The 115,343-nt window shown below is 36.2% G+C and carries 113 protein-coding genes and 11 pseudogenes (1 of these 124 running past the window's edge); 91 read left to right on the top strand and 33 right to left on the bottom strand.

Annotated elements, in window-relative coordinates; translation table 11 throughout:
• Positions 1-525 precede the first annotated feature (525 nt).
• Complete coding sequence (locus ABH968_RS12375) at positions 526-1,068, bottom strand: TetR/AcrR family transcriptional regulator (protein WP_370044337.1); 543 nt, start codon at positions 1,066-1,068, stop codon at positions 526-528.
• 169 nt (positions 1,069-1,237) lie between these two features.
• Between ABH968_RS12375 and ABH968_RS12380 the strand changes: the two genes are divergently transcribed.
• On the top strand, positions 1,238-2,668 hold the full coding sequence (locus ABH968_RS12380; RefSeq protein WP_370044338.1) for a DHA2 family efflux MFS transporter permease subunit: 1,431 nt from the start codon (positions 1,238-1,240) through the stop codon (positions 2,666-2,668).
• A gap of 335 nt (positions 2,669-3,003) precedes the next feature.
• Here ABH968_RS12380 and ABH968_RS12385 read toward each other — a convergent pair whose 3' ends face one another.
• On the bottom strand, positions 3,004-3,900 hold the full coding sequence (locus ABH968_RS12385) for a metallophosphoesterase (protein ID WP_370044529.1): 897 nt from the start codon (positions 3,898-3,900) through the stop codon (positions 3,004-3,006).
• 258 nt (positions 3,901-4,158) lie between these two features.
• On the opposite strand from ABH968_RS12385, the pseudogene ABH968_RS12390 reads away from it, so the two are divergent.
• From ABH968_RS12390 to ABH968_RS12440, 11 genes and pseudogenes are all read left to right on the top strand, one after another.
• A pseudogene (locus tag ABH968_RS12390) lies at positions 4,159-5,193 on the top strand (glycoside hydrolase family 5 protein); the annotation flags it as partial.
• Positions 5,194-5,527: 334 nt separating this feature from the next.
• On the top strand, positions 5,528-6,100 hold the full coding sequence (locus ABH968_RS12395; RefSeq protein WP_370044339.1) for a glycoside hydrolase family 73 protein: 573 nt from the start codon (positions 5,528-5,530) through the stop codon (positions 6,098-6,100).
• A gap of 12 nt (positions 6,101-6,112) precedes the next feature.
• A pseudogene (locus tag ABH968_RS12400) lies at positions 6,113-6,461 on the top strand (response regulator transcription factor); the annotation flags it as partial.
• A gap of 71 nt (positions 6,462-6,532) precedes the next feature.
• Positions 6,533-6,751, top strand: a pseudogene (locus ABH968_RS12405) (winged helix-turn-helix domain-containing protein); the annotation flags it as partial.
• A complete protein-coding gene (locus ABH968_RS12410; protein WP_370044340.1) occupies positions 6,748-8,103 on the top strand; it encodes a sensor histidine kinase in 1,356 nt (451 codons plus the stop codon). The pseudogene ABH968_RS12405 and the gene ABH968_RS12410, both read left to right, overlap by 4 nt.
• Before the next feature lie 452 nt (positions 8,104-8,555).
• Positions 8,556-8,786: an acyl-phosphate glycerol 3-phosphate acyltransferase gene (locus ABH968_RS12415; RefSeq protein WP_370044341.1), complete on the top strand. Its 231-nt coding sequence runs from the start codon at positions 8,556-8,558 to the stop codon at positions 8,784-8,786.
• Positions 8,787-9,018: 232 nt separating this feature from the next.
• Complete coding sequence (gene cdaS / locus ABH968_RS12420; RefSeq protein ID WP_370044342.1) at positions 9,019-9,639, top strand: sporulation-specific diadenylate cyclase CdaS; 621 nt, start codon at positions 9,019-9,021, stop codon at positions 9,637-9,639.
• Positions 9,640-9,737: 98 nt separating this feature from the next.
• On the top strand, positions 9,738-10,181 hold the full coding sequence (locus tag ABH968_RS12425) for a MarR family winged helix-turn-helix transcriptional regulator (RefSeq protein ID WP_370044343.1): 444 nt from the start codon (positions 9,738-9,740) through the stop codon (positions 10,179-10,181).
• Positions 10,182-10,234: 53 nt separating this feature from the next.
• Positions 10,235-11,176 (top strand): ring-cleaving dioxygenase, encoded by a 942-nt coding sequence (locus tag ABH968_RS12430; RefSeq protein WP_370044344.1) that lies wholly within the window; start codon positions 10,235-10,237, stop codon positions 11,174-11,176.
• A 15-nt stretch (positions 11,177-11,191) separates the two neighbouring features.
• Entirely contained in the window at positions 11,192-12,247 is a 1,056-nt protein-coding gene (locus ABH968_RS12435) for an LLM class flavin-dependent oxidoreductase (protein ID WP_370044345.1), read from the top strand.
• Positions 12,248-12,259: 12 nt separating this feature from the next.
• Positions 12,260-12,826, top strand: coding sequence for an NADPH-dependent FMN reductase (locus ABH968_RS12440; protein WP_370044346.1), 567 nt, complete (start codon positions 12,260-12,262; stop codon positions 12,824-12,826).
• A gap of 68 nt (positions 12,827-12,894) precedes the next feature.
• On the opposite strand, the gene ABH968_RS12445 is transcribed toward ABH968_RS12440, so the two are convergent.
• Positions 12,895-13,920, bottom strand: coding sequence for a DUF2332 domain-containing protein (locus tag ABH968_RS12445; protein WP_370044347.1), 1,026 nt, complete (start codon positions 13,918-13,920; stop codon positions 12,895-12,897).
• 121 nt (positions 13,921-14,041) lie between these two features.
• On the opposite strand from ABH968_RS12445, the gene ABH968_RS12450 reads away from it, so the two are divergent.
• The 5 genes from ABH968_RS12450 to ABH968_RS12470 all read left to right on the top strand — a co-directional run bounded on the left by ABH968_RS12450 (position 14,042) and on the right by ABH968_RS12470 (position 18,542).
• The gene (locus ABH968_RS12450) at positions 14,042-14,923 is read left to right on the top strand and encodes a LysR family transcriptional regulator (RefSeq protein WP_370044348.1); all 882 of its coding nucleotides are present in this window, start codon (positions 14,042-14,044) and stop codon (positions 14,921-14,923) included.
• A gap of 267 nt (positions 14,924-15,190) precedes the next feature.
• On the top strand, positions 15,191-15,865 hold the full coding sequence (locus tag ABH968_RS12455; RefSeq protein ID WP_370044349.1) for a response regulator transcription factor: 675 nt from the start codon (positions 15,191-15,193) through the stop codon (positions 15,863-15,865).
• Between the two features lie 80 nt (positions 15,866-15,945).
• Positions 15,946-16,869: an ATP-binding cassette domain-containing protein gene (locus ABH968_RS12460; RefSeq protein ID WP_370044350.1), complete on the top strand. Its 924-nt coding sequence runs from the start codon at positions 15,946-15,948 to the stop codon at positions 16,867-16,869.
• Positions 16,862-17,644 (top strand): hypothetical protein, encoded by a 783-nt coding sequence (locus ABH968_RS12465; protein ID WP_370044351.1) that lies wholly within the window; start codon positions 16,862-16,864, stop codon positions 17,642-17,644. The genes ABH968_RS12460 and ABH968_RS12465 overlap by 8 nt, the downstream gene beginning before the upstream one ends.
• 13 nt (positions 17,645-17,657) lie before the next feature.
• The gene (locus ABH968_RS12470) at positions 17,658-18,542 is read left to right on the top strand and encodes a sensor histidine kinase (RefSeq protein WP_370044352.1); all 885 of its coding nucleotides are present in this window, start codon (positions 17,658-17,660) and stop codon (positions 18,540-18,542) included.
• Between the two features lie 403 nt (positions 18,543-18,945).
• Here ABH968_RS12470 and ABH968_RS12475 read toward each other — a convergent pair whose 3' ends face one another.
• Both ABH968_RS12475 and ABH968_RS12480 read right to left on the bottom strand, forming a co-directional pair.
• Complete coding sequence (locus ABH968_RS12475; RefSeq protein WP_370044353.1) at positions 18,946-19,896, bottom strand: DUF2167 domain-containing protein; 951 nt, start codon at positions 19,894-19,896, stop codon at positions 18,946-18,948.
• A 1,217-nt stretch (positions 19,897-21,113) separates the two neighbouring features.
• Positions 21,114-21,209, bottom strand: a complete 96-nt coding sequence (locus ABH968_RS12480) for a putative holin-like toxin (protein WP_268637676.1) — start codon at positions 21,207-21,209, stop codon at positions 21,114-21,116.
• Between the two features lie 877 nt (positions 21,210-22,086).
• Here ABH968_RS12480 and ABH968_RS12485 point away from each other — a divergent pair.
• Together ABH968_RS12485 and ABH968_RS12490 are read left to right on the top strand one after the other, a co-directional pair.
• On the top strand, positions 22,087-22,335 hold the full coding sequence (locus ABH968_RS12485) for a hypothetical protein (RefSeq protein WP_370044354.1): 249 nt from the start codon (positions 22,087-22,089) through the stop codon (positions 22,333-22,335).
• Positions 22,336-22,345: 10 nt separating this feature from the next.
• Positions 22,346-22,558, top strand: a pseudogene (locus ABH968_RS12490) (Imm51 family immunity protein); the annotation flags it as partial.
• 324 nt (positions 22,559-22,882) lie between these two features.
• Here ABH968_RS12490 and namA read toward each other — a convergent pair.
• Positions 22,883-23,893, bottom strand: coding sequence for an NADPH dehydrogenase NamA (namA, locus tag ABH968_RS12495; protein WP_370044355.1), 1,011 nt, complete (start codon positions 23,891-23,893; stop codon positions 22,883-22,885).
• 198 nt (positions 23,894-24,091) lie between these two features.
• Positions 24,092-24,898: a pyrroline-5-carboxylate reductase gene (gene proC / locus ABH968_RS12500; protein WP_370044356.1), complete on the bottom strand. Its 807-nt coding sequence runs from the start codon at positions 24,896-24,898 to the stop codon at positions 24,092-24,094.
• Between the two features lie 629 nt (positions 24,899-25,527).
• On the opposite strand from proC, the gene ABH968_RS12505 reads away from it, so the two are divergent.
• The 14 genes and pseudogenes from ABH968_RS12505 (at position 25,528) to ABH968_RS12570 (ending at position 39,282) form a co-directional block, all read left to right on the top strand.
• Positions 25,528-26,475: an MBL fold metallo-hydrolase gene (locus ABH968_RS12505; protein WP_370044357.1), complete on the top strand. Its 948-nt coding sequence runs from the start codon at positions 25,528-25,530 to the stop codon at positions 26,473-26,475.
• Positions 26,476-26,483: 8 nt separating this feature from the next.
• Positions 26,484-27,239 carry an SDR family NAD(P)-dependent oxidoreductase gene (locus tag ABH968_RS12510; RefSeq protein WP_370044358.1) on the top strand — a complete coding sequence of 252 codons (756 nt, stop codon included), beginning with the start codon at positions 26,484-26,486 and terminating at the stop codon, positions 27,237-27,239.
• A gap of 133 nt (positions 27,240-27,372) precedes the next feature.
• Positions 27,373-27,825, top strand: a complete 453-nt coding sequence (locus tag ABH968_RS12515; RefSeq protein ID WP_370044359.1) for a MarR family winged helix-turn-helix transcriptional regulator — start codon at positions 27,373-27,375, stop codon at positions 27,823-27,825.
• Positions 27,812-29,155: a serine hydrolase domain-containing protein gene (locus tag ABH968_RS12520; RefSeq protein WP_370044360.1), complete on the top strand. Its 1,344-nt coding sequence runs from the start codon at positions 27,812-27,814 to the stop codon at positions 29,153-29,155. Before ABH968_RS12515 ends, ABH968_RS12520 begins: the two co-directional genes overlap by 14 nt.
• A 685-nt stretch (positions 29,156-29,840) precedes the next feature.
• Positions 29,841-31,034, top strand: a complete 1,194-nt coding sequence (locus ABH968_RS12525; protein ID WP_370044361.1) for an argininosuccinate synthase — start codon at positions 29,841-29,843, stop codon at positions 31,032-31,034.
• Positions 31,035-31,112: 78 nt separating this feature from the next.
• Positions 31,113-32,486 (top strand): argininosuccinate lyase, encoded by a 1,374-nt coding sequence (gene argH, locus ABH968_RS12530; protein WP_370044362.1) that lies wholly within the window; start codon positions 31,113-31,115, stop codon positions 32,484-32,486.
• 211 nt (positions 32,487-32,697) lie between these two features.
• Positions 32,698-33,072: a carboxymuconolactone decarboxylase family protein gene (locus tag ABH968_RS12535; protein ID WP_370044363.1), complete on the top strand. Its 375-nt coding sequence runs from the start codon at positions 32,698-32,700 to the stop codon at positions 33,070-33,072.
• Positions 33,073-33,712: 640 nt separating this feature from the next.
• Positions 33,713-34,090, top strand: coding sequence for a GntR family transcriptional regulator (locus ABH968_RS12540; protein WP_370044364.1), 378 nt, complete (start codon positions 33,713-33,715; stop codon positions 34,088-34,090).
• A gap of 7 nt (positions 34,091-34,097) precedes the next feature.
• Positions 34,098-35,177 carry a DUF1648 domain-containing protein gene (locus ABH968_RS12545; RefSeq protein WP_370044365.1) on the top strand — a complete coding sequence of 360 codons (1,080 nt, stop codon included), beginning with the start codon at positions 34,098-34,100 and terminating at the stop codon, positions 35,175-35,177.
• Positions 35,178-35,190: 13 nt separating this feature from the next.
• Positions 35,191-36,477: an alpha/beta hydrolase gene (locus tag ABH968_RS12550; protein ID WP_370044366.1), complete on the top strand. Its 1,287-nt coding sequence runs from the start codon at positions 35,191-35,193 to the stop codon at positions 36,475-36,477.
• 39 nt (positions 36,478-36,516) lie between these two features.
• Positions 36,517-36,573: pseudogene (locus tag ABH968_RS12555) on the top strand (DUF3784 domain-containing protein); the annotation flags it as partial.
• Between the two features lie 46 nt (positions 36,574-36,619).
• On the top strand, positions 36,620-36,781 hold the full coding sequence (locus ABH968_RS12560; RefSeq protein ID WP_370044544.1) for a hypothetical protein: 162 nt from the start codon (positions 36,620-36,622) through the stop codon (positions 36,779-36,781).
• Positions 36,782-37,243: 462 nt separating this feature from the next.
• Positions 37,244-38,092, top strand: a complete 849-nt coding sequence (locus ABH968_RS12565; protein ID WP_370044367.1) for a MerR family transcriptional regulator — start codon at positions 37,244-37,246, stop codon at positions 38,090-38,092.
• A gap of 86 nt (positions 38,093-38,178) precedes the next feature.
• Positions 38,179-39,282 carry a C45 family autoproteolytic acyltransferase/hydrolase gene (locus ABH968_RS12570; protein WP_370044368.1) on the top strand — a complete coding sequence of 368 codons (1,104 nt, stop codon included), beginning with the start codon at positions 38,179-38,181 and terminating at the stop codon, positions 39,280-39,282.
• A 292-nt stretch (positions 39,283-39,574) separates the two neighbouring features.
• Here the strand turns inward: ABH968_RS12570 and ABH968_RS12575 are convergent, their stop codons facing one another.
• Positions 39,575-40,162 (bottom strand): hypothetical protein, encoded by a 588-nt coding sequence (locus ABH968_RS12575; protein ID WP_370044369.1) that lies wholly within the window; start codon positions 40,160-40,162, stop codon positions 39,575-39,577.
• 582 nt (positions 40,163-40,744) lie between these two features.
• Here ABH968_RS12575 and ABH968_RS12580 point away from each other — a divergent pair.
• The 6 genes from ABH968_RS12580 to ABH968_RS12605 all read left to right on the top strand — a co-directional run bounded on the left by ABH968_RS12580 (position 40,745) and on the right by ABH968_RS12605 (position 45,135).
• Positions 40,745-41,467, top strand: a complete 723-nt coding sequence (locus ABH968_RS12580) for an ATP-binding cassette domain-containing protein (RefSeq protein ID WP_370044370.1) — start codon at positions 40,745-40,747, stop codon at positions 41,465-41,467.
• Positions 41,464-42,222, top strand: a complete 759-nt coding sequence (locus ABH968_RS12585) for an ABC transporter permease (RefSeq protein ID WP_370044371.1) — start codon at positions 41,464-41,466, stop codon at positions 42,220-42,222. Before ABH968_RS12580 ends, ABH968_RS12585 begins: the two co-directional genes overlap by 4 nt.
• Positions 42,223-42,230: 8 nt before the next feature.
• Positions 42,231-42,608 carry a group-specific protein gene (locus tag ABH968_RS12590; protein WP_370044372.1) on the top strand — a complete coding sequence of 126 codons (378 nt, stop codon included), beginning with the start codon at positions 42,231-42,233 and terminating at the stop codon, positions 42,606-42,608.
• Between the two features lie 10 nt (positions 42,609-42,618).
• A complete protein-coding gene (locus ABH968_RS12595; RefSeq protein WP_370044531.1) occupies positions 42,619-43,122 on the top strand; it encodes an RNA polymerase sigma factor in 504 nt (167 codons plus the stop codon).
• Positions 43,115-43,363: a hypothetical protein gene (locus tag ABH968_RS12600; RefSeq protein WP_370044373.1), complete on the top strand. Its 249-nt coding sequence runs from the start codon at positions 43,115-43,117 to the stop codon at positions 43,361-43,363. The genes ABH968_RS12595 and ABH968_RS12600 overlap by 8 nt, the downstream gene beginning before the upstream one ends.
• A gap of 122 nt (positions 43,364-43,485) precedes the next feature.
• Positions 43,486-45,135 (top strand): sensor domain-containing diguanylate cyclase, encoded by a 1,650-nt coding sequence (locus ABH968_RS12605; RefSeq protein WP_370044374.1) that lies wholly within the window; start codon positions 43,486-43,488, stop codon positions 45,133-45,135.
• Positions 45,136-45,288: 153 nt separating this feature from the next.
• On the opposite strand, the gene ABH968_RS12610 is transcribed toward ABH968_RS12605, so the two are convergent.
• Positions 45,289-45,684 carry a tyrosine-type recombinase/integrase gene (locus ABH968_RS12610; protein ID WP_370044375.1) on the bottom strand — a complete coding sequence of 132 codons (396 nt, stop codon included), beginning with the start codon at positions 45,682-45,684 and terminating at the stop codon, positions 45,289-45,291.
• Between ABH968_RS12610 and ABH968_RS12615 the strand changes: the two genes are divergently transcribed.
• From ABH968_RS12615 to ABH968_RS12635, 5 genes and pseudogenes are all read left to right on the top strand, one after another.
• The gene (locus tag ABH968_RS12615) at positions 45,676-46,068 is read left to right on the top strand and encodes an FAD-binding oxidoreductase/lyase (RefSeq protein WP_370044376.1); all 393 of its coding nucleotides are present in this window, start codon (positions 45,676-45,678) and stop codon (positions 46,066-46,068) included. The genes ABH968_RS12610 and ABH968_RS12615 overlap by 9 nt on opposite strands.
• Positions 46,069-46,111: 43 nt before the next feature.
• Positions 46,112-46,291 carry a hypothetical protein gene (locus ABH968_RS12620; protein WP_370044377.1) on the top strand — a complete coding sequence of 60 codons (180 nt, stop codon included), beginning with the start codon at positions 46,112-46,114 and terminating at the stop codon, positions 46,289-46,291.
• Between the two features lie 27 nt (positions 46,292-46,318).
• Positions 46,319-46,996, top strand: coding sequence for an FAD-dependent oxidoreductase (locus ABH968_RS12625; RefSeq protein ID WP_370044378.1), 678 nt, complete (start codon positions 46,319-46,321; stop codon positions 46,994-46,996).
• A gap of 410 nt (positions 46,997-47,406) precedes the next feature.
• Positions 47,407-47,687, top strand: a pseudogene (locus ABH968_RS12630) (ASCH domain-containing protein); the annotation flags it as partial.
• A 100-nt stretch (positions 47,688-47,787) separates the two neighbouring features.
• Positions 47,788-47,997: pseudogene (locus ABH968_RS12635) on the top strand (Rrf2 family transcriptional regulator); the annotation flags it as partial.
• Here ABH968_RS12635 and ABH968_RS12640 read toward each other — a convergent pair.
• A pseudogene (locus tag ABH968_RS12640) lies at positions 47,997-48,293 on the bottom strand (NAD(P)/FAD-dependent oxidoreductase); the annotation flags it as partial. The pseudogenes ABH968_RS12635 and ABH968_RS12640 sit on opposite strands and share 1 nt — an antisense overlap.
• Positions 48,294-48,821: 528 nt before the next feature.
• Here ABH968_RS12640 and ABH968_RS12645 point away from each other — a divergent pair.
• Positions 48,822-49,433, top strand: a complete 612-nt coding sequence (locus tag ABH968_RS12645) for a DUF2306 domain-containing protein (RefSeq protein WP_370044379.1) — start codon at positions 48,822-48,824, stop codon at positions 49,431-49,433.
• A 153-nt stretch (positions 49,434-49,586) separates the two neighbouring features.
• Here the strand turns inward: ABH968_RS12645 and ABH968_RS12650 are convergent, their stop codons facing one another.
• A complete protein-coding gene (locus ABH968_RS12650; protein WP_370044380.1) occupies positions 49,587-50,093 on the bottom strand; it encodes an AAA family ATPase in 507 nt (168 codons plus the stop codon).
• Positions 50,094-50,376: 283 nt separating this feature from the next.
• Between ABH968_RS12650 and ABH968_RS12655 the strand changes: the two genes are divergently transcribed.
• From ABH968_RS12655 to ABH968_RS12680, 6 genes are all read left to right on the top strand, one after another.
• Positions 50,377-51,162: a nucleotidyltransferase domain-containing protein gene (locus ABH968_RS12655; protein WP_370044381.1), complete on the top strand. Its 786-nt coding sequence runs from the start codon at positions 50,377-50,379 to the stop codon at positions 51,160-51,162.
• 84 nt (positions 51,163-51,246) lie between these two features.
• Positions 51,247-51,399 carry a YpzG family protein gene (locus ABH968_RS12660; protein ID WP_082172689.1) on the top strand — a complete coding sequence of 51 codons (153 nt, stop codon included), beginning with the start codon at positions 51,247-51,249 and terminating at the stop codon, positions 51,397-51,399.
• A 140-nt stretch (positions 51,400-51,539) separates the two neighbouring features.
• Entirely contained in the window at positions 51,540-52,418 is an 879-nt protein-coding gene (locus ABH968_RS12665) for a YwqG family protein (RefSeq protein WP_370044382.1), read from the top strand.
• Between the two features lie 13 nt (positions 52,419-52,431).
• The gene (locus ABH968_RS12670) at positions 52,432-52,584 is read left to right on the top strand and encodes a hypothetical protein (RefSeq protein ID WP_370044383.1); all 153 of its coding nucleotides are present in this window, start codon (positions 52,432-52,434) and stop codon (positions 52,582-52,584) included.
• Entirely contained in the window at positions 52,581-52,958 is a 378-nt protein-coding gene (locus tag ABH968_RS12675; RefSeq protein ID WP_370044384.1) for a GNAT family N-acetyltransferase, read from the top strand. Before ABH968_RS12670 ends, ABH968_RS12675 begins: the two co-directional genes overlap by 4 nt.
• A gap of 202 nt (positions 52,959-53,160) precedes the next feature.
• Entirely contained in the window at positions 53,161-53,499 is a 339-nt protein-coding gene (locus tag ABH968_RS12680) for a cupin domain-containing protein (RefSeq protein WP_370044385.1), read from the top strand.
• A 44-nt stretch (positions 53,500-53,543) separates the two neighbouring features.
• Here ABH968_RS12680 and ABH968_RS12685 read toward each other — a convergent pair whose 3' ends face one another.
• On the bottom strand, positions 53,544-54,008 hold the full coding sequence (locus ABH968_RS12685; RefSeq protein WP_370044533.1) for a GNAT family N-acetyltransferase: 465 nt from the start codon (positions 54,006-54,008) through the stop codon (positions 53,544-53,546).
• A 90-nt stretch (positions 54,009-54,098) separates the two neighbouring features.
• Between ABH968_RS12685 and ABH968_RS12690 the strand changes: the two genes are divergently transcribed.
• A complete protein-coding gene (locus ABH968_RS12690; protein WP_370044386.1) occupies positions 54,099-54,527 on the top strand; it encodes an NUDIX hydrolase in 429 nt (142 codons plus the stop codon).
• 82 nt (positions 54,528-54,609) lie between these two features.
• Here ABH968_RS12690 and metC read toward each other — a convergent pair whose 3' ends face one another.
• Positions 54,610-55,776, bottom strand: a complete 1,167-nt coding sequence (gene metC, locus ABH968_RS12695) for a cystathionine beta-lyase (protein WP_370044387.1) — start codon at positions 55,774-55,776, stop codon at positions 54,610-54,612.
• Positions 55,760-56,893: a methionine biosynthesis PLP-dependent protein gene (locus ABH968_RS12700; protein ID WP_370044388.1), complete on the bottom strand. Its 1,134-nt coding sequence runs from the start codon at positions 56,891-56,893 to the stop codon at positions 55,760-55,762. Before ABH968_RS12700 ends, metC begins: the two co-directional genes overlap by 17 nt.
• Positions 56,894-57,080: 187 nt before the next feature.
• On the opposite strand from ABH968_RS12700, the pseudogene ABH968_RS12705 reads away from it, so the two are divergent.
• The 4 genes and pseudogenes from ABH968_RS12705 to ABH968_RS12720 all read left to right on the top strand — a co-directional run.
• Positions 57,081-57,176, top strand: a pseudogene (locus tag ABH968_RS12705) (short-chain dehydrogenase); the annotation flags it as partial.
• Positions 57,177-57,183: 7 nt separating this feature from the next.
• The gene (locus ABH968_RS12710) at positions 57,184-57,354 is read left to right on the top strand and encodes a hypothetical protein (RefSeq protein WP_370044389.1); all 171 of its coding nucleotides are present in this window, start codon (positions 57,184-57,186) and stop codon (positions 57,352-57,354) included.
• 50 nt (positions 57,355-57,404) lie between these two features.
• Positions 57,405-57,767, top strand: coding sequence for a Rossmann-fold NAD(P)-binding domain-containing protein (locus tag ABH968_RS12715; RefSeq protein ID WP_370044390.1), 363 nt, complete (start codon positions 57,405-57,407; stop codon positions 57,765-57,767).
• Between the two features lie 347 nt (positions 57,768-58,114).
• On the top strand, positions 58,115-58,450 hold the full coding sequence (locus ABH968_RS12720) for a DUF4304 domain-containing protein (protein ID WP_370044535.1): 336 nt from the start codon (positions 58,115-58,117) through the stop codon (positions 58,448-58,450).
• A 143-nt stretch (positions 58,451-58,593) separates the two neighbouring features.
• On the opposite strand, the gene mscL is transcribed toward ABH968_RS12720, so the two are convergent.
• Positions 58,594-58,983, bottom strand: a complete 390-nt coding sequence (gene mscL, locus ABH968_RS12725; protein ID WP_370044391.1) for a large conductance mechanosensitive channel protein MscL — start codon at positions 58,981-58,983, stop codon at positions 58,594-58,596.
• Between the two features lie 168 nt (positions 58,984-59,151).
• On the opposite strand from mscL, the gene ABH968_RS12730 reads away from it, so the two are divergent.
• Positions 59,152-59,847 (top strand): lytic transglycosylase domain-containing protein, encoded by a 696-nt coding sequence (locus tag ABH968_RS12730; protein ID WP_370044392.1) that lies wholly within the window; start codon positions 59,152-59,154, stop codon positions 59,845-59,847.
• A 326-nt stretch (positions 59,848-60,173) separates the two neighbouring features.
• On the opposite strand, the gene ABH968_RS12735 is transcribed toward ABH968_RS12730, so the two are convergent.
• From ABH968_RS12735 to ABH968_RS12745, 3 genes and pseudogenes are all read right to left on the bottom strand, one after another.
• Positions 60,174-60,431 (bottom strand): GlsB/YeaQ/YmgE family stress response membrane protein, encoded by a 258-nt coding sequence (locus tag ABH968_RS12735; protein WP_142507034.1) that lies wholly within the window; start codon positions 60,429-60,431, stop codon positions 60,174-60,176.
• 117 nt (positions 60,432-60,548) lie between these two features.
• Positions 60,549-60,962, bottom strand: a pseudogene (locus ABH968_RS12740) (cysteine hydrolase family protein); the annotation flags it as partial.
• A gap of 147 nt (positions 60,963-61,109) precedes the next feature.
• On the bottom strand, positions 61,110-61,271 hold the full coding sequence (locus ABH968_RS12745) for a hypothetical protein (RefSeq protein ID WP_370044394.1): 162 nt from the start codon (positions 61,269-61,271) through the stop codon (positions 61,110-61,112).
• A 534-nt stretch (positions 61,272-61,805) separates the two neighbouring features.
• On the opposite strand from ABH968_RS12745, the gene ABH968_RS12750 reads away from it, so the two are divergent.
• The 19 genes and pseudogenes from ABH968_RS12750 (at position 61,806) to ABH968_RS12840 (ending at position 84,132) form a co-directional block, all read left to right on the top strand.
• Positions 61,806-62,981 carry an amino acid deaminase/aldolase gene (locus tag ABH968_RS12750; protein ID WP_370044396.1) on the top strand — a complete coding sequence of 392 codons (1,176 nt, stop codon included), beginning with the start codon at positions 61,806-61,808 and terminating at the stop codon, positions 62,979-62,981.
• Positions 62,969-64,291, top strand: a complete 1,323-nt coding sequence (locus tag ABH968_RS12755; protein ID WP_370044398.1) for a D-arabinono-1,4-lactone oxidase — start codon at positions 62,969-62,971, stop codon at positions 64,289-64,291. Before ABH968_RS12750 ends, ABH968_RS12755 begins: the two co-directional genes overlap by 13 nt.
• Positions 64,292-64,646: 355 nt before the next feature.
• Positions 64,647-66,317, top strand: coding sequence for a dihydroxy-acid dehydratase (ilvD, locus tag ABH968_RS12760; protein ID WP_370044400.1), 1,671 nt, complete (start codon positions 64,647-64,649; stop codon positions 66,315-66,317).
• Between the two features lie 464 nt (positions 66,318-66,781).
• A complete protein-coding gene (ilvB, locus tag ABH968_RS12765) occupies positions 66,782-68,548 on the top strand; it encodes a biosynthetic-type acetolactate synthase large subunit (RefSeq protein ID WP_370044402.1) in 1,767 nt (588 codons plus the stop codon).
• Positions 68,545-69,060, top strand: a complete 516-nt coding sequence (gene ilvN, locus ABH968_RS12770) for an acetolactate synthase small subunit (RefSeq protein ID WP_370044403.1) — start codon at positions 68,545-68,547, stop codon at positions 69,058-69,060. The genes ilvB and ilvN overlap by 4 nt, the downstream gene beginning before the upstream one ends.
• A 98-nt stretch (positions 69,061-69,158) precedes the next feature.
• Positions 69,159-70,193 carry a ketol-acid reductoisomerase gene (gene ilvC, locus ABH968_RS12775; protein ID WP_370044405.1) on the top strand — a complete coding sequence of 345 codons (1,035 nt, stop codon included), beginning with the start codon at positions 69,159-69,161 and terminating at the stop codon, positions 70,191-70,193.
• On the top strand, positions 70,180-71,718 hold the full coding sequence (locus ABH968_RS12780) for a 2-isopropylmalate synthase (protein WP_370044407.1): 1,539 nt from the start codon (positions 70,180-70,182) through the stop codon (positions 71,716-71,718). Before ilvC ends, ABH968_RS12780 begins: the two co-directional genes overlap by 14 nt.
• A gap of 171 nt (positions 71,719-71,889) precedes the next feature.
• Positions 71,890-72,990 carry a 3-isopropylmalate dehydrogenase gene (gene leuB / locus ABH968_RS12785; RefSeq protein ID WP_370044408.1) on the top strand — a complete coding sequence of 367 codons (1,101 nt, stop codon included), beginning with the start codon at positions 71,890-71,892 and terminating at the stop codon, positions 72,988-72,990.
• 16 nt (positions 72,991-73,006) lie between these two features.
• Positions 73,007-74,416: a 3-isopropylmalate dehydratase large subunit gene (leuC, locus tag ABH968_RS12790; protein WP_370044410.1), complete on the top strand. Its 1,410-nt coding sequence runs from the start codon at positions 73,007-73,009 to the stop codon at positions 74,414-74,416.
• 30 nt (positions 74,417-74,446) lie between these two features.
• Positions 74,447-75,037, top strand: coding sequence for a 3-isopropylmalate dehydratase small subunit (gene leuD / locus ABH968_RS12795; protein WP_370044412.1), 591 nt, complete (start codon positions 74,447-74,449; stop codon positions 75,035-75,037).
• Positions 75,038-75,357: 320 nt separating this feature from the next.
• Positions 75,358-76,629, top strand: coding sequence for a sugar-phosphatase (locus tag ABH968_RS12800; protein WP_370044414.1), 1,272 nt, complete (start codon positions 75,358-75,360; stop codon positions 76,627-76,629).
• Between the two features lie 23 nt (positions 76,630-76,652).
• A complete protein-coding gene (locus ABH968_RS12805) occupies positions 76,653-77,864 on the top strand; it encodes an MFS transporter (protein WP_370044416.1) in 1,212 nt (403 codons plus the stop codon).
• Positions 77,861-78,034, top strand: a complete 174-nt coding sequence (locus ABH968_RS12810; protein WP_370044418.1) for a DUF2197 domain-containing protein — start codon at positions 77,861-77,863, stop codon at positions 78,032-78,034. Before ABH968_RS12805 ends, ABH968_RS12810 begins: the two co-directional genes overlap by 4 nt.
• Positions 78,035-78,191: 157 nt before the next feature.
• On the top strand, positions 78,192-79,073 hold the full coding sequence (gene rbsK, locus ABH968_RS12815; protein WP_370044420.1) for a ribokinase: 882 nt from the start codon (positions 78,192-78,194) through the stop codon (positions 79,071-79,073).
• 233 nt (positions 79,074-79,306) lie between these two features.
• Positions 79,307-81,157: a dynamin family protein gene (locus ABH968_RS12820; protein ID WP_370044422.1), complete on the top strand. Its 1,851-nt coding sequence runs from the start codon at positions 79,307-79,309 to the stop codon at positions 81,155-81,157.
• Between the two features lie 130 nt (positions 81,158-81,287).
• Positions 81,288-81,399, top strand: a pseudogene (locus tag ABH968_RS12825) (IS1595 family transposase); the annotation flags it as partial.
• Between the two features lie 211 nt (positions 81,400-81,610).
• The gene (locus tag ABH968_RS12830; RefSeq protein ID WP_370044423.1) at positions 81,611-82,117 is read left to right on the top strand and encodes an amino acid oxidase; all 507 of its coding nucleotides are present in this window, start codon (positions 81,611-81,613) and stop codon (positions 82,115-82,117) included.
• Positions 82,118-82,311: 194 nt separating this feature from the next.
• Positions 82,312-82,821: a sigma-70 family RNA polymerase sigma factor gene (locus ABH968_RS12835; protein WP_370044425.1), complete on the top strand. Its 510-nt coding sequence runs from the start codon at positions 82,312-82,314 to the stop codon at positions 82,819-82,821.
• Entirely contained in the window at positions 82,822-84,132 is a 1,311-nt protein-coding gene (locus ABH968_RS12840) for a DUF4179 domain-containing protein (protein WP_370044427.1), read from the top strand.
• 51 nt (positions 84,133-84,183) lie between these two features.
• Here ABH968_RS12840 and ABH968_RS12845 read toward each other — a convergent pair whose 3' ends face one another.
• The 9 genes from ABH968_RS12845 to ABH968_RS12885 all read right to left on the bottom strand — a co-directional run bounded on the left by ABH968_RS12845 (position 84,184) and on the right by ABH968_RS12885 (position 93,732).
• Positions 84,184-84,693 (bottom strand): ferritin, encoded by a 510-nt coding sequence (locus ABH968_RS12845; protein WP_370044429.1) that lies wholly within the window; start codon positions 84,691-84,693, stop codon positions 84,184-84,186.
• 106 nt (positions 84,694-84,799) lie between these two features.
• Positions 84,800-85,432, bottom strand: a complete 633-nt coding sequence (locus ABH968_RS12850) for a Bax inhibitor-1/YccA family protein (protein ID WP_370044430.1) — start codon at positions 85,430-85,432, stop codon at positions 84,800-84,802.
• Positions 85,433-85,627: 195 nt separating this feature from the next.
• A complete protein-coding gene (locus tag ABH968_RS12855; RefSeq protein ID WP_370044432.1) occupies positions 85,628-86,389 on the bottom strand; it encodes a TerC family protein in 762 nt (253 codons plus the stop codon).
• A 510-nt stretch (positions 86,390-86,899) separates the two neighbouring features.
• Complete coding sequence (locus tag ABH968_RS12860; protein WP_370044433.1) at positions 86,900-88,057, bottom strand: Ger(x)C family spore germination protein; 1,158 nt, start codon at positions 88,055-88,057, stop codon at positions 86,900-86,902.
• A complete protein-coding gene (locus tag ABH968_RS12865) occupies positions 88,054-89,511 on the bottom strand; it encodes a spore germination protein (protein ID WP_370044435.1) in 1,458 nt (485 codons plus the stop codon). The genes ABH968_RS12860 and ABH968_RS12865 overlap by 4 nt, the downstream gene beginning before the upstream one ends.
• Positions 89,511-90,635 (bottom strand): endospore germination permease, encoded by a 1,125-nt coding sequence (locus tag ABH968_RS12870; protein WP_370044437.1) that lies wholly within the window; start codon positions 90,633-90,635, stop codon positions 89,511-89,513. The genes ABH968_RS12865 and ABH968_RS12870 overlap by 1 nt, the downstream gene beginning before the upstream one ends.
• A 351-nt stretch (positions 90,636-90,986) precedes the next feature.
• On the bottom strand, positions 90,987-91,874 hold the full coding sequence (rsiV, locus tag ABH968_RS12875) for an anti-sigma-V factor RsiV (protein WP_370044439.1): 888 nt from the start codon (positions 91,872-91,874) through the stop codon (positions 90,987-90,989).
• Positions 91,867-92,385 carry an RNA polymerase sigma factor SigV gene (locus ABH968_RS12880; protein ID WP_370044441.1) on the bottom strand — a complete coding sequence of 173 codons (519 nt, stop codon included), beginning with the start codon at positions 92,383-92,385 and terminating at the stop codon, positions 91,867-91,869. Before ABH968_RS12880 ends, rsiV begins: the two co-directional genes overlap by 8 nt.
• Positions 92,386-92,964: 579 nt before the next feature.
• Complete coding sequence (locus ABH968_RS12885; RefSeq protein ID WP_370044443.1) at positions 92,965-93,732, bottom strand: TSUP family transporter; 768 nt, start codon at positions 93,730-93,732, stop codon at positions 92,965-92,967.
• A gap of 216 nt (positions 93,733-93,948) precedes the next feature.
• Between ABH968_RS12885 and ABH968_RS12890 the strand changes: the two genes are divergently transcribed.
• Both ABH968_RS12890 and ABH968_RS12895 read left to right on the top strand, forming a co-directional pair.
• Positions 93,949-94,374, top strand: coding sequence for a hypothetical protein (locus ABH968_RS12890; RefSeq protein WP_370044445.1), 426 nt, complete (start codon positions 93,949-93,951; stop codon positions 94,372-94,374).
• Positions 94,375-94,449: 75 nt separating this feature from the next.
• Positions 94,450-95,442: an LLM class flavin-dependent oxidoreductase gene (locus ABH968_RS12895; protein ID WP_370044447.1), complete on the top strand. Its 993-nt coding sequence runs from the start codon at positions 94,450-94,452 to the stop codon at positions 95,440-95,442.
• A gap of 375 nt (positions 95,443-95,817) precedes the next feature.
• Here the strand turns inward: ABH968_RS12895 and yfkAB are convergent, their stop codons facing one another.
• Complete coding sequence (gene yfkAB, locus ABH968_RS12900) at positions 95,818-96,930, bottom strand: radical SAM/CxCxxxxC motif protein YfkAB (protein ID WP_370044449.1); 1,113 nt, start codon at positions 96,928-96,930, stop codon at positions 95,818-95,820.
• 268 nt (positions 96,931-97,198) lie between these two features.
• On the opposite strand from yfkAB, the gene ABH968_RS12905 reads away from it, so the two are divergent.
• From ABH968_RS12905 to ABH968_RS12915, 3 genes are all read left to right on the top strand, one after another.
• On the top strand, positions 97,199-97,903 hold the full coding sequence (locus tag ABH968_RS12905; protein ID WP_370044451.1) for a YjjG family noncanonical pyrimidine nucleotidase: 705 nt from the start codon (positions 97,199-97,201) through the stop codon (positions 97,901-97,903).
• A 147-nt stretch (positions 97,904-98,050) separates the two neighbouring features.
• Entirely contained in the window at positions 98,051-98,968 is a 918-nt protein-coding gene (locus tag ABH968_RS12910; protein WP_370044453.1) for an S-layer homology domain-containing protein, read from the top strand.
• Positions 98,969-99,143: 175 nt separating this feature from the next.
• A complete protein-coding gene (locus ABH968_RS12915) occupies positions 99,144-99,776 on the top strand; it encodes a 50S ribosomal protein L25/general stress protein Ctc (RefSeq protein WP_370044455.1) in 633 nt (210 codons plus the stop codon).
• A gap of 47 nt (positions 99,777-99,823) precedes the next feature.
• Here ABH968_RS12915 and ABH968_RS12920 read toward each other — a convergent pair whose 3' ends face one another.
• The 3 genes from ABH968_RS12920 to ABH968_RS12930 all read right to left on the bottom strand — a co-directional run bounded on the left by ABH968_RS12920 (position 99,824) and on the right by ABH968_RS12930 (position 101,479).
• The gene (locus ABH968_RS12920) at positions 99,824-100,432 is read right to left on the bottom strand and encodes a DUF2812 domain-containing protein (RefSeq protein WP_370044457.1); all 609 of its coding nucleotides are present in this window, start codon (positions 100,430-100,432) and stop codon (positions 99,824-99,826) included.
• Positions 100,419-100,706, bottom strand: coding sequence for a PadR family transcriptional regulator (locus ABH968_RS12925; protein ID WP_370044537.1), 288 nt, complete (start codon positions 100,704-100,706; stop codon positions 100,419-100,421). The genes ABH968_RS12920 and ABH968_RS12925 overlap by 14 nt, the downstream gene beginning before the upstream one ends.
• 146 nt (positions 100,707-100,852) lie before the next feature.
• Complete coding sequence (locus tag ABH968_RS12930; RefSeq protein WP_370044539.1) at positions 100,853-101,479, bottom strand: YczE/YyaS/YitT family protein; 627 nt, start codon at positions 101,477-101,479, stop codon at positions 100,853-100,855.
• Positions 101,480-101,639: 160 nt separating this feature from the next.
• Between ABH968_RS12930 and ABH968_RS12935 the strand changes: the two genes are divergently transcribed.
• Positions 101,640-102,062, top strand: a complete 423-nt coding sequence (locus ABH968_RS12935) for a pyridoxamine 5'-phosphate oxidase family protein (protein ID WP_370044459.1) — start codon at positions 101,640-101,642, stop codon at positions 102,060-102,062.
• Between the two features lie 127 nt (positions 102,063-102,189).
• The gene (ade, locus tag ABH968_RS12940) at positions 102,190-103,941 is read left to right on the top strand and encodes an adenine deaminase (protein ID WP_370044460.1); all 1,752 of its coding nucleotides are present in this window, start codon (positions 102,190-102,192) and stop codon (positions 103,939-103,941) included.
• 579 nt (positions 103,942-104,520) lie between these two features.
• Here ade and ABH968_RS12945 read toward each other — a convergent pair.
• Complete coding sequence (locus ABH968_RS12945; protein ID WP_370044462.1) at positions 104,521-105,078, bottom strand: flavodoxin family protein; 558 nt, start codon at positions 105,076-105,078, stop codon at positions 104,521-104,523.
• Positions 105,079-105,191: 113 nt separating this feature from the next.
• On the opposite strand from ABH968_RS12945, the gene ABH968_RS12950 reads away from it, so the two are divergent.
• From ABH968_RS12950 to ABH968_RS12960, 3 genes are all read left to right on the top strand, one after another.
• Positions 105,192-106,082, top strand: a complete 891-nt coding sequence (locus tag ABH968_RS12950) for a LysR family transcriptional regulator (protein WP_370044464.1) — start codon at positions 105,192-105,194, stop codon at positions 106,080-106,082.
• Between the two features lie 282 nt (positions 106,083-106,364).
• Positions 106,365-106,712 (top strand): PadR family transcriptional regulator, encoded by a 348-nt coding sequence (locus ABH968_RS12955; RefSeq protein WP_053597344.1) that lies wholly within the window; start codon positions 106,365-106,367, stop codon positions 106,710-106,712.
• Positions 106,699-107,697: an HAAS signaling domain-containing protein gene (locus ABH968_RS12960; protein ID WP_370044466.1), complete on the top strand. Its 999-nt coding sequence runs from the start codon at positions 106,699-106,701 to the stop codon at positions 107,695-107,697. Before ABH968_RS12955 ends, ABH968_RS12960 begins: the two co-directional genes overlap by 14 nt.
• A 426-nt stretch (positions 107,698-108,123) precedes the next feature.
• Here the strand turns inward: ABH968_RS12960 and ABH968_RS12965 are convergent, their stop codons facing one another.
• Positions 108,124-109,149 (bottom strand): S-layer homology domain-containing protein, encoded by a 1,026-nt coding sequence (locus ABH968_RS12965; RefSeq protein ID WP_370044467.1) that lies wholly within the window; start codon positions 109,147-109,149, stop codon positions 108,124-108,126.
• Positions 109,150-109,588: 439 nt separating this feature from the next.
• On the opposite strand from ABH968_RS12965, the gene ABH968_RS12970 reads away from it, so the two are divergent.
• The 5 genes from ABH968_RS12970 to ABH968_RS12990 form a co-directional block, all read left to right on the top strand.
• On the top strand, positions 109,589-110,536 hold the full coding sequence (locus ABH968_RS12970; protein ID WP_370044469.1) for a bile acid:sodium symporter family protein: 948 nt from the start codon (positions 109,589-109,591) through the stop codon (positions 110,534-110,536).
• Positions 110,537-110,938: 402 nt separating this feature from the next.
• Positions 110,939-111,094, top strand: coding sequence for a hypothetical protein (locus ABH968_RS12975; RefSeq protein ID WP_370044470.1), 156 nt, complete (start codon positions 110,939-110,941; stop codon positions 111,092-111,094).
• A gap of 539 nt (positions 111,095-111,633) precedes the next feature.
• Positions 111,634-112,683 (top strand): ATP synthase beta subunit C-terminal domain-containing protein, encoded by a 1,050-nt coding sequence (locus ABH968_RS12980; protein ID WP_370044472.1) that lies wholly within the window; start codon positions 111,634-111,636, stop codon positions 112,681-112,683.
• Between the two features lie 235 nt (positions 112,684-112,918).
• The gene (locus tag ABH968_RS12985; RefSeq protein WP_370044474.1) at positions 112,919-114,106 is read left to right on the top strand and encodes an MFS transporter; all 1,188 of its coding nucleotides are present in this window, start codon (positions 112,919-112,921) and stop codon (positions 114,104-114,106) included.
• A gap of 639 nt (positions 114,107-114,745) precedes the next feature.
• Positions 114,746-115,343: the beginning of an MFS transporter gene (locus ABH968_RS12990; RefSeq protein WP_370044476.1), read on the top strand. The gene runs 671 nt beyond the window's last position; 598 of the gene's 1,269 nt are visible here — the first part of the coding sequence; it begins with the start codon at positions 114,746-114,748; the stop codon falls past the right edge of the window.

Raw genomic sequence — 115,343 nt, forward strand, 5'->3', positions numbered from 1 at the left:
GCAAAAAGCGCAGTGCTAACGAAGCGACAGCAACAAATGTTTTCTGTGCGAAAGCGTAGTGCTAACGAAGCGACAGCAACAAATGTTTTCTGTGCAAAAAGCGCAGTGCTAACGAAGCGACAGCAACAAATGTTTTCTGTGTGAAAGCGTAGTGCTAACGAAGCGACAGCAACAAATGTTTTCTGTGCAAAAAGCGCAGTGCTAACGAAGCGACAGCAACAAATGTTTTCTGTGCGAAAGCGTAGTGCTAACGAAGCGACAGCAACAAATGTTTTCTGTGCGAAAGCGCAGTGCTAACGAAGCGACAGCAACAATCTTTATCTGTTATAAGTTGGAATTTTTAATAGCAAACATTATAAAGCTTGTTACAGCCATAAGCGCAACAAGCTTTTTGGGCACTTCATCAAAAGTTTGGACTGAAATTTGATTAAACGCATGCTAATTAAAGTAAGTTGATTTGAACACAGCAATCAATGGAAATCATACCTTTATTATGGTGAGTCTTTTTTTACGAGTTAGCAATAATTATCGATACAATTCAATAATTTGACTGGCTATATATTCGGAGCTAAAATGCACCCCATTTCTGAGCCACCACATGATGATCCCAAGTATTGAAGATGCGAGAATATCCATTGATAGCGTTATTTCAGAAGTATCAGCGCCTTCACTTTTACGTTGTATGACAATCAAGTCCTTTAATGTCTTATGCATTTTTTTAATGAAACCAGGGTGCTCAAATAGAACAGCTAAAATTTTTCTATGCTTATAAAAGTAATCTAAAAACGTAATTAATTGTTCTTGATTATTTAAATTATCAATTTGTAAAGTTGGAGACATTTTCGACAACAAGTCGTCGAAAATATCATAAACTACTTGCTTTAATAAATCATTAATATCTAAAAAATGTAAATAAAATGTTGCCCGATTTAGCTCTGCACGTTGGGCTATTTTTTGTACTGTAAGTTTCGAAATATCAGGGTTTTCAATCAAAATATCTACGGCAGCTTCTTTAAATACCCGTTTAGAGCGAATAGATCGTGGGTCTTGTTTTTTGTGTGTAGTCAATTTAATTCTCCTTTATCTATTAAATGCAAATTTAATTAATAGTATTTTAAAATCTGTTGTTTAATTGACACTTCTTGAAAAATTGTAAATAGGAATCAAAAAATAAAAGTGTTATTATCTATTTTATTGACATAGTGTTAATAAAACAAGTGGAAAGAGGAATAATGTAATGTCGGAATCAATAAATAAAAAAGTACTATTAACAGTATTAATTTTAGGGTGTTTTTTATCTACACTAAATCAAACACTGTTAAACGTTGCATTAAGTAATTTAATGGGCGTATTTTCCGTTTCTGCTACAACCGTTCAATGGTTATCTACTGGCTTTATGTTGGTAAATGGGGTGCTAGTCCCTATTACTGCATACTTAATGAAACGTTTTTCAACACGCCAATTATTTATAAGTTCAATGCTGTTTTTATTATTAGGCTCTATTTTTTGTGCAGTAGCTCCGAACTTCACGACTTTACTAATAGGTCGTATGATTCAAGCAATAGGGGCAGGAATTATTATGCCATTGCTAATGAGCATCGTGATGTTTATTTTTCCTCCTGAAAAAAGAGGCAGTATGATGGGCTTAATTGGGCTAGCTATGATTTTTGCTCCAGCAATTGCACCAACATTAGCAGGTTTCGTTATAGATTATTATTCATGGCGTTGGTTATTTATTGGAATAATCCCATTTGTCGTGATCATTATATTTATGGCAATGAAATATTTAATTAATGTTTCAGAAACAGCAAAAACGAAGTTAGATGTAATAAGCGTCATTTTATCAACAATTGGCTTTGGTTTGATTTTGTATGGTTTTAGTAATGCAGGAAGCCATGGTTGGGATGATAAAGTTGTAATAGTTACTATACTTGCGGGGGTAATGACTACAGCAATATTCTGTCTTCGACAAATTAAATCTTCTGATCCACTTCTTAACTTATCCGTTTTTAACAATAAATTATTTACGCTAACATCCATCATCAACATTATTGTCACAATGATGATGTATGCGGATATGATTTTATTACCAATGTATTTGCAAAATGGAAGAGGGTTTACTGCGTTAGACGCTGGTTTATTATTATTACCGGGTGCACTTGTAAATGCCTTTATGTCTCCAGTGACAGGGAAAATGTATGACCGCTTTGGTGCAAAGCCGTTATTTATTATTGGTTTGATTTTTGTCATTCCTTCTATGTGGGTTGTAACAGATTTAACAGAAACAACAACCTATAGCTTTTTAATGATACGTACCATTTTTCTACGTATAGGGTTGAGTTTTATCACAATGCCATTGAACACAGCTGGTTTGAATGCCTTACCTAAGACACTTGTAACGCATGGTACAGCAGTGAATAATACATTACGTCAAATTGCAGGTGCAATTGGATCTGCTGTCGTTATTACAATTTTCACATCACAGACTACAAACCATGCGAAAACATTGCTAGCAGAAACACCAAATGCTACGGCTGAAGGTATTCGCACACTTGCTTCGATCTTAGGCTCAAGTGATGCCTATTATTTCATGACAATCTTAGCGATAATTGCATTTGTTTTAACTCTATTTGTTCCATCTAAAAATAAGTTTCAACAACAATCATAATTATTTTATATAGACTATAATTACGAGCAGTAGTTAACGTTTTCTACGTTAGCTTACTGCTCTTTTTTTATGGTTAAATACTATATATGGGTGTGATTTTTATAGTTCTTATAGTTTTTAATGAAACGGAGGAAGAAGATGAAGGTATTAGAGATTGGATCAACCGAGTATAAAAGATATATGCTACTAAATCGTGAGGGAGCCCCCGTTATTCAGCCATGAAATAACTAAAATATCTTTCCAATATAGGGGGAGAAAAACGAAGCCTAATCGAAATGATTAGGCTTCTTATTTATGCTCCTAGAATAGACAGAAAGAAAATCTTGCGAGTATCATCAATTTTTTAATAAAAAAACAGAAAGTTCTGGCTTACTCAAAAAGCGTATGGGCATTCTTGTTGTACCAATACCACGATTTACATACAACTGTAACGGTTTTGTTTTCCCTTGTAATGGATACAAACCTTCAACATATTGGCTTGCTAATGAAGTAGTGATAATAGGGCCAATGAATGGAAGTTGTACTTGCCCTCCATGACTATGACCAGATAATTGAAAATCAACCGGATACACAAGAACTTCATCTACTGCATCGGGTTCATGCACTAACAAAATGTTAAAGTCCTTTTTTCGTAAGTTTTGAAGAGTATGCTGCACTTTTGGCTTGCCAAGTAAAAAATCATCAAGACCAGAAAGCGTAATATAATCATCATTGCTTACCCTAATTTTTATAGTTTCATTAACTAAAACTGTAAAACCTGCTTCCTCCATATACTGTTCGTACAAATAACCTCCTCCGCCTCCACGGTCATGATTACCGAACACTGCATATTTTCCAAGTGGAGCGTTAATTTGGGACAAAATAGTTTGTGAGTATTTTCTTTCGGAAGTATACTCACTAAAATTATCAATTAAATCACCTGTAAAGACTACAATGTCGGGTTTTATCTCATTTATTTGATCGATTAACATTTTTTGCTGCTTATGAGAAAAATTTGGCCCAAAATGTGTGTCAGAGAATTGCACAATCTTTACATTTTGAAATCCTTTTGGAATATTAGGGTTTTTGATATCAGTCCATGTAATAGACAATGATTTTGTCTCAAAGTGGGACGCGTATAAAAAAGTAGTGATTGGAAAAATGAAAATCATAAGGAAAAGAACACATTTCCACTTAAGTTTCTGTTGAAACATCCTTCTTATTAATTTCGAGGAAGTGATTAATTTTACCATTGATAATCTATTTTCTTTTGTATGTTTCGAATTAACTTTCAAATGTCACCTCTATTTTTGTCATAAAAAACTACCATTTATTAAATGTTGTAGCATTTTAATGTTACAGGAGGTTGTCATTTTAGAGATTTATATAAAAAATTAAAATCATTTCTCGACTAGCAATTTATTTAAAAGTGTAAAGAAGGGGTACTGCCAAAATTCTAAGCATCAAAACGTTACAACTAAATTTGTTTTTTCTCTCTACCCAATATTCCTCAATGGGCAAAAGATAGAGACTTCTTATTTAATGACGGGAAAGACTCTAATCCTAGTAAAGATTTCTTAATCGGTAATGCGGATCAATATGAGGGAATTGTTGAAGAAGATTTTATAAAGTTAAAAGAGGATTTGGATGCAGCATATGCAAGAGGGTCAAAAGTTGTACTAACTGTTCTAAGTCTTCCAGGAAATCGTTGGAGGCAGTTTAATAACTATGAAAATGACGACCGTATTTGGCAAGACTTTAAATATCATGAGCAAGCAGCGGTTTTTTGGAAAGATCTTGCCTTCCGTTTGAAAGATCATCCTGCAGTGGCTGGATATAACGTAATTAATGAGCCACATCCTGAAACAGCTACGGGATTTAATGATTTTTGGACAAAAGATTATGACGAATGGTACAAAAAATTAGAAAATACTCCCGCAGATTTAAACATACTTTATGGAACCATTGTAGATTCTATACGATCTGTTGATGCTGATACACCAATTATTTTAGACTCAGGTTTATTTGCCACTCCATGGGCAATAAACTATTTAAAACCAATAGATGACGATAATGTGTTATATGCATTCCATATGTATGAACCTTATGAAATGACAAGCCAAAATCGAAAAAAAGGATTCACATACACTTATCCTGGTAAGGTAAAAGTTGGCGAGGATCAAACAGAAAAAATGTTCGATAAAGCTGCATTGAAAGATTTTTTAGAACCAGTTGCACAATGGGTAGAGAAACACAATGTACCAAACAACCAGATTATGGCTGAAGAGTTTGGAATTAATCGAATGGTTGGTGGAGCCGATCAATATATAAAGGATTTAATTGATATTTTCGATGATTATGGCTGGCACTGGGCATTTTATGCATTTCGTGAAGATACGTGGGAAGGTATGGATTTTGAATTAGGAAGTCAACCAGTCAAATGGGCATATTGGAAAGCTAAGGAAAATGGCGAACTACCGGATAGAAAAGATATAGAAGTAGATAATTCGATTTGGGATGCATTGAAAAAAGGACTGAACAAATAACCTTGCTCTTTTTATGCATAGGTATAGAAAAATATTTTATCAGTAGTACAAACCATAGTTTGTACTACTTTTTTATAGAAATAATCGAACAAAGTATTCATTAATCGAAATCAATTATGCCGCGGCATAATTGCGTCCGGAATCGGCTTTGTGCTTAGTCCTGCACGATGCAGGTCAGTTAGCCATTATCGCATGGATGCGATTTCAGCGGATGTTTGGACAACCGCTGAAATAAGTTAAAGGTTTTTCATCTAATATTATTCTTTTGTCAAATGACTGTAACATTCCTCTTTTAAAATATATGTAATAAATTCATTTAAAAAGAGGTTATATAATGAAAAGAATCTGCAAGTATAGAAAATCCAAAGTATCAATAATTATACTAGTAGTTAGTTTAGTTTTACTTTCTGTTTTTTTTATAAGACTATTTCAGAAAGAAAATAAAGAAATTCATTTTATAGATGAAATTGCTCCTATAGCTGTAGAATTAAAGCAACAAACAGGAGGAGTATTTCCAAGTATAACAATTGCGCAGGCTATATTAGAATCGAATTATGGCAAAAGTGAATTAGCTATAAAAGCAAATAATTTATTTGGGATAAAAGGTAGCTATAAAGGCAATTCAGTAAAAATGCCAACTATGGAATATAAAAATAATAAAAGTTATACAATTGAAACTGAATTTAGAGCTTATCCAGATTTGAAAAGTGCGTTTATTGACCATACTAAATTAATTTTAGAAGGAACGAGTTGGAATAAGCATCAATATTATGATGTTCTTGCTGCAGCGAATTATCAAGAAGCAGCCCATGCTTTGAAAAAAAACCACTATTCCACAGATCCTATGTATCCTGAAAAATTAATTGCTATTATAGAACAGTATAATTTAGGTAAATATGACAATTAGGAGATAAATATAATGAATATACTTATCGCTGATGATGAACTAGATATGTTAAAGATTTTACAAAGTTATTTCAAAAAGGAAGGATTTACGGTATTTACGGCTACAAACGGTACAGAGGCACTTGATATTTTCTATAATAAAAAAATTGATTTGGCCATTTTGGATTGGATGATGCCAGAAAAAGATGGGATTACAGTTTGCCGCGAAATGAAGAAGACTCAAAAAATTAAAGTATTAATCCTCACAGCTAGAGATACAGGAGAAGATGAATTTATTGCCCTTTCTGATGGCGCTGATGATTATGTAAATAAACCATTTTATCCAAAAGTTTTATTAATGCGGGCGAAAAAATTGTTACAAATGGAATCCATTCAACGAATAAACGATGTTTCATTTGATATTTCAAGCAAACGTGTATGGAGATCTGGAAATGAATTGATTTTAACAAAGACTGAATTCGAGCTTTTACGTATATTTAGCCAGAATAGAAGACAAATATTAACGAGAGATCAACTACTTGATTTAATTTGGGGAATGGACTATGAGGGTGATCCACGGACGGTAGATACACATATTCGGCGTCTACGTGAAAAAATTGGAGAGGATATTATCCAAACACATCGAGGAGTTGGATATAGTACAAGGGAATGAAACGAAAAATTGGAACAAAATTAACTATTTATATAACTCTTGTTGTTATCATCACATTTAGCATCTCACTTGCGGTAAGTCAGTTTTTTCTACCCAAATATTATCTTCATCAATTGAACCAAAAAGTAACTAATGCTTTTTCAGTATATCAGGAATTTGAGGATAAGAGTTTGGTGGAGCATCAATTTGATGTAACTATTCTTTCAGTATCTCTAAAAGATAATATTAATGTCCTGAATGAAAATTTAAAACAGCAACTTGCAAGAGAACATATTGCACTTAATAAATTTTGGGTTTCCGAAGAAGTATTACAAAAAGTTAATGAGGATAAAATTGTAGGCAAGATTTATAATCAAGGAAAACAAAAGTCCAGTTTTATCGCACATTATTCAAAAGAAGGTAATCAGCTAATTATGATTGGAGCCTCTATGGCTAATTTTATTGATATAGCTTATTTTATTAATCGTTTTAACATTTTCTTTTTGATAGTCAGTATCTTAGTGATTATTGTTATTACTGCCTTTCTATCTCGAAATCTAACAAGACCGTTAAATGAACTCAAAAAAGTTGCAAAAGAAATTGGCGAGTTGGAATTTAAACAAGCTGAAATTCGGACCGGAGATGAAATCGAGGACCTTGCAAAAAGTATTAATAAAATGAGTAAGGCACTTGAAAAGGCGCAACAAGATTTATCTAAACGGAACATTGACTTAAAGCAATTTATGATAGGTTTAACCCATGAGCTTAAAACTCCTTTAGCATTAGTTAGAGTATATTCCAGTGGAATTGAAGATGGTATGGATGATGGAACTTATCTTGCAACCATTAACAAGCAAGTTGATAGAATGGAAAAAATAATTACAGATATGCTTTATTTCGCCAAAACAGAAGAAAATGATTCTAATAAAACAAACTTTGATTTAATTATGTTGATTAATGAGATACTGGATAACTATCGACACATACAAGGAAATAAACATATTTATTTTAAAACTGAAGTTACTGAATTTATGCTGTCGGCTGAACAAGATAAAGTACATTTCATATTTGAAAATATGATTAGTAATGCAATCAAATATGCTTCTGGAGATGAAATTCAGATTTTCTTTGGTCAAGACGGAGTGTTCGAAATTAGTAATGATACCACTCTTACAGATATATCTAGAATATGGCAGCCCTTTTATGTTGGAGAAAGCTCTCGTGACAAAAACTTTTCAGGTACTGGGCTAGGACTTGCTACCGTTAAAAGCCTTATTGAACAATTAGGATATTCAGTTCAAGCAACGCTATCTAACAGTAAAATCATTTTTAAAATCGATTTTGTAAATCATGATTGCGTGGATATGCATTAAATCATATTGTTGCTAATTTAAAAATGAGTCTTACTATTAATTGATAACAGTTGTTGAATTATCCTAAAACAACAAAACAATGTTGCATTATTAGCCTAAAGACAAACAATCGCAACATTGTTTTTTATTTGGTAGTTGTATCTTTGCATACATGTATTTAAAGAAAGAAGCCTAATTAACTTTGAATAAATTAATAAAAATCTTGATAAAGTGTTAAGCGTTCAAAGTTTTGGCCGAATTAGTTTGTGAATGCTTTAAAGAGCCTTGCTACAATAATGTGTGTAGCAAGGCTCTTATTTTTAAAATTTAAATTAAATTGTCTCAACCTATCAAGTAACAAGAAATCAAATACAAAGTAGTAATAGTTGTAGAACGGAAATTTGGAATATATAAGAATTATAATGCGGTTAATAGTATATTTTTGTATAATTTAGTAAAGGGGAGTGGTTTATATGAATCAGCAAAAGATGCCACCAGCACTATTGCGTTTAATTGTTATTTTTCCAAATGTGCTAAGCTATTTATTACTTGTAGGACTAATTGTGTTTGTTATCTCAAATTATGACACATTAAAAGCTACGGACAACTTAACGGTTTGGCTTATTTTTATTGTAGCACTTGCACCAGCCGCTGCCTATACGACATTCAGTATTGTCAAGAAAATTCGTGCTGGACAAATGTAAGCTAAATGATAACACGTGTATTCTTTAGTTAATCTAATGGATACACGTGTTTTTTTAATTCCATTTTGTCTTTTTTTGTGTGTTTGTAAGATTACTTTTTTCATTAAATGACATTTTCAGTTTCAGAAAGTAGACTTAATGAAACTCAAAACGAATAAAAAAATCCCATCTAGAGAAACTAAAGATAATACGAGTTTTTTCATAATAAATTTAAAAAGCGGGGTGTTTTTTTGTGGATCCAACAAATTGCGATTTTTCACCAATGAAACAAACATTAAAGGAAGAGCTTCTACAGGTCATTAACTCATTACAGCAAAGTGTAGAAGCTATGGATACTGATACAAACTGTCTTCTTGGGAATTTTGAAAAAATAAAAGAGAAATTTGTAACGATTGAAATGAAGGCTGCTACATTTTATTTGAATTGCTATCTTTCCCCGTTTACTGAAAAATATCCTGAGCTTTCGCATTGCGTACAAAATATGTCTAAAAGAAGACACGGTGGACTAATTGTTATTGAACGGGAGGATTCTCTGACACCTCTTATACAGCCTGGTATTCATATTGGCGCAGAAGTGACGCATTCGTTATTAGAATCTATTTTTTTTCCTGGAAATCCACTTCATGATGGCGCAGTTTTGGTAAGCCAAAATCTAATTGAGTCAGCAGCAAATGTACTGCCACTGTCAGAGAGATATACGGGGGAAAAGAAATTAGGCACAAGACATCGAGCAGCATTAGGGTTAAGTGAAGTAAGTGATGCGCTTGTCATGGTAGTGTCCGAAGAAACAGGGAGAATTTCCTTTGCCTTTAAAGGAAATTTATATCCAATTACGACGCATGGCATTATATAGTGTGAGCTTCACACTGAAAAATATCTCGAATTCAAGATATTCTTCTTGCTTATTTATCACTTGCGTTGTAAAGTGATGAATGAGAGGAGGAGGAAGCAATGCGAAAACACACGCTCGGATCACTGACATGGATTCGGATGATGCGCTTTACAAATCAAAGTAACCAGCTATCCAATGAGTTTTTAAAGCGCTTTGACTTAACGACTGCACAATTTGATGTCCTAATACAAATAAAGACATATGCACCGTTAACGCAATCCCAATTAGCAGAGAAAGTGATAGTGACGCAAGGTGGTATGTCTCGGATGCTTGCTCGTCTTGAAAAAGAGGGACTTATTGAACGCAAGCAAAATTGGAAGACTAAAACAATCTCACTAACAGCTAAAGGCGCGCAAATGATTGATGCGGCAACTCCAAGTCAGCTACAATTTCAATCTTCATTGTTTGAAGAAGTATTAACAGAAGAAGAAATGAAAACTTTAAATACATTAATGTCGAAATTAGAGAAGCATAGTCGTGAAAAAAAATTACCGCCAGCATGACTTTTTTTACCATATCACTTGCTTAGTCAAGTGAAAACAAGGAGGAAACATTCATGAACAAATTAAGTGGACATCATCATATATCAATGCTAACAAAAAACGGCAAACGTAATAATGATTTTTATACAAAAATTCTCGGCTTACGTCGTGTAAAGAAATCAGTAAACCAAGATTCGCCTTCCATGTATCACTTGTTTTATGGAGACTTAACAGGAGCACCGGGTACAGAATTAACATTTTTTGAAATGCCTGTAGCAGGACGGACAGTTCGAGGAACAAATGCCATTACACGTATTGGACTACTAGTGCCAAGCTATGACAGTCTGCAATATTGGAAAAACCGTTTTCAAGAATTAGAGGTTGAACATAGTGAAATTACAACTTACGCAGGGAAAGATGCTTTATTTTTTGAGGATCATGAAGGGTTACGAATGGTGCTTTTAAACAATCATGATCACGCAACACCCGCTCATTGGCAACCGTGGGAAGGCTCTGATATCCCTGCAGAACATCGTATTTTAGGGATGGGTACAGTTGAAATGACAGTGCGTTACTTGCAACGGACAGTAAACTTATTAAAAGAATTATTTAACTACACAGCTGTTGAAGAAAGTGAAAAAGAAGCAGTATTGCAATCCATTCCTGGTGAAGTACTTGGAGAAATCGTCGTTAAAGAATTAGAAGGGCCAAGTGAGAAACCTGGTCGTGGTAGTATTCATCATCTTGCACTACGTGTCGGAACAGTGGAGGAATTGCAACAGTGGGATATCAAAATTAACGAACGGGGCTTTGAAAGTACTGGCATTGTGGACCGTTATTATTTCCAAAGTCTTTATTTCAGAGATCGTAATGGGATTTTATTTGAAATGGCAACAGATGGCCCTGGGTTTACAGTTGATTCAGCAATAGAGGATCTAGGAAAAGAACTTGATCTTCCACCATTTTTAGAAGAAAGACGCGCAGAAATCGAAGCTATTTTAGAGCCACTAGATTAAGGAGAGATATTAATCATGGAAAAATATCGTATTGATCAATCGAAAGGCATTGAATTTGGCTTGTATTCATTAGGGGATCATATTCCAAATCCATTAACAGGTGAACGTATTTCAGCTCAGCAACGAATCCAAGAGCTAATTGAAGCAAGTCAGCTAGCTGAACAAGCAGGTATTGATGTCTTTGCTGTTGGCGAAAGTCATCAATCGTACTTTACGACACAGGCACACACAGTTGTTTTAGGAGCAATCGCACAAGCTACATCAAAAATCAAATTAGCGAGCTCCGCGACAGTACTAAGTGTCTCTGATCCAGTACGTGTATATGAAGATTTTGCGACGATCGATTTAATTTCAGATGGACGTGCAGAAATAGTCGCTGGGCGTGGTTCTCGAGTTGGTGCATATCAATTACTAGGCGTTGATTTAAAGGATTACGAAGAAATTTTTGAAGAAAAATTAGAGTTACTGAAAAAAATAAATGACAACGAACTGGTCACTTGGGAAGGACAATTCCGTGCACCACTTCACAATGCGCAAGTTTTGCCACAACCTAAAAATGGGTCATTGCCAATTTGGCGAGCTGTCGGTGGACCACCTGCTAGTGCCATTAAAGCAGGCTATATGGGCATTCCGATGATGCTAACGACATTAGGTGGTCCTGCAGTTAACTTTAAGCCGTCAGTAGATGCCTACCGAGAAGCAGCGGAGCGAAGTGGCTTTGATCCGCAAGAGTTACCGATTGCTACAACTAGCCTATTCTATGTTGCTGATACGACGCAAGAGGCACTACAAGGGATGTATCCCCATTTAGATGTGGGATCCCAAGCAATTCGTGGCGCGGGTTATCCAAAGCAACAATTTGCACAAGCGCCAGATACACGAGATGCCTTAATGGTCGGCAGTAAGGAGCAAATTATTGAAAAATTACTGTATCAATACGAACTCTATGGCATGCAGCGATTTATGGCACAAATTGATTTCGGCGGTGTGCCATTCGATAAATTAATGAAAAATATTGAAATTATAGGGAACGATATACTACCTGCAATCAAAAAATATACAGCAAAATAAGGAGTGTTCAGCATGAAAATTGTTGCACTAGCTGGTTCAATTGTTGGCTCAAAAACAAAAACAGCCATCAGTAAAGTGGTTGGAATTTTACAAGATAAATATCCAGAGCATGAAGTAACGTTATTAGATCTTGCTGAATATAATATGGAATTTAGTGATGGACGAAATTATTTTGAATATGATGGGGATACAAAATTTGTGACCGAAACAATTATGGCTGCAGATGCGATTGTCATTGGAACACCAACATTTCAAGCTTCGATTCCGGCAACGCTGAAAAATATTTTTGACTTACTACCTGTCAATGCCTTTCGCGATAAAGTGGTGAGTATAGTTGTCACCGCAGGTACATCGAAACACTATCTAATGATTGAGCAGCAGTTAAAGCCCATTCTCGCTTACATGAAGGCCCACATCGTCCCAACATATGTTTTTATAGAAGAAAAGGATTTTTTACGGAAGGAAATTGTGAATGATGATGTTCTGTTCCGCCTTGACCGTTTAGCTGAAGATACAATGATGGTAGCCGATGCATTTGCAGAAATTCGATCTAAAAAAGATGCGGAATATGATTTTTAGAGAATACTAAATAAAATTTAAACGCTGCATGAGAGGAAATCTTATGCAGCGTTTTTTCGTGTTAACGTTTAGTTTTGGTTTGACCACTTAAACCACCGCGCATGACCATCAGGACGTTCCATACTACGGATTGATGTTATTTCTCCTTGATCAATAAAATCTTGATGTAGTTGCATATCAAATAAATTGTTATAACAATGGTAAAGAGGTCGTTCCATGCTGATCTCTTTTAACTGTTCAATTAGTTCAAGGCGTAATTCCATTGGGATTTGATTGGCCACATGTGTATGATAAACAACTAACATCGCATCTTGATTAATATCTCTACTAATATCTTTTATAAGTTTAATGGCATCTCCTTTTATTAGCTGTAAATCGAGCCCTTTTAAAATCGGGAGTGCTAGATTTAACAAAAGTCTTCGCTCTTCATGCTCTGGCCAAATTAATGCATGGAGCCATTGGAGTTCTTCCTCAGTATGAATGTCAATAGGATTTAAATCGATGCCAACTCGCTTACAAACAACTGGAGCGTTTGTAATGGAAGCTGGAAGCGGTTGTCCTCGATTTTCTGAGGACAAAACGAAAGCACTATTTGAATTGTTTATGTGAAGCTGTTGATTATAGCAGTAATTATATTGATCCATTCCAAGCTGAAGCCCGGCACTTGCACCGATTTCTATTAAGGCTAATGGTTTTTGGTGGCGTTCATAAATTTCTGTCATCATCGGATAAAGGTAAGAACAACGGCGAATTTCATTAGTTTGGACAAGTTTTTCTTGAAATAAAATCTTCAATTCTTCTGAATGAGATAAGATGAATGCTTTAAAAACAGGGTACACTTCACTTATTGCTTTTGGTGTTGTTGTTAAAGATGGATAAAAATTAACTAATTCGTCTTTAGATGATGACAGCAAATACTGAACCCCAGCTAATAATAAATTAGGTACAGGTTGTCCTTGAGGTATAAATGCGGCAACTTTTAGTATTTCATCATCATCGGCAATCTTATTTGCTAAATGTTCATACAGTGGACTTGAGTTTTCACATTCATCTTTTGCAAAAGTACGAAATTGCTTACTTAATTTAGCTAACATACGATTCTCCCCTTTATATAAAAGTAATCGATCTAATTTTAGTTTATTATTGTTGGATAATTTAGTAAATTAAATATAGTTAATGAAGTTGATTAACAATATTAATGAAAGAGGTGAGAGTGTGGATTATAAATGGATACAGTCTTTTGTAGTAGCCGCTAAATCTTGTAATTTTCGAGTAGCCGCAGAAGAATTACATTTATCACAGCCAAGTATCACGGTTCATATTCATCAGTTGGAACATTTCTTGAATGTAAAATTGTTTAAACGTGAAAAAAATCGTGTGCAATTAACGGAGGCAGGGCAGCTTTTTCTAATAGAAGCTCAGCAAATCATTCATCAATGGGAAAAAAGTATAGAACGTTTCCAGTTAGCAACAAAGGGAATTGAAGAAAAGCTAATTATTGCAATGACCCCGTTAATGGTGGAAACAATATTGCCCCATGTTATCTATCAGTTTATCAATGAAAATCCTGCCATTGAAATATCGATTCTAGTGGAGGATTCAGCAAAAATTGAAGATTTAATAAATAGTGATAAGGCTCATATTGGTATTTCCTTATTCCCAACGCGTTACCGCCATTGGCACCAAGAGCTTCTTGTAGAGAGTCCTTTAGAATTGGTTATTCCACTGGATGCTTCCGATGATGAGACAGGGGCTTATATTGATTATGAGGAATTATTTCAAACCTACACTTTATTTACACACCATCATCCAACTATTTGGGAGGATTTATTACATAAACTACAGGAAAAATATGTAGTGACCAAGCAAGTGTCCATATCCCAATCCTATGTGGTAAAGCGCTTGATAAAAGATGGATTAGGGATGTCATTTTTGCCACGGATGATTGTGAGAAGAGAGCGCATGGAAGGTCGGTTTAATATCGTTCCCTTCGATGAATTAGCTTTGCCAAGTGTTCCTGTATATCTTTTTTATAAGGATTCAGTAAAAATTCCAGAAGAGCTATTATGTTTATTTCAGACGAGGGATTATTTATAAAATTATTGTCAACCTCCCGAGAATTACTTATCGATTTCATAGCAATATTAATGGTTCATATCAAAAGTAGAGAAGTCGTTAGTAAAACCTATGCTATGTAAGTTGATTGGAGTGGAGACTGGGCGGCTCATCGGACGCCCCCAGGAAAGCGCCCAGTCGGAACGGAAATCAACCCACATTATGGTGATAGCTATTAAAAATCTTTGTTGAACGACAAAAATTTTTATATAATATTAATAGGAATATTTTAACAAAGGTGTGATTGTATTGAGAATTTTAATGGTTGAGGATCATGAAGATGTAAATGCAATGTTAACAGAATTGTTTGAGCAAGCAGATTATCAGGTGACAAGTGTGATGGATGGTATAGAAGGTCACCGGGCATTTCTGCAAAATGAGTTTGATATAGTGCTTCTTGATATTATGCTTCCCTATAAAAGTGGGGATGAATTACTAAAAGAAATTCGCGCTATTTCGGATGTACCTGTTGTTATGATTTCAGCTAAAGATTTAGTGTCAACAAAAATTGATTTGCTTCGTTTAGGGGCGGACGATTATATTACAAAACCTTTTGACCTTGGTGAGGTTCTTGCCCGTATTGAATCCATATTACGTCGTGTTAAAAAACAAGCTACACCCATGAAACAGCTGCAATACAAGGATATAGTACTGGATGATGTCGCTAAGCGAGTTACAGTGAGTGGTGAAGAGGTCTTGCTAACTGCAAAGGAATATTTACTGCTTGAACTGTTTATGATAAATCAAGAGAAAGTATTCACGAAAGCAAATTTATATGAATCCATTTGGCAGGAAGAATATTTAGGGGATGAACATATTATTAAAATCCATATTAGTAATCTTCGACATAAATTAAAGACAAAAAATCCACAAGCGGATTATATCGAGACGCTTCGAGGACTTGGATATCGTTTACGTCCATAAATTATCCGTAACTATACGCCATCTTTACTTTATCTATACCTTTCATGAGTAATCTATGAATATGAAGGGAGGTGCTTACTATGGGTGAAACCATATTAAAAACGAATCAATTAACGAAAACATATAAAAAGCAAACAGTACTTCACGACGTATCAATCGAATTAAAAGAAGGACGTATTTATGGGCTTATTGGTGAAAATGGTGCGGGAAAATCAACCTTAATGAAGATTATTTCAGGGATTAGTTTTCAAACAGAAGGTTCATTTGAGTTATTTGGAAAATCATCTGGAAAGGAAATACAGCAGCAACGAAAACGTATTGCCAGCATGATTGAACAACCAGCGATTAGTCCTGATATGACTGCAAAAGGTAACCTTAAATATCATCGTTTAATGCGAGGGATTCCGAATGAGGAGCTTGAGGATGAGATATTGCAATTGGTTGGATTGACGAGTACAAACAATAAGAAAGCTAAGCATTTTTCACTAGGCATGAAACAACGTTTAGGCATTGCCATTGCGTTATTAACTAACCCAGAGCTATTGATTTTAGATGAGCCAGTGAATGGGTTAGATCCTATAGGTGTTGTAGAAATTCGTCAGCTTTTAACACGTCTTTGTGAAGAGCGACAGATGACGATTTTAATTTCGAGTCATAATTTACCAGAACTTTATCAAACAACAACTGATTATATCATTATTCATAAAGGGAAAATTATGAAACAAATGACTCAACAACGGCTCGACGAAGAATGTAGACATTATATTCGCATTGGTTGTACAGCTCCCGAACAATGTGCACATGTATTAGAGACAATTCTTAAAACACAAAACTTTCAAGTCATGCCAAATAAAACGATTAAATTGTACGATTTCTTAGAAGATCTTGGAGATGTATCAACCGCATTATTTGAAAATGGGGTAACACTTACGGAATTTAGTCTACAAGGAGATACATTAGAGAACTACTTCCTTACGTTAATTGGAGGTGAGCGACATGTTTAATTTAGTACGTGCTTACCTCTATAAAACAACTAAATCCAAAATGTTTTGGGTCTTACTGGCTCTTACAACATGTTCTGCAATAGCAATGTTTAGTATTGCCTATGGGATCGGCAATAACTCACTAAATGAAAGCATCAGTAACGTTGGATTTTTATTATCTGATATGAATACGATGTCAATAGTAGGCGCAGTACTTGCCACTACACTTATTTGTTCAGACTTTGATACAAAAAATATCCATCATCCTATTATAAGCGGGTTTGCAAGAATCCAAATTGTCATAAGTAAAGCGATTGTTTTCTGGATATTACTTATTGTTCTTGTAAGTCCGTATATCATCGTGACTATAATTGGTTTATCAATGGACAGCACGTTTAGCATGGGTGGGAAAGCAGCAGGTTTTTTAAGCATTCTAACTTTGCCTACTAGTGGTAGTTTTGGCCAATATTTAACAATAATGAGCACGATGACAATGGTCTATCTTGCCCAGTTAACGACTTGTATTTTACTTGCTTTTGCCTTAAGAAAATCGGTGCTTGTAGTAGCTGCGTATTACATGATGTCCATGTTCTTTGGGCAGGTAGCGAGTTTCCAAGATTCATTTGAGATTATAGATATAGTATTATCCTTCACACCATATTCAGCGGAGTATATTACGCTTAATTTAAGCATGAGTAAAGGTGATATAATTTCGGCCGTTTCCATTTGTGTCATCTTTATAGTAGTAATTATATATTTAACATTCATGATATTTAGAAAAGCAGAAATCAGGTAAGGGGATGTAGGGAATGTGGATTGTGGCAATTGTAGTCATTGTAGGATTACTGTTCTATATTTTTTATATACAAAGGCAACTACGATTGATGAACGTACAATTGTCACAACGTCTACATGAGCAATATACGCAACCAATTAGCGTAGAGCTATTAAACAAAGAAATAAATCAACTAGTGGCAAATATAAATCGCATATTAATAGAATCACAAAAATCAAAGTCGTATATTAAACGGGAAGAAAAATACTACAAGGAAATGATTTCAAACATTTCTCATGATTTTCGTACGCCGCTAACTGCGATAAAGGGCTATCAACAAATGCTTTTAAAAGAATCCTTAACAGAAAAGCAGCTTGCAAAGCTTGAAGTCGCACAACAACATGTTGGAAGACTAGAGCAATTATTAGAAATATTTTTTGAATATTCCTATTTGCATAGTAATGAAGATCAACCCAAAAAAGATCGTATTAATATATCAAATATAGTATTTGAAGAGATTGCTGGTTCCTTTGCACAATTTGAACAAAAAGGAATAGCCGTCAACTTGCCTAATTTTGAGCCGCTCATTATTAACTCTGACGAAGAAATGCTTTTACGCATTGTGCAAAACTTAGTACGAAATAGTATCATGCATGCGCAAGGTGATGTAACTATCAAGATGTGGCTAGAAGAGGAACATGCATATATCTATTTTCAAAATCCGATTGACGAAAATATTCAACTAAATCCTAACCAGCTCTTTGATCGATTTTATACAACAGACAATTCCAGACGTAAAAGCACTGGTCTAGGGCTAGCTATCGTCAAGCTGCTAGCAGAAAAATTAGGTGGAAGTGCAACGGCCAAAATAGAAGATGGAATGATTGAGTTTTTAGTGTGTTTAAAAAAGAATTTGTAATATTAGTAACCTAGAGGCTTAGTGCAACTTGGCTATAACAATTGTAATTTTATTAAACTGGAAAAAACAATGTTATAACTACTGTGGAAATATAAAACTATTTATGGTAATTATTTTATGTGTGGTAATGAAAATGATAGTGGTGATTTCATAATTTTATTTACACCTTAAACATTTTGGATTGGATTTGCATACTTAGGGTATTTTGTACTGTGCTATGGCTGTAAACAATATCGCAACCGTGCTTGTGCAGCTTATTTTATAAGGCGCTTCTTTAAATAAATAAACGATAATCAAAGCCCTTCCTAATCACTCGGCTATCTTGTGATTAGGAAGGGCTTTGATTATTCTTATTTGGAACAATTCAATAACCACTCCGCGAAACGTTTAGCGGTTATTACTCTTACAAATTAACCTTGCTGCTGTCACTCGTCTGGTCCTGAGCCGGTTGCTCCGACTGTTCCGGTTGCTCAGATTGTGCTGGTTGCTCCGACTGCTCTTTCTTCAATCCGAGTTTTTTGCGAATAAAGCCCCAAATTGCGCCTACAGCCAGCACAAGCACGATCCCAAACTTCTTCAATAGAGGGATGAGCACAGCAAGTATGCCCGCTTTTTTGGCAACGGCTAGACCCGCGCCTCCGAGAATTAATCCAGTTAAGCCGAATTCAGCTACCTTATCGGTTTTTTTGTCAAAATCCTCATAGCGCTGACCTTGCTTTAAGTTAAACTGCTTTAGGATCTTGTTGTTAAACACCATATGATCGGCCTGCAAATTCGCCGGAGCTGAGACGAGTATCGCCGAGATATAGCCTTCGCGCGATAGAAGTCGCACATTGTAGTTAATAACACCGTTGTTCTGATTATCATGTGCCAATAAAGACCATGACAAACTGTGTAAGGCGTTGTCGTAGAACGGAGCAATATCCCATTTATCAACGAATAACTGATTTTCAGGACTTAAATCCTTATTCATTTCTTCCGTGCCTTTTTTGTAGCTTTCCAGCAAAGCGTCAGCATCGATATCCTTTTTTTCGTCGTCTTTTATATGTCCAGATTCCGTATATTCGAAATAAACGGCCCAATTCTGTTTTTCATCCTTTGGGAAAACCACACCGATTTCTTCCCCGTTCGGTTCCATTCCGCTCTGCGTTATGTACTTTTTCGTATTTTCGGCATCAAGAAAAATAAAATCGCTGCCTAATTGAAGTTCCGCTAAATTAGTTCCCACGTCGACTTTCTGTCCACCTTCTACCCAATTTAGCTCTTCTTCGGCGTATGCGGGAACCGCACACGCCATAATAATAAGAGTCATAACAGTTACTGATTTTAATAGTTTTGCAATCAATGATTTCAAAAATAGCTTCCTCCCAAATCTGTGTTCTTACGCTGCGGACGACTTGTCCTTATTTCCTTTAAATAAATGAATGCCTACTAGGACGGCACCGATACCTGCAATAGCAATTTCAACAAAGTTTCGCCTCCGCCAAAAATTTTGCCAAAAACGGTAAATAATTTGAATTGCATACCGAATTGCGGCAGTATGAACGCCCCTAACCCCAAAATTAAAAACAAGATACCAGTACGTAACATAATCAACTCCCTTAAAAATGGAAAAACACTTCTATAGATCATCTTATAACCCAAAATGTGGCAACCGCGTAAATAGTCATTTAACTTTCTGTAGTACTTATGACTCGTTAGAAATAAAAAGAAATTGCTGAAAATTATGGATGAAACTATTTACCAACCGATCAACCAACTTACTAATATATAAATTAAATATTGGCCAAAATCCTATAGGAAAAACAATTTGTACATAAAGGTGATGATTTTTATGTATGAGGCAAGAAAAGAAATACCACAATTTCATGGTGATAGTGATGGTGAGTATCAACATTATTGGAAAGAGAGGAAAGCCAAGAACAAATAGAAATGCTGTTATTTAGTATTGGAGGTTCAATGAGGATACAGAGGATAGTAGAATATACCGCAATACTTTTGGTTATTGTGGAGTGTTTCAGAATGGATAAAAAAATCTGTTGAGTTGTTCTCTAACATTGGTTTTTCTCTTAAAAAGAGTGAATTTAATGAGATAGATGAAAGATAGACCAATCCCTTTGGAATATACAGAATATATTGATATTATTTCTTCAAAATTGAGGGGATTTTAAACCCATACGAAGAATCTCCAGATGATGAAGATTTGGTTTTAATAGAACTCTCAATTTCTGGTGACACAATAAGTTTCAAACATGAAAACTTTTTCCTAGCACTTCAAGGTAGAGTGCTTGAATACAAAGTGTGCTTTTGTGTACTTTCATTTTTGTTCTAATAGAATTAATATACACACACTTTGTTGGTTTAATTTGTGTTCTTTTGTGTACATAAGATACTGGGTAATAGGGGTATAAATTCTTGAGAAATAAAAGCGATGTGGTATAATAGGGGTAAGAAAAAGACCGTATGGTGCGGTAACACCATACGGTCAAGTAACAAAACAAACGCTTTAAGAGCGATTGGCAAGACGAAAGTAAAAGCACTTTAACCCTGCTTAGGTTTTAAAGGGTGCTTTTACTTTTTTTGTGAAAAAGTATATGACAATGCAAGGATAGCTATAATTAAAGTACCAAGACCAATAGCTATGCTTAATGCTTCATATGTTGTCATAAGCAATCCCTCCTTTCTCTCCTAGAACTAAATAGCAAAATTTGAATTAGGAGTAGTAGAGAAGACCGCCAATCACCCTTAAATACCTATATTCTGTTACACTTTAATTATACCATTTCTTCTATTATTATCATAGTTTTGCTATCTCTTACTAGATTCTAATTCCTCTAACTGATTAGTTATTCTCTTCTTCGATTTTTTAAACTTTATCACTCAATAACTCAATTGATTATTCTCCAATTAATTCATTTATCCATGGTTTGTATTTGCCGATACACAGATTATGTGTAATGGCATGCATTAAATGTTTATCCTTCAACAATGTAGCTATCGATGGGGATAGAACATTTAGCATATAAATCGAAATTTTGAAACCAGCTGCAATAAAAGATATAGTTGACATATTTGAGTTTGGCGAGGATTTGAGGTTTGTAGAATCGAAGAACAGTTGGTTTGTTAGTTGAAGAAGAGTTATCGCTATATAAACATATGCAAGAAGGTGTTCGAAATCCTTCTTTTGCATATGTTTTTTCGTTTTTCTTCTGTATCGGAAATGTACACAGGTAAGTAAAAGCGAGCTAATTATTTTGATAAGAAGTAAGGGTAGCTATATAGTTGTAATACTAATGTTTTCGAATGTATTTTCATTGATAGAAGGATTGAAACTTAGGTTTTTGATTCAGATACTCACTTTTGATAAAACTACAATGTAGGTAATTTATGGTATCGCTAGTAGTAATATAGGCATATGTGTTGGATCGACTAACGGTAAACAAGTTTGGTAAAGTGAGTTAGGTATTTATTGTCGGGAAAAACAGCTGTATATCAATAAGGGAAAAATGACTATAAAGTTATTAATGAGGGTGGTATTAAAAAAATGTCGATTGAAGTTATTTTTAAAGGCGTGGAAAATGAATCCAATGTAGCTCGACTTGGCGGATATAGCTTCTTGCCTGAAAGTATTGATTGGCCATTAAATCCAGATGGAGATAAATTAACACTTGTATTATGTTTACCAACGGATTTTTTTAATAAAACTTTAGATTTAAACTTACAAGAAGAACATGTTCTATCCGTTTTTACAAAGTATAAAAAAGAAGATTACTTTTTAGATTTAATCACTTGATGAGAGATTTAAAGGAGGAGGTTATGATTGGGGATCTTTGGCGATTGTCTTTCTTGAAGAAAAAATGCCCGAATTAAAAGGTATTGTTAATTTTGATTCCAAAGCCAGTATGTTTTGTGCTTATTCCTCTGATAAAAAAACATTAGAGAAGTTTGCTATTTCATTTAAAAATACATGTGAAGATGAATCGATTATTACGGATTTATTTTCTCGTGTGAATTAGATTGAAGGTTTTGTTTTCAGATTGTTTAAAGATGATTTATGGAAATGGCAAGAAACAACAGTTGTGTATTTAATCTTCCAGTCGTAAAAAATCAAGTGATATATATAGTACAATGTCAGTGAGCTATTTTTTATTAATTTCCGATAAGGATCTTCGCCATCGTCAATGGAGAAGTCGTAACTGCAGATGATGCAGAGATGTTAGTGAAGGCAATTTATGTAGAAATTAAACCAAACCCTCTTTATTGAAATGAAAACAGCTTGTTAACATAAATCAACAAGCTGTTTTTTATATTTTGGTGAATAGCCGATATACCGCTATTTTTTACCAACCGCGTACGTATTGCACTGGAGGTGTAACTTCTTCTCCTAAATCCTTAGCAGCATGAAGTGGCCAATATGGCTCGCGTAGAAGAACACGCGCTAGGAAGATTAAGTCAGCGCGATTATTTTGTAAAATTTCCTCTGCTTGAATGGCTGTCGTAATAAGGCCGACTGCTCCAGTTGGAATATTAGCACCATGCTTAATCGCTTCAGCATGAGTTACTTGGTAGCCTGGAAAAACATTAATATGTGCTTGCACGACACCACCTGTAGAAACATCCACTAAATCGATACCCTGTGATTTCATCCAACGACTGAAGACGATAAAATCATCCATTGTTGTACCGTTTTCTGCGTAGTCTTCAGCGGAAACACGCACAAGTAAAGGGCCTTCCCAAACACTACGAATAGTATCGATGACTTGACGTAATAATCGATAACGATTTTCTTGAGAGCCACCATATTGATCATTGCGTTTATTCGTTGCGGGTGATAAAAATTCACTAATTAAATAGCCATGTGCTCCATGGATTTCTAGAACATCGAAGCCTGCTTTAGTTGCTCGAATAGCTGCTTGCTTAAATGCTTCTACAACATATTCAATGTCTTCTAATGTCATTTCAGTTGGCGTTTTAAAAGCATCGCTAAATGCGATGGCTGATGGCGCAAATATTTCTCCATCTACAGTTGCTTTACGCCCAGCGTGTGCAAGCTGTATGCCGGTTTTTGCTCCGTATGCCTTCATTCCTTGAACTAACTGGCTTAAACCTTCTATATGAGCGTCATCCCAAATTCCGAGATCGTTACTAGATATACGACCCTCTGGTACAACACCAGTAGCTTCGACGATGATTAAACCAACTTGACCAGCAGCCCGAGTTGCATAATGTACTTGGTGGAATGGTGTGACAAGTCCATCATCCTGCGCAGAGTACATACACATCGGTGCCATCACAACACGATTTTTTAAAGAGATATTTTGTAATTGATAAGGTTCAAATAATTTAGCCAATATAAAGCCCCCTAATCCTTAGTGATATACTTTATCCCGCATTAACGGGCAGTAATACTCCCACCTCAAAATTTTGGCAAAAGCAAAGAAGTTAGATGGGAGATAAACTGCCCGTAAAAGCCCGATTCGGTCAACTAATAAACAGTGGGGGATGAATAAAACCCCCACTGTTTAAAGTTTCACTTTATTTTGCACCCATTATTTACTATTTGCAAGTGATCGAGATCGAGCTTCAGCCTCTTTAATACATGCTTCAATGGCTTCATTAAATTGATATTGTTCAAGAGCTTTAATTCCAGCTTCTGTTGTACCACCTGGACTTGTGACTTTACGGCGTAAGACATTAGGTTCATCGACGGATTGTTTCAGCATTTCCGCAGTACCAGCAAGTGTTTGCGTCATTAATAGTCGTACTGTATCCTTCGAGAGACCGACCTTTGTACCAACACGTTCAAATGCCTCCATTAAATAATAAATATAAGCTGGGCCACTCCCTGAAAGAGCCGTTACTGCATGTAATTGATCCTCATTCACCTCAATAACTGAACCAACCGCCTCTAACAGTTGTAAGAAAATGGAGCGCTGTTCTGCTGTCACTTTGTCATTAAAGGCAATCCCACTTGCAGACATCCCGATTGTGGCAGAAGTGTTAGGCATAACGCGTGCGACTGGACGAGCACCTAAATGTTCTATAATAGTAGAAATAGCAATACCAGCTAAAATAGAAAGAACGGCTGATTGCTCTGTAATTTTAGGCTTTAACTCACGCATCGCTGCAATGGCATCTTTAGGCTTCATCGCTAAAATGATTAAATCAGCCTGCTGATAAATATCATGTTCAATATTGCAATTTACACCATATGTGTTGTGTAAAAAATGTAAGCGATCTTTGTCTGAGCGATTGGTGACGTAAATTTCTTGTGCTGTAAATACTTTTTGTTTAATCCAGCCTTGAATCAATGCCTCAGCCATAGAGCCTGCACCAATAAATAGTATTTTTTTCATGATAAAACCTCCAGTTCAAATTCAATTTCGCCTTGGCGTAATTGTAGCTGACGCTTCGCTTTCGCGCAGATAAACAATGCTTCCGGATTTTGAATTGTGCTAGCACAATTCATTCCTTTGAAAATCCGTGACATCCCCCGGAGGCTTTATCTTCATTCAGCTGTCGCTACGCTTACGCACAGAAAAGATCTGTACCTGTCGCTACGCTTTCGCCACTAAAACATTTGTAGCTGACGCCACCAAAACATTTGCTGAATGAAGATAAAAAAGCGCTTTCGTCCTTATAAAGAAGGACGAAAACGCTGTTGTTTCCGCGGTACCACCTTTGTTTGCCAATTGGCACAACTCATAGCCCTTTTATCGCAAGGGAAACGGTTATGTTTTCATAACTGCTCAGAAGTAGGTTCGGTAATGGGAGCGGGTGATGTTACTTTCAGCAAATGTAACACTCTCTAAAACACCTTCACCAATTACGTACTTGGCTTCATCAACGCACAAAAATAATTAGATTATTCAAAATTATATTGATAATACGTCAACCTGTCAACTGAAGGGTGACGAAAAGAAGAAAAACTTGTAAAATAGAATGAATCGGTATTCACTAGTTGCATAAAAGGGGGAAACAGCTTTTGTCTATATACAAAATAGAAATACCAACACCCTATGACGTAGGAGATGTGAATGCATTTGTTGTAAAAGGCGATGCATTGACAATTTTTGATGTTGGTCCAAAAACAATGGAAGCCTATGATGCGCTTAAATGGGGTATTCGAGCAGCAGGCTTTGACATGCGAGATATTGAACAGGTTGTGTTAACCCATCATCATCCAGATCATGCAGGTTGGGTGGATGCCTTTCCAAACGCAGAAATTTTAGGGCATGCCTATAACGATAAATGGCTTCGTCATGACGAGGATTTTTTACGTTACCATGTGCAGTTTTACAGTGAGCGCTTATTTGAGCACGGAGTTCCTCAACAATATATCCAGCCGAGTGTACATGTCCGCCGTGAAATAGAGCTTGTGGGTGAAAGACCATTAACACAAATTCTTAACGATGGGGATGAAGTGCCAGGACATCCTGGACTAAAGGCTATTGAAACATTAGGACACGCGCAAAGCCATTTAATCTACTGGGATGAAAAAACTCATCAAGTAATAGGTGGAGATTTATTGCTTGAAAAAATTACACCAAACCCATTAATTGAGCCACCACTAGACCGTACATTAGGACGTACTAAATCATTACTACAATATAATGAATCGCTAGAAATTTTACGTCGATTACCCGTAAAAAAGATGTATACAGGACATGGTGCTGAGCTAGAGAATATTCCTGATTTAATTAATAAACGACTAGAACGCCAGCATCAGCAATCCTTGAAGGTTTGCGAATTATTTGGTGACGAATCATTAACCGCTGTACAAGTAACGAAGCGCTTTTACCCAGCGCTTTTTCAGCGTCAGCTTGGTCTGACGTTGTCCAAAACGCTAGGTTATTTAGATTACTTAGAGGCCAACAATTTCATTACATCTACAAAAACGGAAGAAGGTATCTATTTATTTCACAGGGAGTAGGTTTAAATATGAACATGAATAAAAAGACTATCTTCGTTACAGGTGCAACAAGTGGTGTAGGATTGAAAATTACAGAATTATTAGTAGCACAAGGTCATACGGTTTATGCAACAGGACGCAATACAGTGGCATTGAAAGCATTAGAACGCGTTGGTGCAAACGTGATTCAAGCAGACTTAACTAATTTAGCTACAGTAGATGAAGTATGTGCACAGCTACCGCCTCTTGATGTAGTTATTTTATCTGCCGGAGTAGGTAAGTTTGGCATTGCACCTGACTTATCAGATGAAGCTATTAGACAAATGGTAGAGCTAAATGTCAGTGTACCGATATATTTAGCAAAACGTTTAGCAGCGCCTATGATACAACGTCAACAAGGTCAGCTCATCTTTATCGGCTCACAGGCAGGAAAGGTAGCGACACCTAAGGCTAGTGTTTATGCTGCTACAAAGCATGCGATTGTCGGCTTTACGAATGGGCTTCGCATGGAACTGGCTCCGTATAACGTTAAAGTCACAGCGATACATCCAGGTCCAATCGATACACCATTTTTAGACAAGGCGAGTGATGAAAGTGGCTATCGCGAGTCTTTAGGGAGATTTTTATTAACAGCTGAAGAAGTGGCACAAGCTACGATAAAAACAATCGAGCGCCCTGTCCGAGAGGTTAATTTACCACGGATCATGGGGTTAACAAGCAAGCTATATGCAATGGCACCTGCAACCGTTGAATTTTTAGGTAAATCATTTTTCAATAAAAAGTAAGTATTTAACTGTAGGCATACTCAAGTGAAAATTGAGTGTGTTTACAGTTTTTTTATTCAAATTCCCTTTTTATTGACAAAATAATTTATGTTGATTAATATTTAAGTTAACTAAAATATTAAGGCTGATAAAGATGACTAATATAAAGCAAATTGTTGATGACATTAATCAATATACTTATGAAATGAATGTAAAATTAGCGAAGGCTCAAGAAGCTCTATTTAAAGATGATTTATCGATGAAACAAACGATGGTAATCGATTTTGTACACAAGCATAAAAAGTGTACAATGGGCGAAATCGCTCACTTCATGGAAATCTCCCCGAGTGCTGTGAGTCAAATAGTAGCGAGACTGGAAAAAGAAAACTACCTAAAACGCGATATTAACCCTAATAATCGTCGGGAAGTAGTTGTCATGTTAGCTGAAAACGGAGATGCCTATTATCATCGCGATGAGCAAATTAATGAACTCATTATTGATAAGATTTATAGCAAAATGCCTGTGGAAGATTTAGAACAATTGCGTAGCTTAATCCAGCGCCTAAATCAAATTGTTGAGGAGGAAATTTCAAATGTATTGGAATAAAGTGAAAGAACAGCTTGACGATACGTTTAATGGAACTGTGCTGCTTGCACAAGATGAAACTATTTTATTACAAGGTGCCTGTGGCGAAGCTTCGATTCAAACACACGCACCTATGGAACTCCATCAACGTTTTAACTTAGCTTCTGTATCAAAGCCGATTACAGCATTGGGAATTTTACTTTTAGTACAAGAAAAGAAATTAACATTCGACGACGATATTAACCAATGGTTCGATCATTTACCTTACACAAATATAACTGTACGCCACTTATTACATCATACATCAGGTTTGCCTGATTATATGGCATTGTTTTCAAATTGGGATGAAACTACAGTTGCTACAAATGAAGACGTGCTGCAGCTATTAACTCAATATGCGCCACCTCGACTTTTTGAAGCAGGAGAAAGAATGGAATACAGCAATACCGGTTATGTTTTATTAGCTCTTTTAATCGAGCGTGTGACCAATAAAACTTATACTGAATATATGGAAGAAGCTATTTTTAAACCGCTAAAGATGATGAACACAACTGTAACGTCAACTACTTTTACCGAACAATATACGAATGAAATTGCACAGGGCTATGTGTTTGATATGTATGCTGGACAATATGTGGAACCTTCGGAGTTTGAGGAAACGAAAGGTACTACTTGTTTGAATTATATTACTGGCGATGGCGGGATCTATTCAACGGTAGAGGACTTGTGGAAATTAGGGTGTGCTGTTATTCAGTCACAACTTTGGGATGAAGCTTTACTTGTGCAAGCCTTTACGCCCTCAACTCTTACAGCGGAACAACCTTTTTCTTATGGGATGGGTTGGATTATTTCCGAGGATGAACAACTTGGGAAATGTGTATGGCACAATGGCGGTTGGCCAGGGTATGCAACTACATTTAAAATTTACCCGCAGTCTAAGACAATCTTTGTATTTTTACGCAGTAAAGAGCAAGAAGTGGATTATGAAATAGCGATCGGTGAAGCAATTGAAAAAGCAATAATGACACATGAGTTCCATTTGCCGAAAAAGCCTGAGCAATATAAAGCTGTGCATTTACCAGTCAACATTTTACAGGGCTATGTAGGGAAATACCAACTCCAAGAACATCCTGAACATGAAGTGGAAATAGCGTTACAAGAGGATAATCGTTTATACATTTTCCTACCAGCTACAATGCCACTTGAGTTACATGCAATAAAAGAAGATGAATTTTTCTTACGTGGTATCGGCGTTTTAGTGACGATCAAGAAAGATAGATTAACAGTTATTAGTGAAGGTCAAAAAACGATTGCAAAAAAAATAAACGATCACGTGCTTAAAGGAAAATAACATATTTTTATAGTTTTATAATTTGAGAACAAACTAAAAAGAATCCATTTTGCATAATGAATTCTCAGATAGTAGAGCTACTTTGTTTTTCTATGCGATAAAATCATTTTGGTTTTAGCTTGGCGATTCTACCTGTCATGAGGAACCGTTGATTTTTCACGAGGAGATTAAAGCCAAGCCCGCTGAAAGCGCCAACTCGGAGTGAACATCAACCTTTGTTTATTGATAGACATTGTTTAATAGTTTTATTTTTTGTCGACATATTGAGAACTCATTTTAAACAATGGGTTCTTTTTTTATTGTATTGAAAAACAAAAAATCACAGGGACATGTAAGAAAATACATTCAAAGTGAAGTGGTTGATTGAAGCAGAGGATGGACGCCCCAGGAATACACCTAACCGGAACGGAAATCAGTCCCTCGTAAACTATTTACTATCCCGAAATTTATACTATATACATTCATGTTGCGAGTAAAAAATCGTTTTTCCGAGTAAAAATATTCATAGTTTGTACAAGCACTTAAAGTATTGGAATGACACACTTTTTACAATAAACATAAAAGTCTATTAATTTATAAAAATACACTTGTTTTTATTTTTATAACATGATACTATTCGTGTATAAACTTTTAGTTGGATGTATAAACATACATATCTTATAGATTAATTGGAGGCGCATTTTTTATGGCAAATAAAAAAGTAGTATTAGCATATTCGGGAGGTCTTGATACTTCTGTAGCAATTCCGTGGTTAAAAGAACAAGGTTGGGACGTTATTGCAGTTTGTCTTGACGTTGGTGAAGGTAAGGACCTTGAATTCGTAAAAAATAAAGCTCTTCAAGTAGGAGCAATTGAATCATATATGGTAGATGCGAAGGATGAATTCGCTGAAGGATATGCATTAATTTCATTACAAGCTCATACTTGGTACGAACAAAAATACCCACTAGTATCGGCACTTTCTCGTCCATTAATTTCTAAAAAATTAGTGGAAATTGCTAATCAAGTAGGTGCGGACGCAGTAGCTCATGGTTGCACAGGTAAAGGTAATGACCAAGTTCGTTTCGAAGTTTCCATCAAAGCTTTAAATCCAGACTTAGAAGTATTAGCACCTGTACGTCAGTGGGGCTGGAGCCGTGATGAGGAAATCGAATATGCAATGAAACATAATGTACCGATTCCTGCAACTTTAGATTCACCATTTTCAATCGACCAAAACTTATGGGGCCGTGCGAATGAAGCGGGCGTAATGGAAGATCCATGGGTATCTCCACCAGAAGAAGCTTACGGTTTAACAGTTTCTGTGGAAAATGCTCCAGATGTAGCGGAATACGTAGAAATTGAATTTGTTGCTGGTAAGCCAGTATCTTTAAACGGTAAAGAAATGAAGCTTGCTGATTTAATCCAAGAGCTTAATGCAGTAGCTGGAGCACACGGTGTGGGTCGTATCGATCACGTAGAAAACCGATTAGTTGGTATTAAATCTCGTGAAGTATATGAAATTCCAGGAGCAAAAGTGCTATTAACGGCTCATAAAGAGCTTGAAGACTTAACGCTTGTAAAAGAGTTAGCACACTTCAAGCCAGTCATTGAGAAAAAATTATCTGAATTAATTTATGATGGTTTATGGTTCTCTCCATTACGTGTAGCATTGGAGTCATTCCTTGCTGAATCACAAAAATTTGTGAACGGAACTGTGCGCGTGAAGCTTTACAAAGGTCATGCAATTGTGGAAGGACGTAAATCTCCAAATTCACTTTATAATGAAAAGCTAGCAACATATTCTAAAGAAGATCAATTCAACCATGCTTCAGCAGTAGGCTTCATCGAATTATGGGGTCTGCCAACAGTGGTGAACTCTTCAGTAAATAAAAACTAATTTGACAAGTAAGGTGTAGGATAGTTTTGCGCTGTGCTACACCTTTTCGAAAAGATACGAAGGAAAAGGTGAGCTGTTATGACTAAACTTTGGGGCGGACGTTTCCAAAAATCAGCAGAAGCATGGGTGGACGAGTTCGGCGCATCGATTGGCTTTGACCAACAGCTTGTTCTAGAAGACCTTGAAGGTAGCGTAGCACATGTTACGATGCTTGGCGCAACAGGAATTTTACCAGCAGCTGACGTAGAGGCAATTCTCGGTGGACTTGCACAATTACAAGAAAAAGCAATCGCAGGGGAGCTTGAATTTACAGTTGCCAATGAAGATATTCACTTAAATTTGGAAAAAATGCTCATTGATTTAATTGGTCCTGTAGGAGGTAAGCTTCACACAGGCCGTAGCCGAAATGACCAAGTAGCAACGGATATGCATATTTTCTTGAAAAAACGTGTGAAGGAAGCAATCGGTTTAATTGAGACATTCCAAAAGACTTTGCTAGAAAAGGCTGAGGAGCATGTGGAAACAATTGCTCCAGGCTATACACATTTGCAACGTGCTCAACCAATCTCATTTGCGCATCACTTAATGGCCTATTTTTGGATGTTAGAGCGTGATAAACAACGCTTTACAGAATCGCTTAAGCGTATCGATATTCTGCCTTTAGGTGCAGGTGCCATGGCGGGTACAACTTTCCCAATCGACCGCTTAAAATCTGCTGAGCTTTTAGGCTTCAGCGAGGTTTATGCAAACTCTATGGATGCAGTAAGTGACCGTGATTTTATCGTTGAATTTTTAAGCAATTCATCATTATTAATGGCGCATTTATCTCGTTTTGCAGAGGAAATTATATTGTGGTCGACAGATGAATTCAAATTTATTGAATTAGATGATGCCTTCTCAACGGGTTCTTCTATTATGCCACAAAAGAAAAATCCTGATATGGCGGAGTTAATCCGTGGAAAAACGGGACGTGTTTACGGTAACTTAATGGGCTTATTAACAGTTCTTAAAGGAACACCGTTAACATACAACAAAGATATGCAAGAAGATAAAGAAGGTATGTTCGATACAGTCCATACAATTCTTGGTTCACTAAAAATCTTTGAAGGTATGATTCGCACGATGACTGTCAATACAGAGCGTTTGCATCAGGCAGTACATTCTGACTTCTCTAATGCTACGGAGCTTGCAGATTATCTAGCAACAAAAGGTATGCCTTTCCGTGAAGCACATGAAGTGACAGGAAAACTTGTATTCACATGTATTCAACAGGGTATCTACTTATTAGATTTACCGCTTGAAGACATGAAAAAAGAAAGTGAGCTTATCGAAGCGGATATTTACGATGTATTAGCGCCTGAAGCAGCTGTTCGTCGTCGCCATTCCTTAGGTGGTACAGGATTTGATCAAGTAACCATCCAAATCGAAAAGGCAAAAACTTGTCTAATTTAACAATTATTTTAGCGTGCATGTCCTTGTGACTTTTGCATAGATATTCATTAAAGCTGTCCAGTGAGGCACTATGATAAACCATTTTCCTTTTTCGTTAGAGCTAGAGGGTGAAACGAAAAAGAGCCCCTTACATAGGTGAAGGACAATCCCCAATTCTGGAGACGCGGAATTGGGGTTTTTGTGTAAAGAAATAACAATGGGAGGGATTTCAATGAATGGGCGTTTTACAAGGGGATTAGAAACAATTAAACAGTATGTGACAAAGGAAGAAGCGGCACAAATGATTGAGGCAGATGCACTAGCTGATGTAGCACCAAATTTACGCAAAATGATTATTGAATTTGCCTATGGTGATGTTTATTCACGACCAGGGCTAGATGCAAAAAAACGTGCACTTATTGTCATTACAGCAGTAATAACTCAAGGGGCTGCCCCACAAACAAAGACACATATTAAACGTGGTTTACATGCAGGTTTGACACAGACAGAAATTGTGGAAGCACTATTACAATTAGTGCCGTACATAGGTTTTCCACGTGTGCAAAATGCATTAACTTCTTTCAGCAGGTGTCCAAACACCTGCTGAAAGAAGTTAATGCCTCCGGCGGATATCACGGAATCGGCTTTGTGCAAGCACAAAGCCGATTCCGGACGCAATTATGCCGAGGCATAATTGATCCATTGCGCAACAGGTCTTTAAAGAAGACGCCTAAAATAAAACTCTGCATTTTCGTGGAGTTTTATTCTTTAACAAGCCATTATTAATAAAAATGCCCTTCACATGAATAAACACTTGTTAAACAGTTCATATTAAGAGAGGAATCACTTATCAATCTAAAATGATTAGGAGGATGTAGAATGAGTAGTCAAACACCCAAAGACCAGGAATCTCAGGAAAGTCCGCCACAACTGTATAGGGTGAGCTTCTAAAATCTTAAGGAATAGGTGAGGCAGAGGATATTCTGTTTTGCTGTATCTTAAGAAGAAGCAAAAACCGATACAGATCAAATCAAATAGAAATAAGTGTTCTTGGGATCCAGAATTTTTCTGGGTCCTTTTTTTATTTCGCATTAATTACCCTATAGCCTGATAGACCAGTGGTGGTAAAGAAGATAAACTGATTAATTTTCACTTTATAGAAGAATTTGACTTTTTTAGGAAACTGTATTACTCTATGTATGACAGATTTCTGTTTGGTGATAAGCGATACAGATGGGAGGGCTAAGATGCATATTCATTTAGATCCAAGCAGTGAATTACAGCTCTATAAACAGTTAGCGAATCAATTAATTGAGTTAATCGCTAAGGGAAAGCTAAAAAATGGTGACACATTACCTTCAGTTCGTTCAATGGCTTCGGATTTAGGTATTAATGTAAGTACGGTAAGTAAGAGCTATCATGAACTTGAAGAAAAAGGGTTAATCGAATTAAAGCCGAAAGCAAAGGCTATCATTATCGGTGGTCAAAAAAAAGAACTGGAAGAGACGGAAGTTGAAAAAGTAGAAAATGCATTAAAACCAATTATGGCAGAGGCCTTTGCACGTGGTCTCGAAAAAGATCAGATGACAAGTTTGTTTCATCGAATTTTAAAACAATGGAAGTAGGGAAAATATGCTTTTTATATTAAGCATCTTTATCTTTGTAGGTGTACTGGAAACATTAACACCATATTTTGCGAGAAAAACAACTGTGTTTGGTGTTTCAATTCCAGAGCCGTATGTGCAACATCAGCAATTACGTATTTTTAAAAAGCATTACAGCATGATGGTCGGGAGCATAGCAGTTGCATTTCTGATAGGCCAAATTTCACTACTATTGACGTCCATTCAGGAAGAGAAATTTGTTTTACTATCCTTTATATTCCTATTTGTCATGCTACTCATATCAGCTGCTCTTTATATGTCTTATCATATAAAAATCAAAAAACTAAAAAAACAAGAAAATTGGGAAGCACATGTCAAAACTGTTTATGTGATGGATTTATCTATTCGAGATAAAGATGAAGTACTCTCACCTACTTTTTTCACATTCCCAATTATTATTACTTTAGCATTGATCACCTTTACCTATATGAATTACAATGCCATCCCAGATGTATTTGCTACCCATTGGAATGCAGCAGGTGAGGTGGACGGTTGGACTGAAAAAACAAGGATATCTGTTATTGCATTGCCGCTTATTTTACTAGGGACGCAAATTAGCTCTTTCTTAATAAGCATAGGTATGAAAAGTGCCAAAATACAATTGAGCGCACAGGCGAAAGAAGCTTCTGCCAATAGAGAGCTTGCACAGCGTAAATATGGCAGCTGGTACTTTGCGGCGATTAATTATAATATGACCATTCTTCTTGTTGTTTTACATTACACGACAGTGATTTTAAAAAATCAAACAGCTCCTTACTTCTTCCCTCTTTTTATTGTTTTTATGATCGTCTCTTTAGGGGGACTTATCCTCTTCATTTGGAAATTAAGTAAAAGTAATGAGCGCTTTGATGATTTACATACAAACGAAACAGCTTCAGCCGATGATCGCTACTGGAAATGGGGTATTGTTTACATCAATAAAAATGATCCATCACTATTAGTGCAAAAGAAATACGGTGTTGGTTGGACTGTGAATATGGCGAATAAATGGAGCTATATTATTTTACTTGTCATATCTTTGCCAATCTTGTTAGTCATTTTCATATAGAGGGAGAGATTTTATGAAAAAACTATTATTTTTATGTTGTGCACTCTTATTATTAGTAGCGTGCGCGCAGAAGGAAGACAACACAAAAGGGAAAGAGACGAAAGGGGACAATAAAATGAATGAACAACTAATCGGAAAATGGGAAGGGAATATTGAAACACCAAATGGAGCATTTCCAATTATCGTTGATTTGCAAAAAGATAACGGGAAATTATCGGTACCTGCTCAAGGGAATCATCCATTTAAAAGCATTACATATAATGGTGATCAAGTGAATGTTTCCATCAACTTAAATGGCTCTGCAGTTGAAATTAATGGCACATTAAAAGATGGGCAAATTGAAGCAACGTTCCAACAAAATGGTGGCAAATTCCCACTTGTCTTAAAGCCATTCAAAGAACAGCCAGAACAACCAGTTACGTATGAAACGTTAAAGATTCCCGTTCAAAATGGTGAGTTAACAGCGGCTCTTCAAAAGGCTAGCAACGAGCCATCTCCAGTTGCGCTTATTATAGCAGGCTCTGGTCCAACTGATAAGGATGGAAATTCAGCCTTAGCTGGTAAAAATAATAGCTTAAAAATGATAGCGGAGGGGTTAGCAAAAGATGGTATTGCAACTGTCCGCTATGATAAACGTGGAATTGGCGATAATCAATCCCTTTTAACAAAGGAAGAAGATATAACTTTTGACCAATACGTAGATGATGCAGTTCAAGTAATTAATACCCTGTTAGCCGATAAAGCATTTTCAAGTGTTCATATTATTGGCCATAGCGAAGGCTCACTGATCGGTTTACTAGCAGCACAAAAAGCACATGTAGAGTCCTTTGTTTCCATAGCAGGCACTGGAAGACCAATAGATGAAGTTCTGTTGGAGCAATTAAAAGTTCAGTTAACACCAGCCCTTCTAAAAGAATCAACAGATGCTCTTGCATCTTTGAAAAAAGGCGAGCTAGTGAAGAACGTTTCGCCAGAGTTACAATCTTTCTTCCGTTCTTCGATTCAACCGTATATGATTTCATGGTTAAAATATAACCCTGCAAGTGAGTTAGTAAAAGTGAATAGCCGAGTTTTAATTCTTCAAGGTACAACTGACTTACAAGTAGTTGCGACTGATGCGGAAGCGTTAAAGAAAGCAAAACCAGATGCCGAGCTTGTATATATGGACGGAATGAATCATGTGTTAAAAAATGCTCCAGCAGATCGCGCGAAAAATTTTGCGACGTATTCAGACCCAACATTACCACTTCATAAAGAATTGCTGCCAGCCATTCAGCAATTTATTCTAAATGAAAAGTAGAGACTAATCATCATGTATGCCATTGTTTGGTTGATCATAATGATTCCGTTCCTAATCTTTGCAATTGTTTTATCACAAGGAAAAGGTGCATTTCTAATAGCGGGCTATAATACGATGTCCAATAGTGAGAAAGAGAAATATAATGGGCAAAGTGATGTACGGCTATTGTTTTTGTTTACTATTATGGGGACTGAACGAGCTATTCACAAAGGAATGGCTATTTATCATCGGGCTAGTTCTCTTTATAGGTCTTACAATTTTCACACTTGTCTATGTCAATACACGTAATCGCTTTAAAAAATAAGTTTCTATATAAGGTGAGTTGAGGAAGCAGGGTGAATACCCGCGGAAGGAAGGCGAATGCCCACGAAAGAAAGACAATGCACATACGAACTAACAGTGCAATCATTCATTGCAGTAATTTAAAGTACTCATAAATAATATTTAACAAAAAGAGGCTGGGACAAAAGTATTTTAGCTAAAGTAAAACCCGAACAAATTTGCAAGACACTCATACGGTGTTTTGCCATTGTTCGGGTTTTCTAAATATAGTGCTTAATTTATTTGAAAGTAATTCGGCTTTCGCAAAGAGCTAATTAGTTATGTCCCAGCCTCTTTTTGAGTTAGGGAGGACTTTTGTTAAAATGTTTGCCTTGTTAGGATAATGAACATTAAATTTGAAACATTTACCACATTACAATCGTACGATATAGTAATAACTAAGCGGTTAATCGAATTCAACAATATTTGAAAAGAAGGTTTTATTATGTATAGCATTGGGAAATTTTCGAATCTGTGCAATGTTCCTATAAAAACCATTCGTTATTATAGTGATATTGGGTTACTTGAGCCATCCTTTATAGATCAAGTGACAGGTTATCGTTATTATGATTACGATAAAATAAACGAGCTGAAGACTATACAGGTACTTAAACATTGCCATTTTTCATTAAACGAAATTGAACAGATTATTAAAGGGAAAAATGATAAGCAAGATTTAGAGATGAGATTAAATAAAAAAGTTCAGGAATTAGAGCACCAACAAGAAATAATCGCTGAACAAATTCAAAATATTGTCCAAGTGAAAAATTCTATTCGGAACACTGAGACTTTTAATCCAAAGCCGATATTATCAAGTTGTTACATAGAAGAACGACCAAAAACACAGGTGCTTTCCATCCGTGAAAAGATTCATATTATTGAAATGGATAAGCTAGTACAAAAATTATTTGAACGAATATATGCCTATCAATTTGAGATAGATGGGGAGCTTGTTGCAATTTTCCATCAACAAGACAGGAAGCAAAATATAGGAGATGTTGAACTACTGTTACCAGTAAAAGCAACTCAACAAGGGGAGTATACTAAAGTAATATCAGAAGGCAAGTATGCTTGTATAAATGTAAAGGGACCGTATTCGGAGTTGCATTTTGGCTATAGTCGTTTGCAGGAATGGCTTACCGAACAATCCCTCCAGGTAGAAGGGACATTTATGGAGCAGTACAAAAAGGGGTTAATCCCAACTGAAGTAGTAAATCCAATTAATATTAAACCAAATATTGAGCTACATCCAAATGATTTTTTGACGAAAGTGTTTGTGAAAGTAAGAAACTAGCTAAACTCTCCAGTAGATGGAGACTTTATTCTGTATTTAGCAAGGTAAGAATGTCTTGCTAGTAATATATAGAATGGGGTATATCGATGAAAACAAATACAGGACAGTTTGCATTTCTTAAAGGTAGTTCATACGAGATTGGCCAACAACAGGCACGAGAATTTCAAAAAAACCCTTTTGCGAAATCGCTATTCATTACGGGAAATTTAACTTCTGACAACGCTTATTTTGAAATGAAAGCACAAATTGAGCAGTATTGCCCAGGTTTAAATAAAGAATTAGAAGGATTTGCAGAAGCCTTTGGCTATGCGCCCGAACAACTAAATTTTTATCAAAATGCGTGGTTAATTCCTGGGGGATGTAGTTTAGGGGCTATTTTACCTGGAAAGATGGCAGATGGTAAAACATATGTTTTAAGAAATTATGATCTATCACCTAACATTTCAGATATGCGCTTATGTACAACAGTTGTCGAAGGGAAATATACTCATACAGGTTTTTCTGTTTCTACATTCGGTCGAAGCGAAGGTTTAAATGAGAAGGGGCTATGTGTTGCCTATGCATCGTGTGGTATGCCCATTGGCAAATATCCTGGTATGAGACCACCAGTAGTACCTGGGTTACAGTTTATGGTTATTGTCAGAGCTCTATTAGAAAATTGTAAAAATGTAGAAGAAGCTATTTATATGGTTAATAATATGCCTGTAGGAACGAATATGAATCTACTTATAGCTGATGCAAATGGCGACGCAGCTATAATTGGAACCTATGACGGCATAAAAGAAGTGAAACGTGCAGAATTAGATTATCTTATTGCCACTAACCATGGTCTATTTTCTACAATACAAAAAATGGAGCCTGGCAAGCTCGAGCATTCTCAATTAAGATATGATATTTGTGAGGGGAAATTGAAGGAAAGTGGCAAAAGATCTGTTGATGAAATCCAAGAGCTTCTTTTAACAGAGTTTCCTAAAGGATTATCCGTCCATAATTACAATGAAAGCTTTGGAACAGTGCATTCAATTTTGTTTAACCTTACTGATTTACAACTGGAATTTTCATTTGGCTCACCATTACAAAATCAGGTAAACAAAATAGATGTTGGCGAGAATTTTGTGAAAACACAAACACCTGTTGAATTTAATAATAATAGCTATGGAACAGAATTTTGGAAAATAATAAAATCTTAAACAACAAAAAGACCTTTCCTTGGTGATGAGAGGTCTTTTTGTATATACAAACAATCATACTGTGTCCAATAGTGAGAAGAGAAAGAAATAGCATTCGCCAAATCCGTTCCACTTAACGCTCGGTGTTGACATTTACTAAGCGTAAAATCCTGATTATCATTACTTATTATAAGTAGAAAAATCACTATGAATTGAAGTTATACTTTATGGGTCGAATATATTATGGGGGCTGAACGAGCTATACAGTGGCTATTATTCGTAGTCAATTCTCTTTATAGGACATACTTGTTTATTAACTTAATTCGTTCGTTACTACTTGGATAAATTCATCTCGATATTGTGATTCAAAAATATTAACACCTTTTTCTCTAGAAAGTTGCTGTAACTTTTGAATCTTTGCTTCATCTTGCTCCATAAAGGCTTTTTCTACATTTTGTAAATCTTGCAAGATATGATGTATAAATGTATCCCCTTCTCTTTTGATATCTATAGCAATAAAGTCAAAAGATAAAAATGTTTTAGTAGGGATAATAATTTTATCAAACAAATAGTTTAAAGCTTTAAATGGGACATAAGGGATACCTTTCTTATACTCATATTTCTCAATAATAGGTAAAACCTCATCAATAAATCTTCGTATTTTTTCTATATCGTAAAGTTTTGTATCTTCTAAAGCATGCTTCTCGATAATCTGCTGTATTTTTTCATATTGATTTTGTTCTAACAGTTGTTTCATATAAAGGAGCTCTTCTTTGAATTTGGATCGTTCTTTTTTACTTAATTGTCGATGATCAATAACAGCGTATTCGATTAGCTCCCAGTCTATCTCTGGACCAAAATGTGGTCCTAAAAAATACTTAAGTTCTTCAAAATCGCTCACTTCGGTAACTCCCTTTAAATTAGTATTCTATTAATCGTACAGTAAAAATTCAAATTCTTATTTTTCGCTTAAGTTGTTTATAAGGCTATTGCAAAATGATTTCTATTATATACTAGCATTTATTTATTTCTTTTTATTTCATTTATTAAAACACATACCATGTATATAAGTTGAGTGGAGACTGGGCGACTCCTCAGGGATCAGCAATAGAGGAAAGAAGGCTAAGAGCATCACACCCTATGATAACGCCTTCGTGACCAACATCCTGTCGCTGCCGCTACGTTGCACTACGCTTTCGCACAAAAAACATCTGCTACTGCCGCTTCGCTTTCGCGCAAAAAACATCTGCTGCCCCAAGCGGCTCATCGGACGCCCCCAGGAAAGCGCCCAGTCAAAACGGAAATCAACCCCACATTATGCTGGCGTCCCTTTACTTTTACTAAATTACCAATAATTATTTATTTTACATAAAAAATCATTTTATAGAAACATATATTTTCATTTCATTTTTTTAAAATAAAATGAACCTTTTGCAATCCCCAATTGTATAGTCAGTGAACATATAAAAAGGGAGGGTTTATTTTGGAACTTATTGTGAAGGATATTGTGAAAAAATATAATGGTGTGAACGTTTTGGATGGTGTGTCGGCCACATTTAAAATGGGGTACTGTTATTTATTATTAGGTCAGAATGGAGCGGGTAAATCTACATTATCAAAATGTATAGCTGGAGATGTAAAACCTGATGGTGGTTCCATTCTATTCAATGATTCATCCCAATATGTACAAGAGCAAGTTGCATTGCAGTACCAATTTTTTTCGAGTTATCAGCATCTTAAAATTCGTGAAGTGATGGCTCTTTTTACTACATTGACGAACAATAAGAATGATTTGGGAGAGCTATATGAAATATTAGGATTACCGACTTATGACCATATATTGTTGAAAAATGCATCAGGCGGTCAACGAAAAGCAGTATCCATCTTCCTTTCATTTTTATTAAATAAACCGATCATCATTTTAGATGAGCCGTTTGCTGATTTAGATTTAACAAAGAAAAAGCAATTGATGTTTTACTTACAAGATGAAATTCGTCAACGTAACAAAATGATTATTATTATTAGTCATGAAGTGGCAGGGTTAGAACCGTTATTTGATTATGTAGTGATCTTAAAAGACGGAAAGCTCATTGAAAATAGCACACAGGATGAGCTCTATAGAAAATACACAGAGGCGAAATTGCCAGGAATCGAAGGTCTCTACTATGAAGTAACAGGTCAAATTTTAGGAGGAAAAGCAAGATGATTAAACAAATTGCACGTATGTATATGTTAGAAAGTATGCGTAATCCAGGAATGGTTTTGGGAAATGTACTACCGGCTATTATGTTTATGATTAGTTCAGTTATATGTAAAAATATGATTACTGGAGATGCTACCAATTTTATCGATATTATGATTAAAGGTCAGTTTCTTCCACTCTCTATTATAATGTTAATTTTCTCCTTTGCTTTTTCCAGTGCCACAATTTATTTGGCAGATATGAAGGCCAATAAAACCTTCCAATGGATACAGCGAACAGGCATTAAGCCACACACTTACTATATTGGGATGGGAATAGGTGTCTTTACATTATTAAATGTATTTTTAGTGCTATTACTCATTGGCTATTCCTTCGTCATTGATATTTCACTTTCATCTTATTTTATGATTATTTTGATTAGTAATTTTGTTTTACTGGCATTATATCCATTGAGTTTTATATTGGCAGGTCTATTTAAAAATGAAAAAGTGGCACAAAGTATGCTAACGCCGATTATGTTACTATTTATGTTTTCAATACAGATGACATCGTTGTTTTTAACGCTTGCAGAGAAAAACCCTCAAGATTATTTTATTTTCTTAATCTGGAATCCAATGCTTTATTTATTTGATAGTTTGCAAATGTACTTGAATTTATTTGACGAAACATGGCTTCCGCAATATCAATATTGTATAATTTTAGCAGTGATTAGCTTGGGGTTAGCAGCCATCGCTAAAAAAGTATATACCAGTAAGTAGGTGATTTTATGGGAATTGGATGGATAGTGTCTCTTATAATTGGTGGCATCATGATGGTAGTATTCATAGTGATTGCTATTTCCATGGAGCGAAAATATATTGTACGTGAGAATGGGAAAATTAACTATAAAAAATCAACAGTTTATTTACGCTGGAATGTGTTTGATACATTAACTCTTGTCTTAGCTGTTTATACGATACTTTGTGTGCAGGCATTAAATATGCTTGTGTCTTCCGGCCAAACAATCGAAAATCCATATGTGCAGTTTTTTACAAATCAATCGCAAGTTTGGGTCATTGTAACAGTCGCATACTTAGTTTCACGTGTGTCCGTGACATTGAAGTCCATTAAGGCTCATTTGGGGGATGAGCTAGATGATAAGTAATGAGGAGTGGATGGAGGCCTATAAAAACGGAGATGTCGAGGGCTTTGAACAGCTCTATAGTAGTTTGTATGAGCCGTTATACTGCTTTTTATTTCGCTATACTCGGGAAGATCAGCTAAGCATTGATATTGTGCAAGATACCTTTGAGCGTTTACAATATATAAAACAAGATTTTGACCAGCAAAAGGGAACGGTGAAAGCATTTTTATTTCAAATCGCTTACCGCTTAATGATTAATAAATTGAATCGTCGTAAAAAATGGCGCACGCTGTTCCCGTTTTTAGTACCGACGTCAAGTCATCGAATGTCTGCTGACGAGAAATTAACGATACAGGAAGCGATTCTTCGCTTACCGGATAAGCAACGAGCTGTTATTTTGCTTGTTTACTATCATGATTTGCCACAGGAGGAAATTGCACAAATTTTGTCCATTCCGCTTGGTACAGTTAAATCGAGGCTACATAATGCGATGAGGACTTTAAAGGAAGAGCTAAAGGAGGATTTCGATGCTTAAGGATGAATTTCAAAAGGAACAATGGTTAAAAGCCAGCTTAGATCAAGATAAAGTAGAGATTCCTAAGCAACTAATGACATACAAGAAAAGTCGCTGGCAACGGTTTCTTCAATATTTAGCTTCACCAACGAAGGATCCGTTAGAGCCAATATGTACATCTTCAGTCGGCTACACCTCTTTGAAAGTAGTGCCTATTGTTGCGGCTGTATTTATTACAATTCTTCAAATTTTATTGCAATAAATTTTTCTTAACTATTAAATTTCTCACTGCCACAATCTTTCGGTTGTGGTATTTTTAATGAATAAAATACTATTTATTGCCCATTTTAAGGAAATATTTAGATTAATTTGGAGGTTATTGCTTTGAGGGTTTTAAAAAAGTTTCCACAGCCAAACACAATAAAAGGTCAGCTTCATCGAGCACTTGTATGGATTACTTTTATTATTGGTTTATGTATTTTTATTCCAACGCTATATATTGAATATCGACAAACCATTCAACATCAAAATGAAGAGATGACACATTATTTGAATGCTCAATCATATTTTTTTGAAAGCTGGTTATCAGAGCGATCCAGTGATATACATACAATAGCTAATTTAGATTTTGTAAAGGACTATAATTTTGAAAAATCGCAAGCTTTTTTTCAAGATTTTAAAGAAAAAACAAATTTCACAGACTTAATATTCGTCAATAAAGAGGGCATCGTGCAAGTTGATACAGTTACCGAAAACAGTACAACTGGTGTTAGTATGGATGTAAATGACCGAAAGTATTTTCAAGTTGCTAAAAAAACGAAACAACCGTATATAACAGATATTTTAATAAGTAAAGTTACAAAGCAGCCTATTATTGCATTTGCTTCACCGATTCTTAATGCACAACAACAATTCAATGGTGTAGTTTTTGGCGCAGTAAATTTAGACACCATCGATCAACTGCTACAAGAATCGAGAGTGGGCTTTTTAGGTCATGCTTATATTATAGATCGAGAAGGTACTATGCTCACTGAATTTAATAATAAACAACAACGGTCTTCTGGCAATTATTTTGTTGATGAACATATTCTGAACGCAGCTTTAAAAAATACAACAAGCGACCTCGAGCTTTATAAAGACGCGAATGATAAGTGGGTTCTTGCTAAAAGTAAGCCTATAAATGAAGGGAAATGGTTTATCATATCAGAAATTGGTCTGTTAGAGGCCTATAAACCATTAATCAATAGATTTTTATGGATAACCATTTGTTTAGTAGTAGGGTCATTTTTTATGATTAAAATGATGTTACATCTCTCTAAAAGAATTGAAGAACCTATCCAGCAGCTTCTTACAGGTGTTAGAAAGGTAGAACAAGGTTTTTATGATTATCAAATAAATGAACAACAGCTGGCACCTTATGCGCAAGAATTTCAGGAGCTTTGTTCGTCCTTCAATGAAATGAGCGACAAGGTGAGAAAAGATACTATCTTACTGAAGGAATTATCGATTACCTGTCAGTTGACAAAGCTATATAATCGTCGTTATTTAATTGAGCAGGGGGAACTTGCTTTTCAGAAATGCTTAGAAGGACAAAACCATTGTTCATGTATAGCGATTGATATTGATTTTTTCAAAAAGGTCAATGATAAATATGGACATTTAATCGGTGATGAAGTACTAAAGCACGTCGCAAACACTATTACAAATTCTGTACGAACTATCGACATTGTTACAAGATATGGGGGAGAGGAGTTTGTCATTTTATCCCCAAATACTACGTTAGTGAGTGCAATAAGAATAGCGGAAAGAGTTCGGCAACATGTTGAAGATAACCCTTATCATGCGGATGATTTTGAGATCAATGTGACAGTGAGTATTGGTATCGCAGGATATGGTCATTCTAAAAATATTTCAACATTTTACGAGCTGCTTGACAGTGCGGATCAAGCGCTTTATAGTGCAAAGGAAAGCGGTCGAAACCAACTTAGAGTATATGATAATACAGGTATAGTTGATATAAGGCAAATGCTTTAAAAGATTAAATTTGGAATGTGGAAATTATATGAAGGAAATTATACTTAGTAAATTCAAAGAAATTGAAAATGAGTATCAAGTGATAATTTTATATGCTGTAGAATCTTAAAGGCATTGTTAGTGCCTTTATATAGCGGTTTGAGTGGGGGGGAGTTATGAACTAGCACCACTTTTAGCCCCATTTTCAATAGCACGGTCAAACGTGTCGATAATTTTATCTTCCATTTTTCTCAGTACATGCCCGTATGTTGTATGGATTATCTCAGGGGTATTTCCCAATCGTTCGGCAATGGCTTTCACAGGAATATCATTATTCATCAAAATTGTAGCGTGTGTGTGTCGTAATCCGTGTATAGTGGTAGCTGGTAACCCAGCTGCTGCTACAATACGGTTAAAAATGGCATTTAATTCTGTAGAAACAAAAGGTTCAGCAGTGTTAGGCAATATAAAAATAAAGGAATCATCTTTCGTAATATCGTCATGTAATTTCTGACCATACGACAGTAACAACGCTTTAACAGCTGTTCGATAACCCTTTAATTGTTGCAATACAATATCATCTATTTTAATGCAAGACAGCTATCTGATACTACCTTAATTGCTGCTGAAGATTATTTGGATGACCATGGAGAAAACGGACCAGAAGAGGTTGGAAAAAGAGCTTTTGAAACCCTTCGTAATGATTTGAAAGAAGGAGAACATCTTGAGTTAGACTATATTCAAGTAGGGATGCATCCAACGCCTAAAGACGGCTACCCCATTGTTGGTTTTCATGATCAAATAAAAGGACTTCATATAGCGAGTATGCATTCTGCAATCACGTTATCTCCTGTTATTAGTAAATTGATTGCGAAGGAGATTGTACATAATGTGCGGTTGGAAAAATTAGAGAGTTGCCAACTATCTCGGTTTTATCCAGTAAATGAACGTTGAGCCCTTTAATTAACTTTGTTTTTGTCCTAAGATTCCCAAAACAATGCTTGGGGTTAACGATGTCACAGAAGATACAAGTGTAACATTTAAATCTTGTTGGCAGGGAGAGTTTAAGCGCTTAAATGGTACGATTGCGGGTGAGGATGGAGAACTTGTTATCGAAGGTATTGTTATTAAAGGTGTGGACGTAACAGGAAGAGCAGAAAGTCTAAAGCAATTGTAGGAGCTGTAATTCATTAAAGCTTCTTCATTGGGTGTAGTTATCCATCAATTTATTAAACAATCAGACAATAAGCTTTTTAAAATTTATACTGAAGATGGCGAGAATTTTCTTGCTGAAAAAATCCTGCTAACAGATGGTGCTAAAATACAGACAGATATTCCTGATTTTGAGCTATATTACAATAAAAATTTATTTAGATCTCCATATAGTTATGGTTGGGAGTTAAAGGGTAAAAAATTAATTTATATAAATGAAACAAGGGACGTTACACTAACGGCCAAAGTAATTCACAATCTGTCAAATGATTTAATCGTGGCAACAAACGGTAATGAAATAACGGAAAACGAAAAGCGAGAATTAGAAAATAAAGGGATACATGTGATTACCGATAAGATTAAAGAAATGAAAGGACATAATGGGTTATTGAGTAGTGTTGTCTTTCAAAATGGGGTAGAAATTGAGCGGGAAGCAGGCTTTATTACCCCATCCACTTATACAACAAATATTATTGGTCAAGGATTTTCTTGTGATCTTGATAAGCATGGGTTAATCGTTGTTGATCATTTCGGAAGAACATCAGAAAAAAATGTGTATGCAGCTGGCGATGCTGCTCAACCTGCACCAACAGAAATTGTTCTTTCGGAGGCTACGGGAATTAAAGTAGCAATAACAATTAATTCAGATATTTCAATTGAAAAATTTTAAAAAATTTAGACCTTTTTTTACTCAAAGGGCGGCCTTTACTTAGGATGGTTCGACGTGATATAGATACCTGGGCACAAACAATCACGATCATCTTGCAGGGCTTGCCTCCATTTTTTTATCTGTTTTATATGGATAATACTAAAAGAATAAAAATTTAATTTAATAAAAATTAAATCAATGGAGCATGTTTTTTATCAACTTTTTTGAACTCGCTCTTTATTAAGATGTCTTTCTTAGAACTGTGAGAAAAAATTATCATCATTAGCATACTCCCATCTTAAACTGTGGTGAGATGAATGTGATTGTAATTCATATTCAGTGGTTCTAAACACCTATTGGATGAAGATAAAGCCTCTCGCTAATATCAAGAATCATGGCAGTTTGGGGTTAATCCTGCATTCTTGTAAATTTATAAACTGGAGAATGAATCACTTTCAACAACGGAAGAATACAACTTCATTTTAAACAGTGATGATAACCCGTAGCAAGCACTAAGACAGCAGTGATTACGAATAACTCCAATGAATGAGATCAGTGAAGAATTTTCTATTGTAGAAGGCGAAGGAGATAGGACTTACCGATATTGGGGGAAGCTCATGAAAAATTCTTTATAAAAGAATTGAATGCACATTGGACAAGAATTTTCGGAAGATATGCTTCTGTTTGTGAATGTTTTGAAGTAATCAAGTAAAAGATGAATAATCGGTCAAGACTTAAACAATCGGGCGCTTTTATGGAATAAGAAAATGTTAAAGGGTGGCAATCTCGCCACTGGAGGTGATTCAAACATTATGAAATTTTCAAAAGCTACAAATTATGCTCTTCACTCCGTGTTTTTTCTTGCAATGGACACATCAAACAAGCTTGTTGGTGTACAGGAGTTAGCAGAAAAACAAAAAGTTTCTCCGACGTACCTATCTAAAATATTGACTAAATTGACTAAAGAAGGAATGATTATTTCTTCTTCAGGTGTCAACGGAGGTTATTCGCTTAGCCAAAATTCGCTTAATTCAAGGCCAAAAATAGGGTCACTTTGTTTTCGAAACCATGATCCGCGCCTTGTATCAGTTCCTGCATATAAGAGACCAATCTTTTCTAACCAGTAAAAAATACTTTTGCCCATAATATTAAGTGGTAAAAATTTAAATGGATGGCTAATAGCAATAGTTACTTCACGATTTTCTGCAAGTTCAGTCGCAATTTGTGTACCCGAATTCCCTCCTCCAATCACAAGAACAGGACCATCAGGAATCATCTCAGGTGATTGGTATTGGGAAGAATGGATTTGAAACACCTCTTTTGGAAATAGGCTTAAGGAGAATGTTGATATATTCACTAAATCAGATGTTTCGATTTAGTTTGGTGTTGATTAGAGTATAGAAAGACACTACAAGTACGATTTTATTTTTACATAAATGCACTATTGGGATTATTATAGTAGCCCCTGTTGGAAGCCTTTTATGTAAGATTTGAGCTCGTTAAAGATTATCTTAAATTAATGAACCTTCAAAATATAAGATTGTAGCATGAGGAAGAATATAGTATGATAAAATACAGACCGGACAGTCCGGTCCGATCTGGTCCGGTTTAAGGTGGAGGAAGTGCTCAGATACATATATATTAGATATACAAAAAGATAAACTTAATTCCGAATTTTTAATGGATACCGGTTAGTTTTGGATTTCGAACAATTTACTTTCATAATCATTAAAGTTTCAGTATTGAAAACACAAATTGTCTAAAGTAAGTTTTTTATTCTTATGAACCGTTCAATCTCTTTTGAATAATAATTTTAAAAATATAAATTGATAGGAGTCTAAAAATCATGAGAAAAATACTGATAGGTGCCTTATTTTTTATTTCTTTTGCCTGGTTGCTTCACACGTTTTCGAAGAACTTCATCGTGGATCCTATCTTCTCGAGGTTTTTATCTCATAAAACAATTCCCATTAATCAAGACATATGGTTTATAGTTCTACGTATCCACATTGTATTAGCCCTAGTGTCTCTACTTAATGGCCCGTTTGGTTTTGTACATAAGATAAGAGAAAAGAAAATTAACCTACACAGAATCACAGGAAAAATATACATAGCATCAATTGTTCTAAACTTTGTTCCGTCGCTTTACCTGGCATTTTATGCGACGGGAGGGCTAATAAGTACATTAGGTTTTATTTTTTTGGACATAGGCTGGCTACTTGCAACCTGGATGGCCTACCAGACAATCCGTAAGCAAAAAGTACAAGAACATCGAAAATGGATGATTCGTAGCTACACACTTACATTAGCGAATATACAGTTATATGTTTTAAAAACGATTTTTAATAATGGTCTGGGTATAAATGTTGAAATAGCTTATCCACTATCTATATGGTTAAGTTTGCTGTTAAGTTTACTTATTGCTGAATTGTTTTTAAGAAGGAGGAATTATATTTAGCTCTCTTAATTATTTGTTAAGGGGTGAACTTTTTATTTTTAAAAATTACAATAATATCACGACTATTCCAAAAGGAGGAAACTACTTGGAGCGTATTATCATAAGACGTCTCCAACTAACAGATTCTAAAGAGCTGTATGATTTTTTTCCTTGTTATCGCTGATACTTACGAAAAGGAATGACTTGCAGAGCTATTTGAAGATCAAAAAAATGAATGGGAGACAAAAAAACATTACTTAAAATCGTATGAATCATTTTAGTAAATGTCTTTCCAAGGGGTAAAATAAACACTTTCTTGTTATACACGTACTTTCTAGTCGCTGATTCAAGTTTCTTCGAAATTGGAATATTGATTAAGTGAGTATTCAAGAGTATCTGGAATGCCTCTATCAAAAAATAGAGGTTGTTTTGAGGGTTCGTCATTGCTGAAATAAAGCTTTCTATTGATTTGTCTAACATTAAATCACGATACTTTTTTACATTTTTCCAAGGTAGCGCATCACCTTCAGAAGAGACTTGTGTTCGAATGATTTCTCTTGCGACTTCAGGAATATAATTATAGTTATTTTTAAATATTTCATCTAACAAAGTTGTTTTACCAGAACCGGGACCTCCGGTAATAATGATAAAATCACTTCTAAATAAAATATTATCAATCATTTTTTGATATTCTCCTTGGTATTTATACTTTAACTTTATTGTAATGTGTAGTTCTTAATTGTCGAGTATATTTTTTATTGAATCGTATGAAAGTAGCTGTTGATGGATATATGTATCTCTACAATAATGAGAGTACACCAATTCAAGGAACATCCTGAATTTAAAATTGGGAATATTTGAATATACTTATTTAGATTTAATGGATGTATATATGGATTTAGAGAAGGATCTATATTCGATGAAAAGCGACATCTCAATTTAAATAAATCACAGATTCCTACCATTGACATATCAACGGTTAATCAGTTTTTCATGTTCACTTTGCACACATTCCATATTATATGCTGTAGAATCAGGTAGTCGTGCTTGGGGATTTCCTTCTAAGGATAGTGATTATGATGTTCGTTTTATATATATTCATCAGCCTCAATGGTATCTTTCTATCGACCCTCAAGGAATTGGTGCTAAGAGGGATGTCATTGAAGTACCTATCAATGATTTATTAGATATTAGTGGTTGGGAAATAACAAAAGCATTAAGGTTATTCTGCAAAAGTAATCCGCCTCTTTTAGAATGGCTACGAAGCGATATTGTTTATGACCAACCATATTCATTTATTGACAATGTACGGTTACTGGAAAGAGAAGTATTTTATCCAAATGCAAGCTTATATCACTATTTAAACATGGCGAAAAACAATTATCGAGAGTATTTACAGGGCTCAGAAGTAAAAATAAAAAAATATTTCTATGTCCTCAGACCAATTTCAGCATGTAAAAGGATCGAGAAAAACAATACGATTCCACCCATTGATTTTCAGGAATTGTTAAATGAAATAATTACTGACGGCCCTTTGAAAACCGAAATTCAGCAACTTTTGCAGAGGAAAATGGCCGGTGAAGAACTAAATATGGAACCGCGAATAGAAAGTATTAATGAGTATTTAGATAAAGAAATAAAGCATATTGAGACGTACTGTAAAAATCTTTATGTTAAAGTGGATGATCCTACACAAAAATTAGATGCGTTATTTAGAAGTACATTGCAAGAAGTGTGGGGTCAAGGGTGATAGAAATCTGAATAATTTTTAATTGTAAGGTCATACTAAAAAAGGTTTCACTTATGAAATCTATATTGATGAGGAGGATGGCAAATGAGTAGGTTTGAACAATTAGACCCGAAATCTCAAAAAATCCACCGCAACTGGTCAAGGATTAAGCGTTCAAAATCTCAAGTAAATGGTGAAACGGAGATTACTCTCCATAACCGTATCTTGAGAAGTGAAGCAAAAGCCCGTCAGTTTTAATCATGCTAGAAAAGTAAGTGTCATCAAACCCAGAAAATATTCTGGGTTTTTTTGTTTATTGTTAATTTATGGGGTTTTTTGTTTTTGTTTTGATAAAATGAATATATGGAAAAAATACGGATCTTGGGAGGGGAAAGTAAATGAGTAACGTAGAAAAACTAAAAAAGGGATTAAAGGAATTTGGCTTAGAGGATAAAGCAGAGGAATTATTACCTCTCGCAAAGGAATCCATTCGAATGATGGTAAACCAAATACCTGAAGAAAAAATTCAGATTGGCAGCTCAAAAATTGGTGGCTGTCCGGATGTACCATCTGATTTCTTATGGCCACATACAAACGACAATAGACCGTTGTATTTTCTTTGCCAACTAAATCTAATAGAAATCAAACCTTACGATACAAACAGCTTATTACCTGCGGATGGTGTGCTATCCTTTTTCTATGATGCTGTCGAGCAACCTTGGGGATACGACCCGAAAGATCATGATGGCTTTAAAGTTTTCTACTTCTCTCAAGAGACTAGTAGCCTGAATAGAATGGAAATTCCCGCATCATTACACGAGCATGGTAACATCGACAGCGCGGCGCTACAATTTGATAATGAATTGACACTTCCATCATGGGACTCGTCATACTCGATGTTTTTACAAGAAATTTTAAATGAAGAGGAGGCTGATAGCTATAAAGATTTTGAATACGAGTGGATGGAGGTAGATGATTTGTCTAGGGCTACTCATCGCATAGACGGTTATCCAGATGCGATTCAAGGTGACATGTATTTGGAATGTCAACTGGTGACAAATGGCTTATATTGTGGCGACTCAACAGGTTATAGCGATCCTTTACGAAAGGAATTAGAAGCAGGAGCGACTGATTGGCGATTATTACTCCAAATTGATTCGGAGGATGATCTAGGGTTTATGTGGGGCGATAGTGGCAGATTGTACTTCTGGGTTCGTGAGGAAGATTGTAAAAATAAACAATTTGATAATGCATGGGTTGTTTTGCAGTGCTTTTAAAGGAGGAGGAGAAATGGAACAACAAATTAAAATTCGCTTTGCTGTCGAAGAAGATGCAGCAACTATGCTAGAAATACAGAAAGCGGTGTTAGTAGAAGAAAATTATTTAATCACTACAATAGAAGAATTTCAGCAAACGATTGATGAGCAAAATGGATACAAGTGAAATTAGCAAATAAACGTGAAACAATTTTTATTGCACAATATCAAGAAAAAATAGTTGGCTGGCTTGTGTTTCAATCGCCACAAAGAAAACGATTAGCACATACAGGTACCTTTGGCATGATGGTGCTAAAAGAATATCGTGGACTAGGGATTGGCAAACTCTTAATTGGGAACCTTCTAAAATGGGCAGAGCACAACCCATGTATTGAGAAAATTAGTCTTGGCGTATTTTCAACAAATGAAAGGGCTATTGCGCTCTATAAAAAGATGGGATTTGTTGAAGAAGGAAGAAAAATCAATGAAATAAAGCTACATGACAATGAATATATAGATGATGTTTTAACTTCTTTCAGCAGAAGTCTCCCACCTGTATAGGTGGTGAGATAAATGCGGGTTTAAGTTACTTTTCCGCGGGTGTACTAACATCCGCGGAAAGAAGTTAAAGCCTCCGGCGGATGTCACGGAAATCGGCAAGGAGTTCTTTGTGCAAGCACAAAGCCGATTCCGGACGCAATTATGCCGAGGCATAATTGATTGTATAGGATGGTGGTAAAAATTTGAAAGGAAATATGCTGACATGAAAAAATATAATTTTACACAAGAATTGGCCAATCAAATTAATAACTATCAATCGATAGATGCTTTTTATACAAAAATCATGAAAACGGTGGAGCCTGCAAATATCGGCTTTATTTATATAGAGCCTGGTGGTGTTGTTGGGATGCATGAGGCGCCTGTACCACAGTTATTTATTGTGATTCAGGGTGAAGGATGGGTTTGCGATGAGGATCAAGAAAAAGTAATCATAAAGACAGGGGAAGGTGTTCTTTGGCAAACTGGAGAGGCACATGAATCTGGAAGTGATTCAGGCTTAACAGCACTTGTCATCCAATCCGAGCAAATCAATCTGGCATAGATTACATATAAAATGTGTAACGGAGTGAGTTTAGCTCCGTTACACTATGTTAGTTTTAAGCTTAGTTTAACTGTTTTTAATAAATGTCCATCAAATAACTCGTCAAACTCCTCTATTTTTTTAAAACCCTTCGCTTGATAAAAGTTCATGCCAATCGTATTTTCCTTTTCTACACAAACTAAAAGTGATGTTAAATCTGGAAGCATTTTAATCCCTTCCTGTAATAGGGCTGTACCAATTCCTTTGCCCTGAGTTTCAGGAAGTAAATATATTGAGTAAAGTTCTGCCTCACCATCTACAACATTTGAAAAATTTGCAAAGCCTACTATTGATTCATCAAGTATAGCAACTAAAAATAAACTATTTTCTATACGATCTAGCAATCGGTCTCTACTATAAGCAACTTGTAAAAAACGGTTTTGAATCTCATGTGGGATAATTCCTTCGTATGTGTGATGCCAACTCTTTTTGGCAATTTCTTGCACAAAAATGATGTTATTCTTTTGCATATGTCGTATAATTGATAACAATACTTTTCACCTATAGTTCCAATTTTTCTATTTAATGTAACATTAAATCACGCGAAGGGGGATGACTTCATGCAAGTTGTTGAAAAGGCATTTGGCTATATTACGAGAGAGCATGAGGGTCAGTTACAAGTGCTAGTATTTGAGCAAAATACAGAAAGAGCAGGGATTCAAATTCCTAAAGGTACGGTAGAGGAAGGGGAAACACCGCTAGAGGCAGTAACACGAGAGATGTTTGAGGAGACAGGTTTATCCCGTTTAGTAGTAAAGGGGTTAATTGCCCAGGATTATTTTAATCATCATTTAGGGCTATTACAAAAACGCTATTTTTATCATTTAACGACAAATGAAAAACGAGATTCATGGAAGCATTGTCCGACAGGTGAAAATGAGGCAGGCTTAGAATTTTCATTTTATTGGATAACAGACGAACAAGAAGTAACTTTGGCAAAGGGACATGGAGATTATTTATATAGAGTGTTAGATCGTGTGAACAACTGATTGGTAAGCATAAACATATAGAAGGTACATTTAATGAACAAAACCGCGTTTCCGTAAATCGAAAACGCGGTTGTTTTGCTGTTTATATAGCCTTTGCGGCAATCACTTCTAATGCTTGAGCGAAATCGGCGATTAAATCATCAACATGCTCTAGTCCCACTGAGAATCGTAATAGTCCATCAGTAATACCACGTTTTGCACGCTCCTCAGGCTCCATTGCCGCATGACTCATTTTAGCAGGGTAGGATAAAATCGATTCAACGCCACCAAGAGAGACAGCGAAAACTGGAATTTTCATTGCTTCTACTAGTGCTTTTGCAGCTTCATAGCTTGGTAGGCGGAAGGATAGTACTGCACCTGCACTCGTGGATTGACTATGATGAATCTCATAGCCAGGATGTGATGCAAGCCCCGGGTAGTATACTTGCTCGACAAGGGAATTTGCAGCTAAAAACTCTGCAATCTTTTGTGCAGATTCAGCAGATCGAGTAAAACGCACATCTGTTGTTTTCATATTTTGCAATAAAGTAAAGCAGTCCTGTACACCTAATATATTGCCGAATGAATTTTGGATAAAGTACAGCTCATGACCAAGCTTGTCGTCAGCAGTTACTGTCAATCCTGCGATAATATCAGAGTGCCCAGATAAAAACTTTGTAGCACTATGTATAACAACATCGACACCTAGTTCAAGTGGACGTTGGTGTAAAGGTGTCATAAACGTATTGTCTAAATACGTTAAGCAATTATGCTGCTTGGCAAGTGCTACTACTCCGCGAATATCTGTGATGCCAAGTGTTGGATTCGACGGTGTTTCCATATAGAGTAGTTTTGTAGCTGGTGTAATGGCTGCTTCTACTGCCGCTAAATCTGTGAAATCAACGAAAGTATGGGAAATACCGAAGCGTGGTAAAACCTTGGAGACGAAGCGGTATGTTCCTCCATAAACATCCTCCGTAATGACAACATGGTCCCCCTGAGATAATAGCATTAATGCTGCAGATACAGCGGCAATCCCAGAAGAAAATGCATGGGCTCGTACTCCGCCTTCAAGCTCAGCTACTGCTTTTTCTAATGCATCCCGCGTAGGGTTGCCAGAACGTGCATAATCATATTCGCCGAATTCATCGATACTTTCCTGATGAAAAGTAGATGATAAATACATAGGTACATTGACTGCACCTTTTTTATTTTCATAGCCGTCACGGACACCTGCGTGAATTAGGCTTGTTTCAATATGCTGCTTCATTTTTAACCTCTTTTCTAAGGATATCGAATACTTGTTTTAAATCCGCAATTAAATCTTCAGCCTCTTCAACGCCAACAGAAAAGCGTAGTAATCGGTCACAAACACCACGTTCAATACGCTCCTCATAAGGCATGTCTGCATGTGTTTGAGTAGCAGGATACGTAATAAAGCTTTCAACACCACCAAGACTTTCAGCAAAAGTAATTAGCTTCAAGTTTCGAAGGAATGGGTCAATCCACTCAGCCTTTTCCAAGCGGAATGAAAGCATGCCACCTTTTCCTGTGTATAGCACGTCTGTTACAAGCTCTTCTTCCTCTAAATATGCGGCAATTGCTTTGGCGTTCGCATCGTGCTGCTTTAATCGAAGATGCATTGTTTTTAATCCGCGAATAAGTAACCAGGAATCCATCGCACCTAAAACCATACCGCTACCATTATGAATAAAGCCAATGCGCTCTGCTAATTCAGCACCCTTTGCGACAACTAAACCAGCTAACACATCATTATGTCCACCAATATATTTAGTAGCTGAATGAATGATAATGTCTGCACCTAGTTCGATTGGACGTTGGAAATATGGTGTATAGAACGTATTATCGACAATTAACCATGCCCCATGCTTGTGAGCCAATTCCGCATATACTTGCAAATCAAATTCCTGCATGAGCGGATTTGTCGGTGTTTCAATAAATAGAGCACGCGTATTGTCGTTGATTAATGCTTCTACCTGTTCAACTGATTCAAATTTTGAGTAGACAGGCTTAATATTATATGTTTCTTCAAAGAAATTAAAAAGTCGATATGTACCACCATATAAATCATCAGGCACTACTAATTCATCACCAGGCCTAAACAGTGATAGAACTAATTGAATGGCTGCCATCCCAGAGCTACAAGCAAAGCCTGCATCTCCGCCCTCTAAATCGGCAATTCCTTCTTCTAATAGAGCACGAGTTGGATTTTTTGTACGTGTATAATCAAAACCAGTGGATTCACCGATGCCTGTATGTTTGTAAGCTGTCGATAAATGAATTGGTGGGCTGACCGCACCAGTTATCGGATCACTTAAATTCCCAAGTTGTACAAGTTTTGTTTCAATACTTCTGCTGTTTGTCATGTCGTCACTCTTTTCTTCATCATAATAAAGGGGAGTCTATTAGACCTTCTTTTCCCCATATTCTCAATAATTGTTATCAATTTAACATGTATACTAAAGAAGAACAAGATAATTTCAGAAAATTAGCGAGATTATTTATATTAAATCATCTAGGAATAGTAGGAGATAAGGAAGGGAAGAAAAGTAAATGAAACATTGGCTAGTAATAGGTGGAACAGGAATGCTAAAGGATGTTTCTGTATGGCTTATACAGGAAGGTAATCATGTAACCGTTATCGGGAGAAAATAAAATGCAAAGATTGATAAATGAATCTAATGATGCCTCGAAATTGACACCAATATTTGTTGATTATACGAATTACAATAGCTTTAACTTCTTTCAGCGGGTGTCTAAACATCCGCTGAAAGAAGTTAAAGCCTCCGGCGGATGTCACGGAATCGGAAAGGAGTTCTTAGGCTAACTGACCTGCATCTTAAAGCCGATTCCGGACGCAATTATGCCGAGGCATAATTGATATCGGCATTAATAGAGTCACAACAAACTAATGGATCATTTGATTTTATTATTGCTTGGATTCATGGCTCTGATACAAGAGTTTGGGATTCGCTTTTCCAAGCAATTCCCAACACAAAAAATGTGATTTTATACCATATAAAAGGAAGTAGCTCTTACTTAAATAATGACCGTACAAAAAGTTATATCCCTTCTAATATAAATTATAGAGAGGTGAAACTTGGATTTATCATACTAAACAACAACTCTTCAAGATGGCTAACAAATAGTGAAATTGCACAAGGAATTATTGATGCAATAAAGCAGGAGATACCGGAAAAGCATATAGGCGTTTTTGAACCATGGAGTTTGCGTCCTTAAAGAAAGGCTCTGTTAAAGCTAAATGTTGATGTTTGAAACCTATCTGAAATCTTAGGATAATTGATGAGAGAACGTACATTCGGTGTGTAGAAGGTTGAGCAAAGCGTTCAGTATACTTTCAAAAATGTCCACGTGGGATTCCAGAACGCAAACCTCGTAAACGTGGCGGGAAATCCGAACTTAGAGGACGGACAAGTTTGTGTTCATATTGCAAGATGCCGTTTTACGTCTATCCAAATAAGTTATAAAGTCAATTTAAAATAAAAGGAATTTTACCATGTGAATGACAAAAAAATGATGGATATGGCTTTAAAGAATATCGTAATACCAGTACTGAGAGAACAAGGATTCAGGGTTCATTCCCGCATTTTAGAAGAGGCAACGAAAATAATATAGATTTGATTACGTTTCAATTCAACAAATGGGGAGGTTCGTTTGTTGTTGAATTAGCATCTTACCCGAAAGATGGAACAACAATGTATTGGGGTGAAAAAATCCCACCTAATAAAGTTAATGCTCATCATATAAATAAGCGTTTTAGGTTAGGAGCAAAGTCTTTAGAAGAGGATGGGATATGGTTTTATTATGAAAAAACCGAATCCGAAGAAGACTATTCTAAAGTTGCTGTAAGTGCACTGAATCAACTTAAAACATATGATACTATTGGATTTCTTCTCGATTAAGATAATCTTAATTTTTGGAAGTTCCTTAGAAATAGGAACTCCTAATTTTTTTATCAACATTAAAATTTAACAGAGCCTAAAAAGAATCTGCCTATTACCTCGGATAAGTCGAAGTAATTAGACAGATTCTTTTTAACTTTAATTTAAGCTTGTTCTTTTTTTAATAAATCTCGAATTTCTTTTAGAAGCTCTTCTTTAGCGTCCAATTCTGGTGCTGGTTCTTCCACGACAGCCTCTTCTTTTTTACGAGATAGTTTGGTCATAATTCGTAATGCCATGAATATTGCAAATGCAATTATTAAAAAGTCAATGATCGACTGTAAAAATTCGCCTAATTTAACTTTCGCATCTCCTGAGCCAAACACAAAGCTCTCTGTTAAATCAATACCACCAGTTAAGACACCGACTAATGGCATTATGATATTTGCAACTAAAGAAGTAACAATTTTACCGAAAGCACCACCAATTACTACTGCTACTGCTAGATCGACAATATTGCCTTTCATAGCAAATTCTTTAAAGTCTTTCCACAAAACAAATTCCTCCTATTATTATCCATATAAAATAGTCGAATTATATTTTACTATATTTTTCCCTTCCTTTTCAACTATTAAAGTAGTGGTAATTATATACTGAAAAATCTGCTATATAATCGAAAATTTTGGTAATATAGAAATAGAATAAAAGATTAGGTGTGACATATGACGAAAAAAAAGAAGAAAAAACCGATGCTATCGCCTTCCGCTCAATTAGGCATGATAGCTTTATTAATACCAATAGCGATAACTGTTTGTGTTTTCGCCTTTTTTGCATGGAAGGAGCTACAAACATTACCTATATTTGAAAAATTAGCACGGGAAAAAGCACTAGAAGAAATTCAACAAAATTTCGATATGAAAATTCCTGAGCAATATATTCCTATCTATGTAGCAGCAGAAGAGAAATACGGCGTGCCTTGGACTTTGCTTGCAGCCCATCATCGAATTGAAACACGCTTCTCCTCAATGAAATCGCTCGTTTCACCAGCTGGGGCAGAAGGCCCTATGCAATTTATGCCTTGTACATTTGTCGGCTGGAAACATCCTTCCTGCTCGGGGTTAGGAAAAGGGGATATATCGAAAGCTGAATTAATGGATCCAGAAACCATTAAAAAATATGGTGGATATGGCGTAGATGCTAATGGAGATGGCATAGCAGATCCTTTTGATATAGAGGACGCTATATTTAGTGCCGCGAATTATTTATCGAAAAATGGTGCAGCAGATGGTCATATAAAGCAAGCTGTTTTTAAGTACAATCACAGTGATGAATATGTTAAAAAGGTGTTACAATATTTCAATTTGTATAATGACTATCATGATGAGCTAAAGGAAGCAGTCGTTTATAAGGAAAAGTAAAAAGCTGCGCTATGAAAAATAGGGTGAAAATGCCAGAAGATACTGGTTGATTGGAGTGGAGACTGGGCGACTCCTTGGGGATTAGCGATAGAGGAACGAAGGCTAAAACCATCACATCCTGTGATAACGCCTTCGTGACCAACATCGTGTTGGCCCGAGACCCTGGAGCGAGCATCGCGAGTGAAGCGGCTCAACGGACGCCCCCAGGAAAGCGCCCTGTCGGAACGGAAAAAATCAATGCCGAAGAGCCATTTTAATTTTATAGACACAATTTTTTAAAACAACAAGTAAAGAGCCATCAAAAATGATGGCTCTTTAGTACATATTTAGGTTGCTTTACGCATACTTTTTAAAATAATGCTTACGATGAAGATCAGCACTACAGCACCGATTAATGCTGGGAATACGTAAAAATTACTAACTCTCCAACCCCAGTTGCCAAGAACCATACTACCGATCCAAGAACCGACAACCCCTGCAACAATATTTCCAATGATGCCGCCAGGTACATCTTTACCTAAAATAACGCCAGCTAACCAACCTAATACTCCGCCGATGATTAAATACCAAATGAAGCTAATCATTCTTTTTCATCTCCTTAAAATTAAGATATAATGGCGATTGCTTAGTTATGCCCGGAATGGAGTATATTAAACGCGTCTCGCTACTTTAGTAATTATTACAAATTCACGATAAGGTTTTTACGACTTAACAACCGTTGCGCCTAATGTATGTTCAAAATGACGTAATGCCCATTCATGACCTGCAGCATCAAAACTTGCAACACCATCTGCATAAACAACCGTTGAAATGCCCAAATTATAAGCATTAACTGCTGTATGTAAAATACAAATATCAGTACAAACCCCAACTAAATGAATTTCTTTGATACCTCGTTCATTTAATAAAATCGATAAATTGGTTCCGGCAAATGCGCTATAGCGAGTTTTATCAAGCCACAAAACTTTATCCTTGTGAAGGTTATAAATTTCGCCAACTTGCCCAAATAAATGACGTCCTTTAGTGCCGCGAATATTATGAGGGGGAAATAGCTTTGTTTCAGGATGGAACGGATCATCTTCCTCATGTAGATCATTCGCAAAAACAACAAATTCGTTTTAAGTAATAAATTTTTGAATTAAAGATGAAATTTTTTTATCTTCATTCAGCAGAGTCTTCCATTTCTATAGGTGTGAGTTGAATGCAGTTACTTTTGTGGATATCCAAATATCAATTGAATGAAGATAAAGCCTCCGGGGATGTCACGGATTTTGAAAGGAATGAATTGTGCGTACAAATCCGGACGCAATTACGCCAAGGTGAAATTGATCTAATAATGCTTGACCGGGCTCTCCACAAGTTAGTTTTCCATCAGAAGCGACAAAATCATACGTATAATCAATGACTAATAAAGCCTTTTTCAACCTTTTCACTCTCCCTATAGGTATAATTTCACTTTTGTCATGCCATATTTGGGCCTGTTTGTCAGAAAAATGATTCGATTTTAATATTACGAATAGTTTGAAAATTGATTTTTCTGAGAGTATAATGTGAAAAAAGGAGAGTGGTCTATATGAATATGACAGCTATGAAACGTTTAAATCGCCAAGGATTACTGATTGCAGGCTTACATCTGCTAGTATTGTTAAATTTAGCAGCGGATTTCATATTTTCCTCGTAATCTCTTAAAATAGTAGAAAGGTGAGTTACATGCTTGTCCATTATTAAAAACAACCGTGAAGGCAAATTTGATTACATGTCCACGGTTGTTTTTTATTGTCTAAAAATAATTTCTTTAACTTCTTTCAGCAAATGTTTTATGTAACGTAAGTGAAACGGCAGTTACAAATGTTTTGGTAGCGAAAGCGAAGCGACAGCTAGAATTATGCCGAGGCATAATTAATAAGGAATTTTTATAATGAATATCGAAGACAAAGTACAAACAAAGGAGTGATAGGATGACTACTAGATTTGATCGAGCGTTCCATGAACTAGAACGTCCATTTGCTTGGTTGGACTTTGATGCACTGGATCATAATATTTCAACTGTACACAACGCTTGTGGAGAGAAAAATATACGTATTGCGACGAAATCAGTTCGTTCTGTGGAGATATTACGCTATTTACAAAAAAATCTACCCAATGTGACGGGATTTATGACGTTTACAGCGGCAGAAACACTATTTTTACTGCAACAGCATTTTGATGATTTATTGCTAGGATATCCGGTGATGGAAGAAGCTGCTGTTCGTCAGTTATTGCACTTTGTAAAAGCGGGGAAAACTGTCACTTTTATGGTGGATAAGCGGGAGCATGTCAAGTTTTTGGCGAAGCTAGGGCAAGAGCTAGGCATTCGTGTGCAGGTATGTATTGATATTAATGTATCCAATGATTTTAAGCTGCTTTATTTTGGTACGAAACGCTCTTCGCTTCATTCACTTGAGTCACTAACACCATTCCTCGAATATATTAAAAATCAAGCATTTATTGAGGTAGTTGGAGCAATGGGCTATGAGGCTCAAATTGCAGGAGTCGGTAATCGACCAGCCAATGCTGTTAAAGGAAGACTGATTGAAGTAATGCAATTGCAAGCTAAAAAGCAAGTTACCCAGTTTCGTAGATTAGCCATTGCGCATATAAAAGCATATTTTCCAAGCTTGCACTTTGTAAATGGTGGTGGTTCAGGAAGTATGGCATACACGGCACAACAGAAGGAGGTAACAGAAATTACGGTTGGCTCTGCATTTTATGCACCAGCTTTATTTGACCAATTTACGCATCTAAGGCTGAAAAAGGCAGCTGGATTTGCTTTAAGTGTAACAAGAAAGCCTGAAAATAATATTGTTGTTTGTCATGGTGGAGGTTATACAGCATCTGGAGCAATCAGTGCTGATCGATTACCGGTATTCTATGAACCCACTTTTTTTTCATATCTTAATCTAGAAGGAGCAGGAGAAGTTCAGACACCCGTTAAGGTAAAGCGTAAAAAAGTTAACGTAGGAGACACGTTATATTTTCGACATGCGAAAGCTGGTGAACTGTGTGAAAGATTTCAAAAACTGCATGGAATTAAAGGGGACAAGTATGTAGGAGCTTATACAACCTATAGGGGGGATGGACAATGTTTTCTATAGATAAGTGGAAAAATGGTCAGAAGTGGACAAACTGGGCTGGAAATGTCATCTCTTATCCGTCTGAGATGTACTTACCTAGATCTATTGAAGAGGTTACAAATATCGTGAAGCATGCACGTGAATCAGGAAAAACGATTCGTGTCACAGGTGCAGCTCACTCCTTTAGCGCTGTTGCGATGCCTGAGCATATAGCACTTTCTCTACATAAGATGCGTGGGTTAATAGCTGTGAATGAGGAGAAGCAAGAAGTGACACTTTGGGCTGGAACGTATTTATATGAAATAGGACCATTGCTTGCGAAGCATGGATTTGCCCTTATAAATATGGGAGATATTCAAGAACAGACGATTGCAGGAGCAGTGTCAACAGGTACCCATGGAACTGGTGTAACACTCGGTTCGTTATCCTCAGCTGTAACAAGATGGGGTTTTGTAGATGGTACAGGTACTTATAGGGAGCATGTGAGAGGAATGGATGATTTATCTGAAGCTTTGCATGTTTCACTAGGTATGCTGGGCGTACTTGTGAAAGTAACGATTAAGGTGATACCTCTATATAGCTTACATTATGTGAGCACAAGAGATACTTTAGAAAATGGGCTGGCGATATTTACTGAAGATATTCGACAAAACAGACATGTTGAGTGGTTTTATTTCCCGGGCAGCGAAACAATACAAGTGAAGCGCATGAACGCTAGAGCACCTGTTTATCAGAGTAATTGGGGTAAGAGAATCGAAACATTGAAACTACAAATAGTAGAGAACGGTGCTTTTTTTGCGATGTCCGAGCTTTGTAAATGGAAGCCTTCGTTTAGTGGTGCTATGAGTAAATTAGCAGCAGCCCATGTTGTGGAAGGGGAGCAAACGGGGATAAGCTATGAAATTTATCCGTCTCCACGTAGCGTCAAGTTCCAAGAAAGTGAATACGCTATTCCATTAACGCAATTTGAGGCATGTATAGAGGAAATCCACGCAACCTTTAAAAGTGGAATTTTTAATGTGCATTTTCCGTTAGAATGTCGAACGACAGCAGGAGAAGCAGGTTTTTTAAGTCCTACCCAAGGACACGAATCAGCGTTTATTGCCTTTCACATGTATAAAGGAATGCAGGAAGAGCCTTATTTTAAATGGGTCCATACGATGATGATGAAATATAAAGGACGACCACATTGGGGCAAACTAAGTCATTTAACTGCTAATTATGTACATGAGCTATACCCAGATATCGAAAAGTTTTTAGCAATTCGAAGTCAATATGATCCCGATAATGTGTTTTTAACAGGGTACTTAAGAAAAATATTTACACTGTAAGCGCTATCTCATTAAATAGCTGTTCACGCTCTTTTGAAGGATTTGGAAATATTATTGATAGATTATTGAAAAAATTAAAATTTGAACGAAATGTCAAAATATTCTCTAAAGCGAGATAAAAGTGATGCTTAATCAGCATGAAAACGATTTCAAATTTTATGTATTATTTAAATTGTTCAAACAATTCTAAAAATACTGTTGACGAGACCTTTTTTTCGTACTATGATTACAACAATTTAACACGTTCGTTACAGCAGTTAGTTGTCTTCTAGGCGATTAACATATAAGCAAAAACGAAATAGACAGAACATTTTGTTTATAGCAACGAACATAGCAATAAAGAGGGGCGTTTAAAATGAGAAGTGACATGATTAAAGTAGGCGTAGATCGTGCGCCACATCGAAGTCTTTTATATGCAACAGGCAAAGTAAAAGCGAAAGATTTAGGCAAGCCATTTATTGGGGTTTGTAATTCTTATATCGACATTATACCAGGTCACGTTCATTTACGTACATTTGCTGATGTTGTCAAAGAGGCCATTATTGAAGCGGGTGGTATTCCGTTTGAGTTTAATACAATCGGTGTAGATGATGGTATTGCAATGGGGCACATTGGAATGCGTTATTCTTTACCAAGCCGTGAAATTATCGCAGACTCAGCTGAAACGGTTATTAATGCACACTGGTTTGATGGAGTATTCTATATTCCTAACTGTGACAAGATTACACCGGGAATGTTAATGGCAGCAGTTCGTACTAACGTACCATCAATTTTCGTATCGGGTGGTCCAATGGAGGCTGGTACTTCTGCTACTGGCAAGCAACTTTCATTAACTTCAGTTTTTGAAGGTGTAGGGGCTCATAAATCAGGCAAAATGTCAGCTGAAGAGCTGTTAGATATTGAAAGCAATGCATGTCCAACATGTGGTTCATGTTCAGGAATGTTTACTGCAAACTCTATGAACTGCTTAATGGAAATGCTAGGAGTAGCTTTACCAGGTAATGGAACAATCGTAGCTACTTCTGAAGAGCGCCATAATCTTATTAAAGAGGCTGCTAAACAATTAGTCCGTATGATTAATGAAGACATCAAGCCTCGTGACATTATTACTAAAGAAGCAATTGATGATGCATTCGCACTTGATATGGCGATGGGTGGTTCGACTAATACAGTTCTCCATACATTAGCAATCGCCAATGAAGCTGAAATCGATTATAACATTGAAGATATTAATAAAGTTGCAGAGCGTGTTCCATATTTAGCGAAAATTATGCCTGCTTCAGATATTTCAATGGATGATATTAATAAAGCAGGTGGCGTTAGTGCCATTATTAATGAATTAACGTCTATTCCAGGTGCTATTCACCCAGATCGACCAACCGTTGCAGGAGTAACAATGGGTGAGCTTGTAAAGGATTATCATATTATAAATGATGAAGTTATTCGTACGAAAGACAATCCGTATAGCCCAGTTGGTGGATTATCGGTGTTATTTGGTAATATCGCGCCAGAGGGTTCTGTTATTAAAGTAGGCGCTGTAGACCCTTCTATTAAAGTATTCAGGGGCGAAGCAATCGTTTTTGAATCACAAGAAGCAGCACAGGAAAATATCGATAACGGGACGGTAAAAGAGGGCCATGTAGTCGTCATTCGCTACGAAGGACCAAAAGGTGGCCCAGGGATGCCTGAAATGCTTGCACCAACGTCTGCGATTCAAGGACGTGGACTTGGTACAAAGGTTGCGTTAATCACAGATGGACGTTTCTCAGGTGCATCTCGTGGTATTTCAATCGGACATATTTCACCAGAGGCAGCAGAAGGCGGTCCAATCGCTTTAGTAGAGAACGGTGACATTATCACAATTGATCTACCAAATCGTACTATCAATTTAGAAGTTTCAGATGAAGTATTAGCTGAACGTCGTGCAAAACTACCGGTATTTGAACCGAAAATTAAGCGCGGGTGGCTAGCAAGATATTCAAAACTAGTAACAAACGCCTCTACAGGTGGCGTTATGAAAATTTAAATAGTTAAAGCGTTGATGAGGTTAAAGGTTCTAGAGCCTTGTATCTACCAGAGAGCCGGTCGTGCTGGAAGCCGGCGATACAACTAGATCCGACATCCCCTCGGAGCGAGCTATTAAACGCGTGTTCGCCATTAGATAGCTCCGGGCATAATCGAAAGTGCTCGTTATTAATGAATAAATAATTTATGACACCATATTGGATGCGAATGATCTCGCATTGGTGCATAAATGCTTACATTTATTCACGAGGTAGCAATCATTTGCTATAAAAAAGGGTGGTACCATGGAAAGTCTTTTTCATCCCTACGTAAGGTAATTCTTTGCGTGTGGAGAAAAGGGCTTTTTATTTTTTTTCGAAGTTAGAAAGAGTCTGTCATCTCTTTTCAAGGAGATAACCAGCTTGTAATACTTCAATGATGCGCATTACTGATGTGAAATTGAATGATAAGAAGGAGGCATATTTGATGAGTACGAATGTTTCTATCGATGAAAAAGAAGAATTAGCAACAACAGCTAAAGCTGAACAAACCTATCAAGCGAAAGATGGTGCTGACGTATTAGTGCAAGCACTACATGAACAAGGTGTTGAAATTGTTTTTGGTTACCCAGGTGGAGCGGTACTACCAATCTATGATGCCATGTATAAAAATCCGATTCGTCATATTTTAACTAGACATGAACAAGGTGCAATCCATGCAGCGGAAGGTTATGCACGTGTCTCCAATAAACCTGGTGTTGTTATTGCAACAAGCGGTCCGGGGGCAACAAACTTAGTAACTGGTATTGCCGATGCGATGATTGACTCCATTCCATTAGTTGTATTCACAGGTCAAGTTTCAACATCTGTGATTGGTACGGATGCTTTCCAAGAAGCAGATATTATGGGCATTACGACACCAATTACGAAGCACAATTATCAGGTGCAGGATGTTAATGATATCCCGCGTATTGTTAAAGAGGCATTCCATATTGCAAGTACTGGTCGAAAGGGCCCTGTTGTAGTAGATTTCCCGAAAAATGTGTCTCAAATGTTGTTTGATGTGGAGAACCCACCACAGGCTCCTGAAGAAATATATTTACCGGGTTATCAACCAACGTACAAACCAAATTATTTACAAATTCAAAAGGCTATAAAGGCGATTTCATTGGCCAAAAATCCAGTTATTTTAGCTGGGGCTGGTGTACTCTTTGCAGATGCCAAAGAAGAGTTAACAGCATTCGCTGAAAAATACCAAATTCCAATTGCAAACACTTTACTAGGACTTGGTTCAATCCATGGAGAGCATGAATTATTCATCGGTATGGCAGGAATGCATGGAACTGTAACAGCGAATACAGCTATTACAAAATCAGACTTATTGTTGAATATCGGAGCTCGCTTCGATGACCGTTTAACTGGTAATTTGGCTACATTTGCTCCAAATGCAACAATCGTACACATCGATATTGATCCAGCGGAAATTGGAAAAAATGTTCCGACAGATATTCCGATTGTTGCAGATGCTAAAGAAGCATTAAAAGCATTATTGAAAAAAGACTTCGATGGTCCAGATACAACAGAATGGCTAACATACTTAAATAATCATGCAAAGGAATATCCATTATGGTACAACAAGGAGCCGGGGGACAAAGAAGTTTTACCGCAGGAAGCATTAGAGCTTGTGCATAAAATTACAGAAGGTGATGCAATTGTCACGACAGATGTTGGACAGCATCAAATGTGGGCTGCGCAATATTATCGATTAAACAATGATCATGGATGGGTAACATCTGGTGGACTTGGTACGATGGGCTTCGGCTTCCCGGCTGCAATTGGCGCCCAGTTTGCGAAGCCAGACAAAAAAGTTGTTGCTATTGTGGGTGATGCAGGATTCCAAATGACTGCGCAAGAGCTTTCTATACTGCAAGAATTCAACTTACCGGTAAAAGTGGTGATTTTAAATAATAGTTGTTTAGGAATGGTTCGCCAATGGCAAGAAACATTCTACGAGGAGCGTTATTCATCTTCACTTATGCCGATCCAACCAGACTTTGTTAAATTAGCTGATGCATATGATCTGAAGGGCTATCGAATTAACACAATCGATGAAGCGGAAAGTATTTTCCGCGAGGCACTACTTTCCGATGAGCCGGTGTTAATTGATTGTCGTGTTAAACAGCTTCAATGTGTTTACCCAATGGTAGCCCCAGGCAAAGGCTTACATGAAATGATTGGGGTGAAAAAGAATTGAAACGAGTAATTACAGTAACAGTGATTAACCAAAGCGGTGTGTTAAACCGTATAACAGGCTTACTTATGAAGCGGCAATTTAATATTGAATCAATCACAGTTGGTCATACTGAACAGCCAAACTTTTCGAAAATGACTTTTGTTGTAAACGTAGAGGATGAGCGTAAGATTGAACAGCTAGTGAAGCAATTATCTAAGCAAATTGATGTGTTAAAGGTCAATGACATTACAGACAAATCAATCGTGCTTCGCGAGTTAGCGCTTGTAAAGGTAATTTCACCACCAAATTTACGACTGGAAATGAATTCAATTGTTGAACCATTCCGTCCGCAAATTATTGATACAGCGAAAAACGTTGTCACCTATCAAGTAGTAGGAGATCCAGATAAGATTGATGCTTTTATTGAACTAATTCGACCTTATGGTATTAAAGAATTAACGCGTACAGGGGCTACTGCATCTGTTCGTGAAACACAAAAAATCTCAAATACGCAGCTCTCTATTTTAAAATAGTTTGCATATAAAAATTCATAGCTTTGGATGCATAGCCCTTAGTGCTTAATGGCATCTGAAGTTGAAAAAACAAACCCAATATTAGGAGGAAACAAACAATGGCTACTATGTATTATGATCAAAACATCAACGAGGAAGTATTAAAAGGGAAAAAAATCGCAATCATCGGTTATGGTTCACAAGGTCACGCACATGCATTAAATCTTAAAGAATCAGGCTTCGATGTAGTAGTAGGAGTTCGTCCAGGCGGATCATTCGATGCAGCAAAAGCGGATGGATTAGATGTAAAAAATGTTGCTGAAGCAGCACAAGAAGCAGATGTTATCCAAATTTTACTTCCAGATGAGCGTCAAAAAGCTGTATATGAGGCTGAAATTGCTCCACATCTTGAAGCGGGTAAAGCACTTATGTTTGCACACGGCTTCAATATTCACTTCGGTCAAATTACACCTCCAGCAGATGTGGACGTATTCTTAGTTGCGCCGAAAGGTCCAGGACACTTAGTTCGTCGTCAATTCCAAGAAGGTGCTGGTGTACCAGGATTATTCGCAATTCATCAAGATGCAACTGGTCAAGCAAAAGATTTAGCTCTTGCATACGGTAAAGGAATCGGTGCAGCTCGTGGCGGTTTACTTGAAACAACATTCAAAGAAGAAACTGAAACTGATTTATTCGGTGAGCAAGCTGTACTTTGTGGTGGTGCTACACAATTAGTAAGAGCAGGTTTCGAAACTTTAGTAGAAGCAGGCTACCAACCAGAATTAGCATACTTTGAAACACTTCACGAACTAAAATTAATTGTTGACCTAATGTTTGAAGGTGGTATGGCAACAATGCGTTACTCAGTATCGGATACAGCAGAGTGGGGTGACTATGTTGCAGGACCACGCATTATCGATGACTCAGTAAAAGGTCGTATGAAAGATGTATTAACGGATATCCAAGATGGTACATTCGCACGTCGTTGGATTCAAGAAAACGAAAACGGTCGTCCAGAATATACAAAATTCAAAGAAGCTGGTGCAAACCACCAAATCGAAGAAGTTGGTGCTAAATTACGTGCTATGATGCCATTTATCAACGAAGGTAAAGAAAAAGTTGTGAGAGAAGTGGCTGCAAGTGCAAAAAATTGATATTTTCGATACAACCCTTCGCGACGGCGAACAATCTGCTGGTATTAATCTAAACACCGCAGAGAAGATTGAAATCGCCAAGCAACTGGAGCGCCTAGGAGTGACAATTATTGAAGCAGGTTTTCCTGCTTCGTCACCCGGTGACTTTGATGCGGTACATCGTATTGCTGGAACAGTGAAAAACTCGATCGTAACAGGCTTAGCTCGCTGTGTACAAAAAGATATTGATACAACTTGGGAAGCCATTAAAGTGGCCGAACAGCCGCACATTCATATTTTCCTAGCAACTTCCCCAATTCATATGGAATACAAGCTAAAAAAATCACCCGATCAAGTGGTAGAGCAAGCAGTGGAAGCTGTAAAATATGCAAAAAAATTTTTTCCACTTGTACAATGGTCTGCTGAAGATGCATTCCGCTCAGATCATGAATTTTTAGTACGTATTATGAATGAAGTTGTTGCGGCAGGTGCAACAACCATTAATGTACCTGACACAGTAGGATATGCATCGCCACAAGAATATGGTGCATTATTTAAATTCCTACTTGAAAACGTAAAAGGTGCAGAACAGGTAAAATTCTCTGCACATTGCCATGATGATTTAGGTATGGCAACCGCTAACACGATTGCGGCCATTGAAAATGGTGCCTCACAAATAGAGGGTACGATTAACGGTATCGGAGAGCGCGCTGGAAATGTTGCGCTTGAAGAAATCGCAGTTGCCCTTCATATCCGTAAAGATATTTATCCTGTAGAAACAGGGATTCATTTACAAGAAATTAAGCGGACATCTCAATTAGTCAGTAAGCTCACGAATGTGGTTATTCAGCCGAATAAAGCGATTGTTGGTAAAAACGCATTTGCACACGAATCAGGTATTCACCAAGATGGTGTGTTAAAAAATCCTGAAACGTATGAAATTATTTCACCTGCTCTTATTGGTGAAGGGGAGGTACCGCTCGTTCTTGGTAAACACTCAGGTCGCGCAGCATTCCGTGACCGAGCAGAAACAATGGGCTTCCATCTTTCGGATGAAAAACTAAATAAAGCATTTACTGAATTTAAAAAATTGGCTGACCGTAAAAAAGAAATTACGGAAGAAGACTTACTAACGCTTCTTACTGAGCAACAAATTCAAATAGAAGATGTTCCACTTTACGAACTAAAGATGGTACAGGTGCAATATGGTACAGAAAATATACCAACAGCAACAGCGATTGTTTTAACACCAGAAGGTCTAGAGAAGACAGTTGTTGCAACTGGTTCAGGCTCGGTGGAAGCCATTTTCAATACGCTTGAGCAACTTGTACAAGGGGATATTCATGTGATTGATTACCGTGTTAAGTCTGTCGGTAAGGGACGAGATGCATTAGGAGAAGCTGTAATTAATATTCGATATGATGGTATTTCAACAACCGGGCGAAACTCATCACAGGATGTTTTAGAAGCATCGGCAAAAGCTTATTTAAATGCTATCAATCGTCATTTAATACAAGCAAGCCTTCGTACACAGCCTGTAAGTTAATCAATGTCGCAATTTTTAATGGTAGTGAATTGAGTCAGCATCATTCACATCCCAAACGCAATTAGGCCAATTACGTGTAATCGTAATATTGATGACCTCACCTATTAATATAGGTGAGAGTCTTACTAAAATAGCGTAGTTCAACGCTATACAAAGAAAGGTGTTTTGACGATGGAGAAAAAAATTACAGTACTTCCTGGTGACGGAATAGGGCCAGAGGTTGTTGCTTCAGCTGTACGTGTATTACAGGTGATTGGTAAGCGATTCAACCATACATTCCATTTAGGTTATGCAACAATCGGAGGCGCTGCCATCGACCAACACAATAATCCACTACCAGATGAAACAATTGAGATGTGTGAAAATAGTGACGCAGTTTTACTAGGAGCCGTTGGTGGCCCGAAATGGGATAATAATCCACCTGAATTACGTCCAGAAAAAGGATTACTACGTATTCGCAAACATTTTGACTTATTCGCAAACTTACGTCCAGTAAAGGCGTTCCCGAGTTTACTAGATGCTTCACCATTAAAGCGTGAAGTAGCCGAAAACGTCGATTTAATGATTGTACGTGAATTAACAGGCGGTGTATACTTCGGGGAACCACGTATGCGTACTGAGAATGGCGCGATAGATACAACTGTTTACTCAACTGCAGAAGTTGAGCGTATTGTTGAAAATGCCTTTGAATTAGCACGGTTACGTGGAGGCAAATTATGCTCTGTTGATAAAGCCAATGTACTTGAAACAAGTCGTTTATGGCGCGAAGTTGTAGAAGCGAAGAAAAAAGAGTATCCAGATGTGCAAGTGGAGCACAATTTAGTAGACTCAGTTGCTATGAAATTAATTACCAATCCTAGTCATTATGATGTGGTAGTTACTGAAAATATGTTTGGCGATATTTTAAGTGATGAAGCATCTGTTATTACAGGCTCTTTAGGCGTACTTCCATCTGCATCTATTCGCGGAGATAATTTCGGTCTATATGAACCAGTACATGGCTCAGCACCAGAAATTGCAGGCCAAGGTGTAGCAAATCCAGCCGCAACAATTCTTTCAGTGGCTATGATGCTACAATATTCATTTGGCTTAAAAGAAGAGGCTGCAGAAATCGAACGTGCTGTAAGTGCAGTATTTGATGATGGCTATTTCACAGCAGATCTTGCACGTGATGGCAGTCGTATACTATCGACGAATGAATGGACAGATAAAGTTATTAACGAGATTGATACAAGCTTTGTTTCAGAAAGCATTATGACAACATACATTTAAGAAATAGGTGAAGATAATGGGCAAAAATATAATTGAAAAGATTTGGGATAAACATGTTGTTTATCAGGAAGAGGGCAAACCGGACCTGTTATATATTGATCTCCATTTAATTCATGAAGTAACTTCTCCGCAAGCCTTTGAAGGTCTACGAATGAACGGACGTCAAGTGCGTCGTCCAGATTTAAGCTTTGCGACAATGGATCATAACGTCCCTACCAAAAATCTACCAACGATTCATGATCCAATTGCACGCAACCAAATTGAAACGTTAGCTAAAAATGCTGAAGAATTTGGAGTTGAGCTTGCAGGAATGGGGCATCCTGACCAAGGAATTGTTCACGTAATTGGACCAGAGCTAGGTTTAACTCAGCCTGGTAAAACGATTGTCTGTGGTGACTCCCATACGTCTACCCATGGTGCGTTCGGAGCGATTGCCTTCGGGATTGGTACATCTGAGGTAGAACATGTATTGTCAACACAAACTCTATGGCAAAATAAGCCGAAAACAATGGAAATTCGTGTAGAGGGTGAGCTCCCTGTAGGTGTCGCTGCAAAAGATATTATTTTAGCGATTATTTCTAAATTCGGTATTAGCGTTGGCACAGGACATATTGTGGAATTCACTGGAGAGGCTATCCATAAACTTTCTATGGAAGAACGGATGACAATTTGTAACATGTCAATCGAAGCGGGTGCAAAGGCAGGGCTAATTTCTCCTGACCAAACGACTGTTAACTATATCCGTGGACGCAAACATGCACCACAAGGAGAAAAGTTTGAGGAAGCAACAGATTATTGGTTAAGCTTAGCATCCGATGAAGATGCAACATACGATACAGTTCGAATTATTCAAGCTGAAGAAATTGAGCCAATCATCACTTGGGGAACGAATCCGTCAATGGGTTCAGGTGTTTCAAGTAATGTTCCAACACAGGCAGATTATGAGGATGAGTCAGATAAAGCTGCTCTTCGTAAAGCACTTGCCTACATGGACTTAGAAGAAGGTCAACCATTAACTTCAATCGATATCCAACACGTATTTATCGGTTCCTGCACAAATTCACGCATCAGTGATTTACGTGCAGCAGCAAATGTTATCGAAGGGCGTAAGGTACATGAAAAGGTAACAGCGATCGTTGTACCAGGCTCATATTCGACGAAAAAACAAGCAGAAGCAGAAGGATTAGATAAAATCTTTACAGATGCTGGCTTTGAATGGCGTGAGACGGGTTGCTCAATGTGTCTGGCAATGAATGATGATATAGTACCAGCGGGTGAACGCTGTGCATCAACATCAAACCGTAACTTTGAAGGACGCCAAGGAGCTGGTTCTCGTACACACTTAGTATCACCACAAATGGCAGCTGCGGCAGCAATTGCTGGTCACTTTGTGAATGTTCGTGAATTCGTAAAGGAAACTGTGTAATTTCCATTTACACGGAAGGGATGATTGCAAATGGAACCAATTAATATCGTAAAAAGTGTGATAACACCACTTGATCGTAAAAATGTCGATACAGACCAAATTATTTCGAAAGAGTTTTTAAAGCGTATTGAGCGTACAGGTTTTGGTCAGTTTTTATTTTACCATTGGCGCTTCGATGCAGAGGGCAATGAAGTAAAGGATTTTGTGTTAAACAAACCTAAATTTAAAGACTCCAAAATTTTAGTAGCACAAGATAACTTCGGCTGCGGTTCTTCACGTGAACATGCACCATGGGCAATCTTAGATTATGGTTTCAATGTAGTGATTGCACCATCATTCGCAGATATTTTCCATAATAACTGCTTCAAAAATGGGATTTTACCAATCAAACTAACTGAAGCAGAGTGTGATGAAATTTTAGCGAAAGGCTTAGAAAATCCGTACACGATGGAAGTCAATCTTGAAGCACAAACAGTAACGGGTGAAGATGGTACAATTTATAAATTTACCATCGATCCTTACTATAAAGAAACATTGTTGAATGGTTGGGATGAAATTGCACTAACCTTTAAATACGATGAAATAATCGCTGCTTATGAAGCAAAACGTATTGCATTTTAATAGATAAGGGATTTCCTTTTGACTGAAGACAGACTTGTTGTCTTCAGTTTTTTTATTGCTGAGAAAAGAAATTGGTGACTCGAGGGGAAACGTTAAGGTAGTGAGGAGTACTGCTCGTGGAGAAGACAAAGCTACTCAAGTAGGAAGGAAAACTATTCAGGGAGTAGTGAGAAGTTGGAAAAATGATGTCGCGTTCTTACCAGTTCTAATATTCTTGTGTAAATGATTCAAATATTAACTATTCATTTGTCTGTTTTTTGTAAAATTACACAATAAATTGATGTAATATTTTGATAAAATATAATTAGAGGTGGGAACAATTGAATAATAGCTTTACTAGAAATATAGGTCAGTTAATTAAACATCAACGAAAAAAACAGAAGATTAAACAAGATGATCTGGCAATTGGTGTTTGTACATCTTCATATTTGAGTCGTATTGAAAATGGTCTCGTGATTGCTGATGAAGCAATTTATCAATTGTTGCTACAACGATTAAACATTGATTTATATCAACATTCAGAAGACCAAGAACAATTAAATGAACAGTTGGAGGTGATTTGGGAGAAAATCATTCGTCATCGTCCATTAACTTCAAAAGAATGTCAAAAGATTATTACATATCCTAAAACTGATTATATTGATGAAATACAACTTAAATATGCAATTGTTCATTGTCGTTATTTACTTTTTGAAAACAAAATGGTGGAAGCCGAAAAGCTTTTAGAAAAAATTAAGCCGTTTATTCAGTGGGAATCCAATCGCATCACGCAAATGTACATTTTAACAATCAGTAATTATTATTTACTAACGGAACAATATGCAGAGCTAATTAACATGTATCATCAGTTTGACGTGAAGCATTATTCTAAAAATGGAAAAAGCTTCGAGCATGCGTATTGTTTATATAATTTAGCGTTTGCTTATAACCGAGTATATCAAAATCAGAAAGCATTAAATTATATTGAAGCAGCGAGTAATGTATTTAGTCATTATTACGCACCGTTATTCCAATTGAATCTATATTTGATGAAAGCAGTTATTTTTAATTCGCTATATCAATTTGAAAAAGCCATTAAAGAATATGAGGCCAGCTTGGATTTAATTGAACATGTTGCAGATTTACAAACTCCAAATCAAATGAGTTCTATTTATAATAATTTAGGTTATTGCTATGAATGCCAGGAACTATTTGAACAAGCCATTGTGAATTATGAAAAATCCTTAGCCATTGAATGTCAGTCACTTACTGTTGTGAATTATGTTCGAACTTTATATCGTCATAAAAACTTTAGAAAGATGGAAGAAATGATTGAACGTTATAAAGATTTATCGTTTCAAAAGAAGCATGAAGAATATCAATTTGAAGTACTTAGTTTCATATCTAATGGGGAAATTGAACAATTGCCATTAAAAGTTCTAGAAGAAAAAGCATTATGTTATTTTGAACAACAAAAATATTATTCTTTAATTTTGTTTTATGCACCATTATTTGCTGAACTGTATAAAACTCTTCTTGCGTATAAACAAGCAAGCAATTGTTATGAAAGGGCATTTATGGCAAGTGAAAGGGTTCGAATAATAATGAGTTAATTAACATAAGGGGGGAACTATAAATGAAAATCCTTCGAAAATACAGCTTATTAATTGGGGGCTTAGGTTTTTCCAATTTAGGGAACTGGATCTACCTTGTAGCGCTAAATTTATTTATATGGCATTTAACACAATCGCCGGCAGCAATGGCTGGAATCTTTATTGTCGGACCAATAGCAAGAGTTTTAACAAGTTTGGTAGCTGGCTCTTTTATTGATCGTATGAATAAACGCAAGTTGATGATTGCAACTGATATTATACGAGGTTTCATTGTTTTTTGTATGCCGTTTATGGAATCTATTTGGCTCATCTATACGCTGTTATTTTTAGCGAATATAGCGAATAGTTTCTTTGGGCCTAGTAGTACCTATTATATTACAAAGTTTGTTCCCTCTGAAGATAGACAACGATTCAACGCAATACTTGGCACGTTCAATTCAGGCTCGTTTTTAGTAGGTCCAGCATTAGCGGGACTCCTCATCATGCTTTTTAATACAGCAATTACGATTTGGTTCAATAGCTTTACATTTTTTGTTTGTGCTATCATCATTTATTTATTACCTGACGTAGATGATGTGAAGGAAACTTCACGGCAGCGTATTACTTGGCAACTATTAAAAAGTGATTATCTAGCGGTACTAACTTTCATTCAACAAAATTCATTATTTATCACGATTTATTTACTGTTTCAAAGTGCGTTAATGATTGCATTTGCGCTTGATTCTCAGGAAGCAACATTTATAAAACAAAATTTAGCGTTATCCGATAGCTTATATGGAGCCTTTGTCAGTAGTGCAGGAGCCGGAGCCATTTTAGGTGGGATGGTTGCCGCCAGCTTCGCCAAAAAATGGTCTACTCGATCATATATGGCTTTTGGATTGTTCCTGACAATGTTGTTTTACACAGCCTTTTATGCTTCGACATCAAGTATATTGGCATTTGTAAGTTTAGTTTTTCTAGGCTTTTGTATGGCATTTAGTAATACTGGTTATGAAACATTTTATCAGCAAAATGTACCGCCTGAAATGATGGGTCGATTCGGCAGTATTTCAACTATTTTTCAAAGTATTTTACAAATTTTCTTCACCTTACTATTAGGTCAGTTTGCAGAATTATTTACGCTTCAAATGACTGCAATTATTTTCGGTATTATAAGTATTTTATTTTCGATTTCATTATATTTTGTGCTATTTTCCCCAAAAAACTACATCGGATTAAAGGAGGAAATATTATGATTAGCTATTCGCTTCGTTGTATCTTTTGTAAGGAAATATTTGAAGTTGTAGAAGGGACAAGGAAATATACACTATATAAACAAAATATGAACGGGAAATTTTCCTGTGAAGATTGTGATAGAAAAATTGAATTAGAGGCAAGGAAAGGATTATTAGGAAAACTTAATTGAAAATATGTTGGTATGAGTTTTTTGCATTTGGATTAATGAACGTTAAAGATTATTTGGTAAGAAAATCAGTACCCCATAATTTTCAAATGTAAATGACCTGTCTTTCTACTGTTTTCTCAGTTAAAATGGAAAAATAAGATGGAAGGTAGGTCAAAACATGATTACAGTTATAGGTAGCATAAATATGGATTTAGTTGTACAAATGGGGGTTTTTCCACAGCAGGGAGAAACTATACTCGGTAAAGATTTTCAAACAATCCCAGGAGGAAAAGGGGCTAATCAGGCAATTGCTGCGGCACGTCTTGGAAGTGAAGTCACAATGATAGGCTGTGTGGGTTCCGATAGTTTTGGTGAATCATTACGTACTGTTTTACAGCAAGAGCATGTTCAAACTGAAGCTATTACAAGCGTATCAGCACCTACTGGGATTGCTAATATTTTAATCTACAATAACGATAACCGTATCATAGTAGTGCCCGGGGCAAATTATGAGTTAATGCCCTCGCATATAGAGGCAGCGAAAGAAATCATTCGGAAAAGTCAGATGGTAATTATGCAGCTAGAAATCCCAATGGAAACGACTGCATATGCAATAAAACTATGTAAAGAAGCGAATGTCCCTGTTTTATTAAATCCAGCACCAGCGGCTAATTTTGATGTGCAATGGATGGAGGATATTACTTATATCACACCAAATGAAACGGAGTGTGCTGAAATTTTTGGAGATGATTTTGAGCAAGTGTTAGAAAAATATCCTAATCAAATGATTATTACGTTAGGTAGTAATGGCGCACGCTATTTTGATGGTGAGTATCCTATTCATGTTCCGGGCTATTTAACGAAGGTGGTAGATACAACAGGTGCAGGCGATACGTTTAATGGTGCCCTCGCTTATGCTTTAGTAGAAGGGCAATCATTGGATCAGGCAGTGTATTTTGCAAATATTGCAGCTTCATTATCAGTGCAGAAATTCGGTGCGCAAGGAGGAATGCCAACACTTGGAGCGGTTTACGCACGTATGGCTGGTGTTGAAGAATAAAGAGAAGACTAACTCTCTTCCAAATTTATAATAATAAATATTAATTCTATTAGTCTGAATGAGTAATAATATCTGAGATATAAGGTTTTATAGCATAAGATTTATGACCTATTTGTGACGACTGAATTTAAGTATATTGTCCTTTTTTGCCGTTATTTCTTAGTACTATGTATTAATAAAGGAATATTTTCATTTATAATAACTTTAGATACATAGGAAAAGAGGTTTTGACGATGACAAATATTGATAATGTACCGATCGAATATACAGCCTCAGCGAATAATATTTTGCCAAAGCTTGTTGATCATTTGCGCCAATTACATGGCATTATTATACAAAATACATATGTAAAAGATACAGCTAAACACTTAAATCGTATCATTCAAGATGCTAACAACGAAACGATGATTCTTATTGTTGGGAAAGAGCGTGTTGGAAAAACAACACTTGTAAATGGATTGCTAGGACGTCAGGTTTTACCTGTTAATGATCAGCATCCAACAGGGGTAAATACATTTTTGCGATACGGTGAACATGAAGAAATAAAGGCGTATTTTTTAGATGGTGTTGTAGCAATATTCGATATGAGCAAGTTAGAATTATTGACAACTGGCGATACTTTTGCATCTCAAATATTACGAGAACATTTAGATTACCTAGAAGTATATTTGAAAAATGATTTATTAAAATCAGTGACAATTATTGATTCTGTTTCATTGGAAGCTGGGGGAGGAGAAATGGCCTACTTTCCAGAAGCATTGATGAACCGTGTTGACGAAATCTTTTGGGTATTACGCTCTGGTTCGATGGCTATTTATCCTGAAATATTATTGATGGAAACGTTAAAAAACAAAGGTGTTGAGCCTCTTTGTGTCGTCAATGCCATAGATTCAAATGAAAATACGAAGGCGTTTATCCATGCTGAGAGAGAACGATTGGGACATTTAATCAGTGATTTTGTAGCTATCTCTGCAAGGGAAGCGATTGAGGCTAAACAGACTGATAGTGATGAGCTTTGGCAAAAAAGTCAGTACGAGCAATTAATATCAGAAATTCACCGAGTTGCAGAAAATAATGATAAGAAAACGTATGGCATATTAATTCGCTTCTTGCAATGGCTTGAACGATTCCACTTCGAATTAGCTGTTATTCCACAAAGAGATCCATTCCAATCTGCTGTTGAGAACATTGAAAAGTATGCAGGCGATACACAATACGAATTTTCACGCTATCAACGTGATTTAGCGATTGTGACTGAATATGAGCAAGAATACGAACAGGTTGCTAGTGTATTTAAAAATGTTCAAACATTATATCAACTTTTACAAACCATTTCACAAAACGATTATTTTCAGGATGAAATTGTGGAAAGCTTTTCAGAAAAGGCTGTTTTTTATCAACAAATGTTACGAGAATATCGTAATATGCATAGTGAATATATACGTGAATATGATCGATTGGATGCTCAGCATAAAAAAATTCACGGAAAAGGCCTTATGAAAGCTATTTTTGGTCAGCATACACAAAATGGATTTTTCAAAGAACGTGTCAACAAGTTAAACGAGCAGCAAGTTGTTTGTATTGCACAATTTGAAAAAGTGCAAGAAGCGGAGACAGTAATGCTTCAGTCCATTCATTCGATACAAAGTTATCTTATGGAGTTAACGAAAAAGCGTTTGGTACGTATTGAGCAAAAAGTCCATGAACTAAATCAACAACGTTTAAAAGAAAAGCGCCAATTAAAGTTATACTCAAATAAATTAAATGAATTTTCTTGTTTAATTGAGGCGCAGGGCTATATTAAAGAAAATATTCAACCATTTTTAATGGACGAACAAATGCCGCTGAAAGAAAAAGATATTGAAATGCTAAAAGAAACGATTACCAGTATCATAAGCATTGACCTGACGAATAATGGTCTACTTGCCCGAAGTCAGATGAACAATAAAATGGAGAGCACTGAGATTCCTTTCGATGTTCAGAAAAAATATCCATTACATACGTTAGCTTTAGCAGAAGTAGATGTAAAATCAAACGATATACCAGAAATTCCGAAAAAATTAGATATTCAATATGAAGAATAAATGTTAAGAGAAAATGTTCTAAAAGTAATTTAAACTTTTAGGACATTTTTTTATGTATTTTGTGGTTTTCCGTTAAACTGAATAAAAAACTTGAAAGCATATCCCTGATTTTTTGGATAGATTTTTTCAAAATATACAAAATGTAAACAATTATCATCAACGCTTAAAACAATGGATAATGCGTTTTAAAGGAGTTGCTACAAAATATTTGCAACAGTATTTGGCGTGGTTTAATTTCTTGGATTCACTTGCGTTTGATTCTGATCAATATTGTATTCGTGCATTTGCGGTGGAAAGTTGCTTATACCCAATAAACGAAACAAACGCAACGATACCATTAAGAGAAATCGCAAAGTTTTTGGGAATATTTGTAGAATGGTAATATATAATGAGAGAAACATAAGTAACCTTAGTTAATAAAAGGACAGGATTACGAAAAAAGGGTGAATAAATTTGAAAAAAATTTTATTAATAGTAAGTTTGTTATTATTAGTTGCATGTTCAAATGATGAAGTTAAATATGATGGAGCACCTTTAAAAATTGCTATAGTTGGTGATATTCCTGAATTAAATAACGAAAAAATTCATTTCGAACCAATTTCATTAGATGAATTTAGTGAAGATACATTGCATATTTCAACAAATTTTGATGCTGTTATGATAACACCAGTGATGTTTGAAGAAGCATCAGATGATAGATTTGTTAACGTTTATAATAATTCTAAAATGCCTATTATTTTTTTTGATTCAACAAAACGTCATTTTCCATTTACAAGAGAAGGGGCTACCTATGAAACGGCTCATTGGGAATCTTTAAATAATGGCTCTAATACGACAATTTATTTATCTGATAACGATGCAAATAGCGAAGATGCTTGGTATTTCTATTTAAAAGGTGAAAAAGAGTTAGATATCCTTTACAAAGAGATTTTTCAAAAGATTGAAACATTAAAAAGGTAGATTTTTATGTATTTGTTACTCGAAAACCAGCGTATTCGAAAATTCTCGAATACGCTTTTAATTTGAGAAAAACAACAAACAAGTTAAACAGAGCCTAAAATTAAAAGTCGAGAGTTTTTAATTACTATAAAATCAAAATAAATTGAACGAAAATGTCAACTAGACGGTCTAATAAGTAGAAGGGAGTGAATGTGATGGATGAACAAGCATTGGTGAAGCGTGCAATAGCTGGGGACGAAGATGCTTTTTTACATCTAATAAAACAATATGAACAGACGATGTACCGTATGGCATTTGCCTACTTAAAAAATGAGCATGATGCCATTGAAGCGGTACAAGAAGCTACATATCGAAGCCTAAAAAAGATACATACCGTAAAAGAATCAGGTTATTTTAGTACGTGGCTTGTCCGAATTTTACTCAATATTTGCCATGATATGCGTGAAAGAAGCAGACGTCTTGATTTGCAGGAAGACATAGAAATCAGCGATAACGCCCCCAATCACGAGCGCTTTGAAATGACAGATATCATTACAAAGCTACCAAAAGAGCAACAAGAGCTTATTTTTCTAAAATATTTTCAAGATTATAAAAATCGAGATATTGCTATGCTACAAAATATTCCAGAAGGAACTGTGAAGTCAAGGTTACATGCGGCATTGAAAAAGCTAAAACTATATTTTACGGAGAAGGGAGAGCTATAGATGAAACAGGTAGAAAAGTATGACTATGATATTTTTGTCAAAGAACTAGCGAAAATTGACATACCACATGAGCAATTAGAAGAGTCGCATAGGAAAAGTGTCATACGCTTCCAAAAAGAAAAGCGTAATCGACAATGTACATGGAAAAGCATTGCTGTTACTTGTGCATTATTACTGTTACTTTTTGTAACGTCCATCCGTGTTTCTCCAGCTTTTGCTAGTGCCATCGCAAAAATCCCAGGCTTTGCTCCATTAGTTGAGATGATTACGTATGATAAAGGGGTCAAAGATATACTCCATAATAACTATTATGAGGATCTAGGACTGTCACAAACGAAAAATGGTTTATCATTTACACTTCAAGGAGTTATTGCTGATGAAACAGGTATGATTTTGCCTTATACATTTTCAGCGCCGTTCGATGTTCATGATTTAGAGACTAAGAAAATGGAGCTCCGTCTAAATGGTGAGGTATTACCCGCTAGAATAAGTTATAGCTGGTATAGCGAAAAAGAAACATCTTTGATTGAAGATAAATTTGAGTTTTCATTTAAAAATCCTATAAATTATGACAATGCTAATTTTGAATTATATATCCAATTTGCAGATGAAAAACAAACAGAGTTTACGATCCCATTCTCACTTAAAAGGCCAATAGCGAAAACGAAGTCCTATGTATTGAATGAAAAAATGAGCTTTGAAGGTCAGCAAATCACCATCAAGTCTGTCTCTATTTCACCGCTCCGTACAGGTGTTACAATCGCTCTCGATCCACATAATGATCAGCGTATTTTAGGGTTTGATGATATTCGTCTATTGGATGAAAAAGGGGAGGAATGGACGACAATCAATAATGGCTTAACAGCTACAGGTAATCTAATAGATGGCGAAGAAACATTCTTTATGCAAAGTAATTATTTTAGGGAGCCTAAAAAGTTAACATTATCCATTGGAAAAGTAAAAGCATTGCCAAAAGGTCAGGATTTTATCGAGGTAGATTTTAATCAAAAGAAAGTGCTATCCAAACCACCTCTCTCTGGCTTAAAAGTTCAAGTAAATAAGCACATGGTAACAATAAATGTTCCAACTTCTTATGAAAATAAAAATACCAGTTTACTTGGTACAGCAATAGATGCAAATGGCGAAACTGTTTATAGTAATTCAGGAAGTTATCATAGACCTGATGAATATGAAATCGAACAAACAGAAACATATGATATAAAGGGAGTTGTCAATCCAGTCCGCATCTATTTCTCACATTATGAAAATTTTTTAGATGGAACTCAAACAGTTGATATACCATTGAAATAGTCAAACAAAAAAGAATCTGCTCATACAGATTCTTTTTGTTTACATTAAATTCTAAGCTTCAGCATCAGGTGTAAATGAACGTGTCGCTAATTCAGCGTCAAGCATAAAGATTGCGTTGGAGTCATTTTCTATGCGTTCAATTTTACGAATTAATGTGTCAAATGTTGATTCTTCTTCTACTTGCTCGTCAATGAACCATTTTAAGAAAGCCATTGTCGCGTGCTCGCGTTCGTCTAAAGCGATATCCGATAAATTATAAATACGGCGAGTCACTTCTTTCTCGTGTGAAAGGGCAGTTTTGAAGGCATGTAAAATAGACTCGAAATGATTATCTGGGCTATCGAAGCCTTGGATTGTTGCACGGTAGCCCATATCACTTAGGAAATTATAAAATTTCATCGCATGGAAGCGCTCTTCTTCAGCCTGTACTAAAAAGAAGTTGGCAAAGCCATCGTAATCTTGATCTGTGCAATATGCCGCCATCGCCATATAAGCATGCGCAGAGTAAAATTCAAAATTCATTTGTTCGTTTAGTGCTGTGTGTAGTTTTTCAGATAACATAAAAGTTTTCCTCCCTTTGCAGTAAATACCTGCTGCATCTCTTATAGTATACAGCGAAAAAGGGCAGTGTTGCAATTTAATTGATTTTTATTCTCAATTAGAAAATTTAATCAATTAATTTTTTTATACGCCAAATTACTTCTAAAAGATTGACAAATAAATTAATGAAATCTAAGTATAGATTTAACGCCATACCAACAACTTCAGCATCTGAAACGTGATTATGTCGGATTTTGTTAAAGTCATAGACCGTATAGAGACTAAAAAGTAGTACAGTAATTCCCGCAATGATCAATGCGATCATATTGTTAACAGGGATAAACATAAAGACTAGTGAAAATACAATTACGACGATTAATACTGTGAATAAATAGCTTCCCCAATTGGAAATGTCTTTATTCATCATCATACCAATCAGTGCTAGCACAATAAAAATAGCTACAGTCGCTACGAAAACAAGTAAAACAAGCTGTTGTCCTAGCTCCACAATGTAAAATTGTGTTGTCCAAAATAGTAAAATTCCCATTAAAAAGGGGATTGTATACATAATGGAATTAGCAAGCTTCAGGTTTCGTACAAAGATGACAATGATCAGAAGTACAAGTGCAATAATGGATATTGGCATGACAATTGCAGGAGGTAATAATGTTGCTATGTACATTCCGACAACTGTTAATACCCACATAAAAGCAAAGTGTTTTAAAATTTTATTTAAGTTTTGATTTTTAGCATACGCCATATAGAAGAATCCTTTCTTTTGAAAAATAACTTTTATATAGTAACATACGAGTCAAATTAGAAAAAGATTCAACCATAAAAAATTTGTATTATTATCATAATGTGGGTTTGAATTCCTTCGACTGAGGCTAGCTAACTTGATATGGTGATACAAAATATACCTGGTCTTCGCTAGGACCAGGTAATGGTTTTTGTATTATTTTACATTTTTTCTTTGGTTTTTCACACCAACTAAATAACCACCAAGGGCAATTCCAACTAAGACAATCCAGAAAATAGCCTTCCATAGTGTTGAATGTGGAAATTCATGTGGAATTATACCTAGTTTTTCGTGTGCTAATGTTAGAACAGCCAGCTTTACACCAACCCAACCAACGATTAAGAAGGCAGCTGTTTCAAGTGATGGAAATTGATCGAGAATTTTCACGAACCAACGGGCAGCAAAACGCATCATAATAACACCGATAATACCACCTAAAAACATCACTGCGAATTGCCCCGCATTAATGCCGCCAACATCAAAATTTCCGATATGAGGTAGTGTCACTGCAATGGCAACAGCGGCTAATATTGAATCTATGGCAAAGGCAATGTCTGCAAACTCAACCTTTAGTACGGTCATCCAGAAACCAGATTGTTTTTTCATCTCATGAACTTCCTCAGGATTTTGTGCGGCTTTTCGCGAATCATAAATATGCTTCGTTGACATAATTAATAAATAGGCAGCACCTAGAGCTTGAATTTGCCAGAAGTTAACGAGCGTTGTAATAAGAAATAGTGCAGCAAAGCGGAAAACGAATGCTCCCACTAAACCATATAGCAGTGCTTTTTGCTGTTGATTTTTTGGTAAATGCTTAACCATAACGGCCATAACAACGGCATTATCGGCAGCTAATAAACCTTCCAGTACAATTAATACGACGAGTACCCATGCGTATTCTAGTAAAATTGCCTCCAAATTTATTTCCTCCTTTATACTTAGATCAGAAATGAATGTACTGCTTTTAACGTATTCTTTGCTTTTTTAGGCAAAATAAAAAGACCCATGCCTAAAAAATAGGCAAAGGTCTTGCTAAGCTAATTAACGGTTTGTTGCACAGAATATCTGTACGTTAAAATATGCCTTCACACCCGATGGTAAATAACCATGTAATGACGAATGTGAAATCAGATGCTTTTTCACATCTGCTAGCTACTCCCCTTTGACGTAATTGTCAAAAGCTATTCAATTCTTTATACATGAATTATAGCATGCTGATAATCAATTGCAAATAAAATTGTGACGCAATGTTAAAAATTGTCGTCAGGAAAATCTATTTAAGCATTCCATATGAAAATAACTATCAAGACAATATCGCAGGATATATTGGAATGTAAGAATGAATAAATAAAGTCTTATTCAGATTTAATCAATAAAATTAAAATATCCTCACGAATAGTTATGTACATTTGAGAGGATATTTTTAGATTATTCATTAATTGTTCCTGTAAATGTTTTACGGCCAGAATTTACTTGGTTCACGTCTATTTCTAATTTACTAATAGAACTAGGTGTTAATGGAATCTTCCCATCCTGCTCTAGTTTTTTCCATACTTTCACATTTTTTCGATATAGATGTTCAGAAAGGCGATAAATATCAATATCTTTTGCTAATGCTTCTTCATACGTTGTTCTAATTTCTTTCTTCACTTCTTTTATAATCTGTTTTTTTATTTCTTCTTCTGAAACATTAGTTTTGAAACCATTTAAAGTTGCATTTAATTTTACAACTACCTCAAATGTTACTTGATCATTTTTAACAAGTGGTTTGATATCTACCTTTATTTTTTCCAATGTTGTCGTTAAATAATCTGTTTCGTTATCACCTAACTTAAAAGTTATTTCACCTCTATGCGTTCTATTGTGCATCCATTGCGTTCCTCTTGCAGCATCATTCTTAATAAAGCCTTTAAACCCATCTTTAGAAAGTACACCGACACCTGTTAAGGCAGTATCCTGTCCTCGTTCCTCTGCCGTTTCCCAGTTTTTATTGATGGTTACATAAGGGATACCAATTTCGTGATTTGGTTCATTTAAGCCAATAACTAAATTTCGGAAATTAACGGGCTCGACGAATGTTTCTTGATCATCTGTATCTAAAGGAGTACTAAGCTTTGACGATGTAAGAGATTTATTCAAAATCGGCGTTATTAGAAGGATGTCTTTTATAGAATCTTGTGTACAATAGGTCCATATTTGATACCTTGTTTCCCTATATCGCAACACACTGTCTATAACAGAGATGGCATTTTTATTTTTCATTGCTTCTTCAGAGAAAATAATGTAAGTCATATGCCCCCAAAACACTTTTTGGTCGATGGATCGAAATAATTTAAAAAGTGCTTCTTCCAATGTTTTTCCCTTAGATTGTCCAACCTCTGCCGGTACTGCTTGAGGATTAGAAGTTTCGGATTTTTCAACATTGGAGAAGTTAATTAATTGCAAGTATATTTCATACTGCCCATCTTTATAATCTATACCAAGGCCATCAACATAATACATTCTTTGGGGTTCGGTAACATCCAAACATCCTGAAAGAAGTAGTGAAGTAGCTAAGCCTGAGAGTAAAATAATTTTTTTCTTCATTGCTTCTTCCTGCTTGAGGTACGAGTGTTATCCTGGGGTGCAAGTGCTTTATTGCGCTCAGTGTAGCCCTTTGGTGATAAGCGGAAGATCGATTTTTTAATAGTTGACCAATTTAAATCTGTTGCAAGATTCATGTAAGAGTAACCATAAATTCGGATATTACATAAGTAAAGAAGTGTAAAGTAAAGTGAGATGAAAAATCCAAATAAACCAAAGAAAGCACTGGCAAGAATGAACGTAATACGCAATATACTAATGGTTGTGACAAGAGATTGGTTCACAAGAGTAAATGATGCAATTGTAGAGATCGCAATAACCACAATCATTTCTGGACTTGTAACACCTGCACGAATGGCTGCATCACCAATAATTAAACCTCCAACAACACTTATCGTACCTCCAATAACAGAAGGCAGACGTAAGCCTGCTTCTCGAAACAATTCAAACATTAGTAGCATTATTAGCATTTCGAGAGAGGAGGGGAGAGGTAGCCCTGTTTTTGCTTGGACAACTGTTGCTAAAAGTTGAAATGGTAGCTGATTTTGGTGATAAGTCGTCAGAGAGAGCCAAAATGCAGGCAACAGCAAACCGATTAAAATGCCAACAATTCTCAAAAGTCGTTCTATAGAACTGAAAACGATGGGATATTCATTATCTTCAGCGGATTTTAATAATAAAAATAAATTTACAGGTGTGATGACGGCATATGCTACACCATCGACGAAAATGAGAAAACGTCCTCTAATTAGAGCCTGAATAGCATAATCCGGTCGTCCAGTGTAATCGAATTTCGGGAAAAGCTTAGAGTTTTTATTAATTCGCTCCATTAAGACATCCCCACTAAAGACAATATCTGTATCTACAGCTGCCAGTTGCTTTTTAATTCCGTGTAAAATATCCATATCGACAATATCGTCAAAATAAAGAATAGCCACGGTTGTTTTTGAACGTCTCCCTAACTCCACTTTTTCTACACAAAATGAATTCGTTGGTAAACGTTTTCGCAATAGTGCAATGTTGACGCGGATGTCTTCAATAAAGTTATCTCTTGGCCCCTTAACGAGAACCTCCATCCTCGTTTCTTCTGGATTTCGATTTGGCTTTTTAGCAATATTACTAGCATATAAAAGTTCTTCCTCTTCAAAATAAAGCAGTAGGAAACCAGTATATACAAAGGTAATGGCTTCTTCTTTATCTTTGATTTTTTGAAGAGTCGGGATATGAAGCTGCTTTGTAATATTTTCATCAAAGGATGTTTCAGCTAGATGATCATAAAGAAATTGAACACGTCGAACAATGACTTCATTGAGCAGTTGCTGGTCTATCATTGCATCACAGGTAATGAAATGAACCTTTTTTTGATTAAATGTATATTCCTGAAATTGGATATCTGCTGATTTTTGAAATAGTTTTTTTAAGGTGTTTAGGTCTATCGCCTTCTCCTGCTGAGGCATTACGATTCACCACTTTCCATTTCTTGTTTTTTAGGTTTATCCTTTTTAGAAGACTTACCTGAAAAGAAAGCTAATAGTACGAAAAATATTGACAAAAGAAAAAAGAAAATAAAAGTAATTGATAATATATAGTTCCCTTTCACTTTCAAAAATATGTTTTCATTTAAAATAATTAGCGGTAGACAAAGTAGAAAGAAGGGGGGAGCGATCATTTTCCATATTTGCTTCGGATCCCCGGTCATTTTCAATAAATCCGCTATAATATATAAGAGGAAGCTAACGCGTATAAATGTTCCAGTAAGCCATTGGTAAATAGAGAAAAAGTCAAGATGCTCAATATAGCGACCAATCGAGACTAGTCCCCATTCCTCGTAGGCAGGATATCTTTGCTTTGCAGCTTCGGTTGGACCAAATTCTGCAATTGCGGCCATTAGTGGTCCTAAAGTAAGCCCCATTAAAATGAAAAGCATGATGGCAAAATGATACCAACGAAGGCGCTCTTTAAATTGATGCTGTAAAAATATAAGCATTACTAATTCAATAAATCCTGATGCTGGGTAAATCATCCCTTTTATAACGGGTTGGAATCCATGCTCAAAAAATGGACGTAATAACTCGTATTCTTTTACCTGTATATTTGTAAATGCTACAAAAAAACCAAAGACTATTACACCGAATAATACAAAGACATTTAAAATAACCATGGTTTGTAAGCTTGTTGTAACGAGAAGAAGACAAAGAATCGTATAAATAAGTAATAATATAATGACCGGTGTTTGAGGTAAAAACGTTGTGTTTACCCATTGCAATGTTTCAACCATCGTAAAAGCAGCTAGAATGAGTAAATAAATAACTATAATATAGATGACAATTGTAGAGCCTGTTTTCCCGATTTTCCCATCTAACCAGTCTCTAATAGGTTCCTGATTCGTCTTTTTTTGAATATAAACTAAAAGAAATAGCCAGAAGAATATAATAAATGCGGCTATTATTACAGATATCCAACCATCTCTCCCTACAACGTCTAGTAGCGGAGGAATAATTGTCACGTGATTTTTTAAGCCAATGACTGTCATAGATAAGAAGATGACATGTAAAATACTTATTGATCCTACACCTTTCATATGAAAACCCTCTAACGTTAATTGATACACTTTAGCTTAGACAAAAAATGAGAGGATTATAAGCGTGACAAACTACTCTGAAAAGAAGAATCTAAAAAATACAACTTTCATGAACTTCGTATTCCCACCTCGTTCATGAACAGTTTTTTTTACAGAAAAAAGCGAGGTATTTGACGATTGAATTGTCAAATACCCCGTATTTCAGAAATATATTTAAAAGGGCAATTGTTCTCCCACCATAAAGAAGTGAGGTGAGAGAACAACTGCCCGTAAAAGACCGATTGGTGAAGAATAATCCGTGGGATAAAGAAAACCCCACGGATTATAGTTTCACTTTATTATTGTAAATGATTAATGAATATACTTAGAGCTTACAAGTTCATTTTTAAAGACATCGGATGGGATTTCGAATTCCAGTAAGCCCATATAGCCAGGTGCTACTTCATATTTATCGAAGGAGATAACAAGCTTACCTTTATCAGAAATATAGAATTGTTGATCAGCTTTAATAGCTGTAAAGCCATCAATAACCTCGTCATCAGGAAGACCTCCGCCTTTTACCCAATACACTTTATCTGAGTCGGAAGCAGCTTGTTTACGCATTTGTTCAATAATGTTTTCGCTGATCGTTTTAATATAACTATCGTCTTTAAATAGCATTGGTAGTGTAATTAAAATTTCATTTTGTTTATCAATTGTATCGTAGTGCATAGTTGTAGAAGACGATGCAACTGTATTGACCGTATAACGACCAATCGACAAGATTTGGTCATTATCTGTTTTTACGTCAAAGCCACTATCTACGCCTAAATGGCCGCCACCGTTAGCCTTTAAATCACCAACTTCGGCAACAAAGTCATTATAAAGAGCTTTGCCTTCTGAACGGTATTTCTCATTTAAAGTATCAGCAAGCTTTTTATTTTCTAGGTTTTCGATAGCAGGTACTTTTATGTCAGCATCATATGTGTCATCTGCTACTTTATATTCAGTCCATGTTAAGACTTTTACGACACTACCAACAACAGGAATATCTGAAAGTGTTCGTGCCATTGCAGGACTGACATTTAAACCAGCTGTAAAAAGTATTGCAGCCGCTGCAGTTCCAAGTAACCACTGTGGTGCTCGGTTTTTTCTCTTCTTTTTGCCTTGCTTTAGTGCGTTTTCAACCACAAAATCTAACTCCTTTGGAATGGGTACCTCATTATATTGTTTTTCTAATTCTTTTAATTTTTCATCCATGTGCTGTTTCTCCCTTCGCATCTTGCAATTGTATTTTCAAGAGCTTTAACGCTTTATAAAGACGCGATTTAGCGGTACTCAGCTTAATGTTAAGGATATTGGCAACATCAGCGAGTTTTAAATCTTCAAAATAATGTAAAATGACAACTTCACGATACATTACAGGTAATTCATCTAGCGCATGCTCTAAATCAACGTTTTCGTAGACATCCTCTTGCGCAGGTGTTAAATATTGCAATGTATCATCGTCTGTCACCTGTAAGCGTTTATGCTTACGTAAAAAATCAATGGATGTACGTACGACGATTTTGTAAAACCAGCTTTTCATATACTCGACATTTTCTAGTCGATCGAGAGAAAGCATTGCTTTTTGAATACTGTCTTGTACAACATCGAGTGCGTCCTGTTCATTTTTCGTATAGCTATACGCGAGCAAATAAAAACGTTCTTTCTGTTCACGAATAAACTGGACAAATATCTCTTCATGTTGAAATGCATTTCTTGTTTTCATGTCCAAAGAAGCTCCTTTTTAACATTTTCAAATTGTATACAACTACTAGACGTGTAAAAGGGGAAAAAAAGTTGATAGCATAAAAAACTTATCTTATTTTGTTAACATCCAAGACAAGTAATAGGTATATGTTAATTTATCCCGCATTATCGAGCAGTAAGTCTCCCACCATAAAATTTAAGCGAAATCGAAGAAGTAAGGTGTGAGAACACCTGTTCATAAAAATTGATTGGTGAAGACTAATAATCAGTGGGAATGAAGAAACCTCCACTGATTAAAGTTTCACTTTATTTTGGTGAAAAACATAGCAAATTATATACCTTTTACAATTGCTTAGAAAGGGGAAAGAGTAAATTGGTTATAATTAGAAATGATATTGTGCGGGTGTTGTTTGGAGCAGGAGGAAGAGCCAAAAAGCTAAAGGGAGTGTCATATTCAAATCTATACACAAATCGAGAATTGACCATTAGGATTGTAAAGTAGTGTCACACTAAAACAACATATAAACAAAACTAATTAAGCGGTGCAATAAATAATATTGCACCGCTTAATTTGGTTTTTAAAGATATTACAAATCAATCATGAAAAATAGTCATATGTATTTTTTAAAAGTAATAGAATTGTCACAACGATAAATAAATTACGTACATACCCACTACCACGTTTAATGGCAAATTTAGAACCAACAATAGCTCCAGCAATTTGCGCAAGTCCCATTGGTAAACCATAGGCATAATTTATTTGCCCTAAGTATATAAACATAAGAAGGGCGGCGATATTACTTCCGAAATTCAAAAACTTGGCATTTCCTGCAGATTTTAAAAAGTCGAAACCCACAATTAAAAAGGCAAACAGGAGAAACGAGCCTGTCCCTGGCCCTAAAAAGCCATCATAGAAGCCGATTAAGGTAATGATCACCACGAAAAATGCGTAACGTTTAGGTGTCAATTTTTTATAGGTAGAAACGCTACCCCAGTCTTTTTTGAAAATAGTATAAATTGCCACAGCTGCTAGCATGACAAGCATAAGCGGCTTTAGAACGCTGGGATCCATAAGATGGACAATCCATGCACCAATCATTGAACCTATAAAAACAAAAGGGAACAATTTATAAACGGCTTTAATATCCAATTTTCCAGATCGATAAAATGTTATGGTGCTCGTTAATGACCCCATAGTACCCGCTAACTTATTGGTAGCCACGGCTGCAGATGGTGGAAGACCAACAAACATAAGAGCTGGTAATGAAATAAGTCCGCCGCCTCCTACAACAGAATCAATAAATGCGGCTAGAAAGCCAAAAAAAATAAGAATGAGTAAAATGTTTACATCTAAATCAAAAGGCACGCTAGGTCATCTCTTTTCTATAATAATAATCTGATAGTAGCGAAATGAAATCTCGCTGTAAATAGCTTAAATAGTATTTCTCTATTAATTTTGAGAATTTAATCTTTTTAAAAATTTTAAAATTCTACAAAAATCAAAAATATTCTACTTTGTGTATATATTTTAATGTATTATGTAGGTGATAGTGTTTTTTGCGTAAAGGGGACGTGATGACATTTGAGTTTAGGGAATCATGTAAGAGTATTTATTTGTGTTGTGTTTATGGGGCTACTTGTCGCATATGTGTATAATGCCAAAAGAGATATAACTGATAATGAGTATATCGATACAGTAAAAGAAGGGTATTTGGGGAATTTTTCAGAAGTATCTGTTCGTAATGCATTTAATTATGCATTTTTTGAACCATATTGGCGATATTATCAGGCAAAAACAGGCGAGCATGTTGTCGAATTATCAGGTGATATTACATTTGAAGGTGAGAAAGGACATGCCATTTTACAGTTCGTAGTGGATGAACAAACAAAGAAATTTACAGCCTATGCGATGAAATTTAATGATGTCGTATTGAGTCCCGTACAAAACCGGCTGCTTATTGGCATGGTTTATGAAACATGGCATTCAAAGCGGCTCGCCTATGAGTAAGGTCTTTTCCTTTGTAAAAATAACTTCCTATATTACAGTAGAGAGGAGTGCTAAGAGACAGAGAGGGTGTTTTCAATGAGATTAAGTATTTTAGATCAAATGCCTATACCAAAAGGTCATACTGCTGAGGAAGCCTTTCAGCGTACAGAACAAATAGCGCTTTTAGGTGAAGAGCTTGGCTATCATCGTATGTGGTTAGCAGAGCACCATAATAGTCATTCGCTGGCAAGTTCAGCTCCCGAGGTTACAGCAGCTTTCTTAGCAGCGAAAACAAAACGTCTTCGTATTGGTACTGGCGGCGTTATGATGATGCACTATTCTCCATATAAGCTGGCAGAGGTTTTTAAAACACTAAGTGGCTTGGCACCAAATCGTATTGATTTTGGCGTCGGTAGAGCCCCTGGTGGCGACCATGCCTCTATTTATGCGCTAGCAGAGGGAAGAAGACAACGTTTTACAGAGCAATACGATAAGCTCGAAATAATTTTAAAACTGATGAATAATCAAAAAACAGGCGAAGATGTCTATGATCAAGTGATAGCGGCACCATTTAATATCCAATTACCAGAGGCTTGGTTACTTGGGTCTAGTGGGCAAAGTGCTATGCAGGCAGGACGATTAGGGTTGGGTTACTCATATGCGCAGTTTTTCACTGGCAATATGTCAAAGGATATATTTGATACGTATAGAGATTACTTTATACCTTCCTATTACATGGAGAAGCCACAAATTATCGTTACTTATGCGGCGACAGTTGCAGATACGCTAGAGGAAGCGGAATATTTAGCAAAGCCGATTGATATTACACGTCTTCATCTCATGAAAGGACAAATCATTCAAGCGATGTCGCCTGAGGAAGCAAAAGATTATCCACTTACGGAGTTGGATAAAATGACAATTGCCAATAATCGAAAAGCCAATCTTGTCGGAACTCCTAAGGAAATCGCTGAATTTTTAGTAGCAGAGCAAGAGCATTATGGATTTGACGAAGTAATGCTAAACTGCAATCAATACGCTCTAGAAAGTCGCATGAATACTTATAAGCTACTTGCAAAGGAATTAATATGAACCACACAGCTTTAGCGGCGGAGTACTTACACAAATCTACTAATCAACAAGAACAGCTCCGAATTTGCTAGCGAAAAAACACTATGAATCATGTAAAAAGATGTACAGCAAATAATCAAGACAATATGATGCGGTGGTAGAAGAAAATAACAACAAAGAAGCTATGTTCCATACGTGAACATAGCTTCTTTGATTAAACTTATTTGCTTCCGAACGCTTTGTTCCTATTGTCTTTTTGATATGATCTTAAAGGAGTCCTACAGCGCGCCCTGCCCCCGAGTAGGACATTTGGTAGTTTTTTATTGTTAAGGAAAAAGTATCATGAATCCTATAAAAAATGTCCAATGCAAATGTATGCATTGGACATTTTTTCTTTTACACTCTAGCAGAGCCACTAACAAACTTCGTATCTTTATAATACATATTTTTAACAAGAACGTTAGGACCTAAGCACTTTACTGCTGGACAGTGACAGTTTAGTGATTTCGCTAAATCTGTTGCCATCCATTTATCAAAAATCGCTGGTAACTCGTCGTTCGCAATATTGCCAAGTGCAGGTGTGTCGCCAAAGTCTGTTACAATGACATCACCTGTAAAGATATTGACATTTAAGCGAGAGCGACCATCTGGATCATTACGCATCGTCACGTTTTTTTCTTCTCTTAGTCGTTTTAGAAGCTTTTGATCTTCTTCATTCATACTACATGGATAGAAAGGTAGCGTACCAAATAGCATCCAAGTGTTTTCATCTCGAACATCAAGTAGATGATGAATCGCCTCACGAGTTTCTTCAAGTGATAAAGACGTAAGGGCACTTGCAAAATCTGAAGGGTACATCGGATGCACTTCGTGGCGTGCACATTTCATTTCGTTGATGATTTGGTTATGGATATGCTCTAAATACGGTAAAGTTTTTTTGTTTAACATTGTTTCCGCCGATACCATTACACCGTGTTCTGCTAGCATTTTTGAGTTATCAATCATACGTTGGAACAAAGCTGCACGTTGTTCATAAGTCGGTTTTCGCTCCATCATGGCAAAGCCTGTTTCGACGAATTCATCGATAGTACCCCAGTTATGTGAAATATGTAGTACATCTAAATACGGTGCAATCAGTAAATAACGTTCGGGCTCCAATGTTAGGTTGGAATTGATTTGTGTTCGCACGCCTCGTTCATGCGCATATTTCAATAAAGGTAATACATAGTTTTGAACGGATTTCTTAGACATCATCGGTTCTCCACCAGTAATCGAGATTGTTTTAAGTTGTGGAATTTCATCGAGACGCTTTATGATTAGCTCAATTGGTAATGCATCTGGATCTTTAGTTTGTAATGTATAGCCGACAGCGCAGTGTGAACAGCGCATATTACAAAGAGTCGTTGTTGTGAACTCTATATTAGATAGGGTCATATGCCCATGTTGTTCAACATCTAAATACGCTTCCCATGGATCAAAGGCAGGCGTAATTTTTTGTAGGGTCTTCATAATTGGTACATCTTCCTTTCTAGCATTCTATTGTCTCATATTCGCTGATAATTTCAAATATGAAATTATCGAAAGGGCTATTTTTAGGCAAGATGATCATTTTTTTATTACTCAATGAAGGAAATATTTTTCAAAGTTTTATTCGTGCGATTATTCATAAAATTCCGGAAAGTGGGCAGGTAGGTAATTTTACTGTTATTTTTCTAAAAAAACGTTATGATAGTAGGAATGATATGGTAATACAGCACCAAAGAAAGTAGGGAATGACATGACTAAGTATGAAACATTATTGTTTGACGTGGATGACACATTATTAGATTTTGACTTAGCTGAAAATGCAGCACTTGACCGTTTATTTAAACAAGAAAATATTGCAGCAACTCCGACGATGATTGCACGTTATAAAGAGATTAATGAATCTATGTGGCGTGCTTTTGAACGTGGTGAGGTGTCTAAAAATACATTACATAACACTCGATTTTCGATTGCGTTAAAGGAATTCGGCTTAGATGTAGATGGGGAATACTTTGAAGCGATCTTTCAAAAATATTTGAAGGAGGCGCATCATTTTGTAGATGGTGCCTACGAAGTAATTGAACAGCTTGCAGATAACTATGAGTTATATGTCGTTTCAAATGGTAAAACAATTACTCAAAATAAACGACTAGAGGATGCAAATTTAGCACAATTTTTCAAAGGCGTTTTTATCTCGGAGCAAACAGGATATCAAAAACCAATGCCAGCTTTTTTCGATTATGTTTTTGAACGTATCGAACATATAAATAAGGATAAAACCTTGATTATTGGTGATTCTTTAACATCGGATGTTAAAGGCGGACTACAAGCCGGAATTGATACATGCTGGTTTAATATACGTAATATTGAAAATACAAGTGACATTCAACCACATTTTGAAATTAAAAAGCTTCATGATTTACATTTATTGTTAGATAATAAAGTAACAATTTTGTAAGTACATGTTTGAACTACGCTTCAACTGTTCATAAGACTGAACAATTGAAGTGTAGTTTTTTGGGTAGAACAATTCTCTAAATATACTATATTTTTGGATAGTTAAATCCAGTATGATAGTGGTAGATGAAAAGAAGGGAGAAACAAGATGAAAGGGAAAATCTCAAAGGGTGTATTGGTAGGGTTGTTAGGCATATCATTGGTCATTCCAATGCAAGCACATGCTTATCAAGAGCCAACCAGTTATGTACATATGAAAACGCCAAATATGACGGTGTACTCTGCATATGGTGCCACAATTAATGCATCAGAAAAAGGGGATATTTTTAGTATTAAAGCTAATATTGTTAATAACCGTCAGCCCTTAGAAGTGGAAATTTTTAAAAATGGTCAGGACGGGGTCTTAAAGCAAGTTGTTAAAAAAGGCGTATTGGAGCCGATTGCTTATCGAGATCTAAAGGACCGAGTAATTGCCACTATTCACAATAATGCAGAATTAAAATTTGATAATTCACAGCCAAATTATTTTCGTGATATAGGGAGATCAGCGTATAGTTCGTATATTACTACTTTATCGAAGCGGGGTATTGTTCAAGGTAAAACAGCAGATAATTTTGGTGTCAATGATTCCTTAACACGTGCTCAGGTTAGTGCATTATTAGTTCGTGCATTCAGCTTTCAACAAATACCGACAAAACAATTTAAAGACATTGATGTCAAAAAATCTTGGTATAGTGGTTATGTTGGTGCCTTACATTCTTTAGGAATTATAAACGGTAAATCGCCAACTACATTTGATCCCAATGGAAAAATTACACGCCAACAGGCAATTTTAATGCTGGGTCGAACATTAGAAGCTATTGATTATGTTCCAGAAAAGGAATATGTGATCTTACCTTATCAGGATAGCTACTATCTTCAGGGGGAAGCATTGCGTCATACTGAGACTTTGTATGCAATCGGTGCTCTAGACCACAATACAAATCTATTACCAAATCAATTTATTACCCGCGGAGAGTTTGCTAAAATGTTAGCGGTGACTTTGAGCGCGGCCGGAAGATTGTAATTAGATAAAATTAGCTGAGCATAAAAACGTCTCGGCTTTTTTTGTTGGGGTATAGAATTTCCGAAGCGACGGAGCGAACGTCAGAGAAAGCTACAACATTGTGCTCATGTATAAAAATCTATAGAACGGGCAAAACCTTTTATGAGACATAGTTTCCATGAAAGGGGAAAATACGATGAATACTGTTTTAACTGTAAAAAAACGTGATAAAGGGCGTCAATCATCATTAACTCAACTTAGACAGAACGGTGCTATTCCGGGTGTTGTTTATGGCTATCAAATAGAGTCAACAGCGGTATCACTGGATGCTAGACAATTTGCAAAAATATTAGCTCAATTCGGTAATAAAAATGTCTTTCAATTAGATGTAGACGGTAAACGGGTTAACGCAGTATTAACAGAAATACAACGCTGTGCGTTAAAGGGCAATGTAAAGCATGTAGATTTTAAGTCCATTAATATGGCAGAGGAACTAGAGGTCGATATTCCAGTAACGGTTAGCGGTCATGCCATCGGGGTTGCAGATGGTGGATTCCTATTACAGCCTAATCGTGAAGTTCGCATAAAAGTAAATCCAACAGAAATCCCTGAAACAATAGAGGTTGATGTGACTGATGTAGCCATCGGGACATCACTTTATGTAGGAGATATTCGCGAAAAGTTTACCTTTGAAATTTTACAAGAAGATGATTATACATTAGTGACGATTACGCCGCCTGCTGCTGAAAATGTGCAGGAGGACACAGTAGATGGAACCCCTGAAGTAATCGAGGCTACTGGGAAAAATCCATCTGATTCAGAAAAATAGAAACAAAGAAGGGGCCATCTTACATGCGGTTAGTGGCTCCTTGCTGTTTATTCTTTATACAGCTGTAAGGATTGGCGATAACGGAAATACGTGACTACGTACATACTGAAAGTTGCTAAAAATAGCCATGGTGGAATAAAACGCATGATAGCAAATGGTGTTTCAAATAAAAAAGAAAAAAGAAAAGCAAAACCTTCTTTATCCCATAATCCTGGCGTAAAGTAAGCATCTTTTATATTGAAAAGGTAAGGAAATTTATCATTAGCATAAAAAATCATTAACCACATAAAAGAGAATATTGCCCAATTGCTGGAATGCATCATTAATCGTTTATATTTAGCAATTTGGGAATCATTATCAGAAAATAATTCGTCGTTACCATCTTTTCTTTTTAACCAATAATAGGTACCATCATACGATCTTTCTTTTAATGCTTGCCATCCAAAATCCTCATATAACTGTTTATAGTTAGTTCGATCCTCTCTCCGAAGATCTTGCTGAAAATCAATGCGGATAACTTGTTCAAGATCAGTCGTATTTTTAAATGTATAAAAACCGGCAGAATTTATGTTTGTACAAACCCATCCTTTGGACAACATATGATTTAACCATTGCTCTTCCTTTTCGATATCAAAAAAGATTTTAAATTTTATCATGTCCTTCAACTCCCTCATATAAAGATAAAATCCGCTGCAATCTTTGGTGCTCGGCCGCTAATATTGCTAGTCCCTCAGCTGTTGTTTGATAAACCTTACGCCTCGTATCCGGTGTCTCTACAGGAGAAATCCAATGATATTTCAACAAATTTTCAATTGCTCCATACATAGTGCCAGCAGCAATCCTTACACTACCAGCGCTCATTTCCTCGATTTTTTGCATCATTGCATAACCATGTAATGGTTCACGCAATGCGAGTAGAATATAATGCATGGTTTCAGATAAAGGTAATAATTTATGCTTTTTCACATGTTCACCTCATATACAGTTCAACTATATAGTTAGATTATATATAGTTGAACTGTATATTGCAACTGAATAAAAAAAGACAATGCACTTTTTTGCATTGTCTTGAAAGCTTATACTACAGCGCTTTTCACGCCAGTCAATCTCAAAAATAATTTTTCGTTAAAAGTTAAAGCAAATTGTACAATTGGCCCAAGACCAAAAGCCATTAGAGCCGTTCCAACCCCAATAGGTCCACCAAGTAAAAAACCAAGTATAGCGACAGTTACTTCCATAGTTGTTCGAGAACGTGTAACACTCCAGCCAAGTTTATGGACCATTAGAAGCATCAATGTATCTCGAGGACCAATGCCTAAATTCGCTACCATGTACATACCACAGCCCCAGCCAAGTAGTATTAAGCCAGAAACATAAGCAAATAGCTGCATCCCAAAACCATCTATATCAGGAAGCCAATAATTAAAAATATCAATAAAAATACCTGCTAAAAACATATCTATAAATGTGCCAGGCAGTGGAAACCTCTTCGTTACTACCATATCAAATGCTAAAATAGCCAGTCCGATGAGAATTGACCAGATACCAATGGTTAATCCCAATGATTTAGCTAGCCCAATATGTAACACATCCCACGAACCAACACCAAAAATTTGACCTTTAATCGTCAACGTTATACCTAAGGATAAAACCAAAATGCCTGTTATAAAGAACAGACACCGTGTGAAAAATGCTTGCTTCATCATTAAAACCCTCATTCTAAAAATTCATGTCGTCCAACAAGTTATTATAGCAATAGATTTTAAAATAAGCCGAAGATTGTCATTTCATACTTTTCAAAAAATACGGTTAAGTTTGCTAAATAAGGACAAAATATAAGGAGATCAGAAAGGATGAGATAACATGACCTCTGTACGAGATGAAATATTAGAAGTTTTAAATCGAGAAAAAATAGGAACGATGGCAACAGTTGAGAATGGTAAACCGTTCTCACGCTATATGACATTCCAACATGAAGATTTTGTATTGTACACAGTAACGAATAAACATTCTGAAAAAATGGAGGAGCTTCGTAAAAACCCATATACACATATATTATATGGATACGAAAATAGAGGCTTTGGTGATACGTATGTTGAAATTGAAGGAAAGCTAACAGAAATTCTAGAGGAAGGAATAAAAAATAAGTTAGCCGAATTTTTTACAAGCATTTTCGTTGGTAACCATGATGAAATGATTACACTAAAAATCGAGCCAATCCGTATGCGCTTGATGAATAAAAAAGGCGAACCACCTAAAGAGCTTGAATTTACAAACGACCATTAAAATGTGGTCGTTTTTTGATGATTTATTGAAAATGGGGAAAATATTCTTTGTTAAATGATAAATCTTTACTTGAATTTAGGCGAGTATTCATGCATGATAATTCAAAAAGAAAACAGGAGTGCAGAGAATGACAAACAAACTACAACAGCTTGCACAAAATATTTTAACATCGCAAGGAAAAATTGAGGCGGATTTTATATTGCGTAATGCACAAATTGCCGATGTTTTTACATTGACGTGGAAAAAAGCAGATATAGTCGTTAACAATGGACAAATAGTGGCGCTTGATACAATGAATAGATTTAAAGCTAAAAAAGAAGAGGATGCCGCAGGAAAATATGTTGTACCTGGTCTCATTGATGGACATATACATATTGAATCTTCGATGCTAACACCTGCAGAATTTAGCCGTATATTGATTCCGCATGGCATCACAACAGTCATTACAGATCCTCATGAAATTGCAAATGTTGCAGGTGCGGAGGGCATTCAGTTTATGCTAGACGATGCCAAAAAAGCAGATATGGATATCTTCGTTATGTTGCCATCTAGTGTACCTGGCACTCATTTTGAAAATGCAGGAGCAACACTGACAGCGGCAGATTTAGAGCCGTTTTTAAAGCACGAAGATGTTCGAGGCTTAGCGGAGGTCATGGATTTCCCAGCCGTTTTAAACGGTGAAGCGGGCATGCTAGACAAGATAATTCTTTCACAACAGGCTAATTTAGTTGTTGATGGGCATTGTGCGGGCTTAAATAGTCATCAAATTACGGGCTATCGTGCTGCTGGTATCCATACAGATCATGAATGTGTAACGGCACAGGAGGCTACTGATCGAGTAGAGCAGGGGATGTATGTACTAATTCGTGAAGGCTCAGCAGCAAAAAATTTACGTGATTTATTGCCTGCTGTCAATGCAACAAATGCTCGTCGTTTTGGCTTTTGTACCGATGATAAATACGTTGACGAGCTAATGGATGAAGGTAGCATTAACTTCGATGTGGCAATGGCCATTGAGGAAGGGATGGAGCCGTTGCAGGCGATTCAACTAGCTACTGTTAATACAGCTGAGTGCTATCGTTTATATGATCGAGGCGTTTTAGCACCAGGCTATAAGGCTGATTTTGTACTAATTGAAAATATCGACAGTATGCGTGCAAAAGCAGTTTGGAAAAATGGTGAAAAGGTTGCTGAAAACGGTGCTATGTTAACGAATCGCACTGAATCTAATGTACCTGCACATATCCATCGCTCTGTACATTTACCGCAAGTAACGAAGGACAAGCTTAGCATTCCATTCCATAAAGGTACGAAGGCGAATGTAATGGAAATTATACCGAATCAGCTTATTACGAACCATTTGGTAATAGATGTACCTGTGAAAGATGGTGTATTTGTACCGTCAGTTGAACAGGATTTACTAAAGTTAGCAGTTATTGAGCGTCATCACAATTTGCATACGACAGGTCTTGGTATTGTGAAGGGCTTTGGTTTACGAAAAGGGGCAGTGGCCACTACTGTAGCTCATGATTCGCATAATGCATTAGTAGTAGGCACGAATGATGAAGATATGCTACTTGCTCTGTCACGCATTCAAGAAATTCAAGGCGGCTTTGTCATAGTAGCTGATGGTGAGATTTTAGCGGAAATGCCATTAACAATTGGAGGCTTAATGACTGATGCATCAGCTGATGAAGCAAAAAAGCAATTAGCAAGTTTGCATAACGCCCTACACGAGCTCAATCCAACACTAGATTTCCATTTTTTATTGACGTTTTCATTTGTTGCTTTACCTGTTATTCCTGCTTTAAAGTTGACAGATACAGGGTTATTTGATGTTACAACATTCCAACATATTCCGGTAGAAGCGGAAATTTAACATTGAAAAACTATTATGTTAATGAAATTAAGATGTCCTATTAAATAAAGTGTGCTTATTTGACAAAGCGAGGGATTGAATTCCGTTCCGACTGGGCGCTTTCCTAGGGGCGTCCGATGAGCCGCTTCACTCGCGTTGCTCGTTCCAGGGTCTCATCTGTGACGCTGATCCCTAAGGAGTCGCCCAGTCTCCACTCCAATCAACCTATATACATGGCATACGTTCTAACAAAATGTCATCCTAAACCACCGGTGATGCGCCAAAATTTATTAGAAATCATTTGTATGGCTCATCACCAAAATGAAGGGTTGATTTCCATCCGGCAGGGCGCTTTACTGAAGGGCCGCTGAGCTGCTTGGGCCATCAAATGTTTTTTGTGCGAAAGCAAAGTGGCAACGTAGCGTCAGCAACAACAGATGTACAATTGCCGACACAGTTATTATGATTGATTATGGCGAGTAGCCTGGAACGGAGACTCCTTCATTTAAAGCGCCACAATTTTCACCATGATTTCCTCGACTATTTTGTTTTCAACATTATGAAACGACCTAAAAGATTAGCCTCTTTCAGGTCGTATTTTTATATGGGATAGATACGTGCTTTTAACTTCTTATTTAATATAGATGCCTGCGTTAGTGCTTGCTCATCATGAATAATCTCACCAGGTTTGTTTGCTTCTCCGATAATATACGAGGAGAACGGCATCTTTAAGAAATCAAAGATATATTGGAATTGTTGAATCATTGGTAGGCCCTTTATATATGGGTCGTCTCCACCGACAGCAAGAACGATGGCCTCGGTAGTTTGTAGTTTTTCTTTTAACTGTGGAAACCGCTCATCTCGAATAGCTTGACTAAGTCGATCCACCATGTTCTTCATGATTCCCGACATGCTGTACCAATATATCGGTGTTGCAAAAATAACGATATCACTTCTTAAAAATGCATGGATAATTTGATCATAATCATCATCTACAAACTGAAAGCCATTGTCATCATGGCGTAAATCGTGAATGGACTCAATCGTTAAATTTTTTAGATCTATTTTTACATGATTTATGCCATCTAATACATAATCAGCTAATTGTTCACTATTACTATCGGCTCTAGAGCTACCAATAAAAGCGGTAATATTCATAAGAATCCTCCTCTATCCTTCAGGCTATAACTAGTGTAAACTTATATTTATTATCGATAAAGCTGAATGTTTCGATGAAATATATCGAAAAAAACGATTTAGAGGTGGGGAAGATGGATCTTAAACAGCTGCAAACGTTTTTAACAGCTTCAGAAACGTTAAGTTTTACGCAGACTGCACAGCTACTAGATTATGCACAGTCAAGTATTACAGCACAAATTAAATCGCTTGAAGGAGAGCTTGGCGTAGTCCTTTTTGAGAGGCTTGGAAAACGCATTACCCTTACAGAGGAGGGCAAGCGATTACAACAATATGCCCAAAAAATGCTAGATTTAAATGGGGAGATGAAAAAAGCTGTATTAAATGAACAAGCACAAGCGGTGTTAAAGATAGGTGCACAGGAAAGTCAATGTGTGTACCGTCTTCCGAGTATTTTACAACAATTTCAGAAAGCCCATCCACAAGTAAAAATCATTTTTAAGCCTGTACATACAACGGAAATCGCCAAAGATTTATTGCAGTCAGGCAATCTGGATATAGCGTTTATTACAGATGCATATAAGGAAACACCCATGTTACATCGGGAGCGACTTATTCGAGAGCAATTAGTATTTGTCAGTGCATCTACTAATAGCAACGTGGAAAGAGAGGTAATTTCTGTACAGCAACTTTCAAATGAAACGATGCTTTTGACGGAAAGCGGTTGCTCCTACCGTAATCAATTGGAAGTACAGCTGCAGCAGGAAGGTACGCTACCAATACAAATGATTGAATTTGCAAGTATTGAAGCCATTAAGCAATGTGTGATGGCAGGCTTAGGTATTTCATTTTTACCCAAAATGGTGGTGGAGAAGGAGTTAGAAAACCATAGTTTAAAAGAACTGACGACATCCATGAATTTAGCAGATATTTTTACGGATATCGCTTGGCATAAGGATAAACACATATCTCCGTATCTCGCTGATTTTATAGCGATTGCCATGAAGATATATAAGAAGTTTTAAGAGCATTGTTATTCACGGACTAATGATAAAAAGGTGCTTGCCACTGAAATAAGCAGCACCATTTGAAAAAGCCAAACCTAAATATTATTTTATAAAGAGGGAACCGCATTTTTGACATATCAAATTTGTGGTTTCTTTTTATTCCAACTTTTTGTGTAGATTACTAATTTTCTTTTTTAAAATAATTCAGAATTTCATTTGATTTCGTCACAACAATAGTGTACGATGCATAGTATAAAGTAAATGCTGTATGACATATAGTAATAAAAATGAGGTGGGCGGATGAGTAATTTATTGAATTCATTAACTACAGAGCTTAGGAGAGGAACGTTGACATTGGCGGTTTTAAGTCAATTACGAACGCCTCAGTATGGATATTCACTTGTTTCGTTATTGGAAGGGTTAGGTGTTTCTATAGATCAAAGTACCTTATATCCATTGCTTCGTAGATTAGAGAAACAGGAGTTGGTGTCGAGTAGTTGGGATACATCTGAGAGTAGGCCCCGTAAGTATTATGTTTTAAGTGAATATGGGCTGGAAATATTTTTGCAGTTAAAAAAAGAATGGATAGAGAATTCGAAAGAGCTGTATAACTTATTGAAAGGGGAGGAAGACGATGAATTTAATTGAGGTTTATATTCGGGAAGTTGCTCAAAGGCTTCCTGAAAAAAATCGTGAGGATATTGTACTTGAGTTACGGTCAAACATAGAGGATATGTTGCCTGATGATTATAGTGAAGAAGATGTAAAAGTGGTTCTTAAAAAATTAGGGAGTCCAGTGGCATTGGCAAGTAATTATCGAGATTGGCCAATGTACTTGATTGGTCCACGCTATTTTGATGTATATGTGACTTTACTTAAAATGATTTTACCGATTGCTGCTGTCATTTCGTTAATCGCGATGACTACCGAATATTTTATTGGATATAGTGGGGAAAAAGCGGTTTTAAATATTGGTTTGAACCTTATGACTGAAGGAATTCAGAGAATCATTGAAGTAGGGATACAAGTATTCTTTTGGCTAACACTTATGTTTGCTGTATTGGAAAGAACAGATAAAGGAAGGGGTGGGCAGCCATTAACAGCACGCTTTAAAGAATGGACGCCTGATGATTTAAAAAATAAACCTTATATTCCTAAGAAAAAAGCAATATCAAAGTACGAAGTATTTTTAAGTTTAATGTGGACTGCGATTTGGGCAACATTTTACTTTTATGCGAATCATCTAGTAGGCGTATATGAAGGTGGGGGAGATGGGCTTGTATTTGTGACTCCAACTTTCAGTCAAGAAGTTTTGCTTCGATATTGGCCTGTCGTTGTTATTGTCATAGGTTTAGAAATAGCATTATCCCTTTATAAATTAATAAAGCAGCAATGGACGAAAAGAATGGCAATATGCAATACTACCCTACAGCTAATTGGCACTATTGTATTTATTGTAATACTATTAAATCCTAATTTACTAAGCGAAGATTTCATTACGTATATGACGGATTTATTTGCTACTACTACTAATCAATTTAAAACGGGGGTAGTTGGTGGTGGAATCTCACTCTTTATGATAGCTGCAGCATACAGTGTATTTGATGGCTTCCGTAAAGCTAACATTCGTTAATCTGGACTTGCGTATTAAATTTACGGGTACCTGTTATACAAAACGTATCCTAAAACAATTTAACTAATGATTACATCTGAAATAAAAAATGTAGAATCCATTTTGATTGATATTTTTCAAAGTGGATTCTTTATGTTTGCTGTTTAGGAAAGCTGAGTAAACATCTTTTCTATAAAACTTTTTTAAGGGCCACACGGTTGTATCGAAAAAAGCATGTTGTGTAGACGGTATTCTTGCATATATAGAATGGAGGGAAACATAGTGTTTGAATGGTGATGACGTTAGAAAAAGTGCGAATGATTCTTTTTAATCCATTTCGCACTTTTAGTTCTTTTCACTATGGAAGGTATTATGGTGACTTATAAAAGTCCACAAGGGTGTTCCTTTATAAGTTTGGGGAGATTTCCAGTCGGACCTTTAGAAAACTTATTGTTTCTTTAAAGTCCCAGAAAAATTAGTTCCTTCATCATGCTCTGTACGACAATCTACCTCGGTAATTTTTAGTGCATTATTAAGGCGTTCAAATTCTAATACACACCGATTGCCGTTTGAGGATTTGTTCATCACAGCCTTAGTGTTCGAAGTAATCGTTGCTGTCCCATCGACACTCCCCGCAGCTGTCCCATCATTGGCAGTAATGAATATAGTAATGCTTTTGCTTGTTGCATTGGAAATATAGGCATCACGGCGATTAAAATCAGTTGAGCCTGTACCCCATTTATAGTAATACGAATAGGTACCATCCCAAGCACTTTTAGAAGGTGTTGTTAGCTGCATTGTTTTATCTAGCTGATTTTGGCCATTTTTCGCTCGTGTATTTAAAGAAGCGTTACTCTTATTTTCATGAATTGCTTGTGCGTCCTCTGAAATTTCATAAAAATTTCTTTCGTCCATACGGTAGAGCATTGTCACCACTTGAGCTCGTGTCATATTGTTAGTTACACCAAAAAACTTCTGTAAATTGCGGTTTTCATACTGAAAGTTTTGACCAGTGGAAATGTAATAATCGATTAGAAACTGTATGGATTGATCTAATCCACTTTTACCATTAGCTAAATGTGTAATTGCCTGTGCCACAACACCGCGCTTTACACTAGCTGCTCGAATAGTGTTATCAATATATCCGTTTAATGGAACACCGTAGCTCGCAAGACGATTGTAATATTCATCAGACCAGTTTGCAGCAGAAGTCTGTTTTTTTAACTCATCATACGGTGATTCAAGCTCGTAAAAGTTAGCAAGTAGTTTTGCGAGTTGTTGCTCTGTAATTATTGCATTGGGCTTAAATGTACCATCTTCATAGCCATTCACGATATCATATTCCTCTGCCCACATGATGGCTTCATACGCATAGTGATCTTCTGGCACATCTTTAAAGCCAGCAGCTTGTACAGTGTATCCACTTGTCACAACAAGTAGGGGAAGTAAAAAAGCGCACACTAATTTTTTCATTAGTCTCAGTCATCCTTTCTTTCTAGTCATGTTAATAGTTTGAAGGATATGGATAAAAACTGCAAATTTTTCTAGTTTAACTTCTTTCAGCAAATGTCTTTTGTAACTGACGCTTCGCTTTCGCTACAGAAAATAATTGCTGAAAGAAGTTAAAGCCTCCGGCGGATGTCACGGAATCGGTAAGGAGTTAATAAAGGATGTTAGCCTAAAATCATCGCATCCATGCGATAACGGCTAACTGACCTGCATCGTGTTGTAGCTGACGCTTCGCTTTCGCACAGACAAAACACGTTGTTGCTGCCGCTACGCTTTCGCGCAAAAAATATCTGCAGGCCTAAACACAAAGCCGATTCCGGACGCAATTATGCCGAGGCATAATTGATTTTACTATAAAGAGGCTGGAGAAAACTGTTCTTTTAAAAAAGAAGGGAAAAAAGAGATGTTGAATAGTTTAAATAAATACCTCCAAAAATGGATGCCTATTTTAACTCCGCTTAGCTTAGTTGTTGGTGTATTGTTAGAGAACGTAGGGCATCAGCTATTATTTTTAGTGCCGTGGCTGTTTGCTTTTATGACATTTGCAGGTAGTTTAAGCATGAATTTTGAAGGAATAAAAAGTCTTAAAAAATACCCAAAAGTTATTTTAATTGTTATCGCATTTTTACACCTACTCATGCCAATTTGGTCTTATTTTGTATCAACCGTCATCTTTCACGATCATCTACTAACAATTGGATTTGTTTTAGCAGTCGCTGTGCCAACAGGAGTAACGAGCTTTATTTGGGTCAGTATTTGTAGGGGGCATCTCGCATTATGTCTTGCAATTATTTTAATCGATACACTCATTTCACCCATTGTTATTCCTGCATTACTTCATATTGTTGTAGGGCAAACAATCGAAATTAATACTGTTGGTCTCATTCTAGATTTACTTTGGATGATTGTTGTGCCTTCTCTTATAGGTGTAGCGTTAAATGAGTTTACTAAAGGTAAAATTGAGCTGACACTAGGAAAGAAATTAGCCCCTTTTTCAAAACTTAGCTTATTTAGTATTGTAATGATTAACAGTAGTGCAATTGCCCCGTACATTAAAAATATTAACGTGGAGCTTGTTAGTGTTATTTTGGTTGTATTTCTACTTGCTGTATCAGGATATGCTTTTTGCTTAGTTTTAGGGCATATACTTTGGAAGGATATAAGCATTGTTACGATGTTCGTTTTTACAGGAGGGATGCGTAATATTGCTGTAGGGGTTGTAATAGCGACTACATACTTTCCTGCAAAAACGGTTATGCCTGTAGTGTTTGGTATGCTATTTCAGCAAGTTCTAGCCTCGTTCTTTAGCCGAGTAATGGAAAAGTATCAGCTGAAATATGCGGAAGGTTAAATAAAGGTTAAATGCAAAAATATTCGCGATTGTTCGAGAGGAAGCGAGTATGTAAGAATCCAGTGCTGCTATCAACGACTGTTATTAAAACGCTTCATCATTTTGTGACAATTAATGATGGTGAAGCTGTTACAGAAAGAAGAAAAGACACTAAAAATTTTGATGCAAGATCATGAAGTGAAAATAAAAAAGCATGAGGTTTCCATTATGCTACCTTCAGAATATGATGAAGATAAGCAGTATCCATGTTATTTAAATGTAGGATGGGGGAGATATTTCATATCAAAAATATAAATTTGAGAGTAAACACCAGCCCTTTTCATACAAGGAATTTTAGTGTTTGATGCTTGTCGGAAGTATTTTGAGTACTAATTATGTCACTTAAGAAAGAAGAGTGCATGAATGAAAGAGTTAGATGATTTTAAGCTAACGATTCTTCCGTTAATTATTTTGCTAATTCTTATACTTTTATGGAAACTGACCGAGTCTGTTGGTGCAGGAATGATGGTCATTATTTTCTGGATTGGTTGGCGCCGCCTTATAAGAAAATTAATATAAATTGAAAGCGAGATATCTTTCTAACTTTGCGTAGACCCAGTTTTGACGATCCTCATAAATGCCCGATTTGTCTATAAAACTCCTAAAAACATAACGTTTATCTTCTGTCAGACTGTAGCTTTGTAATAAATTTCGATTAAATTAATGATATCAACTTTGATATAAGGACAAATTCAAAGAGCATGTTTTGAAAAAAGATTGATCAAAACATGCTCTTATTTAATGTGGCAGATAAAATTCATTGTAAAAAAGTTTGATTATTTTTGACACCTTTGTTGCACTAAAGCCTTTGTTAGTTAATGAAAAATTAAAACAATTTTTATGTGTTCATACAACTTAATCGTACCCTGAAAAATTTAAGTATGTTTAAACTACACACAACTTAGTTGTTCATTCAATGCACCTCTTCCTTGAGTATGAATAGCCTCGTGCGTGATTTACTCTACAAAGTAATTAATATTGTTTCTAAGAGTAATTTTTGTTGCAATATAACTCCATTTGATTTACTATATAGAGTAAAGGAGGGGAATTATGGAAAAATGGATGACTTAAGATTAAACGTAAGCTTATTACGCAGGAAAGTACCGAATCTAACAAGTGCAGCCCGGCAAGTTGGCTTGCGATCAGCAACCGTTTCTAACCTATGCACGGGAAAAATACCTGTTGGTAGAGCCGAGGTTCGGACTTTAGTTGCACTTGCATCATTAGCCGATTGTAGTTTGGATAATCTGATTATCAGAGGGGAGAAAATCGAAATGATAGAAACCAAAATCAAAACTTTAGATTTATTTGCTCCTTTAGCAAAAGGAGGTACTGTCGGTTTGGTTGCACGCCCTGGAATGGGGCAGCTCGTTGTATTAGCAGAATTACTCTATCGATTAAAAAATGAAGCATATAAAACAATCCTTTTAATGCCTGAAGGTGAACATCAAGGATTAAATGATCTTGTTGAAAATGTAGAAATCATTACAAACACCATTGAAGACACGTATGAGAGTATTGCAAATATTGGTGGAGACAAAGATATTATGTTCGTTGCCGACAGAACCCATGTTATAACAGGAGGTATCCAACAACTGCAGGAGAATCTTCAAGGGATTGGAATTCATTCTGTTACAACCTTCCTCGTTGATTTGACAGGCGAAGTTGTTGATGAAGATTTACCTTATGGACCTCTTGAAACATTTTGGCAATTCGATGCTGATCTTGCTGCAAGACACCGCTATCCAGCTGTTAATCCTCTTAGTTCAACATCAACTGTTCTCGAAGGAGCACATTTAGATCAGGAACATTTCACAATTCAACAAAAAGCCCTAAAACTTCTTCGCCGTTATCGGGAACTCCGTTCATTAGTGAATGTTAGTGGGATTGAACGGATTCCGACTTCTGAGTTACAAACATATCAAAGAGGAGAGAGACTTGAAGCATATTTAACACAGCCATTTTATATTGCCGAGTCCTTTACAAATAAACCTGGCCAATCTGTCAGCCTTAAAGATACTTTGAATGATGTACAAGAAATTATGAACGGTGCTTTAGATTCTAGAGATGCATCAGAATTAGTGTTTATTGGGAGTTTACAATCCTAGAAGAGGGAAAGTGGTCTTTTCTATTGTTTTGAAAGTTTCTTCTTCAACTAACCTAACCTGTAAGTTTAAGTACATTTCTGCACAATCTTCACATTTATTTTAATATAAATATCCAATACTAAATCACCTCTAAGAAAAACTAAAGAGGTGATTTTTTTAAAAATGACTATGTACTAATATTTGTAATTTTGTTACGATTTATTAATTAATAAATGAAACAACAAGGAGATACAGCATGTGGCGTAATCGAAATGTATGGATAATTTTATTAGGTGAATTTGTTGTAGGTCTTGGCTTGTGGGCTGGGATTATAGGGAATCTAGCTTTTATGCAAGAGGTCGTACCCTCTGACTTTCACAAATCATTAATTATTTCCAGCGGTATTTTGGCGGGTTTAGTAGTAGGTCCGTTGGCAGGGCGTATTATCGACAGGTCAATGAAGAAAACAGTTGTACAGTGGGCTAGTGTAGGGCGAATTATAAGTGTTTTATTTATGTTTATGGCACTTTATACAAATTCAGTTATTTGGATGATTCTTTTTTTAATTACGTTGCAAATAGCAGCCGCTTTTTATATGCCTGCTCTACAATCTATTATTCCAATGATTGTTAAGGATAAGGATTTAATTACATTAAATGCTTGGCAAATGAATGCTCGAACGATTTCTAGGATTATTGGTACTGCTGCAGCGGGATTTATGCTAAGTTTCTTTGAGCTGAAATGGTTATACATCATTTCATTTATTGTCTATATGATGATGTTTGTTATTACGAACTTCCTACAATTAAATGAAATGGCAAATCAATCGTCAGCAACTAATGAAAAGGGCGACTTTAAAGAAGTGCTACCGATGGTGAAGGAGCATCCTATTGTTTTAATGACACTTGTCTTAATGTTAATTCCAACATTATTTTTAGGTTCCTTTAATTTAGTGATCATGAAAATTTCTGAGATTCATCATTCAACGACAATATCAGGATTATTATATACAGTTGAGGGCATAGGTTTTATGCTAGGTGCAGCTGGTTTGAAATTCATTACGGAACGGCTGAACACTAAAACACTACTTTTTGTATTAGCATTTATCATCGGTTCGATGGAGCTATTGCTAATATTCTCGGATATTAAATTTTTGGCATTATTAGCTTTTGGAGTTTTTGGTTTTTCAGTAGGCTGTTTTTTCCCGACGACAATGGTGATTTTTCAAAAGCAAGTGCCAAAAGATTTTCATGGGCGATTTTTCTCATTCCGTAATATGATTGATTCTGTCATCTTTCAGGTCGTCTTATTGTCAACAGGCATGATGCTAGATTTAGTTGGTTTAAGTGGATTGGGACTTGTTTTTGGTATTATTAGCTTAAGTTTAACCATCACTTTTTTACTATATTCAAAGAAAAAGAATGTTGTTATGCATGCTCATTAAATATAAAGAAAAAAAGAACTGTAATCTGAAACTGCTTTTGACAGTTCTAATTTTTAATTAAGTTTTTGGAACTAATTCGTTAGCTATCAAAAGTATCGACTAACCGAGAAGCCCCACTTCAAGTAAGCTTGTAAGGATACTAAGTGGGGGTAGTTCACAATCGAGATTTCTAGATAAAACAACTACTTGTCCAATTTCTACAATGGATGTCTGTGCTAAAGTTGTTGAATGGGCTGACAAAATGGTTACGTTTTAACTTATTTCAGCGGGTGTCCAAACATCCGCTGAAATAAAGGAACTCAGCCTAAGAACTTCACATCCTGTGAAAACGCCTGAGTGACCAACATCGTGTTGTTGCCGCTGCCGCTTCGCTTTCGCGCAGATAAAACCCTGTTGCTGACGCTACGCTTTCGCACAGACAAAACCCTGTTGCTGAGCTACGTTAGCACTGCACTTTCGCACAAAAAACATCTGCTGCTGCCGCTACACTTTCGCACAAAAAACATCTGTTGCTGCCGCTACGTTAGCACTGCGCTTTCGCACAAAAAACATCTGCTGCCGCTACAAAGCCGATTTCGGACGCAATTATGGCGAGGCATAATTGATTCATTGAGACAAGTAAAAAGAAGGTGTTGAAAGATGCTTGGAAAAGCACAAGAAACTACAGAGACTTATATTGATTCACCTGAAAAGCTAAAGAGCTTATATAAGCGAGTGCTAATCGTTGTTAGTCTCTCACAAGTTTTTGGTGGGGCAGGGCTTGCAGCAGGTATTACGGTAGGGGCTCTGTTAGCTCAGCAAATGCTAGGAACGGATGCTTATGCAGGAGTACCATCCGCTTTATTTACTTTAGGCTCGGCGGGTGCAGCTTTAATTGTAGGGAAACTATCACAACGTTATGGGCGTCGTACAGGTTTATCGACAGGCTTTTTTGTAGGTGGACTTGGTGCAATCGGTGTTGTGATTGCTGCTATTACGAATAGTGTCATTTTATTATTCGCATCTCTATTAATCTATGGTGCAGGGACTGCTTCAAATTTACAGGCACGCTATGCAGGGACAGATTTAGCCAATAATAAACAACGCGCAACGGCTATCAGCACAACAATGATGATGACAACATTTGGGGCTGTGGCAGGGCCAAATTTAGTAAATATTATGGGTGAATTTGCTGTTTCTATTGGTGTTCCGGCTCTTGCAGGTCCATTTATCTTATCTGCAACAGCATTTATCTTAG

The sequence above is a fragment of the Lysinibacillus sp. RC79 genome (genome assembly GCF_041262405.1).
Lineage (GTDB): Bacteria > Bacillota > Bacilli > Bacillales_A > Planococcaceae > Lysinibacillus.

Bases quoted from the DNA above. Each gene is read 5' to 3' on its own strand.
- ABH968_RS12730 (WP_370044392.1), top strand. From the start codon at position 59,152: ATGACGAAAAAAAAGAAGAAAAAACCGATGCTATCGCCTTCCGCTCAA.
- leuC (WP_370044410.1), top strand. From the start codon at position 73,007: ATGGGCAAAAATATAATTGAAAAGATTTGGGATAAACATGTTGTTTAT.
- rbsK (WP_370044420.1), top strand. From the start codon at position 78,192: ATGATTACAGTTATAGGTAGCATAAATATGGATTTAGTTGTACAAATG.
- ABH968_RS12840 (WP_370044427.1), top strand. From the start codon at position 82,822: ATGAAACAGGTAGAAAAGTATGACTATGATATTTTTGTCAAAGAACTA.
- ABH968_RS12425 (WP_370044343.1), top strand. From the start codon at position 9,738: ATGCGAAAACACACGCTCGGATCACTGACATGGATTCGGATGATGCGC.
- ABH968_RS12535 (WP_370044363.1), top strand. From the start codon at position 32,698: ATGAATGGGCGTTTTACAAGGGGATTAGAAACAATTAAACAGTATGTG.
- leuD (WP_370044412.1), top strand. From the start codon at position 74,447: ATGGAACCAATTAATATCGTAAAAAGTGTGATAACACCACTTGATCGT.
- ABH968_RS12480 (WP_268637676.1), bottom strand. From the start codon at position 21,209: ATGACAACATATGAAGCATTAAGCATAGCTATTGGTCTTGGTACTTTA.
- ABH968_RS12595 (WP_370044531.1), top strand. From the start codon at position 42,619: ATGGAGGCCTATAAAAACGGAGATGTCGAGGGCTTTGAACAGCTCTAT.
- ABH968_RS12565 (WP_370044367.1), top strand. From the start codon at position 37,244: ATGTATAGCATTGGGAAATTTTCGAATCTGTGCAATGTTCCTATAAAA.
- ABH968_RS12680 (WP_370044385.1), top strand. From the start codon at position 53,161: ATGAAAAAATATAATTTTACACAAGAATTGGCCAATCAAATTAATAAC.
- ABH968_RS12560 (WP_370044544.1), top strand. From the start codon at position 36,620: ATGGGCAAAGTGATGTACGGCTATTGTTTTTGTTTACTATTATGGGGA.
- ABH968_RS12515 (WP_370044359.1), top strand. From the start codon at position 27,373: ATGACTAATATAAAGCAAATTGTTGATGACATTAATCAATATACTTAT.
- ABH968_RS12895 (WP_370044447.1), top strand. From the start codon at position 94,450: ATGAGATTAAGTATTTTAGATCAAATGCCTATACCAAAAGGTCATACT.
- ABH968_RS12445 (WP_370044347.1), bottom strand. From the start codon at position 13,920: ATGTTAGCTAAATTAAGTAAGCAATTTCGTACTTTTGCAAAAGATGAA.
- ABH968_RS12860 (WP_370044433.1), bottom strand. From the start codon at position 88,057: ATGAAGAAAAAAATTATTTTACTCTCAGGCTTAGCTACTTCACTACTT.
- ABH968_RS12865 (WP_370044435.1), bottom strand. From the start codon at position 89,511: ATGCCTCAGCAGGAGAAGGCGATAGACCTAAACACCTTAAAAAAACTA.
- ABH968_RS12910 (WP_370044453.1), top strand. From the start codon at position 98,051: ATGAAAGGGAAAATCTCAAAGGGTGTATTGGTAGGGTTGTTAGGCATA.
- proC (WP_370044356.1), bottom strand. From the start codon at position 24,898: ATGAAAAAAATACTATTTATTGGTGCAGGCTCTATGGCTGAGGCATTG.
- ABH968_RS12980 (WP_370044472.1), top strand. From the start codon at position 111,634: ATGGATGACTTAAGATTAAACGTAAGCTTATTACGCAGGAAAGTACCG.
- ABH968_RS12845 (WP_370044429.1), bottom strand. From the start codon at position 84,693: ATGTTATCTGAAAAACTACACACAGCACTAAACGAACAAATGAATTTT.
- ABH968_RS12550 (WP_370044366.1), top strand. From the start codon at position 35,191: ATGAAAAAACTATTATTTTTATGTTGTGCACTCTTATTATTAGTAGCG.
- ABH968_RS12590 (WP_370044372.1), top strand. From the start codon at position 42,231: ATGGGAATTGGATGGATAGTGTCTCTTATAATTGGTGGCATCATGATG.
- ABH968_RS12880 (WP_370044441.1), bottom strand. From the start codon at position 92,385: ATGAAAACAAGAAATGCATTTCAACATGAAGAGATATTTGTCCAGTTT.
- ABH968_RS12545 (WP_370044365.1), top strand. From the start codon at position 34,098: ATGCTTTTTATATTAAGCATCTTTATCTTTGTAGGTGTACTGGAAACA.
- ABH968_RS12620 (WP_370044377.1), top strand. From the start codon at position 46,112: ATGCTTGGGGTTAACGATGTCACAGAAGATACAAGTGTAACATTTAAA.
- ABH968_RS12835 (WP_370044425.1), top strand. From the start codon at position 82,312: ATGGATGAACAAGCATTGGTGAAGCGTGCAATAGCTGGGGACGAAGAT.
- ABH968_RS12670 (WP_370044383.1), top strand. From the start codon at position 52,432: ATGGAACAACAAATTAAAATTCGCTTTGCTGTCGAAGAAGATGCAGCA.
- ABH968_RS12735 (WP_142507034.1), bottom strand. From the start codon at position 60,431: ATGATTAGCTTCATTTGGTATTTAATCATCGGCGGAGTATTAGGTTGG.
- ABH968_RS12435 (WP_370044345.1), top strand. From the start codon at position 11,192: ATGGAAAAATATCGTATTGATCAATCGAAAGGCATTGAATTTGGCTTG.
- ABH968_RS12660 (WP_082172689.1), top strand. From the start codon at position 51,247: ATGAGTAGGTTTGAACAATTAGACCCGAAATCTCAAAAAATCCACCGC.
- ABH968_RS12810 (WP_370044418.1), top strand. From the start codon at position 77,861: ATGATTAGCTATTCGCTTCGTTGTATCTTTTGTAAGGAAATATTTGAA.
- ABH968_RS12465 (WP_370044351.1), top strand. From the start codon at position 16,862: ATGTTTAATTTAGTACGTGCTTACCTCTATAAAACAACTAAATCCAAA.
- ABH968_RS12520 (WP_370044360.1), top strand. From the start codon at position 27,812: ATGTATTGGAATAAAGTGAAAGAACAGCTTGACGATACGTTTAATGGA.
- ABH968_RS12805 (WP_370044416.1), top strand. From the start codon at position 76,653: ATGAAAATCCTTCGAAAATACAGCTTATTAATTGGGGGCTTAGGTTTT.
- ABH968_RS12970 (WP_370044469.1), top strand. From the start codon at position 109,589: ATGTTGAATAGTTTAAATAAATACCTCCAAAAATGGATGCCTATTTTA.
- ABH968_RS12385 (WP_370044529.1), bottom strand. From the start codon at position 3,900: ATGGTAAAATTAATCACTTCCTCGAAATTAATAAGAAGGATGTTTCAA.
- ABH968_RS12665 (WP_370044382.1), top strand. From the start codon at position 51,540: ATGAGTAACGTAGAAAAACTAAAAAAGGGATTAAAGGAATTTGGCTTA.
- ABH968_RS12600 (WP_370044373.1), top strand. From the start codon at position 43,115: ATGCTTAAGGATGAATTTCAAAAGGAACAATGGTTAAAAGCCAGCTTA.
- ABH968_RS12820 (WP_370044422.1), top strand. From the start codon at position 79,307: ATGACAAATATTGATAATGTACCGATCGAATATACAGCCTCAGCGAAT.
- ABH968_RS12750 (WP_370044396.1), top strand. From the start codon at position 61,806: ATGACTACTAGATTTGATCGAGCGTTCCATGAACTAGAACGTCCATTT.
- ABH968_RS12975 (WP_370044470.1), top strand. From the start codon at position 110,939: ATGAAAGAGTTAGATGATTTTAAGCTAACGATTCTTCCGTTAATTATT.
- ABH968_RS12965 (WP_370044467.1), bottom strand. From the start codon at position 109,149: ATGAAAAAATTAGTGTGCGCTTTTTTACTTCCCCTACTTGTTGTGACA.
- ABH968_RS12755 (WP_370044398.1), top strand. From the start codon at position 62,969: ATGTTTTCTATAGATAAGTGGAAAAATGGTCAGAAGTGGACAAACTGG.
- ilvB (WP_370044402.1), top strand. From the start codon at position 66,782: ATGAGTACGAATGTTTCTATCGATGAAAAAGAAGAATTAGCAACAACA.
- ABH968_RS12915 (WP_370044455.1), top strand. From the start codon at position 99,144: ATGAATACTGTTTTAACTGTAAAAAAACGTGATAAAGGGCGTCAATCA.
- leuB (WP_370044408.1), top strand. From the start codon at position 71,890: ATGGAGAAAAAAATTACAGTACTTCCTGGTGACGGAATAGGGCCAGAG.
- rsiV (WP_370044439.1), bottom strand. From the start codon at position 91,874: ATGGATGAAAAATTAAAAGAATTAGAAAAACAATATAATGAGGTACCC.
- metC (WP_370044387.1), bottom strand. From the start codon at position 55,776: ATGAAGCAGCATATTGAAACAAGCCTAATTCACGCAGGTGTCCGTGAC.
- ABH968_RS12510 (WP_370044358.1), top strand. From the start codon at position 26,484: ATGAACATGAATAAAAAGACTATCTTCGTTACAGGTGCAACAAGTGGT.
- ABH968_RS12410 (WP_370044340.1), top strand. From the start codon at position 6,748: ATGAAACGAAAAATTGGAACAAAATTAACTATTTATATAACTCTTGTT.
- ABH968_RS12850 (WP_370044430.1), bottom strand. From the start codon at position 85,432: ATGGCGTATGCTAAAAATCAAAACTTAAATAAAATTTTAAAACACTTT.
- ABH968_RS12585 (WP_370044371.1), top strand. From the start codon at position 41,464: ATGATTAAACAAATTGCACGTATGTATATGTTAGAAAGTATGCGTAAT.
- ABH968_RS12380 (WP_370044338.1), top strand. From the start codon at position 1,238: ATGTCGGAATCAATAAATAAAAAAGTACTATTAACAGTATTAATTTTA.
- ABH968_RS12460 (WP_370044350.1), top strand. From the start codon at position 15,946: ATGGGTGAAACCATATTAAAAACGAATCAATTAACGAAAACATATAAA.
- ABH968_RS12650 (WP_370044380.1), bottom strand. From the start codon at position 50,093: ATGATTGATAATATTTTATTTAGAAGTGATTTTATCATTATTACCGGA.
- ABH968_RS12440 (WP_370044346.1), top strand. From the start codon at position 12,260: ATGAAAATTGTTGCACTAGCTGGTTCAATTGTTGGCTCAAAAACAAAA.
- ABH968_RS12935 (WP_370044459.1), top strand. From the start codon at position 101,640: ATGACCTCTGTACGAGATGAAATATTAGAAGTTTTAAATCGAGAAAAA.
- ABH968_RS12925 (WP_370044537.1), bottom strand. From the start codon at position 100,706: ATGCATTATATTCTACTCGCATTGCGTGAACCATTACATGGTTATGCA.
- ABH968_RS12985 (WP_370044474.1), top strand. From the start codon at position 112,919: ATGTGGCGTAATCGAAATGTATGGATAATTTTATTAGGTGAATTTGTT.
- ilvC (WP_370044405.1), top strand. From the start codon at position 69,159: ATGGCTACTATGTATTATGATCAAAACATCAACGAGGAAGTATTAAAA.
- ABH968_RS12570 (WP_370044368.1), top strand. From the start codon at position 38,179: ATGAAAACAAATACAGGACAGTTTGCATTTCTTAAAGGTAGTTCATAC.
- ABH968_RS12960 (WP_370044466.1), top strand. From the start codon at position 106,699: ATGAATTTAATTGAGGTTTATATTCGGGAAGTTGCTCAAAGGCTTCCT.
- ABH968_RS12645 (WP_370044379.1), top strand. From the start codon at position 48,822: ATGAGAAAAATACTGATAGGTGCCTTATTTTTTATTTCTTTTGCCTGG.
- ABH968_RS12430 (WP_370044344.1), top strand. From the start codon at position 10,235: ATGAACAAATTAAGTGGACATCATCATATATCAATGCTAACAAAAAAC.
- ABH968_RS12485 (WP_370044354.1), top strand. From the start codon at position 22,087: ATGTCGATTGAAGTTATTTTTAAAGGCGTGGAAAATGAATCCAATGTA.
- ABH968_RS12870 (WP_370044437.1), bottom strand. From the start codon at position 90,635: ATGAAAGGTGTAGGATCAATAAGTATTTTACATGTCATCTTCTTATCT.
- ABH968_RS12905 (WP_370044451.1), top strand. From the start codon at position 97,199: ATGACTAAGTATGAAACATTATTGTTTGACGTGGATGACACATTATTA.
- ABH968_RS12685 (WP_370044533.1), bottom strand. From the start codon at position 54,008: ATGCAAAAGAATAACATCATTTTTGTGCAAGAAATTGCCAAAAAGAGT.
- ABH968_RS12700 (WP_370044388.1), bottom strand. From the start codon at position 56,893: ATGACAAACAGCAGAAGTATTGAAACAAAACTTGTACAACTTGGGAAT.
- ade (WP_370044460.1), top strand. From the start codon at position 102,190: ATGACAAACAAACTACAACAGCTTGCACAAAATATTTTAACATCGCAA.
- ABH968_RS12930 (WP_370044539.1), bottom strand. From the start codon at position 101,479: ATGAAGCAAGCATTTTTCACACGGTGTCTGTTCTTTATAACAGGCATT.
- ABH968_RS12690 (WP_370044386.1), top strand. From the start codon at position 54,099: ATGCAAGTTGTTGAAAAGGCATTTGGCTATATTACGAGAGAGCATGAG.
- ABH968_RS12525 (WP_370044361.1), top strand. From the start codon at position 29,841: ATGGCAAATAAAAAAGTAGTATTAGCATATTCGGGAGGTCTTGATACT.
- ABH968_RS12415 (WP_370044341.1), top strand. From the start codon at position 8,556: ATGAATCAGCAAAAGATGCCACCAGCACTATTGCGTTTAATTGTTATT.
- ABH968_RS12955 (WP_053597344.1), top strand. From the start codon at position 106,365: ATGAGTAATTTATTGAATTCATTAACTACAGAGCTTAGGAGAGGAACG.
- ABH968_RS12540 (WP_370044364.1), top strand. From the start codon at position 33,713: ATGCATATTCATTTAGATCCAAGCAGTGAATTACAGCTCTATAAACAG.
- ABH968_RS12710 (WP_370044389.1), top strand. From the start codon at position 57,184: ATGCAAAGATTGATAAATGAATCTAATGATGCCTCGAAATTGACACCA.
- yfkAB (WP_370044449.1), bottom strand. From the start codon at position 96,930: ATGAAGACCCTACAAAAAATTACGCCTGCCTTTGATCCATGGGAAGCG.
- argH (WP_370044362.1), top strand. From the start codon at position 31,113: ATGACTAAACTTTGGGGCGGACGTTTCCAAAAATCAGCAGAAGCATGG.
- ABH968_RS12950 (WP_370044464.1), top strand. From the start codon at position 105,192: ATGGATCTTAAACAGCTGCAAACGTTTTTAACAGCTTCAGAAACGTTA.
- ABH968_RS12920 (WP_370044457.1), bottom strand. From the start codon at position 100,432: ATGATAAAATTTAAAATCTTTTTTGATATCGAAAAGGAAGAGCAATGG.
- ABH968_RS12945 (WP_370044462.1), bottom strand. From the start codon at position 105,078: ATGAATATTACCGCTTTTATTGGTAGCTCTAGAGCCGATAGTAATAGT.
- ilvD (WP_370044400.1), top strand. From the start codon at position 64,647: ATGAGAAGTGACATGATTAAAGTAGGCGTAGATCGTGCGCCACATCGA.
- ABH968_RS12395 (WP_370044339.1), top strand. From the start codon at position 5,528: ATGAAAAGAATCTGCAAGTATAGAAAATCCAAAGTATCAATAATTATA.
- ABH968_RS12470 (WP_370044352.1), top strand. From the start codon at position 17,658: ATGTGGATTGTGGCAATTGTAGTCATTGTAGGATTACTGTTCTATATT.